This window comes from Herbiconiux solani NBRC 106740 (genome assembly GCF_001571005.1).
GTDB classification, from domain to species: Bacteria; Actinomycetota; Actinomycetes; order Actinomycetales; family Microbacteriaceae; genus Herbiconiux; species Herbiconiux solani.
In genome coordinates, this window is the sequence record NZ_BCST01000001.1 from 284,231 (window position 1) to 395,193 (window position 110,963).

A 110,963-nucleotide genomic window follows, 5' to 3' on the forward strand; every position below is an offset into this window, starting at 1 on the left:
CGGACGACCTTCGACCTCGAGATGATGCAGCAGATCGGCTTCTGCTCGGGTATCGAGAACTACTCGCGACACATCGACGCCCGTGCGCCCGGCGAGGCACCGCACTGCCTGCTCGACTACTTCCCGGACGACTTCCTCGTCGTGATCGACGAGTCGCACGTCACCGTTCCGCAGATCGGCGCGATGTACGAGGGCGACTCGTCTCGCAAGCGCACGCTCGTCGACCACGGGTTCCGGCTGCCGAGCGCGCTCGACAACCGGCCGTTGAAGTGGAACGAGTTCAAGGAGCGGGTCGGCCAGACGGTCTACCTCTCGGCGACCCCCGGTCGCTACGAGATGGGCATCGCCGACGGCGTGGTCGAGCAGATCATCCGCCCGACCGGCCTGATCGACCCGGCGCTGATCGTGAAGCCCTCGAAGGGCCAGATCGACGACCTGCTGGAAGAGATCCGCATCCGCGCCGACCGTGACGAGCGCGTGCTCGTCACGACCCTGACCAAGAAGATGGCCGAAGAGCTCACCGACTTCCTCACGGAGGCCGGGGTGCGGGTGCGCTACCTGCACTCGGATGTCGACACGCTGCGACGGGTCGAGCTCCTGACCGAGCTGCGCGCCGGCGTCTACGACGTGCTGGTCGGCATCAACCTGCTGCGAGAAGGCCTCGACCTGCCGGAGGTCTCGCTGGTGGCGATCCTCGACGCCGACAAGGAGGGCTTCCTCCGGTCGTCGACCTCGCTCATCCAGACCATCGGCCGTGCCGCTAGAAATGTCTCGGGCGAGGTGCACATGTACGCCGACAAGATGACCGACTCGATGCGTCTGGCGATCGACGAGACCGACCGGCGCCGCGAGAAGCAGGTGGCGTACAACACGCTTCACGGCATCGACCCGCAGCCGCTCCGCAAGAAGATCGCCGACATCACCGAGGCCCTGGCCCGGGAGGGTGCCGACACGGCCGACCTGCTGCGCGAGCGCTCCGGCCGGGGCAAGAAGAGCCCGACCCCGAACCTCCGCCGCGAGGGCATCGCCGCTCAGGGCGCGAACGACCTCGAGTCGATCATCGCCGACTTGAACGGGCAGATGCTGGAGGCCGCCGCCGAGCTCAAGTTCGAGCTGGCCGGGCGCCTGCGCGACGAGGTCTCCGAGCTCAAGCGCGAACTCCGCCAGATGGAGAAGGCCGGCCACATCAGCTAGGCCCAGGCGTTGCCGAGCAGCGGTGCCATCAGGAAGCCGAACGCGACCAGGTCGAACAGGGCGAGCGCCCCGCCGATCACCGCTACAGGCACCGGCCGGCCCGTCCGGTCTACGCGGGTCGCGGCGATGACGCCGGAGACCGCCGCGAGGGTGCCGAGGAGCGCGCCTGCCGGCGCGAACAGCGGGGCGAGCCAGAGGGAGACGACGAGGGGCCATTCGAGCGGAGAGAACATCCATCCGACGCCCCCACCGACGCCGGAGGTCGTCGCGACGACCGCCACGACGACGACGATGCTCAAACCGGTCGTCGCCGCTGCCGACCCGACAGACACGATCAGGAGGACAGGCGGGCGGACGGGCATACTGAGATTCTGTCACATATGCCCATGAGTCTCGCCAGGCGGCCGTGCAGGTCTCGGTGGGATGCCGGTGGGGATGCCGCCCAGAGCGTAATCGGGGGGCAGTGTCGGTGGGTCGACATAGACTTTCGAGGTGTCGATTTCGAGCGTAGATTCCTTTGATTCCCTGGCCCCCAGCGTGCACGATCCGCTGAGCGCACTGCGTCATGGCAGCAGCGGGAAGCTGAGCGTCCACGGTGCCCGGGTGCACAACCTGCGCGACGTCGACATCGAGATCCCGCGCGACTCGATGGTCGTGTTCACGGGCCTCTCCGGGTCGGGCAAGTCGAGCCTCGCGTTCGACACGATCTTCGCCGAGGGCCAGCGTCGCTACGTCGAGAGCCTGTCCGCGTACGCGCGCCAGTTCCTCGGCCAGGTCGACCGCCCCGACGTCGACTTCATCGAGGGCCTGAGCCCGGCGGTGTCGATCGACCAGAAGTCGACGAACCGCAACCCGCGCTCGACGGTCGGCACGATCACCGAGATCTACGACTACATGCGCCTGCTCTGGGCGCGCATCGGCATCGCGCACTGTCCCATCTGCGGTGAGCGCATCTCGGCGCAGACCGTGCAGCAGATCGCCGACCAGCTCATGGAGCTCGAGCCCCGCATCCGCTACCAGATCCTCAGCCCGGTCGTCTCGCAGAAGAAGGGCGAGTTCGTCGACCTCTTCAAAGAGCTGTCGGCCAGCGGCTACTCGCGCGCGATCGTCGACGGCGAGATGATCCAGCTCACCGAGCCGCCGAAGCTCAAGAAGCAGTTCAAGCACGACATCTCGGTCGTGGTCGACCGTCTGGTCGCCGGGCCCGAGATCCTCGGCCGGCTCACCGACTCGCTCGAGACGGCGCTCCGGCTCACCGACGGTCTGGTGCAGATCAACTACGTCGACGAGAACGGGCCGGATGCGTGGCAGACCTTCTCCGAGAAGCTCAGCTGCCCGAACCAACACCCGATCCAGCTGACCGAGATCGAGCCGCGCACCTTCTCGTTCAACGCACCGTTCGGCGCCTGCCCCGAGTGCTCCGGCCTCGGCACCCGCATGTCGGTCGACCAGGATCTGCTGCTCGGCGACGAGGACCTCAGCATCAACGACGGCGTCATCATCCCCTGGACCACGCAGGGCAAGGGCCTCTTCCAGTACTACGAGAAGCTGCTCGACGGCCTCGCCCGCGACCTCTCCTTCTCGCTCGACACGCCGTGGAAGAAGTTGAAGCCCGATGTGCAGGAGGCGATCCTGCGCGGCAACAACTTCGAGGTGAAGGTGAAGTGGAAGAACCGGTACGGCCGTGAGATGAGCTACACCTCCGGCTTCGAGGGTGTGATGCCCTACATCGAGCGCCAGTTCCTCCAGGCCGAGTCCGACTCCCAGCGTCAGCGCTGGGGCGAGTACCTCCGGGAGGTTCCCTGCCCGGTCTGCGACGGAAAGCGGCTGAAGCCCGAGGTCCTCGCGGTGACGGTCAACGAGCTGAGCATCGCCGACGTCGCCGAACTCAGTCTGAGCGACGCCCAGCAGTTCATGGGCACCCTGACCCTCACCGACCGGGAGGCGATGATCGCGGCGCAGGTGCTCCGCGAGATCCGCGCGCGGCTCGACTTCCTGATCGAGGTCGGTCTCAGCTATCTCGACCTGGCCCGCGCCGCGGGATCGCTCTCCGGCGGGGAAGCGCAGCGCATCCGTCTCGCCACCCAGATCGGCTCGGGCCTCACGGGCGTGCTGTACGTGCTCGACGAGCCCTCGATCGGGCTGCACCAGCGCGACAACCGCCGGCTGATCGACACCCTCGTCAAGCTCAAGAGCCTCGGCAACACGCTGATCGTGGTCGAACACGACGAAGACACCATCCGCACCGCCGACTGGATCGTCGACATCGGGCCGGGCGCCGGCGTGAACGGCGGTCGCGTGGTGCACTCGGGCGGGTACGAGGAGCTGCTGGCCAACACCGAGTCGCTCACGGGTGACTACCTGTCGGGCCGCAAGTCGATCGAGATCCCGAAGAAGCGCCGGCCGATCGACCGCAAGCGCATGATCACGGTGGTCGGTGCCGAGGCGAACAACCTCCAGAACGTCACCGCCGACTTCCCGCTGGGCACGCTCACCGCGGTGACCGGGGTCAGCGGGTCGGGCAAGTCCTCGCTCGTCAACGACATCCTCTACCGGGTGCTCGCCAATCAGCTCAACGGTGCCCGGAAGCTGCCGGGCAAGCACAAGCGGGTCACCGGGCTCGAGAACCTCGACAAGGTCGTGCACGTCGACCAGAACCCGATCGGGCGCACGCCGCGCTCGAACCCGGCGACCTACACGGGCGTCTTCGACCGCATCCGCACGCTCTTCTCCGAGACCGCGGAGGCCAAGGCGCGCGGCTACCTGCCCGGCCGGTTCAGCTTCAACGTCAAGGGCGGCCGCTGCGAGGCCTGCTCGGGTGACGGCACGATCAAGATCGAGATGAACTTCCTGCCCGACGTGTACGTGGCCTGCGAGGTCTGCGGGGGAGCGCGGTACAACCGCGAAACCCTCAGCGTGCACTACAAGGGCAAGAACATCGCCGAGGTGCTCGACATGCCGATCTCCGAGGCGGCCGACTTCTTCGAGCCGATCTCGGCGATCCACCGCTTCCTGAAGACCCTCGTCGAGGTCGGCCTCGGCTACGTGCGACTCGGGCAGAGCGCCACGACGCTCTCCGGCGGCGAGGCGCAGCGCGTCAAGCTCGCCACCGAGCTGCAGCGCCGGTCGAACGGGCGAAGCGTGTACGTGCTCGACGAGCCGACCACCGGTCTGCACTTCGAAGACGTGCGCAAACTGCTCCTCGTGCTCAACGGCCTGGTCGACAAGGGCAACACGGTCATCGTGATCGAGCACAACCTCGACGTGATCAAGTCGGCCGACTGGCTGATCGATCTCGGTCCCGAGGGCGGCTCCGGCGGCGGCATGATCGTCGCGACCGGAACACCGGAGAAGCTCGCGACGGTCGAGGCCAGCCACACGGGCCACTTCCTGCGCGAGATCCTGCCGGCGCCGAAGTCGAAGCGGTAGCCACGAGCCTGCGGTCACCGCGGCGGGGGCGCCGCTGACACTGCCGCTGCCACGAACGACGAGGTGCCCCACGGTCTTCACCGCGGGGCACCTCGTTCGTTCAGGCCGAAACCCGCTACAGGATGCGGAGCGGGGCGAGCAGGCGGTCGGCCTCGGCCGCGTCCACGCCCGCCGAGGCGGCGATGCAGCGCGGCAACACGGTCTCGGTGGCCTCACCGACGCTTTCGAGTGCGACCACCACCCGGCGGGGGTTCGTGTCGCCGTAGCGGTACTCGATCTCGTCGCCGTCTGCGACGAGGAACTCGCCGATCTCGACCTCGTTCTCGTCGACGATCTCGGCTTCCTGGCCGTCGGCGTCCGATCCGAGCAACCCGACCGGCGCGTACACTGTCTCGGGCTCGTCCACCGACACGAACGAATGCTCCTCGGTGTTCGCCCAGTCGAAGCTCAACTGGATGGCGAGGTGGAGGGCCCCCAGGTCGGAATCGGCCGCGACCTGCAGTCGGCGCCACTCCTCGGGAGCGGCATCCGCGACGGTCGCGAGAACCTCGAGCACGGTCCCCTCGGGATGCGGGTTCTCACCCTCGTCGTCGAGCAGGCCGAACTCGTCGGCCACCGCCACGATCGCGTCAGCCAGGGCGGCCCGGATGCCGGCCGGTGCCTCGAGGCGGCCGCCCCCGGCTCCGGCGACGGGCGCGATCAGGCCGAGCCGCTCGAGCTCGGAGAGCAGGTCGTCCGTCAGCGGACCCGCCGCGGCCGCCTGCTCCGGCGTCACCCCGGCAGCCGTGTCGAGCATCCCGAGGATCTGGGCGGTCGTCGCACCCGGCAGCAGCCCCGGCGAGACCGCGACGCAGAGTAGTCCGAGCACGCGCTCGAGCGCCAGGGCGCCGGGCACGGATGCGGGGTCGCCGGTCTCGAACACGGCGAGAACCCGCTCGGTCAGGGCGGAAGCGGGGTCTGTGGAGGATGCTGCTCCCGGAAGCGCCGCCAGCGCAGCCCGCTCCTGCCCCTCCGGCACGTCGGCCACGTCGTCGAGCGCGTCGATCAGGTACAGCAGCAGCCCCGTGCTCACGTCGTACGCGACCTCGAGATACTCGGAGCTCTCGTCGATCGCCGAATCGCTCGCGCGCCAGGTGCCGCTCTCGACCGCGAAGTCGAGGTAGTGCTCGAGCGTCTCGATCACCTCGGGCAGCCGCGGAGCGAGGTCGCCGGAGGACTCGACCTCGGCGAGCACCCCTTCGAGCACCGAGACGACGGGCTCGTGCAGCCGGCCTCTGCTGAGCACGAACAGCGCCGAGAGCAGTGCGGTCGCCTCGGCGGCCGACGGATGCTCGTGCCCGGCCCCCGCGGAATGACCGGCGTACCAGCGCTCGAACCGGATCAGCAGCGCCGTCGTCTTCGCCCCGCCGCCCGACGCAGCTCCGCCGCCCGAACCCGAACCGCCGCGCGAGCCCGAACCCCCGCCCGGGCGCGAACCGCCGCGCGAGCCAGAGCCCGAGCCCCCGCCCGAGCGCGAACCGCCCGCGCCGCCGCCCCTGTTGTCCTTCTTCGCGCTCATCGCCCATCCCATCCTGTCGTCGGTGTCCGCTCAGCGCGCACCCGTCCACGATCGTACGGGCCCTGAGTGTCGGTGCCGGATGCGAGAATTGTCTCAACCATGGCAGACACCGTTTCCTACCGCCCCAAGGCCGGGGAGATCCCCACCCAGCCCGGGGTGTACCGCTTCAAGGACGCGAAGGGCCGCGTGCTCTACGTCGGCAAGGCGAAGAACCTCCGCGCCCGGCTCAGCAACTACTTCGCGCCGCTCCGCAGCCTGCACGAGCGCACCCGCCGCATGGTGATGAGCGCGTCCGGGGTGGAGTGGACGGTCGTGAAGACCGACATTGAGTCGCTCCAGCTCGAGTACACCTGGATCAAGGAGTTCGATCCGCCGTTCAACGTCAAATTCCGCGACGACAAGACCTACCCCTTCCTCGCGATCACGCTGGGCGACGAGGCCCCGCGGGTGATGGTCACGCGCAATCACCGCATCAAGGGCGCCCGCTACTTCGGCCCGTACCCCAAGATCTGGGCCGTCCGCGACACGATCGACCTGATGATCAAGGCGTTCCCGATCCGCACCTGCTCCGACTCGAGCTACAAGCACGCGATGCAGGCCGGCCGACCCTGCTTCCCCGGCCAGATCGGGCGCTGCGGCGGCCCCTGCTCGGGCAAGGTCACGATCGAGGAGCACCGGGCCATCGTCGACGACTTCGTCGCGTTCATGGCCGGCGGCGACCGCCGCTTCGTCACCGCCGCGACGAAGAAGATGAAGGATGCGGCCGAGCGGCAGGACTACGAGGCCGCCGCCCGCTACCGCGACCAGCTCCAGGCCCTCGAGGCGGTGCTCGCGAAGAGCGCCGTGGTGCTCCGCGACAGCGTCGACGCCGACCTGTTCGGAATCGAGCACGACGAGCTGGCGGCCTCGGTGCAGCAGTTCATCGTCCGCGGCGGGCGCATCCGGGGTGAGCGGTCATGGACGGTCGACAAGGAGATCGACGTCGACACCGCCGAGCTGGTCGACTCGATCCTCCAGCAGGCCTACGACGGCGAGGTGCCCCCGAAGGAGATCCTGGTCCCGGCCCTGCCGGACGACACGGACGAGCTCGAGGCGTGGCTCGGCGAGCGGCGCAGCAGCGGCAAGGTCCACCTGCGGATGGCGCAGCGCGGCGAGAAGGCGGCGCTGATGAGCACCGCCACGATGAACGCCAAGAACAACCTGATGCTCTACAAGACCCGTCGCAGCTCGGACTTCGTGGCGCGCTCCCAGGCGCTCACCGACATCCAGGAGGCCCTCGGCATGACCGACGCGCCGCTCCGGATGGAGTGCTACGACGTCTCGCACCTGCAGGGCACGAACATCGTCGCCTCGATGGTCGTCTTCGAAGACGGCCTGGCGCGGAAGGATCAGTACCGCCGGTTCTCGATCGCCGACTCCACGGACGACACCGAGTCGATCTACCAGGTCATCACCCGACGCCTGGCCTACCTGAAGGACGACCCCGAGAGGGAGGCCGAAGCAGACGCCGCGGCCCGCGCCCAGGTCTTCGAGGCGGGGGAGGGCCCGGTCGAGCCCACCAAACGCAAGAAGTTCTCCTACCCGCCGAACCTCCTGATCGTCGACGGCGGCCAGCCCCAGGTCAACGCGGCCGCCCGTGCCCTCGAAGAATCCGGGGTGCAAGGCATCTTCCTCGCCGGGATCGCCAAGCGGCTCGAAGAGGTCTGGCTCCCCGACACCGACTACCCCGTCATCCTGCCGCGCGGCAGCGAGGCCCTGTTCATGATCCAGCGCATCCGCGACGAGGCCCACCGCTTCGCGATCACGCACCAGCGGTCCCGGCGCAAGCGCGACATCACCTCGGTCCTCACCGAGGTGCCGGGCCTCGGCCCGTCGCGCGTCCGCGAGCTGCTCCGTCACTTCGGGTCGGTCGCCGAACTCAAGAAGGCCGACACCGCCGCGATCGCCGAGGTCAAGGGCATCGGCCCTGTGCTGGCCGAGACCATCCGGAGCACCCTCTCACAGTGACTGGGTAGGCTAGAGCAACCGACCCGACTCACCACGAAAGCGTGCAATGACTCCCGAAACCCCTCAGCAGCAAGAAGTGCTGATCGTCACGGGCATGTCGGGTGCGGGGCGCTCCACGGTCGCCAACGCCCTCGAAGACCTGGGCTGGTACGTCGTCGACAACCTCCCGCCGCAGATGCTGAAGCCGCTCGTCGACCTGGCCGAGCGTGCCGGATCGACCCTGCCGCGCATCGCGGCGGTGGTGGATGTCCGGGGTCGCGACTTCTTCTCCGACCTGCAGGAGATCATCCAGGCCCTCCGCGGCGGCATCCAGCTCCGGGTCGTGTTCCTCGAGGCGACCGACCAGACGCTCGTGCGCCGGTTCGAGCAGGTGCGGCGCCCGCATCCGCTGCAGGGCAACGGTACGCTGCTCGACGGCATTGGCGCCGAGCGCTCGCGCCTCAGCCCGATCCGCGAGTCCAGCGACATCATCATCGACACCTCCGACCTCAACATCCACCAGCTGGCCACGGCGGTGCAGGAGAAGTTCTCCGGCGCCGACGCCGCGGGCGTGCAGGTGACGGTGATGAGCTTCGGCTTCAAGTACGGCGCCCCCACCGATGCCGACGGGATCGCCGACGCCCGCTTCCTGCCCAACCCGTTCTGGGTGCCCGAGCTGCGGGCGCATACCGGGCTGGATGCGGATGTCAGCGAGTACGTGCTCGGCCAGCCCGGCGCGCGCGAATTCGTGGATGCGTATGCCAAGGCCCTCGAGCCCGTGCTCGCCGGGTACCAGCGCGAGAACAAGCGTCACGCCACCATCGCCATCGGCTGCACGGGAGGCAAGCACCGCTCCGTCGCGATCGCGCGCGAGCTCGCCGAGCAGCTCGGCACCTTCCCGGGGGTCGTCGTCAGCGTCAAGCACCGCGACCTCGGCCGGGAATGACGGCGCCTCCCACGGCGCCCGGAACACACCACCACGTAGTAGAAGAAGTTAAGAAGGTTTCTCATTGGCTCTGACAGCCGACGTCAAAGACGAACTCGCCCGGGTCGTGGTCAGCAAGACCACCACGCGCGCCGCTGAGCTCGCCACCATCCTGCGATTCGCCGGCGGTCTGCACCTGATCTCGTCACGGATCGCGATCGAGGCCGAGCTCGACACCCCGGACATCGTCAAGCGCGTGCTGCGCGACCTCGCCGAGCTCTACGGCGTGAAAGGCGACGTCTCGATGATCGCCGCGTCCGGCGGGCGCCGCGAGGGCACGTACCTCGTCCGCATCCTCGACGGCGGCGAGACCCTCGCGCGCCAGACCGGTCTCCTGGATGCGCGCCGCCGCCCGATCCGCGGCCTCCCCAACCGGCTCACGACGGGTGGCCGCGACGACCTCGCCGCCGTCTGGCGCGGCGCCTTCCTCGCCGCCGGCTCGCTCACCGACCCCGGCCGCTCGGCGGCGCTGGAGATCACCTGCCCCGGCAACGAGGCGGCCATGGCGCTGGTCGGCGCCGCATCCCGTCTCGGCATCTCGACCAAGGCGCGCGAGGTGCGCGGTGTGCACCGCGTCGTCATCCGCGACGGCGAGGCGATCGCGGCCATGCTCTCGGCCATGGGTGCGGCGAAGACCGTGAAGACCTGGGAGGAGATGCGCCAGCGCCGCGAGGTGCGGGCCACCGCCAACCGCCTGGTCAACTTCGACGACGCGAACCTCCGCCGGTCGGCGCAGGCCGCCGTCGCCGCATGCGCGCGGGTCGAGCGGGCGATGGAGATCCTCGGCCCCGACATCCCCGAGCACCTGAAGTACGCCGGCGAGCTGCGCCTGGCGCACCGCGACTCGAGCCTGGACGAGCTCGGCCACCACGCCGACCCGCCCATGACGAAGGATGCCATCGCCGGCCGGATCCGCCGCCTCCTGGCGATGGCCGACAAGCAGGCCACCGACCTCGGCATCCCCGGCACGGAGGCCAACCTCCCGCCCGACCTCGACGACTGAGCGACGGCGAATCGCAATAGACTGAAAGGGTCACTCACAGCCGCCGCTCATCGGGTCGGCGGCCATACGAACGAGGAGATCATCACAATGGCTGAGTACACTCTGCCGGAACTGCCGTACGACTACGCCGCTCTCGAGCCGCACATCAGCGGCAAGATCATGCAGCTGCACCACGACAAGCACCACGCCACCTACGTGGCCGGCGCGAACACCGCGCTCGCCTCGCTCGCCGCTGCCCGTGAGGCCGGCGACCTCGCCAACGTGAACAAACTCGAGAAAGACCTGGCCTTCAACCTCGGCGGCCACGTCAACCACTCCGTCTTCTGGACGAACCTGACCCCCGACTCCCAGACCCCCGAGGGCGAGCTCGCCGCGGCGATCGACGACACCTTCGGCTCGTTCGAGAAGTTCCAGGCCCACTTCACCGCCGTCGCGCTCGGCGTGCAGGGCTCCGGCTGGGCCGTGCTCGGCTGGGACGTCATCGGCCGGCAGCTCACCGTCTTCCAGCTCTTCGACCAGCAGGGCAACGTGCCCTTCGGCGTCGTCCCGCTGTTCATGCTCGACGTCTGGGAGCACGCCTACTACCTCGACTACCTCAACGTCCGCGCCGACTACATCAAGGCGGTCTGGAACATCGCGAACTGGGCCAACGTCGCCCAGCGCTTCGAGGCGGCCCGCACGAAGACCGAAGGCCTCCTGATACTGTCATAGCGACTTCCGGATGCCGGGCCCGCCCGCTCAGGCAGGCCCGGCATCCTTCTCCACCGCGAACCACCACCCTGCCCACTCCGGGCCCCAGCAACAGGAGCAATCTGTGTCTGTAAAGATCGGCATCAACGGCTTCGGCCGAATCGGTCGCAACTTCTTCCGCGCCGCCCTCGCGAAGGGGAGTGACCTCGAGATCGTCGCGGTCAACGACCTGACCGACAACAAGGCGCTGGCCCACCTTCTCAAGTACGACTCCATCACGGGCCGTCTCGACGCCAAGGTGGAGCTCGACGGCGACAAGATCGTCGTCAACGGCAAGCCGATCATCGTGCTCGCCGAGCGCAACCCCGCCGACCTCCCCTGGGGCGAGCTGGGCGTCGACATCGTCATCGAGTCGACCGGCCGCTTCACCAAGTCCGAGGATGCGCGTGCGCACATCACCGCGGGCGCCAAGAAGGTCATCGTCTCGGCCCCGGCCACCGGCGCCGACGTCGCCACCCTGGTGCTCGGCGTGAACGAGGGCACCTACGACCCCCAGGTGCACGACATCATCTCGAACGCCTCCTGCACGACCAACTGCCTCGCGCCGCTGGCCAAGGTGCTGCTGGACAACTTCGGCATCGAGCGCGGCCTGATGACGACGGTCCACGCGTACACCGCCGACCAGAACCTGCAGGACGGCCCGCACAGCGACCTCCGCCGTGCCCGCGCCGCTGCGATCAACATCATCCCGACCTCGACCGGTGCCGCCAAGGCGCTGGGCCTGGTCATCCCCGAGCTGATCGGCAAGCTCGACGGCTACGCCCTCCGCGTGCCGGTCCCGACCGGTTCGATCACCGACCTCACCGTCGAGCTGACCAACCCGGCCACGGTCGAGCAGATCAACGAGGCCTACAAGAACGCCGCGAACGACGAGCTCAAGGGCATCCTCAGCTACACCGAGGACCCGATCGTCTCCAGCGACATCGTCTCCGACCCGCACTCCTCGATCTTCGACGCCGGCCTGACCAAGGTCATCGGCAACCAGGTCAAGGTCGCCTCGTGGTACGACAACGAGTGGGGCTACTCCAACCGTCTCGTCGACATCACCGAGTACGTCGCCGACCGGCTGTAAGAACCCGATTCCCCGCGGGTGGCGCCGTCGCAGCGATCTGCGGCGGCGCCACCCGCATCACCCGTTCTACCCGAAAGCGAATCCGATCCCGTGACGCTCCGCACCATCGACTCCCTCGGTTCCCTCGCCGGCAAGCGCGTCATCGTCCGATGTGATCTCAACGTCCCCGTGAAAGACGGGGTCATCACCGACGACGGACGCGTGCGCGCGAGCCTGCCGACCCTCACCGCCCTGCTCGAGCAGGGTGCCCGGGTCGTCGTGATCAGCCACCTCGGCCGGCCCGACGGCGCGCCTGACGCCAAGTACACGCTCGAGCCGGTGGCCACGCGCCTCGGCGAGCTGCTCGAGAAGCCGGTCGTGTTCGCGCACGACACGGTCGGGCAGTCGGCGACGGATGCGGTCGACGGGCTCGGAGACGGCCAGATCGCCCTGCTCGAGAACCTGCGCTTCAACGCCGGCGAGACGAGCAAGGACGAGGGGGAGCGCCGCGCGTTCGCCGATCAGCTCGCCGCATTGGGCGACGCCTTCGTGTCGGACGGATTCGGGGTCGTGCACCGCAAGCAGGCGAGCGTCTACGAGCTCGCCGAGATCCTCCCAAGCGCCGCGGGTCTGCTCATCCAGACCGAGCTCGAGGTGCTCGACCGGCTGACCGAGAACCCCGAGCGCCCCTACACGGTCGTGCTCGGCGGGTCGAAGGTCTCCGACAAGCTCGGCGTCATCGGCCACCTGCTGCCGAAGGTGAACACGCTGCTGATCGGCGGCGGGATGCTCTTCACCTTCCTCAAGGCGCAGGGCCACGCCGTCGGCGCGAGCCTCCTCGAGGAGGACCAGCTCGACACCGTCCGCGGCTACCTCACGAAGGCCGACGAGCTCGGCGTGCGGATCGTTCTGCCCACCGACATCGTCGTGGCCTCGAAGTTCGGCGCCGACGCCGAGGTGGCCGTCACGGCCGCCGACGCGATCGAGGAGACGCGCTTCGGCGCGAAGGGTCTGGGCCTCGACATCGGCCCCGACACCGCGGCGGCGTTCGCCGAGATCATCGCCGCCTCCAAGACGGTCTTCTGGAACGGCCCGATGGGCGTGTTCGAGCTGGAGCCGTTCGCGGCCGGCACGAAGGCCGTCGCCCAAGCACTCACCGAGGTGGACGGGCTCGGGGTGGTCGGCGGAGGAGACTCCGCCGCAGCCGTCCGCGCGCTCGGGTTCACCGACGACCAATTCGGTCACATCTCAACCGGAGGCGGTGCCAGTCTCGAATTCCTCGAGGGCAAGCGTCTCCCCGGCCTGGAGGTCCTCGGATGGTCCTGAAGCGCACGCCCCTGATCGCGGGCAACTGGAAGATGAACCTCGACCACCTGCAGGCCATCGCCTTCGTGCAGAAGCTCGCCTGGAGCCTGGACGACGCGAAGCACGACTACAACGACGTCGAGGTCGCGATCTTCCCCCCGTTCACCGACCTCCGTTCGGTGCAGACCCTCATCGCCGCCGACAAGCTCTCGATCGCCTACGGTGGTCAGGACATCTCGCAGCACGAGTCCGGCGCCTACACGGGTGAGATCTCGGGCCAATTCCTGGCCCGGCTCGACACCAAGTACGTCATCATCGGGCACTCCGAGCGGCGCACGCTGCACGGCGAGACCGACGCCGACGTCGCCGCCAAGACCAAGGCCGCGATCGCCAACGGCATCGTGCCGATCATCTGCGTGGGCGAGACCGCCGAGGATCTCGAGAAGCACGGCCAGAGCGCCGTGCCCGTGGCGCAGCTGAAGGTCGCCCTCGAAGGGCTCAAGAAGGGTGCCGACATCGTCGTCGCCTACGAGCCCGTCTGGGCGATCGGCTCCGGCCAGGCGGCGACGCCCGACCAGGCCGAGACCGTCGGCGCCGCCCTGCGGGCCGTCGTCGCGGAGTCGCTCGGTGACGACGCGGCCGCGGCCACGCGCATCCTCTACGGCGGCTCGGTGAAGTCGGGCAACATCGCCGGTTTCATGCGCGAGCCCAATGTCGACGGCGCCCTGGTGGGCGGTGCGAGCCTCGACATCGGCGAGTTCGCGAGCATCGTGCGCTACCAGAAGCACGTCGGAGTGTAGACTTACCTCTGGTCTTCGGGGGAGCGACCCGGCTCCCCGGCATGTGAAAGGCAAGCAGTGCAAATCCTTCAGGTCATCCTCCAGGTGGTGCTCGGTATCACGAGCCTGCTCTTGACCCTTCTCATCCTTCTCCACAAGGGCCGCGGCGGCGGGCTGTCCGACATGTTCGGCGGTGGCGTCACCTCGAACCTCGGGGCGTCGGGAGTTGCCGAGCGCAACCTCAACCGCATCACCGTGATCCTGGGCCTCGTCTGGGTCTCGAGCATCATCATCCTCGGACTCATCACGAAGTTCGAGACCGGCATCTGAATGTATTGTCGTCGGCGTCCTCGCCGCCGACGACAGCTCGACTGAGACGTTAGTAGCTCGACGAAGGAGAACGTACATGGCATCAGGAGGTAGCGCGATCCGAGGATCGCGTGTCGGAGCGGGCCCCATGGGCGAGCAGGATCGCGGCTTCCACGCCGAGCGCATCCAGGTCTCGTACTGGGACGCGCTGGGCAACGAGACGGTGCGGTACTTCGCGGCGAACCTGCCCGACGACGAGATCCCCGAGACGATCGACTGCCCCACCTCGGGGCTGCCGGCCGGTCGCGACAAGGAGAACCCGCCGTCGGTCGCCAAGCTCGAGCCCTACAAGACGCACCTCGCCTATGTGAAGGAGCGCCGCACCGAGCAGGAGGCGGCCCAGCTGCTCGAGGATGCTCTGCAGCAGCTGCGCGAGCGCCGCGGCACCGCAGCATCCTGATCAGCGAGATCGTCTGAAACCAAAAAGGGAAGCCCCACGATGATGTGAGGCTTCCCTTTTTGCATGCCCGGAGGACGACCACCCGAAGGCGGCCGCCCGGCGGGCGGCAAGAACTCAGTACGACGGCGCGATGAGCGACTCGGGGACTTCGGCCGCCGCTTCCTGGTCGACGAAGAACACCGTGCGCTTGCGCCCCTCGGCACCCGCGACCGGGACCTCGTCGATGCTCGCGCCCGCGAGGGCGAGACCGATCGCCGAGGCCTTGTCGGCACCGGCGAGCACCATCCAGATGCGGTCGGCCGACTGGATGACCGGCAGCGTGAGGGTGAGGCGCTCGGGCGGCGGCTTGGGGGAGTTGCGAACCGGGACGACCGTCGCATCCGTGATGCGGATCTCGTCGTGTCCCGGGAAGAGCGACGCGATGTGGCCGTCCGGCCCTACGCCCAGGAACATGATGTCGAAGCGCGGGTAGCCGGCCCCGGAGGGCGCGGCCGCCGCGAGCTCCTCGGCGTAGAGCACCGCAGCCTGGTCCAGGGCCACGCCCTCGTCGCTGGCCGGGAAGGGGTGAACCTTCGCCGGGTCGACGGGGACGTGGTCCAGGAGGGCTTCGCGCGCCTGCAGCTCGTTGCGATCCGCGTCGTCCTTCGGCACGAAGCGCTCGTCGCCCCACCAGAAGTGCAGGCGCGACCAGTCGATCGTGTGCGATGCGGCCGAGGTGCGGATCGCTGCCAGCACCGCACTGCCCATGGTGCCGCCGGTCAGCACGATGTGCGCCTCGTCGAACTCGTCGAGGATGTCGATCACCTTCGTGATGAACCGGGCGGCGACCGAACCGGCCAGCGCCTCCTTGTCGGGTGAGACGAGTACGCGGCGGTCAGTTGTCATGGGTGCGGTATACCTTCCGGCGGTCAGATCGCGTCGGGGACGCTGGCCTCGTTCGTCTCCAGGAGCTCGGCGAGCCCCCGGGAGATCACTTCACCATACAGGTCGTCGGGATCGAGTCGGCGCAGCTCCTCGGCCAGGCAGTCGCGCAGGTTGCGGCGCGGCAGCGAGAGGTCGTGGGTGGGCTGGTTCGGCTGGCTCAGGCGGGCCACATTCGGCACCTCGCGGACCAGTTCGATCGGTCCGTCCGACCGGGTGAGGATCACGCCGTGGATGCCGCTGGATCCGGTCGCGCGCGACAGCAGCCCGTACTTGACCGGCACCTGCAGCTGCAGGCGGAGCCACGCGGCGAGCAGCAGCGTCGACGGCGAATCGGATGCGCCCGACACCTCGATGCCGGTGACCGGCTCGTAGGGCGGCTGGTCGAGCACCGCGGCGAGCTGGGCACGCCACAGGGTGAGCCGGGTCCAGGCGAAGTCGGTGTCGCCCGGGGCATAGCTCTTGGCGCGGCTCAGCAGCGCTTCGTAGGGATTCACCTGGTTCGAGGAATCAGTGATCCTGCGGGTGGCGATGCGGCCCAGGCTCGAGGCCGAGACGTTCTCGGGGGCCTTTCCGGGCCACCAGACGACGACCGGGGCATCCGAGAGCAGAAGCCCGGTGACGAGCCCTTCCTGGTCGCTCGCGGCGGCGCCGTAGGCGCGAAGCACCACGACCTCGCTCGCGCCGGCGTCGCCGCCGACCCGGATCTGGGCGTCCAGGCGCGCACCGCGCCCGGTGTCCAGACCGCTGTCCTCGTGGTCGGTCGAGACCACGAGCACGCGCATCGGGTGTTCGCGGGAGGCGTCGTTGGCCGCCTCGATCGCGTCTTCTTCTTCTCCGAGCGAGGTCACGATGACGAGCGTGAGAACGCGGCCGAGGGCGACGGCGCCGCCCTCTTCGCGGATCTTCACGAGCGACTTCGAGATCTTGCTCGTGGTGGTGTCGGGCAGATCGACGATCACGGGCGTCTCCAAGTTCTTCCATCACGGGCGAGCAGTTCGTCGGCCGAGCTCGGTCCCCAGGTTCCGGGGCGGTACTGTTCGGGCTGACCCTGGGTCGCCCAGTAGTCCTCGATCGGGTCGAGGATCATCCAGGAGAGCTCGACCTCCTTTTGGCGGGGGAACAGCGGCGGGTCGCCGAGCAGCACGTCGAGGATGAGCCGCTCGTAGGCCTCGGGGCTCGCCTCGGTGAAGGCGTGGCCGTAGCCGAAGTCCATGGTCACGTCGCGCACCTGCATCCCGGCGCCCGGGACCTTCGAGCCGAACCGGATGGTCACACCCTCGTCAGGCTGCACCCGGATCACCAGGGCGTTCTGCCCGAGCTCAGAGGTCTGGCTCTCGGCGAAGAGGTACTGCGGTGCTCGCTTGAACACCACCGCGATCTCGGTCACCCGGCGGCCGAGACGCTTGCCCGCCCGCAGGTAGAACGGCACGCCCGACCAGCGGCGGGTACCGATGTCGAGCTTCACGGCCGCGTAGGTCTCGGTGGTGGACTGCGGGTTCATGCCGTCCTCCTCGAGGAAGCCGAGCACCTTCTCGCCGCCCTGCCAGCCGCCGGAGTACTGTCCCCGGGCGGTGACCTTGCTCAGGTCGGCCGGCAGCTTGACCGCGGCCAGCACCTTCTCCTTCTCGGCGCGCAGGTCGGCCGCGTCGAAGGAGATGGGCTCCTCCATCGCGGTCAGCGCCAGCAGCTGGAGGAGGTGGTTCTGGATGACGTCGCGGGCCGCGCCGATGCCGTCGTAGTAGCCGGCACGACCGCCGACGCCGATGTCCTCGGCCATGGTGATCTGCACGTGGTCGACGTAGTTGGCGTTCCAGATGGGCTCGTAGAGCTGGTTCGCGAAGCGGAGGGCCAGGATGTTCTGGACCGTCTCCTTGCCGAGGTAGTGGTCGATGCGGAACACCGAGTCCGGCGGGAAGACCGACTCGACCACGTCGTTCAGCTCGCGCGCCGTGGTGAGGTCGCTGCCGAACGGCTTCTCGATCACGACGCGGCGCCAGTAGTCGTCCGACTGGTCGGCGAGCCCCGAGCGGCGCAGCTGCTCGGTGACGAGCGGGAACGCCTTCGGCGGGATCGACAGGTAGAAGGCGTAGTTGCCCATGGTGCCGCGGTCGCGGTCGAGCTCGTCGATGGTCGACTTGAGCTGCTCGAAGGCGTTGTCGTCGTCGAACTCGCCCGAGACGAAGCGGATGCCCTCGGACAGCTGGCGCCACACGTCCTCATCGAACGGGGTGCGGGAGTGCTCCTTCACGGAGTCGTGGACGACCCGCTCGAAGTCCTGGTCCTCCCAATCGCGCCGGGCGAACCCGACGAGGGAGAAACCGGGCGGCAGGAGCCCCCGGCTGGCGAGGTCGTACACGGCCGGCATCAGCTTCTTCCGCGACAGGTCGCCGGTGACACCGAAGATGACGAGGCCCGAGGGCCCCGCGATCCGGTTCAGCCGGCGATCGGTGGGAAGCCTGAGCGGGTTGTACTCCGGCGTTATCTCAACGGGAGGCAATCGAACTCCTTGTTTCGTGCTCGGGATGGCGGACGGCCCGTCAGCGCAGTGCGCTGAGCAGGGCCGGTACGTCGGCCGTGGCGTCGGTCAGATTGAGGCGGAGGACAGGACGACCGTGCTCGGCCAGGACCCCGGCGTCGCCGGCGGCCTGCGCCTGGATGAGCTGGCCGAACGTGAACGGGCGGCCCGGGATGTCCAGGTCGTCCTTCGTGTCGGCCGTGATCTGCAGGAACACCCCGGTGGCCGGGCCGCCCTTGTGGTACTGCCCGGTGGAGTGGAGGAACCGCGGGCCCCAGCCGAAGGTCACCGGCCGGTGCGAGCGGAGCGCGAGGAGGTCGCGGAGTTCCGCGAGCTCGGGCGACTCCAGGCGGTCGACGTACGCCATGACCGCCACGTAGCCGCCCTCGGGCAGCTGGGCGAGCAGGGCGTCCACGGCGCCGGCGATGGTGCCTGTGCCGGTCAGTGCGGCGGAATCGGACCGGACCTCGATGCCGCCCTCGACGAAGGCCGGCGCCGTGGTGGCGGGACGCTCCTCGAGGAGACCCCGCGCCGCGACCTTGGCCGACTCGACGTCGGGCTGGTCGAAGGGGTCGATGCCGAGGAGGCGCCCGGCGACCGCGATCGCGTACTCCCAGGTGAGCAGGAGGGCGCCGAGCGATCCGCTGATCAGGATCTCTCCGGGGTGCCGCTCGCGCAGGTGGAACTCGTTCGCGTTGGCGACGAGCCGCACGATCTGCACGTCGGGGAGCTGCTCGGAGAGCTCGGGGGAGTCGACGTCGAGGACGACGGGGAGAAGTCCCTTGCCGTCCTTCCCGGTCGACTCGGCGATCAGCTGCTCGGCCCAGTCCGCGAAGCCGACGACATGGGTGCCGTCCGCGACGATGCCGGTCTTGTCCCGCAGGGGAGACGTTCCGGCCAGGGCCGCGCCGAGGATGAGGCCGAAGTTCTCGGACCCGTCCTCGGCGAGGTTGAGCGAGATCGCCTCGGCCTCGTCGAGCAGTTCGTCGATCGCCGCGCCCGCGAGCCCGGAGGGCACGAGGCCGAACGCTGTGAGGGCCGAGTACCGGCCCCCGACGTTCGGGTCGGCGAGGAACACGCGGTAGCCGGCCTCGTTCGCCTCCTGCTCGAGCGGGGAGCCCGGGTCGGTGACGATGACGATCCGCTCGGCCGGGTCGATGCCGGCGTCTCGGAAGGCCTGCTCGTAGGCCCGTCGCTGGCTGTCGGTCTCGAGCGTTCCGCCCGACTTCGACGAGGCGACGAGGACGGTGCTCGACAGACGGTCCGCGATCGCGGCGCGGATCTGCTCCGGCGCCGTCGAGTCGAGGATCGTCAGCTCCACGCCCAGGGTCTTCGTGATGACCTCGGGGGCCAGCGACGAACCGCCCATGCCCGCGAGCACGACGTGGTCCAGGCCCGCGGCGAGGAACTCCTCACGGAGCGCCTCGATCCGGGGGACGAGGGGCCGCGAGATCGCGACCGCCTCGGTCCAGCCGAGCCGCTTCGAGGCCTCCGGCTCGGCCTCAGGACCCCAGAGGGCCGGGTCGAGACCCGTGATGCCCGACGCGACCAGGTCGGAGACCAATCGCGGGACGTGGGTCTCGACCGCGGTCTTCGCGTCGCCCGAGACGTGGATGGCGACGGTCATTTGGCGGCTTCCAGCGCCTTCGTGACGGTGTCCAGGAGCTCGTTCCAGGACACGATGAACTTCTCGACGCCCTCCTTCTCGAGGAGTTCGGTGACCTCGGCGTACGAGATGCCCAGGTCGCCGATCGCGTCGAGCACCTTGTTCGCCTCGGCGTAGGAGTGGGCGATGGTGTCGCCCTTCACCACACCGTGGTCGGCGAGGGCGTCGAGCGTCTTCTCGGGCATCGTGTTGACCACCGAGGGGGCGGCCAGCTCGACGACGTAGGTGGTGTCGGGGACCGAGGGATCCTTCACACCGGTCGAGGCCCAGAGCGGACGCTGCGTGTTCGCGCCGGCCTCGAGCAGCAGCAGGGCGCGCTCGGTGGCGAACGCCTGGGTCCACACCTCGTAGGCGAGCTGGGCGTTGGCGACGCCGGCCTTGCTCTTGAGCGCGAGGGCCTCGTCGGTGCCGATCGCCTCGAGTCGCTTGTCGATCTCGGTGTCGACGCGCGACACGAAGAACGAGGCGACCGAGTGGATCTTCGACAGGTCGTGGCCGGCCTCCTTGGCCTTCTCGAGGCCGGAGAGGTAGGCGTTGATGACGTCGCGGTAGCGCTCGAGCGAGAAGATCAGCGTGACGTTGACCGAGATGCCCGCGGCGATCGTCTCGGTGATCGCCTCGAGTCCCTCGACGGTCGCGGGGATCTTGATCAGGACGTTCTCGCGGTCGACCTTCTCGAACAGGGCCTTGGCCTGCTCGATGGTGCCCTGCGCGTCGTGCGCCAGGCCCGGCTCGACCTCGATCGACACGCGGCCGTCGAAGCCCTTGGTGGTGTCGTAGATCGGCTTGAAGATGTCGCTCGCGGCGGCGACGTCGTCGGTGGTGATCTCGAAGACGGCGCTCGTCACATCCGTGCCGGCGGCGGCGAGCGTCTTGACCTGCTCGTCGTAGGACTCGCCCTTGGCGAGGGCTGCGGCGAAGATCGTCGGGTTGGTGGTCACGCCGACGACGTTCTTCTCGTCGATCAGCTTCTGCAGTCCGCCGGACGAGATGCGCTCGCGCGACAGGTCGTCGAGCCAGATGCTGACGCCGACGTCGGAGAGCTGCTGGGTGGGCTTGGATTCGGTCATTTTCTGATATCTCCTAAGTGCTGGTTCTCTAGTGTTCTCGAGCGCGGGTGCAGCCGGACTAGAGGGCGGCCAGCGAGGTCTTCGCCGCTTCGACGGCGGCTTCGGTGGTGATGCCGAACTCGCGGAACAGCGTCTTGTAGTCGGCCGAGGCACCGAAGTGCTCGATCGAGACGCTGCGGCCGGCGTCGCCGACGTAGCCGCGCCAGCCGAGGCCGATTCCGGCCTCGATCGACACGCGGGCCTTGACGGCGGCGGGGAGCACCGACTCCTTGTACTCGGCCGACTGCTCCTCGAACCACTCGAGCGAGGGAGCCGAGACGACGCGGGCGTTGATGCCCTCGCCCTTCAGGATCTCGCGGGCCTCGACGGCCAGCTGGACCTCGGAGCCGGTCGCGATGAAGATCACGTCGGGCGTTCCGTTCGGCGCCTCGGCGAGCACGTACGCGCCCTTGGAGGTGTTGGCGGCCGAGGCGAAGACCTCGCCGGTGGCCTCGCCCTCGCCGCGCTCGAACACCGGGATGTTCTGGCGGGTCAGCGCGATGCCGGCCGGGTTGTGGCGGCGGTTCAGGATCTCGAGCCAGGCGTAGGCCACCTCGTTCGCGTCGGCGGGACGGACGACGTCCAGTCCCGGGATGGCGCGGAGCGCGGTGAGCTGCTCGATCGGCTGGTGCGTCGGGCCGTCCTCGCCGAGGGCGACCGAGTCGTGCGTCCAGACGAAGACCGAGGGGACCTTCATCAGGGCCGCGAGACGCACGGCGGGACGCATGTAGTCCGAGAAGATCAGGAAGGTGCCGCCGAAGGGGCGGGTCTTCCCGTGCAGCACGATGCCGTTGAGGATCGCACCCATGGCGTGCTCGCGGATGCCGAAGTGCAGCACGCGGCCGTAGGGGTTCCCTGTCCACTCGTGGGTCGAGTGCTCGGTGGGCACGAAGGACGCGCCGGACTCGATCGTGGTGTTGTTCGACTCCGCGAGGTCGGCCGAACCGCCCCAGAACTCCGGCAGCACCTCGGCCAGGGCGTTGATGACCTTGCCGGAGGCGGCACGGGTCGACACGTCCTTCCCGGGCTCGAAGACCGGGAGCGAGGACACGATGTCGGCGGGCAGCTCGCCGGCCTCGAGCCGGTCCAGGAGCGCCTTCTTGTCGGGGTTGGCGGCGGCCCAGGCGTCGAAGCCCTCGCGCCACTCGGCGTGCGCCTCGGCACCGCGGGCGACGAGGCCCCTGGTGTGCTCGAGGACGGCGTCGGAGACCTCGAAGTGCTGCTCGGGGTCGGCCCCGAGCACCTCCTTCAGGCCCTTGAGCTCGTCGGCGCCGAGAGCGGAGCCGTGGATCTTGCCGGTGTTCTGCTTCTTGGGCGAGGGCCAGCCGATGATCGTCTTGAGGATGATCAGCGAGGGCTTCGAGGTCTCCGCCTTCGCGGCCTCGATCGCGTCGAAGAGCGCCTGCACGTCTTCGACGTACTGGCCCGTCTTCTTCCAGTCCACGACCTGCACGTGCCAGTGGTACGCCTCGTAGCGTGCCTTGACGTCTTCCGTGAAGGCGATGTTCGTGTCGTCCTCGATCGAGATCTGGTTGGAGTCGTAGATCGCGATCAGGTTGCCGAGCTGCTGGTGGCCGGCGAGCGAGGAGGCCTCGCTCGTGATGCCCTCCTCCATGTCGCCGTCTCCGGCGATCACGTAGGTGTAGTGGTCGAAGGGGCTGGTGCCCGCCTCGGCCTCGGGGTCGAACAGGCCGCGCTCGAAGCGCTGCGCGTAGGCGAAGCCCACGGAGGAGGACAGGCCCTGGCCGAGCGGCCCGGTCGTGATCTCGACTCCGTCGGTGTGTCCGTACTCGGGGTGGCCGGGCGTCAGCGAACCCCAGGTGCGGAGCGCCTTGAGGTCGTCGAGCTCGAGGCCGAAGCCGCCGAGGTAGAGCTGGATGTACTGGGTGAGCGAGGAGTGGCCCACCGAGAGGATGAAGCGGTCGCGCCCGAGCCAGTGCTGGTCGGACGGGTCTTTGCGCATGACCTTCTGAAACAGCAGGTAGGCCGCCGGCGCGAGACTGATCGCGGTTCCCGGGTGGCCGTTGCCGACCTTCTCCACGGCGTCGGCCGCGAGGATCTTGGCTGTCTTTACTGCTTCGTCGTCAATGGGTTCCCATTGGAGTGTCGCCACGAGGTGTTGGACCCTTCTGATTGCGAACCCGTCAGCGGGTTCCGGTGGTGGTGCGGGACAGACTGAAAGGATGATCGTCACCACGTCTGCGTCGCACTGCAATTATATGGATGCGGACGGCTCCTCCGCCCGGATCGAATAGACTTGCTGCGGGGATTGACCACCGGCAGTTTATGAGGAGCGATGGACGTAGCGGTTGACGGCCGGGTAGAACATCGGCGGATCAGCGCGATGGAGAAGGTCAAGGCATACGTGTCGCTGACCAAACCACGGGTGATCGAGCTCCTCCTGGTCACGACGGTTCCCGTCATGATCCTGGCCCAACAGGGCATCCCGAGCCTCTGGCTCGTCTTCGCCACCCTGATCGGCGGAGCACTGAGCGCGGGCAGCGCCGGCGCCTTCAACTGCTACTTCGACCGCGACATCGATCGCGTGATGAACCGCACGTCGAAGCGTCCCCTGGTCACCGGGGTGCTCTCTGACCGCGAGGCCCTCGTCTTCGCCTGGGCCGTCGGCATCGTCTCGATCGCCTGGCTCGCCGTATTCGTCAACCTGCTGAGCGCCGCGCTGTCGCTGACCGCGATCCTCATCTACGTGCTCCTGTACACGCTCGTACTGAAGCGCCGCACCCCCCAGAACATCGTCTGGGGCGGGATCGCCGGCTGCATGCCCGTGCTGATCGGCTGGGCCGCCGTCACGAACTCGCTGTCGTGGGAGGCCTTCATCCTCTTCGGCATCATCTTCCTCTGGACCCCGCCGCACTACTGGCCGCTGTCGATGAAGTACCGCACCGACTACAAGACGGCCGGCGTGCCGATGCTCGCGGTCGTCCGCGGGCGCGTCGTCGTCGGGCTCCAGATCGTGCTCTACGCCTGGGCGATGGTGGCCTGCTCGCTGCTCCTGATCCCGGTCGGCCACATGGGCCTGGTCTACTCGGCGACTGCCGTGCTCGCCGGCGCCTGGTTCCTCTACGAGTCGCACCGCCTGTACAGCCGGTCGATCCGCGATCTGACGATCAAGCCGATGCGCGTGTTCCACGGCTCGATCACCTACCTCACCCTGATCTTCCTCGCGGTCGCCATCGACCCGCTGCTCCCGTTCTGAGGAGCGAGATGACCACCCCCTTCAGCTGGCTCGCCGAGCGCGTCACCCTCACTCCCCGCGCCCTGCGCTGGGGGACGACGGCGGCACTGATCGTCAGCATCCTGATCATCGTCACCGGCGGAGTCGTCCGAGTCACGGGCTCCGGACTCGGCTGCCCGACCTGGCCCACCTGCGACGGCACCTCGATCTCGACCACGCCCGAGCTCGGCATCCACGGCTTCATCGAGTTCGCGAACCGCGCACTGACCGGCGTGCTGATCCTGGCCGTCGGCTGGGCGATCGTCGCCGCGCGGCTGCAGAAGCCGCGCGTGCGGAGCATGACCCGCCTGGCCTGGTCGCAGTTCTGGCTCGTCGTGGCCAACGCGATCGCCGGGGGAGTGACCGTCCGCACCGACCTGAACCCCTGGGTCGTCGCGATGCACTTCATCATGGCCATGGCCCTGCTCACCACCACGACCCTCACCTGGCACCGGGCGCACCGCGGTCAGTCGGCCGCGGTCGACTTCCCGCGCGGCATCGGCCCGCTGGCCTGGGTGCTCGTCGCCGTCACCGCCGTGCTGATCATCGTGGGCACGCTCGTCACGGGAACCGGCCCGCACGCCGGCGACTCGGCCGACGTCCCGCGGATGCCCTTCGTCTGGGAGCAGGTGACGATCGTGCACGGCGTGCTCGGCACGCTCGCACTCGTGCTCGGCGTGCTGCTGCTCGTCCGCGTGTGGCGCATCCCGGGCGCGTCGCTGGCCCGCCGCCGCGCCGCCACCTTCGTCGTCGTGGTGCTGCTCCAGGCCGGTCTCGGCCTCGCCCAGGCGCTCCTCGGCCTTCCCGAGTGGATGGTGGTGCTCCACCTCCTGGGGTCGGCCCTCGTCTGGGTCGGCGCGCTCCGTGTGCTGCTGGACGTGCATCCCCGTCTTTGGGCCGCCACCCCGGCGGGCACGTATACAATGGGAAGTCACGAACCCGCTGTTCACGCGTAGGTTCCCCCCGACACACAATCCGCCCAGAGTCCGGCATCGCCAGATAGATCGATGCGACGATGGAATGTCGGAGACCTCACGCAGGTTGTCATCAGCAGGAAGGGAGTCAGTCATGTCAGACGTCCTCATCGACCGACCGGAACTCGAGAACCTGGGGGTGTACGAGTTCGGCTGGTCCGACTCCGACGCCGCAGGGGCATCCGCGAAACGCGGAATCAACGAGGCGGTCGTCACCAACATCTCGGCCCTGAAGAACGAGCCGGAATGGATGCTGAAGACGCGCCTGAAGGCCCTTCAGATCTTCGGCCGCAAGCCCATGCCGACCTGGGGCGCCGACCTCTCGGGCATCGACTTCGACAACATCAAGTACTTCGTGCGGTCGACGGAGAAGCAGGCCCAGACCTGGGACGACCTGCCCGACGACATCAAGAACACCTACGAGAAGCTCGGCATCCCCGAGGCGGAGCGTCAGCGCCTCGTCTCCGGTGTCGCCGCGCAGTACGAGTCCGAGGTGGTCTACCACCAGATCCGCGAAGACCTCGAGGCCCAGGGCGTCATCTTCATGGACACGGACACCGCGCTCCGCGAGCACCCCGAGTTCTTCGACGAGTACTTCGGCACCGTGATCCCGTCCGGCGACAACAAGTTCGCCGCGCTGAACACGGCGGTCTGGTCCGGCGGCTCGTTCGTCTACGTCCCCAAGGGCGTACACGTCGAGATCCCGCTGCAGGCCTACTTCCGGATCAACACCGAGAACATGGGCCAGTTCGAGCGCACGCTGATCATCGCCGACGAGGGCAGCTACGTGCACTACATCGAGGGCTGCACCGCCCCGATCTACAAGAGCGACTCGCTGCACTCGGCCGTCGTCGAGATCATCGTGAAGAAGAACGCCCGCGTTCGTTACACGACGATCCAGAACTGGTCGAACAACGTCTACAACCTGGTCACGAAGCGTGCGATCGCGCACGAGGGCGCGACCATGGAGTGGATCGACGGCAACATCGGCTCCAAGGTGACGATGAAGTACCCGTCGATCTACCTGGTCGGCGAGCACGCCAAGGGCGAGACCCTCTCGGTCGCCTTCGCCGGCCCCGGCCAGCACCAGGACGCCGGAGCCAAGATGATCCACATGGCTCCCTACACGCAGTCGTCGATCGTCTCGAAGTCGATCGCCCGCGGCGGCGGCCGTGCCGGCTACCGCGGTGAGGTCAGGGTGGCGGAGAACGCGCACCACTCGGCGAACACCGTGCGCTGCGACGCGTTGCTGGTCGACACGATCTCGCGCTCGGACACCTACCCGGCCATCGACATCCGTGTCGACGACGTGCAGCTCGGCCACGAGGCCACGGTCTCGAAGGTCTCCGAGGAGCAGTTGTTCTACCTGATGTCGCGCGGTCTTCCCGAAGACGAGGCGATGGCGATGATCGTGCGCGGCTTCATCGAGCCGATCGCCCGGGAACTCCCGATGGAATACGCACTCGAACTGAACAAGCTCATCGAGATGGGCATGGAAGGCAGCGTCGGCTAAAGATGGCGGCACCCCAGATTTCCGAGACGGATCAGCCGGCGGCACCCCTGATCGACCGGCCCGACCCGGCTCAGCACGGGCTGCAGGCGCACTCCGACGGAGGCTCCGCCTTCGTTCCCGTGCAGACCCGCTCCGAGCGCTTCACCTCGACCTCGCCCGACGATTTCGAGGCGGTGACCGGCCGTGAGTTCGAGTGGAAGTTCGTTCCTCTCGCCAAGGTCGCGCACCTGATCTCGGATGCGGTCGACGGCTCGCCGACGGCCTTCAGCTACACCGAGAACGGCGGGGCCACGGTCGACTGGATCGACCGCACGAACGCCCTGATCGGGTCGGCCGGCGCCCCCGAGGAGCGGGCTTCGGCCAACGCCTGGTCGAGCGCCGAGAAGGCCCTGCACATCCTGGTGACCGGCGAGGACGGCCAGGAGACCGTCATCCGCCGCGACCGCTTCGACGGGTCGGCCCGCGCGGCGCACGTCGTGATCGAGGCCGCGCCGAACAGCAAGGGCACCGTGATCCTCGAGCACGCCGGCGACGCGAACCTCGCCGAGAACGTCGAGATCGTGGTCGGCGACAACGCCCAGCTCACCGTCGTGACGGTGCAGGAGTGGGACGACAGCGCCATCCATCTCTCCAGCCACTTCGCCCGGATCGGGCGCGACGCGAACCTCAAGCACGTGATCGTGTCGCTCGGCGGCTCGGTCGTGCGGGTGAACCCCTCGTTCCACCTGGTGGAGCAGGGAGCGTCGATCGACTCCTTCGGCCTCTACTTCGCGGATGCCGGGCAGTACTTCGAGCAGCGCCCCTACGTCGACCACGTCGCCGCCAACACGCGCAGCCGGGTCAACTACAAGGGTGCGCTCCAGGGTGAGGGCGCCCACACGGTCTGGGTGGGCGACGTGCTGATCGGCCCGCACGCTGACGGCACCGACAGCTACGAGCAGAACCGCAACCTCGTGCTCAGCGAGGGGACGCGCGCCGACAGCATCCCGAACCTCGAGATCGAGACGGGCAACATCCTCGGTGCGGGTCACGCGTCCTCGACCGGTCGCTTCGACGACGAGCAGCTGTTCTACCTGCAGTCGCGCGGCATCACCGAGGAGGAGGCCCGCCGGCTCGTGGTCCGCGGCTTCCTGGCCGAGATCATCCAGCAGATCGGCTCGGAGACCCTCGAGGCCCGCCTGTCGCAGGCGATCGAGGTCGAGCTGCTCGCCGCGCAGGCGACGGAGTAGCCCGTGGCCGAGAAAGTCTGCGCGTTCGAGGACGTGCCCGTGAACCAGGCCCTCCGGGTCGTCGTCGGCGGCGTCGCGATCGCCCTCGTGAAAGACAGCGCGGGGGAGTGCCACGCGATCGGCGACACCTGCACGCACGGCGACATCTCGCTCGCCGAGGGCTTCGTGGAGGACGACACGCTCGAGTGCTGGGCCCACGGCTCCAAGTTCTCGCTCGAGACCGGGAAGCCGCTGACGCTCCCGGCCTACGAGCCCGTCCCCGTGTTCGAGATCCAGGTGATCGACGGGGACATCTACATCGACCCAACCGTGACGAAAGTGATTGATTAGCATGTCGGTTCTGAAGATCGAAGACCTCCAGGTGAGCGTCGAGACCGAGCAGGGGACCAAGCAGATCCTGCGCGGCGTCGACCTCACCGTCGGCGAGGGCGAGACCCACGCCATCATGGGCCCCAACGGCTCGGGCAAGTCGACGCTCGCCTACGCGATCGCGGGGCACCCCAAGTACCACGTCGAGGGCGGCTCGGTCACGCTCGACGGCGAGGAGATGCTCGACAAGTCGGTCGACGAGCGCGCCCGCGCGGGCCTGTTCCTCGCGATGCAGTACCCCGTCGAGATCCCCGGGGTCTCGGTGTCGAACTTCCTCCGCACCGCGAAGACCGCGATCGACGGCGAGGCTCCGGCCATCCGCGGCTGGATCAAGGACCTCGACGCCTCGATGAAGGCTCTGCGCATGGACAAGTCCTTCCGTGAGCGCAACGTCAACGAAGGCTTCTCGGGCGGCGAGAAGAAGCGCAACGAGATCCTCCAGCTCGAGCTGCTGAAGCCGAAGTTCGCGGTGCTCGACGAGACCGACTCCGGTCTCGACGTGGATGCGCTCAAGATCGTCTCCGAGGGCGTTAACCGCGCCAAGGAGAACACCGGTCTCGGCATCCTGCTGATCACGCACTACAACCGCATCCTGCGTTACGTGAAGCCGGACTTCGTGCACGTCTTCGTCGCCGGCAAGGTCGCGGAGCAGGGCGGCCCCGAGCTCGCCGTGCGCCTCGAGAACGAGGGCTACGATCGCTTTCTCGCCGACACGACCGTAGGATAACGATATGGTCACGACACTCGAACCGCAGCTCTTCGACCAGGTCGAGGAGGCTCTCAAAGACGTGATGGACCCGGAGCTCGGCGTGAACATCGTCGACCTCGGTCTCATCTACGACCTCGGCTGGGACTCCGATCAGGACGCCTTGGTCATCAGCATGACGCTCACGAGCGCCGGTTGCCCGCTCACCGACGTGCTCGAGGAGCAGACCGCCGAGGCGCTCGACGGCGTCGTCGACCAGTTCCGCATCAACTGGGTGTGGATGCCGCCGTGGGGTCCCGACAAGATCACCGACGACGGCCGCGACATGATGCGCGCCCTGGGCTTCTCGATCTAGACCTCGCGCCCTCTTGTCTCGTTTGCCGAGACGTCAAAAAAGGTCCCAAACCAGCTTGGTTGGGACCTTTTTTGACGTCTCGGCGCGGTCGCGCTGGGCGCGGGCTACTTGCGCGCGGTGAGCTTCCAGGCGAGGGGGATGATGCCGGCCGCGAGGAGCGCCTTGATCACACCACCGACCAGGAACGGGTAGAGGCCGGACTGCAGGGTCTGCTCGAAGGTCAGGCCGAGCGACGCGGCGAGCCAGGGGAGGCCGATCGCGAAGGTGACGCCGGTGCCCGCCATGAACGAGACGAAGGCGCCGAGCACCTTGCGGTCCCGGCTGCGCTGGGCGAGCCAGCCGGTGAGGCCGGCGGCCAGGATGAAGCCGATGATGTAGCCGCCCGTGGGGCCCGCGACGACGTGCAGCCCTGCGGACGCATCACTGAACCACGGCACGCCCACGACGCCGAGCACCGCGTAGAGCACCATCGACAGGACGCCGCGAAGAGCTCCCAACGTCGAACCCACGAGCAGCACCGCGAGCGTCTGGCCCGTGATCGGCACCGGCCAGAGCGGGACGGTGACCTGGGCCAGCAGGCCCGTGAGGGCAGCTCCGCCGGCGACGAGCATCACATCGGTGAGGATGCTGCGGCTGATCAGACGGTCTGCGAGAGTGGGGCGGCCGGCGGCCAAAGACAGGGTGGACATGCATCTCCTCTTCGGGGCGGGACACCGGCTGAGAGCGAACGTCGTCGAGCCGAGGGCATCCCTGGAAATATACTAGAAGCTTCCCTCCCCCCTCGCGTTGTGGCGACACCACGAAAAGAATTGGATATCTCTGTGCTCAGCGTTTCAGACCTGGCCATCCGGGTCGGCGCACGAACCCTCATGGAGGACGTGTCGTTCCGAGTCGGCCCCGGCGACAAAGTCGGGCTCGTGGGCCGCAACGGCGCGGGCAAGACCACTCTCACCAAGGTGCTCGCGGGCGATCTGCAGCCCGCCGCGGGTGCGGTCCAGCGCTCGGGCGAACTCGGCTACCTGCCGCAGGACCCGCGCTCCGGTGACCCGGAGGAGCTGGCGCGCACGCGCATCCTGAACGCACGCGGACTCGGCTCGCTGCTGGAAGGCATGCAGGAGTCGTCGATGGCCATGGCCTCGGACGACCCGAAGGTCAGCGCGGCCGCGATGAAGAAGTACGGCAACCTGACCGAGCGCTTCGACGCCCTCGGCGGGTACGCGGCCGAAGCCGAGGCGGCCTCGATCGCGAGCAACCTGAGCCTGCCGGACCGCATCCTCGACCAGCCGCTGAAGACGCTCTCGGGTGGCCAGCGGCGCCGCATCGAGCTGGCGCGCATCCTGTTCTCCGACGCCGAGACACTCATCCTCGACGAGCCGACGAACCACCTCGACGCCGACAGCGTCGTGTGGCTGCGGGAGTTCCTCAAGACCTACAACGGCGGCTTCATCGTCATCAGCCACGACATCGAGCTCGTCGGCGAGACCGTGAACCGCGTGTTCTACCTCGACGGCAACCGTCAGGTGATCGATGTCTACAACATGAACTGGCGCAACTACCAGCGTCAGCGCGAGGCCGACGAGGAGCGCCGCAAGAAGGAGCGCACCAACGTCGAGAAGAAGGCCACGCAGCTGCAGATGCAGGCGGCCCGATTCGGCGCGAAGGCTTCGAAGGCGGCCGCCGCGCACCAGATGGTCGCCCGCGCCGAGAAGATGCTGAGCGGACTGGAAGACGTGCGCGAGGCCGACCGCGTGGCGAAGCTGCGCTTCCCCACCCCGGTGGCCTGCGGGCGCACCCCGCTGATGGCCTCGAACCTGTCGAAGAGCTACGGCTCGCTGGAGATCTTCACGGCCGTCGACCTCGCGATCGACCGCGGCTCGAAGGTCGTCATTCTGGGTCTGAACGGTGCCGGCAAGACCACGCTGCTCCGCATCCTGGGCGGCGTCGACAAGCCCGACACCGGTCAGCTCGAACCCGGCCACGGGCTGCGGATCGGCTACTACGCGCAGGAGCACGAGACGATCGACGTCAAGCGCTCGGTACTCGAGAACATGGTCTCGGCCTCACCGAACCTCACCGAGACCGAGGCGCGGCGCGTGCTCGGCTCGTTCCTGTTCACCGGCGACGACGGCCACAAGCCCGCCGGAGTGCTCTCGGGCGGCGAGAAGACGCGTCTCGCCCTGGCCATGATCGTCGTCTCGGGTGCGAACGTGCTGCTGCTCGACGAGCCCACGAACAACCTCGACCCGGCCAGCCGCGAAGAGATCCTGGATGCCCTCGCCCACTACGAGGGCGCGGTCGTGCTGGTCAGCCACGACGAGGGCGCCGTCGAGGCGCTGAACCCGGAGCGGGTGCTCATCCTGCCCGACGGCGTCGAGGACCACTGGAACAAGGACTACGCGGACCTGATCTCGCTGGCGTGAGTCCGGTGGCCTGAGCCTGCGGAGGTCTGAGCTCGGTGGCCTGAGCTTTCGGGTGCCGACTCGCGTCAGCGCTGGTCGAGGATCTCGTCCTCGACCTGCGAGTCGGTCTTCTTCGCCAGCCGCCGGCGCTCGCGCTCGGCCGCGCGCTCCTGCTCCTCCGGGTCGTCCTCGTTCGCCCGCCGGTACTCCTGGCGGATGATGTAGCCGAGCCCGACGAAGGCGAGGATGCCGAAGCAGAACCACTGGAACGTGTACGACAGGTGCGCACCCTCATCCGGGGTAGGTTTCGGCATCGCCATCGGGCGCTCGGCCGGCGCGGGATCCTCCGAGGCGAGCAGGCCGTAGGCCGCGGTGTAGATCGGGCGGTCGATCTGCTCGGCGACGACCGGGAGCTCGATGCTCGCGAGCTGGCCGTTCTCGAGGTCGCCGTTGCCGATCCGCGGTTCGCCCGCCTTCAGGCGCACCACGATCGAGACGGTCCCGGTGGGCGCGGCCGGGATGGTGTCGGGCAGGTTCTGCTGCTGACCGGTCGGCACCCAGCCGCGGTCGACGACGAAGACGTCGCCGTTCGCGAGCTGGAACGGCACGAGGATGTCGAAGCCGACGTCTCCGCCGAGCGGGCGGTTGCGCACGAGCAGCTGGTCGTCGACGAGGTAGCTGCCGGTCATCGAGACCGTGCGCCACTCGTCGGCGGGATCGTAGGAGTCGGGGGAGGGCAGCACATCCGCGAGCGGGGTGGCCGGCGCGTCGTAGTTCGAGGCGACCCGGTTGATCTCGGCGACGGCCTCGTCGCGGCGCGCCAGCTGCCACATCGCCAGCAGCACGCAGACGATCGCGAAGACGATCGTGATCGCGAGGTAGCCCGCCCAGCGGCGGTGGAGCAGGAAGCGCCAGCCGATCACCAGGTCACCCCGCTCTCCGCGGACGGCAGCTCGTCGACCGGCGACTCGTCGACCGGAAGCACCTCCAGCGGAAAGTCGCGGGCCGCGAGGAACTCACGCAGGTACTCCAGGTGCTCGTCGCAGGCGAGCCAGGTCTTCCGCCGGTCCTCGGCGTGGATGCGAGGGTTCCGCCACTGGATGCGCCACGCCGCGTCGGCGCGACAGCCCGCGCGGGAGCACTCCTGGGCACCGGGCTCCCGTCCGAGGGACGAGAGCAGGCTCACGGCCGGGGCTCCTCGTCGTCCAGGCCCACCGGACGGCGGTACACCTCGATGGCGGTCGGGCGCTCGGCCTTGCTGGTCCACGACGTGCCGACGTTGCCGACGACCACGGCAAAGTAGGGGAGGAGGATCGCGCCGGCGGCGACGATCGCCAGCCACCAGCCCTTCACGAAGAGCATCAGGATGAGGCAGACGATGCGGATCGACATCGTGATCATGTACTTGATCATGCGGGAGCGCCGCTCGTCCTCGGGGGACTTCGGAAGGCTCGTGATCGACTGCTGCCGCTGCTTCATGGTTGCCCCCAGCCTACGCTCCGAATACTGCTCCTAAGCTGGTATCGCCCCACGTCACCGGAAGTCAGGATCTTCAGACATGACCACCCCTCGCACCGTGCTCATCACCGGCGGAAACCGCGGCATCGGCTACGCCATCGCCGAGGAGTTCGTGGCCCAGGGCCACCGCGTCGCCGTGACCGCCCGCTCGGGCTCCGGCCCCGCCGGCACCCTCACGGTGATCGCCGACGTCACCGACGCCGCCTCGATCGACGCCGCGTTCACCGAGGTCGAGAACGAGCTCGGCCCGGTCGAGGTCGTCGTCGCGAACGCCGGCATCACCCGCGACATGCTGCTGCTCCGGATGTCGGAGGACGACTTCACCAGCGTCATCGACACGAACCTCACCGGCGCCTTCCGCGTCGTGAAGCGTGCATCCAAGGGCATGTTGAAGGCCCGCTTCGGCCGCATCGTGCTGATCTCGAGCGTCGTCGGGCTCTACGGATCGGCGGGCCAGGCGAACTACAGCGCCTCGAAGGCCGCGCTCGTCGGCTTCGCCCGCTCGATCTCGCGCGAGCTCGGTGCCCGCAACATCACGGCGAACGTCGTGGCCCCCGGTTTCATCGAGACCGACATGACCGCCGAGCTCCCCGAGGCGCAGCAGGCGGAGTACAAGAAGAGCATCCCCGCCGGCCGCTACGGTTCCGCCGCCGAGGTCGCCAAGGCCGTCACCTGGCTCGCCGGCGACGACGCCGCCTACATCACCGGAGCCGTCATCCCCGTAGACGGCGGCCTAGGCATGGGCCACTAGACAGCCAAGAGGTGAGGGCGGCGGGGCCGGGTTTCCGGTCTCCGTCGCCTCCGCGCGCAGCACGGCCGAAGACGGAGACCGGAAACCCGGCCCCGCAGCCCGCCCCGCCGAAAGCTCAGGCGCGGAGGCCGAGCAGCGGCAGGAGCTGGCTGAGGTCGCGCACGTCCATCGCCACGTGCGCGTGCTCGCGCACGAGCGGTCGCGCGTCGAACGCGACCGAGAGCCCGGCGACCTCCATCATCCGGAGGTCGTTCGCCCCGTCACCGACCGCGACGGTCTGCGCCACGGGCAGACCGAGCTCACCCGCCCACTCGAGCAGCGCATCCGCTTTGCTCTGGGCGTCGACGATGGGGCCGCTCACGGTGCCGTCGAGGCGGCCGTCGGTGACACCGAGGCGGTTGGCGCGCCAGTAGTCGAGCCCGAGCTCCTCGGCCAGCGGATCGAGCACCTCGTGGAACCCGCCCGACACGACGCCGACCAGGTTGCCCGTGCGGTGCAGGCCCGCGATCAGGTCGGGGACGCCGTGCGTGACCGTGATCTGCTCGCCGACCTCGCGGAAGCACGAGACGTCGAGCCCCTCGAGGGCGGCCACCCGCTCACGCAGGCTCGCGGCGAAGTCGAGCTCGCCGCGCATCGCCCGGTCGGTGATCGCGGCGACCTCGGCATGACGGCCTGCGCAGTCGGCGAGGAGTTCGATGACCTCGTTCTCGATGAGGGTGGAGTCGACATCGAGGACGACGAGGAACTGGGTCATGGAACGACGCGTACTCCCTTGCCCACGACGGTGATTCCGGAATCGGTGACCGTGAAGCCCCGCTCCCGGTCGCGGTCGGGGTCGACGCCCACCTGGGCGCCCGCGGTGACGACGACGTTCTTGTCCAGGATAGCGCGGCGGACGATCGCATCCGGTTCGATGTGCACGCGGTCGAAGAGCACCGACTGCTGCACCAGCGCGCCGGAGTCGACCGTGGTCCACGGGCCGACCACGCTGTCCTCGACGCGGGCGCCGGAGATCAGGCAGCCGAGCGAGACGATCGACTCGACCGTCACTCCCGGGTTGCCCTTCGAGTCGCGCACGAACTTCGCCGGCGGCGAGTTGAGGGCCTGGGTGTAGATGGGCCAGGCCTCGTTGTAGAGGTTGAAGACCGGCAGGGCCGAGATCAGGTCCTGGTGGGCGTCGTAGAACGACTCGATCGTTCCCACGTCGCGCCAGTAGTAGCGGTCGCGGTCGGTCGACCCCGGCACCACGTTGCGGTTGAGGTCGTAGACCGCCGCGTTGCCCGCGGCCACGAAGTCGGGGATGATGTCGCCGCCCATGTCGTGGCTGGACTCGGGACGCTCACCGTCGCGGATGACGGCCTCGATCAGCTGGTCGGCGTCGAAGACGTAGTTGCCCATCGAGGCGAGCACCTCGCCGGGGGAGTCGGCGAGGCCGACGGCATCCTTCGGCTTCTCGAGGAACTCCGCGATGCGCGTGGGGTCGTCGTCCTCCACCTGGATGATGCCGAACTGGTCCGAGAGCTCGATCGGCTGGCGGATGGCCGCGACGGTCGCGCCGGCGCCGGACTCGATGTGCGCCTGGATCATCTGCTCGAAGTCCATGCGGTAGACGTGGTCGGCGCCGACCACGACGACGATGTCGGGGTTCTCGTCGCGGATCAGGTTGAGCGACTGCAGGATGGCGTCGGCCGAACCGCTGAACCAGCGCTTGCCGAGCCGCTGCTGCGCGGGCACCGAGGCGATGTAGGAGTTGAGCAGCCCGTTGAGGTGCCAGGTCTGCGAGACGTGCCGGTCGAGCGAGTGCGACTTGTACTGCGTGAGCACCACGATCTGCGACAGCCCCGAGTTGACGAGGTTCGACAGCGCGAAGTCGATCAAGCGGTACCCCCCGCCGAACGGGACGCCGGGCTTGGCCCGGTCGGCCGTGAGGGGCATGAGGCGCTTGCCCTCGCCTCCGGCCAGGACGATGCCGAAGATCTTCTTTGATGCTGCTGCCATACCCCCCACCATAATGAGGTTTTCCCCGCGGGGTACTACGGTTCGACTATGCGAGTCGATGTGATTACCCGTGAGTATCCGCCCGAGGTCTACGGAGGAGCCGGCGTCCACGTCGCCGAGCTCGTCAAGGCGCTCCGGTCCCATCTGGACGTGACGGTGCGCTGCTTCGGCGCCCCCCGCGACGAGCCCGACGTGTTCGCCTACCAGGTGCCGCAGGAGCTCGTGGGCGCGAACCCCAGCCTCACCACACTCGGCGTCGACCTGCAGATCGCCGAAGCGGTCGCCGGTACCTCGCTCGTGCACTCGCACACCTGGTACGCCAACGCGGCCGGCCGCCTCGCCGCCCTGCTGCACGACGTGCCGCACGTCGTCACCGCGCACTCGCTCGAGCCGCTCCGCCCCTGGAAGGCCGAGCAGCTCGGCGGCGGCTACCGCATCTCGTCGCTGATCGAGAAGGATGCGTTCGAGTCGGCGGATGCGGTGATCGCCGTGTCGAACGGCATGCGCCGCGACATCCTCCGCTCCTACCCGGCGCTGGACGAGTCGAAGGTGACCACGGTCTACAACGGCATCGACCTCGAGCGCTGGCGCCCGACCGTCGACCCCGAGGTGCTCGAGCGCCACGGCATCGACCCGGACCGGCCGACCGTCGTCTTCGTCGGCCGGATCACCCGTCAGAAGGGCCTGCCGTACCTCCTCCGCGCGATCGCGATGCTGCCGCCCGAGGTGCAGGTCGTGCTCTGCGCCGGCGCCCCGGACACCGCCGCGATCATGGAGGAGGTCTCCTCCGCGGTCCGCACCCTGCAGGAGACCCGCACCGGGATCGTCTGGATCGAGGAGATCCTGCCGCAGCCCGCGCTGGCCGCCGTGCTCACGGCCGCGACCGTCTTCGTCTGCCCCTCGGTCTACGAGCCGCTCGGCATCGTCAACCTCGAGGCCATGGCCTGCGGGCTGCCGGTCGTCGGCACCGCCACGGGCGGCATCCCCGAGGTCGTCGACGACGGCGTCACGGGTCTGCTCGTGCCGATCGACCAGGCGCAGGACGGAACGGGCACGCCGACCGACCCCGATCTCTTCGTCGCCGATCTCGCCCGTGCCCTCACCGAGGTGGTCTCGGACCCGGTGCGCGCCGCCGAGATGGGACGCGCCGGCCGGGCCCGTGCCGAGGCCGAGTTCAGCTGGGGCGCCATCGCCTCTCAGACCGCTGAGATCTACCGGTCGCTTGTCGGGTAGCGGGCCGGTGGTTGGTTAGGCTTGGAGCATGCCCACTGTGCTCGATCTCGAAGACGTTTCGGTTGTCCGCGATGGAAATCCCATCCTGAGCGGGGTGAACTGGAAAGTCGACGGTGATCAGCGCTGGGTCGTGCTCGGGCCCAACGGCGCCGGCAAGACCACCCTGCTGCAGATCGCGGCCGCGATGAGCCACCCGTCCGGCGGCACCGTACAGGTGCTCGAGGGCACGCTGGGCCAGGTCGACCTGTTCGAGCTGCGGCCCCGCGTGGGCTTCGCCTCGAGCGCGATGGCCCGCCGCTTCCCGGCCAACGAGACCGTGCTGAACGTCGTGCTGACGGCCGCCTACTCGGTGACCGGCCGGTGGAACGAGGCCTACGAGGACATCGACCTCCGCCGCGCCCAGCGGGTGCTGAGCGAGTGGAAGCTCGATCACCTGTCGGACCGGCTGTTCGGTTCGCTCAGCGACGGCGAGCAGAAGCGCGTGCAGATCGCCCGCTCGGTCATGACCGACCCGGAGCTGCTGCTGCTGGACGAGCCGGCCGCGAGCCTGGACCTCGGCGCCCGCGAGGAGCTGCTGCAGCTGCTCGGCGGCTACGCCTCGGCTCCCGAGGCCCCGGCGATCGTGATGGTGACCCACCACGTCGAGGAGATCCCGCGCGGATTCACGCACGCCCTGCTCCTCAACAAGGAGGGCATTGTGGCAAGCGGCGCGGTCGGCGAGGTGCTCACGGCCGACAACCTCACCGAGACCTTCGGACTGCCGATCGCCTTGAGCGAGGACGACGGGCGTTTCTCCGCTCGCGCGGCCTGAAACCTGCTAAACTCGTCAGCTGGCCCTCTGGCCCACGATTTCCTTCCCCGCCGTAGAACCAAGGACACCACTATGAAGTCTGACACCCACCCCACGTACGCACCCGTCGTGTTCCGCGACCTCGCGTCGGGAGCCACGTTCCTCACCCGTTCGACCGTGTCGAGCGCGAAGACGATCGAGTGGGAAGACGGCAACACCTACCCGGTGATCGACGTCGAGATCTCGTCCGAGTCGCACCCGTTCTACACGGGCAAGCAGCGCATCCTCGACTCGGCCGGCCGCGTCGAGAAGTTCAACAGCCGATACAAGGGCTTCGGCGGCAGCAAGTAGTCTCCGCCCCACACGAAAAGACCCCCACGGCCTCGGCCGGTGGGGGTCTTTCGCTGTCCGTGCCTAGACGCGCGGCGGCACCTCGGGCCACCCGCGTCGTGAGGTGAAGGCGGGGTCGCGCGTGCGCCGCATGTAGTCCTCGAACGAATCGCACTGCGCCTCGTGCCAGGCCGACTGGGCGGCGTGCAGGTCGTGCGGCGACAGGTCGAGCTCGCCCGCGTACTTGACAGCGATGGCCTGGGCCACCCGGCCCGCCGCGATCGCATCGGCCCCGGCATCGTGGGCGTCGAGCAGTTCGACCCCGTAGAACGCGGCCGACACCTCGAGCGTGCGCTTGCCCTTGCGGTATCGGTCGACCTGCTTGTCGATCACGAGGGGATCGACCACGGGGCCGGGCACCAGCGGCGCGATGCCGTGCCGCACCGCTTCGCGGTTGAGCAGGGTGAGGTCGTAGGGCGCGTTGTAGATGACGAGCGAGTACCCCTCCGCGAAGACGCGGCGCAGCTCACCGACGATCTCGCCCACGACCTCGGCCGCGGGCCGGCCGTTGGCCTTGGCGTCCGCCGTGCTGACGCCGTGCACGGCCGTGGCCTGCTCCGGGATCTCCACACCCGGATCGGCCAGCCAGTCGCGTCGCGAGACCGTAGCGCCCGTCGCGTCGAGGACGCTGACGTTCGCGGTGACGACCCGGCTGGTCTCGACGTCGATGCCGGTGGTCTCAAGGTCGAACACCGCGAGTCTCTCGGCCCAGGCGGGAAGGACGGCGGTGGCGACTGACTGCTCGATCGTATCCATTGCGGCGATCGTGTCATCAGCCGCCGACACCGGGGCCGAGACCGGCTCCGGCTCGAGATCGAACAGGGTCGGAGCGGTGATCGTCATACCCGTCAGTCTGCCGCGCCTCCAGCGACTCCAGAGGCACCGACACACGGGTCAGCGACCCTCGGTCTCTTCCGTGCGCTGCCCCACGTGCAGCCAGTAGAAGGTCTGCGTGCCGAAGGTGAGCGTGACCGTGCCCTCGTCGTCGAACGAGGGGAACTCCGAGTGCCCGAACAGGTCGAACAACCGGCGCCCGGCGAACTGCGGCGCGGTGATCGTGGCCGACCCCGGGTTGTGCGCGAAGTTGAACACGCAGAGCAGGTCTTCCGGCCCGTCGCCGAAGTAGGCGCCCGAGCCCTCGTAGCTCCGCACGAAGGAGAGCACGGAGTCGCTGTCGGTCGGCAGCACCTCCATCGTGCCGAGCCCGAAGGCAGGGTGCGCCTTCCGCACGTGGATGACGTTCCGCACCCAGTGCAGGAGCGACCGGGACTGCGCGAGCTGGGACTCCACGTTGACCAGCGTGTAGTTGTAGACCAGCGACTGCACGACCGGGAGGAAGAGCTTGCCGGGGTCGGCGGTGGAGAAGCCCGCGTTCCGGTCCGGCGTCCACTGCATCGGCGTGCGGGAGGAATCGCGGTCGGGCAGCCAGATGTTGTCGCCCATCCCGATCTCGTCGCCGTAATAGAGGAACGGGCTGCCCGGGAGGGCGAAGAGCAAGGCGTGGACGAGCTCGAGCTCGGCGCGCGAGTTGTCGAGCAGGGGAGCGAGCCGGCGGCGGATGCCGATGTTCGACCGCATCCGCGGGTCGTAGGCGTACCAGCCGTACATCGCCTGCCGGTACTCCTCGGAGACCATCTCGAGGGTCAGCTCGTCGTGGTTGCGGAGGAAGACGCCCCAGGCGGCGGACTCCGGGATGTCGGTGGTCTCGGAGAGCACCCGCACCAGCTCGTCGGCCTTCTGCGACCGCAGCGAGTAGAAGATGCGCGGCATGACGGGGAAGTCGAAGGCCATGTGGCACTCCGGCTCCTCCTCGGTGCCGAAGAACGCGGCGACCTCGCGGGGCCACTGGTTGGCCTCGGCCACGAGCATGCGGCCGGGGTATTCGTTGTCGATCATCTCGCGGAGCTTCACGATGAACTCGTGGGTCTTCGGCTCGCCCTCGCCGTTGCCCTCGTCGGACTCGTAGAGGTAGGGGATCGCATCCAGCCGGATGCCGTCGACGCCCATGTCGAACCAGAACCGCACGGTGTCGAAGATCGCCTCGTGCACGGCCGGGTTCTCGAAGTTGAGGTCGGGCTGGTGCGAGAAGAACCGGTGCCAGAAGAACTGCCGGCGCACGGGGTCGAAGGTCCAGTTGGACTCCTCGGTGTCGACGAAGATGATGCGGATGTTCTCGTACTTCTCGTCGGTGTCGCTCCAGACGTAGAAGTCGCCGTAAGGGCCCTCGGGGTCTTCGCGCGACTTCTGGAACCACTCGTGCGCGTCCGAGGTGTGGTTCAGCGGGAAGTCGATCACGATGCGCATGTTGCGCTCGTGCGCCTTGGTCACCAGGTCGCGGAACTCCTCGACCGTCCCGTAGTCCGGCAGCACGGCCGTGAAGTCCGAGACGTCGTAGCCGCCGTCGCGCATCGGCGACATGAAGAAGGGGGGCAGCCAGAGCGCGTCGATCCCGAGCCACTGCAGGTAGTCCAGCTTCGAGATCAGGCCGGCGATGTCGCCGAAGCCGTCGCCGTTCGAGTCGACGAACGACCGGATCATCACCTCGTAGAACACCGACCGCTTGTACCACTGCGGATCGAGGGTGAGGCCCGGCTGCTGGATGGGAGCGGTGTAGTTCACGGGGGTCCTTTCGGAGCACGGGGGGAACGGGTGACCGGCAGGAGCGATCCCTGAATCACGTTAGTCCAAACCGCTCCGGCCGGAAGGGCGCGTCTATGCTTGAGCGGATGACCGTCGCCTCGCCCTACGCCGAAGAGCTCTCCCGGATGCCCGTGGTGGAGCGGGTGATGGAGGTCGCCGGCAGCAGCACCCACCTGTGGGAGTACGGCGCATCCGGGGCCGATCCCCAGGCCAGAGCGGATGCACGCACCCTGATCGTCGTCGTGCACGGCTACCGGGGGGATCACCACGGCCTCGAACCCGTGATCGCCCAGCTCGGCGGCGACGCGCACGCGGGCACGCGGATCGTCGCCCCCGATCTTCCGGGCTTCGGCGTGTCGACCCCGCTCGACGCGGTGCACGACGTGCCGGGCTACTCCGCCTGGCTGCGCGAGATCGTCCCGGCTCTCCGCGCCGAGTCGCCGGAGGCGCGCCTCGTGGTGCTCGGCCACTCGTTCGGATCGATCATCGTCGCGGCCGCGCTCGGCAGCGAGCCGGGCCTCGAGGCCGATGCAGCCATCCTGATCAACCCGATCGCCGCCCCGGCCCTCACCGGCCCGCGCGGCGTGATGACCCGGTTGGCGATCGGCTACTACCGGTTCGCCGCCGCCGTGCCGGAGAAGCTCGGCTTCGCCATCCTGGGCAGCCCGCTGGTCGTGCGCGTGATGAGCGTCACGATGGCGAAGACCCGCGAGAAGCCGCTGCGGCGCTGGATCCACGACCAGCACGACCGGTACTTCTCGGCGTTCGCGAACCGCACGGTGGTGCTGGACGCCTTCCGCGCCTCGGTCGGCGACGACGTCAGCGAGTACGCGGCGCGGATCACGGTGCCGACCCTGCTGATCGCCGCGGACAGGGACGACATCACGCCGATCGAGGCCCAGCACCGCGTGCAGGCCGCCATGCCCGACGCCCGGCTCGTCGTGCTGCACGACGTCGGCCACCTGATCCACTACGAGAAGCCCGTCGAAGCCGCGCAGGCGATCACGGAGTTCCTCGCGTGAGGCTCGCCGTCGACTGCCGGTACACCCGCCTCGAGCGGCACGACGGCATCAGCCGCTACACGGCGGGGGTCGCGACAGCCCTGAAGGAGCTGATCGACGCGGGCGACCCGGCGGTGGCCGGGATCGAGCTCAGCATGATCATCAGCGACGAGCGCCAGCTCGCCATGCTCCCCGGCCTGCCCTGGGTGAAGGTCTCCGGCCCGACCAGTGTGCGCGAGCCCCTCGTCGCCCTGCAGGTCAACCGCAGCCGGCCCGACATGGTGATCAGCCCGATGCAGACGATGGGCACGCTCGGCCGTCGCTACCGGCTCGCGCTGACCGTGCACGACCTCATCTACTACTCCAACCCCGAGCCGCCGCGCGACCTCCCCGGCTTCGTGCGGGTGCTCTGGCGGCTCTACCACAAGGCCTGGTGGCCGCAGCGGATGCTCCTGAACGGCGCCGACGCGATCGTGACGGTGTCCGACACCACGCGCGACCTGATCGCCGAGCACCGGCTGACCCGGCGCCCGGTCACCGTGGCCCGGAACGCCGCCGACCTCCCGCCACGGGTGACCGCCGAGGCCGCCGCCGCGGACGCAGCGGCACGATCCCAGGCGAAGTCGCTCCTCTACATGGGCTCGTTCATGCCCTACAAGAACGTCGCGACCCTCGTGCGGGCGGCGGCCGAGCTCCCCGACTACACGCTCCATCTGCTCAGCCGCGCGAGCGAGGCCGACGAGGCGCGTCTGCGCGCAATCGATCCCGAGGCGCGGCTCGTCTTCCACGGCGGCGTCAGCGACGAGGAGTACCAGCGCCTGCTCGGCCAGGCGACCGCCCTGGTCACCGCGTCCCTCGACGAAGGCTTCGGCATCCCGCTGGTCGAGTCGATGGGCCAGGGCACCCCGGTGGTCGTCAGCGACATCGGGGTCTTCCGCGAGATCGGGGGAGAGGCCGCCCTGTTCGCCCCGGCGAAGGATGCGGCCGCGTTCGCCGCGGCCGTCCGCACCCTGGAGGACCCGGCGGAGTGGGCCGGCCGCTCCCGGGCCTCACGCCGTCAGGCGGAGTCGTTCAGCTGGGAAGCGTCAGCTCGAGCGCTAGCGGGGCTCGCGACCGGATCGACGGGTCGATCGCGACGCCGTTGAACTCGGCGATCGAGAGCTCGCCGTCGTCGACCAGGAACTCGTGCGCGGAGCCGTTCGGGATCGCGTGGCCCTTCTCGGGCAGCTTCTTCTCGGTCACGTAACGGATCAGGGATCCGATCACCCCGCCGTGCGAGACGACGATCAGTGACTCGCCGGGGTGCTCCTCGGCGAGCGCCTGCAGGGCGGGCAGCACCCGCGCGACGACGTGCGAGCGACGCTCGCGACCGGGGACGGGGCCGAGCGGATCCGGGAACCGCTCGCGCAGCTCCTCGGAGTTGAGCCCTTCGGCCTCACCGTAGCTGCGCTCGACCAGGTCGGGCACCAGCTCGACCCCGCCGAGGCCCGTGGCCGCGGCGATGATCTCGGCCGTCTCGCGGGCGCGGCCGAGCGGGCTCGCGACGATGCCGTCGAAGTGACGCTCGGCGAGGATCCGCCCGGTCTCCCTGGCCTGCTCGCGGCCGGTCTCGTTCAGCGGGATGTCGGTGCTCCCCTGGATCCGCTTCTGGAGGTTCCAGTCGGTCTGCCCGTGGCGCACGAAGGTGAAGGTAGTCATCGGGGCAAGTCTACGAGCCCGCGGCGGCTCGGATCAGGCGTCGGGCAGCAGCCGGGCCTGCAGGGCGGTGAGTGCTTCGGCCACCCCGCCGTCGATCTTGACGGCGGCCCGGGAGTCGCCCTTGGTCACACCGCGGTTGATGATCACGACCGGCAGCTTCCGGCGGCGGGCCTGCTCGAGCAGGCGGATGCCGGAGTTGACGACCAGGGACGAGCCCGCGATGACCATCGCGTCCGATCCCGCCACCATCGAGGAGGCCTCGGCGAACTTCTCGGTCGGGATGAACTCACCGAAGAAAACGACGTCCGGCTTCAGCACGCCGCCGCAGACCGTGCACGAGGGCACGACGAAAGCCTCGTACTCCGAGACGTCGGCGTCGCCGTCCGGCGCCATCCTGACCAGCCCCTGGTCCGTGAGCCAGGGGTTCTCGGCCGAGATCCGCTCGGCGATGCTGGCCCGGGCGAAGGTCTGGCCGCAGGTGAGGCAGGTCACGCGGTCCATCGAGCCGTGCAGGTCGACCAGGTGGCGGGTGCCGGCCCGGGCGTGCAGGCCGTCGACGTTCTGGGTGATCACCCCCGTCACGAGTCCCGCCTCCTCGAGGCCGGCCAGGATGCGGTGGGTCACGTTCGGCTGCGCCGCGTCGAACATGCGCCAGCCCAGGTGGCTGCCCGCCCAGTAGCGCTTGCGGTACGAGGGGCTGGAGAGGAACTGGTCGAAGGTCATCGGGTTGCGGGCGGGAGCGCCCTCGCCGCGGTAGTCGGGGATCCCCGAATCGGTGCTCACACCGGCTCCGGTGAGCACGACGATCCGACGGCCGGCGAGCACCTCGGCGGCCTCTTCGACGGCGAGCGCGGCGGACGCGTCCGGCATCGACGACACGAGCGGAACCATGTGACCTCCTCGCCGGCGTGGTGCCCGGCTCTTGCAGTCTAAACACCGGAGTTTTCCGGAATGTTTCCGGGCTGGCAGAGTTGGGGGTGAATCTCGTCACAGAAGGGGTCTCGTGCCCGTCCTCCGCATCACCTCGCTCGAGCATCCGCTGCTCGCCGACTACGCCGACCTGACCGACGTGGCGCTCCGCCGCATCCTGGAACCGGCGGGGGGCCTGTACCTCGCCGAGTCGGCCAAGGTGATCGAGCGCGCCGTGGCCGCCGCGCACGTCCCGCGTTCGGTGCTGCTGATGGAGAAGTGGCTGCCCGACCTCGAGTGGATCGCCGAGCGCTTCCCCGACGTGCCGCTGTTCGTCGCCGACGACGCCCTGCTCGAGGAGCTCACCGGCTTCGCGATGCACCGCGGTGCGCTCGCCTCGATGCACCGCCCGATGCTGCCGGACGCCCGCGACCTGCTCGCCGGGGCGAAGACCGTCGTGGTGCTCGAGGACATCGTCGACCACACCAACGTCGGCGCCGCCTTCCGCTCGGCGGCGGGGCTGGGGGCGGATGCGGTGCTGATCAGCCCGCGCTGCGCCGACCCGCTCTACCGCCGGAGCGTGCGGGTCAGCATGGGCACGGTGCTGCAGGTGCCCTGGACCCGGATCGGGGAGTGGAAGGACGCGGCGCCGCTCCTGCACGACGCCGGGTTCACGATCGCCGCCCTCGCGCTCGGCGACGACTCGGTGCCGCTGCCGGAGTTCGCCGCCGCCCTGCCGGCGAAGGTCGCGATCGTGCTGGGCACCGAGGGCGACGGGCTGAGCCGCCGCGCTCTCGCCGCCGCCGACGTGCGGGTCGAGATCCCGATGCTGCACGGCGTCGACTCCCTGAACGTCGCCTCGGCGAGCGCGGTGGCCCTCTACGCGCTGAGGTACGCCGCGCGCGAGTAGTCATTGCCTACTGACCATCGGGGTCCGGACCCAATATGCTTCCCCTACCTATCAGGGAGGCTGCTGTGAGCGAGAAGTCCACCATTCCACCTGCTGCTACGGCCTGGGCCGGAAAGGGCCTGAAACCGGGCACCCTCGGGCTGTTCGGCTCGACCGTGATCGGGCTGGCCTCGACCGCCCCGGTCTACTCGCTCGCCGCCACCGTCGGCTTCGTCGTGCTGGCCGTCGGAGCGCAGGCGCCGATCGCCATGATCATCGCCTTCGTCCCGATGTTCCTGACCGCGTCGGCGTACCGCGAGCTCAACCGGGCGGTGCCCGACTGCGGCACGGCCTTCACCTGGGCGACGAAGGCCTTCGGGCCCTGGGTGGGCTGGCTGGCCGGCTGGGGGGTCGCCGTCGCCGGCATCATCGTGCTGGCGAACCTGGCGCAGATCGGCAGCAAGTACCTCTGGCTGCTGACCGACAACCCTGACCTCTACGACAACGTGCCGCTGGTGACGGCCACCGGCGTGGTCTTCATCGCCGCGATGACCTACATCAGCGTGCGCGGGCTCGAGATCGGCGAGCGGCTGCAGAACGTGCTGCTCGCCGTGCAGTACCTCGCGCTGGCCCTGTTCGTGGGCATCTGCTTCTGGAACGTGTTCACCGGTTCGGCGCCCGAGGGCGCGACCTTGCCGCAGGCCGACTGGTTCAACCCCTTCGCCTTCACCTCACTCTCGGGCTTCACCGAGGCGATCCTGCTGTGCCTGTTCATCTACTGGGGCTGGGACACCTGTCTCGCGCTCAACGAGGAGACGAAAGACCCCAAGCGCACGCCGGGCCGCGCGGCCATCCTCTCCACGGTCATCCTGCTCGTCACCTACGTGTCGGTCACCGTCGCTGCGATGTCGTTCGCGGGGCTCGGCGACAGCGGCCTGGGCCTCGGCAACGAGGAGAACTCGGGCGACGTCTTCCTCGCGCTGAAGGATGCGGTGTTCGGCCCCTGGGCCTGGCTGCTGGTGATCGCGGTGTGCGTCTCGGCGATCTCGTCGACGCAGACCACCATCCTGCCGACCGCGCGCGGCACGCTCGCGATGGCGACCTACAAGGCCCTGCCCGCCGCCTTCGGCCGGGTCAGCCCGAAGTTCCGCACCCCGCGGTTCGCCACGATCTTCATGAGCGTGGTCGCCTCGGTGTTCTACGTGGGGATGACGATCGTGAGCGAGAACATCCTCTCGGACACGATCCTCTCGATCGGCCTTGCGATCGCGTTCTACTACGCGATCACGAGCTTCGCCTGCATCTGGTACTTCCGCAGCGAGATCTTCACGACCGCCCGGAGTTTCTTCTTCAAGGGCCTGTTCCCGCTCCTCGGTGGTCTGATGCTGACGGCGGCGTTCATCCAGTCGGCGATCGACATGTACAACCCCGACTACGGCTACACCGTGATCTTCGGCATCGGCGGGGTCTTCGTGATCGGCATCGGCTCGCTCGCCATCGGGGTGGTGCTGATGGTGGTCTGGTACTTCTTCGCCGGGTCGAAGCCCTTCTTCCGCGGCCAGAGCCTCAACCGCGACACCGAGGTGCTGGTGCCGGACGACGACCAGCTGATGCCGCGGTCTGTGGACGGCGGGTTGATGTAGCGGACGGTCCGCTTCCAGGGCCGGGCAGGCGGCCGTTGGTTAGGATGGCCGGGTGAGTCCCGCCAGCCCCGCCGTCTACCGGCGCCGGCGAATCGTCGTGGGCGCGGCCCTCGTGCTGTTCGCGGTGCTGGCCACCTACATCCCCGTCTCGCTGTTCGCCCCGGTGCCGGCCGCCACGGCCGCGGTGGCCGAGGTGGCCCCGGCTCCGAGCGCGGCGACCGCGCTCAGCACGCCCGCCCAGGGCTCGAGCGCGATCGGCATCGCCGAGGGTTCGGCCACGAAGCAGCTCCTCGGGTCGAGCGGCTCGACCGAGTCGGTGCCCATCGCGAGCATCACGAAGACCATCACCGCTCTTGTCGTGCTCGACGCGAAGCCGATCGCGGACGGCGGCCAGGGGCCGGACATCACGATCAGCGACGACGACGCGGCCATCCTGCAGCAGACCATCGCGGTCAACGGCTCCTGGGCCTCGGTCTTCCCGGGGCAGGTGCTGAGCGAACGGCAGGTGATCGAGATCATGCTGCTCGAATCGGCCAACAACTACAGCGTGACGCTGACCAACTGGGCGTTCGGCTCGACCGCGGCCTACCTCACCGCCGCGAACGCCTGGCTCGCCGAGAACGGGCTCAGCGGCACCGCGGTCGTCGACACCAGCGGGCTCGACCCGGGCTCGCGGAGCACCACGGCCGACCTGCTCACCCTGGCCGCCCGCGTGCTCGCCGACCCGGTGCTCGCGCCGATCGTGGGCACGAAGACCGACACCCTGCCCCAGCTGGGCGAGATCGAGAACACCAACGACCTGCTCGGCGTCGCCGGGATCGACGGGGTGAAGACCGGAACCACCGACGAGGCCGGGTACTGCCTGCTGTTCTCGGCCGACTACCTCGTCGGGACCGAGACCGTGACGCTCGTGGGCGCCGTGCTCGGGGCGGGCAGCGAGGCCGAGCTGCAGGCCTCCGTGGTGTCGCTGCTGCAGAGCGCCGAGGGCGGCTTCCAGACCGTCGACGTGGTGACCCAGGGGCAGGTGCTCGGGTCGTACACGACCGAGTGGGGCGCCTCCTCGGACGTCGTGGCCGCCGAGACCGTGAGCACCGCGGTGTGGTCGCAGGCGACCTTCACGCCGTCGGTCTCGCTCGACCCGCTGACCGAGGCGTCGGCCGGGACCGTGGTCGGGAACGCCCGGTACGAGGTCGCCGGGATCTCGGTCGCTGGGGAGGAGCTCACCGTGCCGCTCCAGCTCGCCTCGGACATCGCGGGGCCGGACGCGGGCTGGAAGCTCGGGAACCCCGGACGGCTGTTCGGGTAGACGGCTGTCGGCTAGTCGGCTGTTCGGCTACGCAGCTGTTGGGCTGGTCAGCTGGTCGTCTGGTCGTCCGCCGCCGGCGTGGCCGTCTCCGACTCGCCCGATCCCGCCTCCGAGCGCGAGGCGTACACCGGCTCGGGGATCGGACGCTTGGCCGTGATCCCGTCCCCGCTCGAGCGGTGGGTGATCCGCCGGATGACCCACGGCACCAGGTGCACGCGCGCCCAGACCAGGTCCTCCGCCCGCGCCGCCCGCCAGGTGCTGCGCGGCAGCGGCTCGGGCTCGCCGGGCTGGAGGTCGTTCTCGACGTTCAGCGTCTCCAGCACCATCCGGGCGACCTCGTGGTGGCCCAGCGGGTTCAGGTGCAGCCGGTCGGCCGACCACATCCGCGCATCCTGGATCGCCTTCAGCCCCCACTGGTCGGCGACGAGGCAGTCGTAGCGCTCGGCGATCACCCGGAGGTTCTCGTTGTAGATCGCGACCTTGCCGCGGATGCCCCGGAAGACGGGGGTGAAGCCGGTGTCGACCCCGGTGAAGATGACGACCGTCGCGTCGTCGCTGCGGAGTCGCCGGATGCCGGCCTCGAACCGGGCCGCGAGGGCATCCGGATCGGTGCCGGGGCGGATGACGTCGTTGCCGCCCGCCGAGATCGTGATCAGGTCGGGACGGAGCTCCAGCGCGGGCTCCACCTGCTCGTCGAGGATCTGCTGCAGCAGGCGCCCGCGGATGGCGAGGTTGGCGTACGAGAAGTCGGCGTCCGTCGTCGACGCCAGGGTCTCGGCGACCCGGTCGGCCCAGCCGCGGTAGCCGCCCGGGCTCGCGGGTTCCGGGTCTCCGATGCCCTCCGTGAACGAGTCTCCGAGAGCGACATACCGGCGCCAGGGGTGCGCTTCCGTCATCGTGCTGATCCTTCCTCACGGAGCCGAGCTGCAGCCTCGCGGTCCATCCAGGGTAACCCCGGCACCGGCGACGGGCTGTCGGGGGCAGGGGGTATCTTGGATCATCGTGACAGATCAGCCCCTCTTCGAACCGGCACCCGGAACGAGCGCAGCAGGGCACCTCTCACCGTCGTTCCCCGCCCGTGCCCCGTGGGGCACCGCGGGCCGCCTGCGGGCCTGGCAGGAGGAGGCGCTGAACGCCTACTTCGCCACGGAGCCCCGCGACTTCCTGGCCGCCGCGACCCCCGGCGCAGGCAAGACGACCTTCGCGCTCCGCCTCGCCTCCGAGCTGCTGCACCGCGGCACCGTCAACCGCGTGATCGTGGTCGCGCCCACCGAGCACCTCAAGCGGCAGTGGGCGGATGCGGCCGACCGCGCGGGCGTGCGCCTGAACCCCGGGTTCCGCAACAGCGAGTCGCGCTTCGGCCGGCACTTCCACGGCGTGGCGCTCACCTACGCGCAGGTCGCGGCGCGGGCCTCCCTGCACCGCGAGCTCACCGAGGGCGCCGACACCCTCGTCATCCTCGACGAGGTGCACCACGGCGGCGACGCGCTGAGCTGGGGCGACGCGGTCCGCGAGGCCTTCGAGCCCGCCACCCGCCGGCTCTCCCTGACCGGCACCCCGTTCCGCTCCGACACCTCACCCATCCCGTTCGTCGACTACCTGCCGGACGAGCACGGCATCCGCATCTCGCGGAGCGACTACAGCTACGGCTACGGCCGCGCGCTGAAAGACGGCGTGGTGCGGCCCGTGCTGTTCATGGTCTACGCCGGGCACATGCGCTGGCGCACCAAGGTCGGCGACGAGATGGAGGCCCGGCTCGGCGAGGGCAACACGAAGGACATCACCTCGCAGGCCTGGCGCACGGCGCTCGACCCGGCGGGCGACTGGATCCCGCAGGTGCTCGGCGCGGCCGACAAGCGCCTGACCGAGGTGCGCCAGTCGATCCCGGATGCGGGCGGCCTGGTGATCGCGACCGACCAGACCGTGGCGCGCGCCTACGCCGCCATCCTCGAGTCGATCACGGGCCAGTCGGTGACGGTCGTGCTCTCGGACGAGAAGGAGGCCTCCGACAGGATCGAGCGCTTCTCGCAGGGCGACTCGCGCTGGATGGTGGCGGTCCGGATGGTCTCCGAGGGCGTCGACGTGCCGCGACTCGCGGTCGGCGTCTACGCCACTAGCGCCTCGACGCCTCTGTTCTTCGCGCAGGCGATCGGGCGGTTCGTGCGGGCCCGGCGGCGCGGCGAGACCGCATCCATCTTCCTGCCGAACGTGCCCTCGCTGATGGCGCTGGCCGAGAAGCTCGAGCTCGAGCGCGACCACGCCCTCGACAAGCGCGACGACGGTTCGAACCCCGAAGGCGACTTCTACAACCCCGAGGACGCGATGGTCGCCGCGGCGAACCGCGAGGAGCGCGCCTCCGAGAGCCTGATGGAGGAGTTGACCTTCCAGGCGATCGGCTCGGAGGCGACCTTCGACCGGGTGGTCTACGACGGCGGCGAGTTCGGCTTCCAGGCGGTCGTGGGCAGCGAGGAGGAGCTCGACTTCCTGGGCCTGCCGGGGCTGCTCGAGCCCGAACAGGTGAAAGACCTGCTGCAGCACCGGCAGGCCCGGCAGCAGAAGCACCAGGCCAAGACCGGGATGCCGAAGACCGACACGCCCGATCAGGGGGGCGTGCCCGCGCCGCTCTACCGCACACTCAAGGAGCAGCGCACCCTGCTGAACTCCCTCGTGGGCATCTGGTCGAAGACCTCGAACGAGCCGCACGGCCTGATCCACGCCGAGCTGCGGCGCATCTGCGGAGGCCCCGCGGTCGCCCAGGCGAGCGTCACGCAGCTCCAGGCGAGGATCGTGACAGTGCGCCGGTGGATGGGCGCGAGCACGCACTAGAAGGGCCCGAGGCGCCGGCGCGCGCCAGTTGTTGAGCGCGGCGCGGGGCGATCCAGGCGCGGGGCGCAGCCCCTACTTGCCGCCGAAGCGCTCCGTGCGCACCGTCGCCGGGTCGGCGCCCGCGGCCACCAGCGCGTCCGAGGCCAGCTCGACGAACTGGGTCGGGCCGCAGATGTAGGTCGAAGAGGTCGGCTCCGTCGTCGCCGCCCAGGTGGTGACCCGGGCCGCATCCAGTCGGCCGACCGTGCCGGTCCAGCCCGCCGGCGCCTGCCGGGTGTACTGGATCGTGACGTCCGCCCCGGCCTTGGCCGTCAGCTCCATCAGCTCGTCGTGGAAGTAGACGTAGTCCGGCGTCCGCACCGAGTAGAGCAGGTGCACGGGGGCGGAGTTGCCGCTCTGGATGTGGGTGCGGAGGATCGACACCAGGGGAGCGATACCGGACCCGCCTCCGATCAGCCGGATGGGCTCGAGCTGCGTGGGCCGCCAGACGAACCAGCCGCCGAGCGGGCCGATCACCTCGAGCTGGTCGCCGACCGACACGCCGCGGACGAGGTAGGGGGAGACCTCCCCGTCCGGCATCAGCTCGACGCTCACGGCCGCTAGTTCGGCCTCGGCCGCCGACGACAGCGAGTACGACCGGGCTGCCTGGTAGCCGTCGGGCGCGGTGAGGCGGATGTCGATGTGCTGACCGGCGAGGGCGCCCTTCCAGCCCGGCACCTTCAGCATCAGGGTGCGAGCGGTCGGCGTCTCTTCATGAATGCCGACCACATCGGCTACTACCCAGTCCACCCTAGGAATCGTAGTAGTAGCGCTGCTCTTTCCACGGGTCGCCGTAGGCGTTGTACCCGTTGACCTCCCAGAAGCCCAGCTCGTCGGTCTCGTGCATCGTGAGGCCCGTGACCCACTTCGCGCTCTTCCAGAAGTAGAGGTGCGGCACGAGCAGCCGCGCGGGGCCGCCGTGCTCGGGGTCGAGGGGCTCGCCGCCGAACTCGAACGCGACCCAGGCCTTGCCGTGCAGCAGGTCTTCCAGCGGCACGTTCGTGGTGTACCCGCCGTAGGAGTGGGCCATCGTGAAGCCGTACTCCGTGTCGACCTCGGCGAACAGCGTGTCGAGCGACACGCCGCGCCAGGTGGTGCCGAACTTCGACCACCGCGTGACGCAGTGGATGTCGGTGTCGACCGTCTCGATCGGCAGCTTCATGAACTCGTCCCAGTTCCAGCGCTTGACGTCGCCGGACTCGTTGGTGATCGAGAACTGCCACTCGCCCTGGTGGATGTTCGGGGTGGGCCCGGCGGAGAGCACCGGGAAGTCTTTCGTCTCGTACTGCCCCGGGGGCAGTTTCGGATCGGCCTCGCGATGCTTGCCGAAGAATCCTGGTGTGACGATTCCCATTGGTGCTCTCCTCCCGCTGCGGTGGGGTCAGCTTACGCCGAGGCGGGCGTGGGCTGCTCCGACAGATCGTGAATGAGCGCCTTCTCGTCGGCTTCGCTGAGCGAGGTCTTGATGACCTTCCCGTTGAAGGGGGCGATGGCCGCGGCGAACTTGTCCTCGGTCAGCTTGACCGTGTAGATGACGACGGCGGACTTGCCTGCGCCGACCGACTCCTTCACCTGCGAGCGGAACTCGCTGTTCAGGCCCGTCTTGTCGATGCCCGCGAACAGGGCGCCGATCAGGCCGCCGAAGACGAGGCCGAAGAACGGCACGAAGAACAGGATGCCGATGAGCGTGCCGAAGAGGGCGCCGCTCACGGCACCGAGGCCGACGTTGCCGGCTGCGCCGGGGTGCTCCACGTGCGTCTTGCCCTCGGCGTCGACCTTGACGAGCGCGAGGCCGGCGAGCTCGACGATGAGGTCGCCCTGGAGCTCCTGCACCTTCTCGTACGCGCCCTCGGCGTCGGTCTCGTTGTCGAACGCGATCACGATCAGATCTGCCATGAGTGTGGGTTCCTTTCCCTTTTGCACGAGCGTAGGGGAAGCGGGTTAACGACAGAAGACCCGGTCTCATCGACCGGGCCTTCGTACTGTCTCAACCAGTTCTGCGTTCACACGGCGATCGGTGTCACGATCCTCATGCTCACAGTGTCCGAGGGGGGACTTGAACCCCCACGCCCTATACGGGCACTAGCACCTCAAGCTAGCGCGTCTGCCATTTCCGCCACCCGGACTGGGTGTCGGCGACCGGATCTCTCCAGCGCCAGAGAAGACAATAGCACGGATGGCGAGGCCGCAATTCCACCCCCGGACGGTGCCTGCGGGTAGCGTGTCAGGCATGACTTCCCCCGCGGACGACGACGGACTCGACCTCACCACACGGATCGCGCGCGACCTCATCCGGTTCGACACCTCCAACTTCGGGGAGGGCCGGTCCAACGGCGAGACGGAGGCGGCCGAGTACCTCGCCGCCCACCTCGAGCGCCTCGGCCTCACGGTGCAGAGCTTCGACACCGCACCCCGGCGCACGAGCATCGTCACCCGTGTGCCGGGCCGCGACTCGTCCAAGCCCGCCCTCGTCGTGCACGGCCACACCGACGTCGTCCCCGCGATCGCCGAAGACTGGTCCGTCGACCCCTTCGGCGGGGTGGTGAAGGACGGCATGCTCTGGGGCCGCGGCGCCGTGGACATGAAGAACATGGACGCGATGATCGTGTCGAGCCTGGACCGCATCCTCGGCTCCGGCCGCCAGCCCGAGCGCGACCTCGTGATCGCGTTCTTCGCCGACGAGGAGAACGGCGGGGTCTTCGGCTCGCATCCGCTGGTCACCGAGCATCCCGAACTCTTCGCCGGCGCCACCGAGGCGATCAGCGAGGTCGGCGGCTACTCGATCGACCTCGACGGCAATCGCGCATACCTCGTGCAGACGGGGGAGAAGGCGCTGCTCTGGCTCAAGCTCGTCGCCCGAGGCACGGCCGGCCACGGCTCGCAGATCAACCGCGACAACGCCGTCACCCGCCTGGCCCGCGCGGTCGCGGCGGTGGGCAGCCGGGAGTGGCCCGTGCACCTGACGGCGACGACCACGCAGCTGCTCGACCGGGTGGCCGAGCTCCTCGGCAAGGACGCGCAGACCCTCAGCCCGGACGAGATCGCGATCGCGACCGGCACGGCCTCGCGATTCATCTCGGCGACCCTCCGCACCACCACGAACCCGACCGGGCTCACCGCCGGGTACAAGCACAACGTCATCCCGGATCGCGCGGAGGCCATGCTCGACGTGCGGGTGCTGCCCGGGCACGAGGAGGCCGTGATGGCCGAGATCCGCGAGCTGGTCGGCGACGACATCGAGATCGTCGTCTCGCACCAGGACATCGGGCTCGAGACGACCTTCGACGGCGCCCTGGTCGAGCAGATGATCGACAGCCTCCAGCGGCACGATCCGGGCGCCGAGGTGCTGCCGTACCTGCTCTCGGGGGGCACCGACAACAAGGCGCTGAGCCTGCTCGGCATCCGCGGTTTCGGCTTCGCGCCCCTGCAGCTGCCGCCGGCTCTGGACTTCCCGGCGATGTTCCACGGCGTCGACGAGCGCGTGCCGCTTTCCGCGCTAGGGTTTGGCACAGACGTTCTGACCGACCTGCTGCTGCGGTACTGATTCCCGCCGGCTCCCGAGCTCTCCGCTCCGACCATTCCAAAGGGATTCATGGACTTCCTCAACGCCGTCATCCTGGGCTTCGTCCAGGGCCTCACCGAGTTCCTGCCGATCTCCTCCAGCGCCCACCTGCGCATCCTGGGCGAGTTCCTGCCCGGTGCCTCCGACCCGGGCGCCGCATTCACGGCGATCACGCAGCTCGGCACCGAGACGGCGGTCGTGGTCTTCTTCTGGCGCGACATCGTGCGGATCATCTCGCGCTGGGCCCGCTCGCTCACCGGCCGGGTGCCGCGGAACGACCCCGACGCCCGGATGGGCTGGCTGATCATCGTCGGCTCGATCCCGATCGTGATCCTCGGCTACGTGTTCCAGGATGCGATCGAGACGACGCTCCGCTCGCTCTGGATCGTCGCCTTCACCCTGATCGGCTTCGGCATCCTCCTCGGGATCGCCGACCGCGTGGGCGCCAAGAACCGCCGGCTCAAAGACCTCACGGTCGGGCACGGCATCGTCTTCGGTCTCGCCCAGGCCCTCGCCCTGATCCCCGGCGTCTCGCGCTCGGGCGGCACCATCACGGCCGGGCTCTTCATGGGCTACGAGCGGCGCGCCGCGGCCCGGTACTCGTTCCTCCTCGCCATCCCGGCCGTCTTCGGCAGCGGGCTGTTCCAGGTCGCGAAGAGCTTCGGCGAGCCCACCGTCTACGGCCCCCTGGAGACCGCGATCGCGACGCTGATCGCCTTCATCGTCGGCCTCGTGGTGATCGCGTTCTTCATGAGCTACATCTCGCGCCGCAGCTTCCTGCCGTTCGTGATCTACCGGATCGCGCTCGGTGCGGTGCTGATCGTGCTGCTGGCGGCCGGAGTCATCCCGGCGAATTAGGCTTGTCCGGTGCGCTCCTGGACCCGACCCGACATCCCCCCGCTTCCCGGCCGAGGCCGTGCGCCCCGGCTGCACGACGACTCGAGCGGGCGGTTCCTCGACACGACGCCCTCCGGTGACACGCCGGATGCGACGCTCTACGTCTGCGGCATCACCCCCTACGACGCCACGCACATCGGGCACGCGGCCACCTACCTGGCCTTCGACACCCTGGTGCGCACCTGGCTGGATGCGGGACTCACGGTCTCGTACACGCAGAACGTGACCGACGTCGACGACCCGCTGCTCGAACGGGCCACTGCCACCGGCGTCGACTGGCGGGAGCTCGCTGCGGGGCAGATCGAGCTGTTCCGCACCGACATGGCGGCCCTCCGGGTGACCCCGCCGGACGCGTACCTCGGTGTGACCGAGACGATCGACGAGATCGCGGCGGCCGTCGACGAGCTGCGGCGCCGGGGCATCGCCTACACCGTGCCGACGCCCGACGCGGCCGAGGAGGCCGGCGAGGACTGGTACTTCGACATCGCCGCCGCCGAGGCCGCGACCCCGTGGGTGCTCGGCTCGGAGAGCGGCCTGGACCGCCCGGTGATGAGCGAGCTGTTCGCGCAGCGCGGCGGCGACCCGGATCGCGCCGGCAAGCGCGACCCGCTGGATCCGCTGCTCTGGCGCGCCGAGCGCGCCGGCGAGCCCGCCTGGGACTCCGTCGTCGGCCGCGGCCGACCGGGCTGGCACATCGAGTGCTCCGTGATCGCGCGCGAGACCCTGGGCGACCGGATCGGTGTGCAGGGCGGCGGGGGAGACCTGGTCTTCCCGCACCACGAGTTCAGCGCGGCCCACGCGACCGCGCTCACCGGGGAGCGCTTCGCCGACGTGAACGCGCACGGCGGACTGGTGGCCTTCGACGGCGAGAAGATGAGCAAGTCGCTCGGCAACCTCGTGCTCGTGTCTCAGCTGCGCGCCGCGGGCGTGGAGCCGGCCGCCGTGCGGCTGGCCATCCTGGCGCATCCCTACCGGGACGACTGGGAGTGGCACCGGGGCGACGAGGCCCGCGCCGCCGAGCGGCTCGCCGGGTGGCGCGCGGCCGTGGAGCGGGATGCGGCTGCGGGTGTCTCAGGTGCCGGCGACGCGCTCGGTGCCGAGCTTCCGGGTGCCGACGTGCCAGGCGCCGACGTCGACGACGCGCTGACGCTGCTCGAGGGGGTGCGGAGCCGTCTGCACGACGACCTCGACACGCCGGGCGCGCTCGACGCCTTCGACGACTGGTTCGCCGAGCCGCACTCCGCCGCCTCGCACGCCCTCGCCGCCGACGCGCTGGACGCGCTGCTGGGCATCCGGCTCTAGGTCACGTCCGAACGGGCTGCTGAGGCTGCTCATGCGTGCACTGTGCACGCCTGAACGCTCTCAGCAGCCCGTTCGTGCACGCCTTCGAGCTACTCGCGCCGCCAAGGCTCGTCGCCCGCACGCCCGTCGCCGCGACGACGCAGGTAGCGCTCGAACTCCTGCGCGATGGCCTCGCCGCTCGCCTCGGGGGAGTCGACCGTGTCGCGCGCCTGCTCGAGCTGCTGGATGTACGCGGCCATGTCCTCGTCGTCGCCCGCCAGCGCGTCGATTCCCGACTCCCAGGCCGTCGACTCGTCGACGAGCTCGCCGCGGTCGACCTCGATGTCGATGAACTCCTCGAGCTTGTCGATCAGTGCCAGGGTGGCCTTGGGCGAAGGGGCGTTGTGCACGTAGTGGGGCACCGAGGCCCAGATCGAGATCGTGGGGATGCCCTCGTTCTCCGCCGCCTCGGCGATCGCACTGAGGATGCCCACCGGGCCCTCGTAGGTCGAGCGCTCGATGTCGAGCTCGCTCCGCACGATCGGGTTCTCGCTCGTGGCGAAGACCGAGATCGGGCGGGTGTGGGGCACGTCGGCCAGCATCGCGCCGAGCAGCAGGATGCCGGTCACGTCCTCGGCCAGGGCGGTGGCGAGGATCTCGGCCGTGAACTTCCGCCAGTTGCGCGAGGGCTCTGACCCGATCAGGAGGTACACCTGCGAGCGGTCGGCGCCACCGGCGGGCTCCGCGGCCTCGGCGGCCGCGGTCGAGTCCGTGTCCGTGGCAGAGTCCGTGCCCGTCTCCCCGGAAACGACGGCAGCATCCTCGTCAGCGGAGGTCGCTTCGCCGGTCGTTCCGGCGGACAGGTCGTCCGTCGTGTCGTCCGGCCCGAAGATCGTAGCCCCCGGCCAGACCAGCACGCGCTTGCCGTCGTCGTCGACGGTCACGTTCGGCCGGTTGAACTGGAAGTCGAAGTACTCCTCGGTGTCGACGTCGGCGATCGCGACGACGTCGAGCTGGTCCCTGAGCACCCTCAAAGCGCCGGTCGCGGCCTCGCCGGCGTCGTTCCAGCCCTCGAAGGCGACCAGCAGGAGCCGTCCGCGGAGGATTCCGTTGTCTGTCACCGTGGTGGGTACCTCACTCGTTCCTGAGACGTCCGCACGGTGCGGGTGCCTCAATCAAGGATAGGCGTTCGCCCCGTAGACTTGTGGCCCGTGACCCACTCCTCGCCCGCCGCAGTCCTCTGGGACATGGACGGCACCATCGTCGACACCGAGCCGTACTGGATGGAGACCGAGGCCGAACTCGTCTCCGCCTTCGGCGGCACCTGGACGCACGAGGCCGCCATGACGCTGATCGGCTCCGGTCTCGAGCGCAGCGCCCGCATCCTGCAGGAGTACGGCGTCGACATGCCGGTGCCCGAGATCATCGAGGTCATGTCGACCAAGGTGATGGAGAAGATCACCGCGCACGTGCCGTGGCGGCCCGGTGCCCTCGAGCTGCTCGAGGCGCTGCACCGCGAGGGCGTCCCGATGGCTCTGGTGACCATGTCGATCGGCCGGATGGCGCGCCACGTGGCCTCCTTCATCCCGTTCGCGGCCTTCACCGCGATCGTGTCGGCCGACGACGTGACCGAGAGCAAGCCGCATCCCGAGGCCTACCTCACCGCCGCCTCGGCGCTCGGCGTCGACATCACCCGTGCCGTCGCGATCGAGGACTCGGTCACCGGCGTGACCTCGGCCGTCGCCTCGGGCGCCGCCGTGATCGGCGTCGAGCACCTGCTGTCGCTGGACGACTCCGGCGCCCACCGCGTCTGGCCGACGCTGGACGGCCGCACCCCGGCCGACCTCGCCGAGGTGCTCGCCGGCGCGAGCGCCCCGGTCTCCGATCCCCGCCACGAGGAGGCCCGCGCATGAGCGAGCAGGACACGGCGCCGACCACCGCGCCCGCCACAGCGCCCGCCGAGGCTCCGGCCGCGAAGCCGGCACCCGCCCCGCAGTTCAGCGGCCCGTTCCGCGAGGGCGACCGCGTGCAGCTCACCGGCCCCAAGGGCAAGCTCAACAGCATCACGCTCGAGGCCGGCAAGGTCTTCCACACCCACCGCGGCGCGATCGAGCACGACGCCCTGATCGGCCTGCCCGACGGCTCGGTCGTGCAGAACACGGTCGGCGTCGAGTACCTGGCGCTCCGCCCGCTGTTGACCGACTTCGTGATGTCGATGCCCCGCGGTGCCGCGATCATCTACCCGAAGGATGCGGCGCAGATCCTCGCCCAGGCCGACGTCTTCCCCGGCGCCACGGTCGTCGAGGCGGGCGTCGGCTCCGGCGCCCTCTCGCTTTGGCTGCTCCGGGCCCTCGGCCCGACCGGCCGGCTCTCGAGCTTCGAGCGCCGCGACGAGTTCGCCGACGTCGCCCGCGCGAACGTCGCCGCCTACTTCGGCTACGACCCGGAGGGCTGGACCGTCACGGTCGGCGACCTCCAGGAGGCCCTGCCCTCGGTGCACCCGGACGGCACGGTCGACCGCGTGGTGCTCGACATGCTCGCCCCGTGGGAGTGCGTCGACGTCGTCGCCGACGCCCTGAAGCCCGGGGGAGTCGTGCTCTGCTACGTCGCCACCGTCACCCAGCTCTCCCGCGTGGTCGAGGCCTTCCGCGACTCCGGCCAGTTCACCAACCCCGACCCCAGCGAGACGATGGTGCGCACCTGGCACGTCGAGGGCCTCGCGGTGCGCCCGGACCACCGGATGATCGGCCACACCGGCTTCCTCGTCACGGCCCGCCGCCTCGCGCCGGGAGCCGTGCTCCCCGAGCTCAAGCGCCGCGCCTCGAAGAGCGACTACTCCGAGGAGGACGTCGAGGCCTGGACCCCGGGCGCCCTCGGCGAACGGGGCATCAGCGCCAAGAGCCTGCGCAAGCGCGTCCGCGCGGCGACGGCGACCGCGGATGCGGCGAAGGCCCGCGAAGCGCGCGGGAATTCTGCCGACTCCGATGAAATAGACTGAATCCGCTCACCGGGCTCCGGCTCGTCGAACGCAGGAAATGAGGATCCGTGCGCAAGTCTCTCGCGCTCATTCTGTCGGCAGGTCTACTGCTGTCGCTCGCAGCGTGCAGCGGGTCGCCCGCGGGCCCCGACTGCTCCGCCATGCCGGCCTCCGGCGACTCGAGCAACGCGGTGAGCGTCACGGGTGACATCGGCGCGAAGAGCGTCACGGCCTCCTTCCCGTCGCCCCTGGTCGCGAACAAGACCGAGGCCACCGTGCTGGTCACCGACGACGAGGGAACCGCTGCGGGCCCCGGCGGAACGGTCGACGTCGTCTACTCGATCTTCGACGGCGACACCGGCACCGAGGTGGGGCAGGCCAAGTCCGGCCTGGTCGCGCTGAGCGAGTCGCTGCCCGAGGGCCTCCGCAACACGCTGGCCTGCACGGGCCCGGGCGAGCGCGTCGCCGTCGTGCTCCCGAACGACATTGGCACCCAGATCGACCCCGACGCGACCGGCTCGGTCGTCATGGTCTTCGACGTGGTGACCGCCTACCCGCAGGCCGCGAACGGCTCCGACCAGCCCGCCGCATCCGGTTTCCCGAGCGTCGTGCACGACGAGAACGGCCGCCCCGGCGTGCTGATCAACGGCGAGGCGCCCACCGAGGCGAAGTCCACGCTGCTGAAGAAGGGCGACGGCCCGGTCGTCGCCGAGGGCGATGCCCTGCTGGTGCAGCGGATGGACGTGTCGTACACGACCAAGAAGGTCGACACGGCGAACTCCACCTGGGAGACCGGCACGCCGCAGCTCTGGCTCGCGTCGGACGACACCACGAAGACGCAGGGCTCGAAGCAGCCCCCGCAGATCGCGGAGTACCTGATCGGCCAGACCATCGGCTCCGAGGTGCTGGTCGTGATCCCGGATTCGAGCGGCTCGGCGACGGCGTACGTCATCGACCTCCTCGGCATCGTCACCCAGCCGTAGGGCCGCCGGGCCCTCCGGCCGACGTAGGATTCCAGCGTGCCAACCCCCTCCCGGAAGCAGTCCCCTCCCGCCGTCCCGGTGGAGGAGCGGCTGTTCAGCCTGGTGCTCGCGCTCCTGGCGACCGACGCGGGGCTGACCAAGAACGAGATCCTCTCGACCGTGCAGGGCTACCGCCAGCGGTATGCCGTGCGGGGCGACAACGCGAGCCTCGAGCGGCAGTTCGAGCGCGACAAGGACGACATCCGCGAGCTCGGGGTGCCGCTGGAGACGATCGAGGATCCGGCCGACGTCGGCAACAACCAGGCACTCCGCTACCGCATCCCGCGCGGGGCCTACGAGCTTCCCGCCGACATCGCCTTCTCGGCCGAGGAGACCACGCTGCTGAACCTCGCGGCGATGGCCTGGCGGGAGGGGTCGCTGTCGCGGGAGTCACGGCGTGCCCTGCTCAAGCTGCGCTCGATCGGCGCCGAGACGAGCGATCCGGTGCTCGGCTACGCCCCGCGCATCCGCACCCGGGATGCCGCGTTCGACCCGCTGTCCGACGCTCTCGACAAGCACGTGACCGCATCCTTCAGCTATCTGAAGCCCGGCGAGCCGGCCGCCCGTCTGCGCACGGTCGAGCCCCTCGCGCTCGTGCAGCACCAGGGCCGTTGGCATCTCAAGGCGATCGACCAGCGGGTGGGGGAGCCGCGCACCTTCCTGCTCGCCCGGATCGTCGGTCCGGTGCGCCTCGGCCGCACCCCGCTCGAGGTGCCGCCCGGCAACCACGCCGAACTCGCCCTCGCCGAGCTCGAGGAGATCTGGCAGCAGAACGTCGCCGAACTCGAGGTCGTTCCGGGCACCGACGCGGCCGTGCGGCTCAGCCGGCGCCGTGGCGCTCGCGTCGAGGGTGACGACCGGGTGCTCGTGCACTTCACCGACCTGGCGCTCTTGGCCGACGAGCTCGCGGGCTTCGGGCCCGAGGTGCGCGTGCTCGGGCCTGACGCGCTCGTCGACGCGGTCATCGCCCGGCTGCGCGCGGCCGTCGCCGCCCACGCCGGCGCGGAGGCGAGCTGATGGCCGCCGCACAGCCCTTCGCCTACGCGCAGGACAAGCTGACCTTCCTGCTGGCCCTCGTGCCCTACCTCATCGACGTCGGACGGGTGAGCGTCGCCGAGGCGGCCGGGCACTTCCAGGTCTCCGAGAAGCAGATCCGCGACGCCGTCTCGCTGATCGCGGTCTCCGGCATCCCCGGCGAGACCATGCAGTACCAGCACGGCGACCTGTTCGACATCTCCTGGGACGACTTCGACGAGCGTGACGAGATCGTCATCACCCACCAGGTGGCCCTGGACGACTCGCCCCGGTTCTCGGCGCGGGAGGCCGCCGCGCTGATCGCCGGGCTCCAGTACCTCCAGTCCCTTCCCGAGAACGTCGACCAGGGCGTGTACTCCTCGCTGATGGACAAGCTCGCCCGGGGCGCCTCCGAGAGCCCGAGCCAGGTCGCGGTCGCGCGGTCGGATGCGACGGAGTCGCTCACCGAGGTGCGCGACGCGCTCGCCCGGGGCCGGCAGGTCGAGTTCGACTACCTCTCCTCCCGGGGGTCGCAGGAGCGCCGCCGGGTGGATCCGCTCCGCATCGACTCGGACGACGAGAACTGGTACCTGCGCGCGTGGGACCATGCCCGCGAGGCCGTCCGCACCTTCCGCCTCGACCGGATGACGGGGATCGCGGTGTCCGACGAGCCCGTCTCCTCCAGCCACGCCGACGTCCCGCTCGGCGACACCCTCTTCCAGGGCGGCGACGACGACCTGACCGTCACGATCGAGCTCGACCCGACGGCGGTGTCGCTGCTCGGCGAGTTCGTCTCGAACAGCGAGCTGCAACCGGATGCGGTGGCCGGCGACTCAGGTCGGGTGCGCGCCCGCATCCGCGTCGCCCACATCCACGGGCTGAAGCGACTCGTCACCGCGCGCCCGGGCGCCGTCACGATCGTCGATCCGCCCGAGGCCCGCGCCGAGGTCGTGCGCTGGGCCGAGGACGCCCTCGCCCGCTACGCCGGATAGGCTGTCCGGATGGCGTGGTGGGCGTGGCTGATCATCTGGACCGTTCTGGTGCTGGGGCTGTTCGGCATGCTCGCCTGGCTCGGCTACCGCCTGTTCAAGAAGTTCACGGCCACGCTCGGCGCACTCGACGAGCTGGGGCAGAAGGTCGCCGCCCTCACCGACAACGTCGAGAAGCTGGCACCGGATCCGGTCGACAACGCGATCGAGCTCGGCTATCCCGTCGTCGCCCGCCAGCGTGAGCGCTATGAGCAGGCCAGGGACGAAAAGAAGCAGGCACGCAGGGAAGCCAGATTGGCACGGGGTAAACTGCTGATCAATCCCGAAACGATTCCGACTTTGAGGAAGTAGACGAATGTTCGCCAACTTGAACGGGTGGCACCTGGTGGTCCTCCTGGTCGTCATCCTGTTGCTGTTCGGCGCGACCCGTCTCCCTGCGCTGTCCCGGAGCCTCGGCCAGTCGATGCGCATCTTCCGCAACGAGACCAAGGCCATGAAGGAGGAGAGCGCCGCCGACCGGGCCGCGCAGGCCACGCCCGCCGCCGCTGCCCAGACGACGGCTGCCCAGGCACCTGTCGCCCAGGCCGAGGCCGCTTCCGCGGCGCCCGCCGCCGCTCAGCCCGTCGCACCGCCCGCCCCGGTGGTCGCCCCCGCGCCCGCCCCGGAGAGCGCCCCCGAGAACCCGAAGCCGTAGGGCCGGTGGCCGTCAAGTCGCCGCGGCCCCAGCGCACGCGCGACGGTCGGATGTCGCTCGGCGCCCATCTGATCGAGTTGCGGAAGCGGCTGTTCATCGCCGCCCTCGCCATCGTCGTAGGGATGATCGCGGGCTACATCGTCTCGGACTGGGTGCTCGCCGCCCTGATCCGGCCGATCTCCGAGCTCGCCGCCGAACAGGGCCGCAACGCGAGCCTCAACTTCACCGACGTCTCGTCGGCGTTCGACCTGCGCATCCAGATCGCCTTCACGGTCGGCGTCGTCGTCTCGTCGCCGGTCTGGCTCTACCAACTCTGGGCGTTCGTCATGCCCGGGCTCAAGAAGACCGAGAAGCGGTACGCCGTGGGCTTCCTCGCCGCGGCCGTGCCCCTGTTCCTCGCCGGCTGTGCGGCCGGCTGGTTCGTGCTGCCGCACATGGTGACGCTCCTGACCGGGTTCGCGCCCGAGGGCACGACGGCGCTCCTGACCGCCCGCTCGTACTTCGACTTCGTGCTCAAGCTCGTGCTGGCGATCGGGATCGCGTTCGTGCTCCCGGTCTTCCTCGTGCTGCTCAACTTCGCCGGGGTGCTGAGCGCCGCCGCCATCCTCAAGTCGTGGCGGATCGCCATCCTCGCGATCACCCTCTTCACGGCGATCGCGACCCCGGCGGCCGACGTGATGTCGATGTTCCTCCTCGCCATCCCGATGGTGCTGCTGTACTTCACCGCCGCCGGGATCGCCTGGCTGCACGACCGCCGGGCGCGCCGCGCCGCCGAGCGGTTCGACGTCGAACTGGCCGTCTGATGGCCACCGGAAAGGACACCGAGGTGCTGAGCCCCGCCGAACGGTACGCGGCCAGCCGGAAGCGCGCCGGGCATCCCCAGGTCGAGGTCTTCCGGGCCGGAATCGGATTCGATCTCGACCCCTTCCAGATCGAGGCCGCCGGAGCGCTCGAAGACGGCCGGAGCGTGCTCGTCGCCGCCCCGACCGGCGCCGGGAAGACCGTCGTCGCCGAGTTCGCCGTGCACCTGGCCATGCAGTCGGTGCGCGACAAGGTCTTCTACACGGCGCCGATGAAGGCCCTGTCGAACCAGAAGTTCAATGAGTTCGTGGCCGAGTACGGCCCCGACGAGGTGGGGCTGCTCACCGGCGACACCAACATCAACGCGGATGCGCGCATCGTGGTCATGACCACCGAGGTGCTCCGCAACATGCTCTACGCCGACTCGGCACTGCTGAAGAACTTGCGCTTCGTCGTCATGGACGAGGTGCACTACCTCGCCGACCGCTTCCGCGGAGCGGTCTGGGAGGAGGTGATCATCCACCTCCCACAGCACGTCAAGCTCGTCTCGCTCTCGGCGACCGTGTCGAACGCCGAGGAGTTCGGCGACTGGCTGCAGGCCGTGCGCGGCGACACCGAGGTGATCGTCTCCGAGGAGCGTCCCGTGCCCCTGGATCAGCACGCACTGGTCAAGACCAAGCTGATCGACCTGTTCGATTCGACCGGCCGCGCGGCCACGAACCGGGTCAACCCGGAACTCGCGCAACTCGTGCGCGGCGGAGCCTCGCTCGGCGCCCACAACCGCGGACGCGGCGGCTACCGCAGCGGTGGCGGGGGAGGCGGTGGCGGGGGCAGCAGTCGTGGCCGGAACGGCCGCAACGGCAGCCGCGGAGGCGGACCCCGCCCCCATGGTGGCGGCGGCTTCGAGCGGATGGACCGTCCCGACGTGATCGCGCTGCTCGACGAGCACCGGCTGCTGCCGGCGATCTTCTTCGTCTTCAGCCGGGTCGGCTGCGACCAGGCCGTCAAGCAGGTGCTCCGCGGCGGAGTGCGGCTGACGACCGAGGAGGAGCGCGAGGAGATCCGCCAGATCGTCGACGAGCGCTGCCGCACCCTGCTCGACGAGGATCTCGCCGTGCTCGGGTACTGGGAGTGGACCGAGGGGCTCCTCCGCGGAGTCGCGGCCCACCACGCGGGGCTGCTGCCCGCCTTCAAGGAAGTGGTCGAGGAGCTCTACCAGAAGAAACTCGTCAAGGTCGTCTTCGCCACCGAGACGCTCGCGCTCGGCATCAACATGCCCGCCCGCACCGTCGTGCTGGAGAAGCTCGAGAAGTTCAACGGCGAGGCCCGCGTACCGATCACGGCGGGGGAGTACACGCAGCTCACCGGCCGCGCCGGACGTCGCGGCATCGACGTCGAGGGGCACGCCGTCATCCAGTGGCGCGAGGGGCTCGACCCCCAGGAGGTCGCCTCGCTCGCCTCGCGGCGCACCTACCCGCTCAACTCGAGCTTCCGGCCGACCTACAACATGGCGGTCAACCTGATCGACCAGTTCGGCCGGCCGCGCACCCGCGAGATCCTCGAGTCCTCATTCGCGCAGTTCCAGGCCGACCGCGCCGTCGTCGACCTGGCCCGCAAGGTGCGCCAGCAGGAGGAGTCCCTCGAGGGCTTCGACAAGGCGATGACCTGCCACCTCGGCGACTTCCGCGAGTACGCGCGCATCCGTCGCGAGTTGACCGACCTCGAGCGCTCCGGCGCGGGCAAGGCCGACACGCTCTCGCGCGGCGACCGCGACAAGCGGCAGCGGCGGATCGCGACGCTCCGCGGCCAGCTGCGCTCGCATCCGGTGCACGGCTGCAAGGACCGCGAGGCGCACGCCCGGTGGGCCGAGCGCTGGTTCACGCTGAAGCGCGAGACCGACAAGCTGACCCAGCAGATCCAGACCCGCACGAACGTGATCGCGAAGGTCTTCGACCGCGTGACCGACGTGCTGCTCGGGCTCGGCTACCTGGCGACCGACGACGAGGGCGAGACCGTGCTGACCTCGCACGGCCACACCCTGAAGCGGATCTACGGCGAACGCGACCTCCTGGTCGCCGAGTGCATCCGCCGGCAGGTCTGGCGCGAGCTCGACCCCGCCTCGCTCGCTGCGATCGCCTGCGCCCTGATCTACGAGCCCCGCCGCGACGAGAGCGAGATGCCCGAGCGCTTCCTGCCCCGCGGCGCCTTCCGGCCGGCGCTGGAGAAGACCCAGGAGCTCTGGGCGACCATCGACGAGATCGAGCGCGACCACAAGCTGCCCGGCAGCAACCCGGTGTCGCTCGGCCTCTCGACGGCGATGCACCGCTGGGCCCGCGGCGGCTCGCTCGACGAGGTGCTCACCCTCGCCGATCTCGCCGCCGGCGACTTCGTGCGCTGGTCGAAGCAGACCATCGACCTGCTCGACCAGCTGCAGGGCACCTCGGATGCCCGGCTCGCCGCCACGGCCCGCTCGGCCATCGACGCGGTGCGCCGCGGCATCGTCGCGTACTCCTCGGTCGCATGAGCGCGACCACCACGACACAGGGGGCCACCAGGCCCGTCACGACGGCGCAGCGGTACACCCGGCCGGTCGGGGCGCAGGGGTTCACCGGCCCCGTCACGACGGCGGACGGGTTCACCAGGCCCGTCATGCCGCTCTGGCTCGCCCTCGTCGGCGCAATCGGCGCGGGCATCGCCCTCGACGCCGGCTTCCCCGACAAGGGCTGGTGGCCGATGACCCTCGTCGGCGTCGCCATCGTGCTCACGGCCCTGATCGGCCGGCGCTGGGGGAGCGCCTTCCTGATTGGCGCCGTCGCCGGCGCCACCTTCTGGGGCGTGCACATCTCCTGGCTCACGCTCTACCTCGGCCCGGTGCCGTGGCTCGGACTGGCGGGCTTCGAGGCCGTGTACTTCGGGCTCGGCGCCATCCTGATCGCCCTGCTCTACCGGCGGGCCGACCGGGTCTGGCCGAGCGCGCGGAGCCGGTTGCTGATCGTGCCGATCGCCGTCGCCGGGCTCTGGATCCTCCGCGAGGGCGTCAACTCGATCTTCCCGTACGGCGGGTTCTCCTGGGGGCGCGTCGCGATGTCGCAGTCCGAGTCGCCCTACACGGGCCTCGTCGCCTGGTTCGGGATGGCGGGACTCAGCTTCGTGCTGGTCTGGCTGGTCGCCTTCCTCATCCAGCTCGTGCGCGAGACCGGCATCCGCACCTCGACCCGCCTGCTCATCGGGGCCACCGCGATCGCCGCGTCGCTCGCCGTGCCCGCCTGGCCGGCCGTCACCGCGGGCACCTCCCGGATCGCCGGGGTGCAGGGCAACGCGGATGCGGGGCTGTTCTCCCCGCACGCGCCCGGCGAGATCCTGAGCGACCACGTCGCCGCCTCGGCCGCCCTCGAGGGGCAGAAGCTCGACCTGGTCGTCTGGCCGGAGAACGCCTCGGACCTCGACCCGGCCGAGTACCCGATCGCCGCCCGGACCCTCGACGCCGTGAGCCAGGAGCTCGGCGGCGTTCCCCTGGTCGTCGGCACCATCCAGCAGCGCGGCGACAAGGTCTACAACACCTCGCTGCTCTGGGAGAACGGCGCGATCGCCGACTACTACGACAAGCGGCACCCCGTGCCCTTCGCCGAGTGGATGCCGAACCGCGACTTCTTCCACTCCCTCGCCCCGGATCTCGTCGACCTGGTCACCCGCGATTACGAGTTCGGCACCACCGACCTCACCTACGACGTGAACGGGCTCACCGCCGGAGTGTCGATCTGCTTCGACATCACCGACGACGCCGTGATGCGAGCGATGGCGGCGGAGGGTGCTCAGGTCGTGCTGGCACAGACCAACAACGCCGACTTCGGCCGCACCGACGAGAACGTGCAGCAGCTCGCCATCGCGCGACTGCGGGCCGTGGAGTTCGGCAAGAGCGTGGTCAACATCTCTACCGTGGGCACCAGCGAGATCATCGCCCCGGACGGCAGCCGGCTCGCCGGCATCCCGCCCTACGAGGCCGGCACCATGGTCGCGGACGTGCCGCTCGCGACCGCACCGACGCCGGCGTCGCTCCTCGGCTTCCAGCTCGAGTGGCTGTTCGCCGGTCTCGGCCTCGGCGCCCTCGCGGTCGCCTTAACGACGAGAACGCCGCGCCGACCCTAGGGTCGTGCGGCGTTCGGATCGGGATCGGCTGCGCTCAGGCGCCGATCTTCTGCGTTCCACGACGGGAACGCAGGTACTGCAGCCGCTCTTCGAGCAGCTCTTCGAGCTCGGCACGGGTGCGGCGTTCGAGCAGCATGTCCCAGTGGCTGCGAGGCGTCTTGGCGTCGGCCCGGTCGATCGTCATCGGCTCGCTGCCCACCATCAGGGTCGCCTCGTGACTGCAGAATTTGCATTCCCAGGTCTCGGGGGCCTCTGCTTCGGCCGAGAACACCATTTCGGTGTCACGGCCACAGGTGGCGCATCGGTACGTGTACGAACTCCGGGGTGAAAAAACGACGCCCTCTTCGCTCTGCAGGCTTTGTGCGCCCAGACGCATTCCGCGCAAACTGCGATCTGCCATTGTGTGGTCTCCTCTCGCGTTGCTTCACAAGTTATAAACCGCTCGGCTGCGTGAAACCTTTCCTCGGGCCGTTATTGGCAGTACTCTCTCAGCGAATTCGGGTAGATCCCAATTCGGGGGGTAGGTCGTCGGCGCGGGCGATGCCTTCGGCGCCGAGACGGAGCATCAGGTCCACCCGGTCGGTCACGATCCCGTCGACGCCGCGCGCCAGGAGGTCGCGGGCGACATCGACGTCGTTGATCGTCCACACGTGAACCTCGACGCCCGCGCGGTGCAGTCGGCGGATGATGCGCGGGGTGGTCGTGGAGAAGCCGTAGATGCTCGTGGGGATCTGCACCGCATCCACTCGGCGGAGGATGAGGCGGGCGAGCGGCACGAGCCCGAGCTTGGCGAAGACGAGGGCCGGCACGAATTCGGCGGCCGAGGCTGAGGCGGCGATGTGCTGGCCGCCCGCTTCGACGGCGTCGACTGCGGCGCGGCGCCGGGCGGAGGAGAAGGAGGTGAGGAGCACGCGGTCGGCCGCACCCGCCTCGAGGATCGCGGCGGCCGCGGGGGCCGCCGCATCCGCCGACTTGATGTCGATGTTGAACCGGGCCTCGGGGAGCGTTGCCAGCACTTCGGCGAGGGTCGCGAACGACGCGCCGCCGCCCAGATCGATCTCGCGGAGCTCGGCGAGGGTCAGGTCGGCGATCAGATCCGGGCGGCCGGCGATGCGGTCCAGGCCCGGGTCGTGACTCGCGATCGCGACGCCGTCGGCGGTCGCGTTGACGTCGGTCTCGACGTAGCAGGCTCCTGCAGCGACCGCCTTCTCGAAGGCCGCGATCGTGTTCTCGGGCACGCCGAGGGCGAGACCGCGGTGAGCCAGGATGCGCGGGGGAGCAGGGTCGAACCAGGCGGTGCGGCCGCGGGTGCGGCGCCCCGCCCGCCCGTCGGGGCTACTCGGCTCGCGGCGGGGCACCCGCCCCTCGCTCCCCGCGTTCGCCCCGTTCGCCGAACGCCTGGCCGATGCCCTTCAGCGCCTCGGTCAGTTCGCTCGGGATGACCCAGAGCTTGTTCGCGCTGCCCTCGGCGAGCTTGGGCAGGGTCTGCAGGTACTGATAAGCGAGCAGCATGTTGTCGGGCTCGCCCTTGTGGATGGCGCTGAACACGGTAGTGATCGCCTCGGCCTCACCCTGGGCGCGCAACACGGCGGCCTGGGCGTCACCCTCGGCCCGCAGGATCTCGCCCTGCCGGTGCCCCTCGGCCTCGAGGATGGCGGACTGCTTGGTGCCCTCGGCGGTGAGGATGACGGCGCGGCGCTCTCGCTCGGCCCGCATCTGCTTCTCCATCGAGTCCTGGATCGACACGGGCGGGTCAATCGCCTTGAGCTCGACCCGCGAGACGCGGATGCCCCACTTGCCGGTGGCCTCGTCGAGCACGATCCGCAGCTGGCCGTTGATCTCGTCCCGGCTGGTCAGTGCCTCTTCGAGGTTCAGGCCACCGACCACGTTGCGGAGCGTGGTCGTGGCGAGCTGCTCGACCGCGCCGAGGTAGTTGGCGATCTCGTAGGTCGCGGCCCGCGCATCCGTCACCTGGAAGAAGACGACCGTGTCGATCGAGACGACCAGGTTGTCCTCGGTGATCACCGGCTGGGGCGGGAACGAGACGACCTGCTCGCGCAGATCGATCAGGGGCCGCAGCCGGTCGATGAAGGGCACCAGGATGTTCAGGCCCGGCATGAGCGTCTTGTGGTAGCGGCCGAGGCGCTCGACCACGCCGGCGCGCGCCTGCGGGATGATGCGCACGGCGCGGGCGACCACGACGAGTACGAAGATGACGATGATCGCGACGATGACGATCACGATGACCTGGCCGACTATGTCGTTCACAGAATCGGTTCCTCTCGTTCGGAGGGGCGGACGGCGGGGACGACGATGGCCGTCGCCCCGTCGATGGCGGTGACCAGCACGCGCTCGCCCCGGGCGAGCTCGCGGTCGTCGGTGAGAGGGGAGACCCTCGCGGTCCAGGTGTCGCCGTTGGCGAGCTTGACGTGGCCGGCGGTCGCGGTGATCTGGTCGAGCACGAGGCCCTCCAGGCCGAGCAGGGCGTCGACGTTGCTCTTCGCCGGATCGCCGCCGCGCTTGAGCAGCCGGAGGAGCGGCGGGCGGATCGTGAGCAGGAGGAGCACCGACAACAGTGCCGCCACGATGACCTGCCAGTACCAGTCCGCTCCGAAGACGCCCGTGATGAGGCCCCCCAGGCTGCCGATCGCGATCATCAGGAAGGTGAATTCGAGGGTCAGCATCTCGACGATGACGAAGACGAGGATCAAGCCCAGCCACAGGATCCAGGCGTAGGAGTCGAGGAACTCGAGCATCAACGGTCTCCTTCCAGCGGTTTCCAGCAGCGGATCGGTCGGCGATGACCGGGCGATCTCTCGCTCTTCGACGCTACCAGGCCTGGTCCGGGTAGCCAGTGGAGTATCGGCTACTTGGTAGTCTCGGAGCGTCGTTCGATCTACGAGGAGTTCTCCGTGACGCAATCCACCACCGGTCCGCTCGCCCCCGAATCGCTCGCGGGCAAGAGGGCGCTCGTCACGGGCTCCTCGCGCGGCATCGGCGCCGACACGGTCGGCTACTTCGCCGAGGCCGGAGCCTCCGTCGTCATCAACTACCGCAACAAGGAGGCCAGGGCGGCCAAGCTCGCCAACGGCATCCGGGAGGCCGGCGGCTCGGCGATCGTGGTCGGCGCCGACCTCACCGACCCCGCCTCCGTCGCGGCCATGTTCGATCAGGTCCAGGCCGACCTCGGCGGGCTCGACATCCTGGTGCTGAATGCCTCCGGAGGCATGGAGTCCGGCATGGCCGAGGACTACGCGATGGCGCTCAACCGCGACGCGCAGGTCAATGTCATCACCGCGGCGCTGCCGCTGATGGCGCCGGGTTCGCGGGTCGTGTTCGTCACGAGCCACCAGGCCCACTTCATCCGAACCACAGCGACGATGCCGGAGTACGAGCCCGTCGCCCTCTCCAAGCGCGCGGGGGAGGACGCCCTGCGCGCCCTCATCCCGAAGCTCGACGAGCTCGGCATCGGCTTCGTCGTCGTCTCGGGCGACATGATCGAGGGCACGATCACCGCGACCCTGCTCGAGCGCGCCAACCCGGGAGCGATCGGCGCCCGCAAGGAGGCCGCGGGCCGCCTCTACAACGTGAGCGAGTTCGCCGCCGAGGTGGCCGCCGCCGCGATCGACCCGATCCCGGAGAACCACACGCGCTACGTCGGCGACGTCTCCGACTTCGACCAGAGCGAGGAGTAGCCCGTGGGCGGCGAAGCGGATGCGGCGACGCCCGCCGGGTCGCTCATCCTGAAATCCCGGGTCCTGCTGCTGGACCAGGCCGGACACGCCCTGCTGTTCTACACGCGCGCAGACGTCGTCTCGAACCCGACCCGGTGGCTCACGCCGGGCGGGCACCTCGAGCCGGGGGAGACCCACCGGGAGGCCGCCGTGCGCGAGCTGTTCGAAGAGACGGGGCTCGTGGTCACCGAGGACGCGCTCGGCGAGCCGTTCTACTCGCGCGACTTCGAAGCCTCGCCGGCCGTCGGCGTTCAGCGGGCGTACCACGAGGAGTGGTACCTCCACCGCGTGCCGCGGTTCGCGCCGGTCGACACGAACTGGACCGACGACGAGCGGGTCGACGTCGAGGCGTGGCGGTGGTGGAGCCTCGAGGAGGTCCGGGCGTCGGACGAGGTGTTCGAGCCGGGGGAGTTCGGCGAGGTGCTGGGCGGGGTGGTCGGCTAGAGCGCGTTCGCGGCCCGGCCCTTTTGTCGCGGCGGGGTACGTGTTCGGCTAGAGCGCCTTCGCGCCCCGGCCCATCGTGGCGGCGGTGATCGCGGCGAAGATGCCGGTGACGACCAGCATGATGCCGGCGAACAGCACGAGGATGCCGATCGACTCCAGGGGCAGGAAGATCACGACGATCCCGGCCACGACCGAGACGACGCCGAGGATGGTGCCGAACCACTTCGAGCTGTCCTTCGCGGTCTCCATGACGGCGAGCACGCCCTCGAGGATCCAGGAGAAGCCGATCACGAGCGCCAGCGCGATGAGCGAGACGATCGGGTTGCGGATGGCCACGACACCCGCGACGATCAGCAGCACGCCGAGGATGATGTTCAGCGCACGGATGCCGCCGGTGACCGTGTTGTTGACGATGCCGCCGACGACCCGCATCAGCCCGACGATCCAGAAGTAGATCGCGAACAGGAAAGCGATCGTGTAGACGATCGCGTCGGGGTTGTTGAACGCCAGCACCAGCACGACGATGCCGAGCACGACCGAGAGGATGGCGCGGACCCAGAGGCCCGCCTTCAGCCAGCGCAACGCAGTCGCGGAGAGGTCGTGATCGAAGAGCCAGAAGCCGGTCGTGGATCCGGGTGTGGTGGTAGGCGTGGACATGATTCCCCCTGACGACGCGGGCTGCGCCGTGCGGCGCGCCCTCCTGCAGTGTTCTCCGCTCAATCTAGCGCTCCGGGCGACCTCCATGGGAGTTCGCCGTGAGCATGTCGACCGTTTCCCTCGGATGTCGGGGGCGTCGCCTAGCATCACAGTCGAGCAATCGTCATCTGCGGAGGTGCGGGCAGGAAGCCGTCATGCCCTCTTCACCCCCGTCGTTCACCCGAACCGTCCTCGTGACCGTCGCCCTCGCTCTGTCGGGACTGCTCTCCGGGTGCACTGTCTTCGGCGGCCAACCGCCGTCCTCGTCCTCACCGGAGGGTGGCACTCCGCTCGACGCCTACTTCGGGGTGCTCGGGTCCGCCCAATCGAGTGACGAGCTGGATGCGCAGAATCGCGCCGTCCAGGAGTCGGTCGCGCGGTGCATGAAGGAGCAGGGGTTCGACTACGTGGCCGATGAGCAGGCCGGGGCCTTCCAGTTCGACACCTCCTCGAACCCGGAGCTGGTCTGGGGGAGCGAGGCGTTCGCGAAGACCTACGGGTACGGCATCTCGACAGACCCGTTCGCGTCGATTCCCGGCGGTCCGGGGCAGGCGACCGATCCGAACGCGGACTACGTCGCCTCGCTGAGCGAGAGCGAGCAGGCCGCGTACTCGGAGGCCCTCTGGGGTGCACTGCCGGAGGACGACCTCGGGGCGGAGGGGGCGACGGAGGCGGTCGGCTCGCTGGGCGGGTGCATGGGTGCGGCACAGGGCGAGGCCGAGAGCGGTCAGGCGTATTGGGACGATCCGGAGTACCTCGCCCTGAGTGACGAGATCGGCGCGCTGGGGGAGAAGATCGCCACCGCTCCCGAGGTGGTGGCGAAAGAGAAGGAGTGGTCCGACTGCCTGGCCTCGGCGGGGTACCCCGGGTACGAGCACAAGTCCGGGCCGCAGGACGACGTGGTGCAGCGTCACAACGACCTCGACCCGGGCTCGTCGATCTCGCTCGACCCGAGCGGCGGGATCTCGCGGAGCACGACGGACGGGTCGTCCGGGGCCGACGGGGCCGGGGGAACCGCGGGAGGCGCCGATCCGGCGGCACTCGAGGAGGTGAAGGCCTTCGAGATCGCGGTCGCGACCGCGGACTGGACCTGCGCGCGCGATTCCGGCTACGAGACCGTCTCCCATGACACCCGGGCTCGCCTGGAGCAGGAGTTCATCGACGCGCACCGGTCGCAGCTGGACGCGCTGCTGGCCCGGTATGGCAAGGGATGAGCGGCCTCAGACGCGAGCGACGAGGACGAGGCGGCGGCGGCCGGGACGTGGGCCGGGGCGTTGGCCAGGGCCGGCGACGTCGGCGGCCGCTTCGCGGGGCACGACTCGTCGGCCTGGTCGCGATGGTCGGAGTCCTGGCGCTGGTCGCGGGCATCGCGGTCAGCCGGTTCGTGATCTCGCCCGCCGAGCTCGCGGCCTCGGCCGAGCCCCCGACCGCCGGGCCGGTGACGGCAGCCGTGGAGCAGAGGGTGATCGAGAACGCCGTCACCGCACGCGCCGACGTGACGTACGCCGATCCCGTCGACGTGAAAGTGGATGCGACGGGGCTCGCCGGCCCCGCTGTCGTGACCGGGCACGTCCCCGAGATCGGCTCCACGCTCGTCGCCGGGAGCGTCGCTCTCGAGGTGGCCGGGCGGCCCCTGATCGTGCTCCCCGGGGAGTTGCCGGTGTACCGCTCGCTGCACATCGGGGTGTCCGGGCCGGACGTCACGCAGCTGAAGGCGGCCCTGGCGTCGCTCGGGATCGACGCGGGCGATGCCGCATCCGCTCTGTACGACGCCGCGACGGCCGCCGGGGTCGAGTCGCTCTTCCGGGCCGCCGGCTACCCGCCGCCGAGTCCGCCGGATGGAGCGCGCCAGCGGCTCGAGGGGGCGCGGTCGGCCGCGCGCTCGGCCTCCGCCGCCGTCGACCGTGCGCGAGCCGCTCTCGAGGCGGCTCGGGCCGGCGCTTCGGAGGCCGACCGCCTGGAGCTCGACAACGCGGTGCGGCAGGCGCAGCGCGAGCTCGACGTGGCGACCGCATCCGGGGAGCCGGCCGCCGAGCTCGAGCGGCTGCGTGACGCGCTCCACCTCGCCGAAGTCCGGCGGACGGCACTGGATGCACCACCGGGTAGCGCCGCCGAGCAGAGCGATCTCGACGGCGCGCTGTCGTCGCTCACCGACGCGCAGGAAGAACTCGGCCGCGCCGAGGCGGAGGCGGCGACGCCGTTGCCGGCCGGAGAGGTCGTGTTCCTGACCGCGCTGCCCCGGCGCGTCGACCGCGTCGGCGCAGAGCGCGGGAGCGTGCTCCAAGGTGCCGCGATGAGCGTCTCGGGTGCCGAGGTGGTGTTGTCGGGAACCGTGTCCGAGGCCGACGCCGCCCTCGTCCCCCTCGGCGGAGCGGCGAAGTTCACCGCGGCCGACGGGACGTCCTTCGGAGCGACCGTCCGGTCGGTGACGAAACGGGCCGCGGGCTCGTCACCCGATCGCGCGGGAACCGGGTCCGGGAGCGGGGCCGGAGGTGGGTCCGGGGGTCGGAATGACACCGGCACAGATGGTGCCGGCGGGAGCGGCTCTGGTGGCGCCTCGGCACGGTGGGACGTGGTGTTGGTGCCCGCATCCGTCAGTCCCGCCGACCTCGAGCGGTTGAAGGGCGGCAATGTGCGGGTGAGCATCCCGGTCGAGTCGACGGGGACCGATGTGATCGCGGTGCCGGTCGCGGCCGTCACGGCCGGGCCCGGCGGTGAGAGCCGGGTCGAGCTGGTCGGTCCCGGGACCGGGTCCGGGTCGACCTCGGTGCTGATCGAGGTCGTGACCGGCTTGTCGGCGGGCGGCTTCGTGGAACTGAGGACCCCGGACGCCCGGCTCCTCGCCGGGGCGAGGGTGGTGGTCGGGCGATGAGCGCGCGGCGGAAGGGCTCACCGTCCGGCGCGCCGGAGGGAGCGGCGGGCGAGCCGCTGCATTCGGGCCCAGGCGGAATACGAGCACTCGAGCGGCCACCCGAGCGGCCACCCGTGATCGAGCTGGAGAGTGTCGGACGCCGTTTCGAGGGAGCCGGGAGCGTGGCCGCGCTGCAGGGCGTCGACCTCGTGATCCGCGACGGCGACTACCTTGCGGTGACGGGACCCTCCGGTGCGGGCAAGTCGACGATGCTCAACATCCTCGGGCTCCTCGACCGGCCGAGCGAGGGCCGGTACCTCTTCGACGGGATCGACACCGACCGGCTCGGGGAACGCGAGAGGACAGGTCTCCGGGGCACGGCGATCGGATTCGTGTTCCAGTCGTTCCACCTCCTCGCCGAACGCACCGTGCTCGACAACGTGCTGCTCGCCTTCCTCTACGGCGGGCTCCCACGCCGCGAGCGGCTCGACCGAGCCCACGACGCCCTCGCCAGGGTGGGACTCTCGAAGCGGGCGTCGTTCCTCCCTCCCACTCTCTCGGGCGGCGAACGGCAGCGGGTCGCGATCGCACGGGCCGTGGGCACCGCACCACGGGTGCTGCTGGCCGATGAGCCCACCGGCAATCTCGACGAGGGCAACTCCCGAGCCGTGCTCGACCTCTTCGACGAGTTCAACGCCGCCGGTCAGACCATCGTGACGATCACCCACGACCCCGCGGTCGCGGCTCGGGCGCGGCGGCGGGTGCGGGTGAGGGAGGGTCGGCTCACGGTGGTCGCCGATGCTCAGGCCAGCAAGGGGCTTGCGCTGCATCCGGGGCTTCCGGTGATCCCGGCAGCTCCCGTCGTCGCCGACGAGGGAACCCCGGCATGACCGCCGGGCGCATCAGGATGGGGCTACTGCTCGGAGATCTGATCGGGCAGGCGCTCGACGGTGTCGGCGGCAAACCGGTCCGGCTCCTGATCGGGCTGCTCGGAGCCGCGGTCGGCATCGGGGCCCTCGTGGTCACCGTCGGCCTCGGCCAGACCGCCACGGGACAGCTGAGTTCACGGTTCGACTCGGCCGCGGCCCTGCACGCCGAAGTCGCACCGACGACCGCGTCGGGCTCGGACGGAAAGGAGCGCGCCCAGGCGACCCTCCCCGTCGATTCCGTAAGCCGCGTCACCTCGCTCGCCGGGGTGCAGGCCGCGGCACTCGTCACCACCCTGCCGGATCCGGCGCCCTCCGTCCGGACCGCCGACATCCACGACCCGTCGCAGCCACCCCCGGCGTCGCCGCCCGTGATGGCGGCCGACGCAGACCTTCTCGGGGCCACCGGGGGAGTCCTCGGCGCCGGCCGGTTCTTCGACGCCGGGCACGAGGCACGGCACGATCGCGTCGCGGTGCTCGGGGCGAAGGCCGCCGCCGAGCTCGGGGTGGGTTCGCTGCAGAGCCGGCCCTCCGTGTTCATCGGTGACCACGCGTACACGGTCATCGGCATCCTCGACTCCGTCACGGTGCAGCGGCCCCTGCTGGAGGCCGTGATCGTGCCGTCGACGACCGCTCGGCGCGACCTCGGCCTCAGGATGCCGGACACCCTCGTCCTCCAGGTGGCCCCGGGCGCGAGCGCGATCGTCGCTCGGCAGGTGCCGATCGCGCTGGATTCCGGCGATCCCGGTTCCTTCACCGTCGCCGCCCCGCCGAGCGGCGGGCTCGAGGGTGCGGTTCGTCACGATCTCGATCTGGTGTTCTTCGCGGTCGCCCTGATCATCCTCGCCGCCGGCGCTCTCGGCGTCGCGAACGTGACCATGCTCAGCGTCACCGAACGGCGAGCCGAGATCGGGCTGCGCCGGGCTCTGGGCACCCCACGGTCGCTCGTCGCCGCCCAGTTCGTCATCGAGTCCCTGATCGTCGGGATCATCGGCGGTGTCATCGGCGCAGCGGCCGGAGTGCTGGTCGTGGTCGCGGTGTCGTCCGCGCAGGCCTGGACGCCCGTGCTCGACGTCGGTGTGGTCGTCGCTGCGGTCGGAGCCGGGGGAGTGCTGGGGATGCTCGCGGGCGGATTCCCCGCACTGCGGGCGGCTCGTGTCGAACCCATCGAGGCGCTTCGATCGTGATTGTGAGTTATATTCATCTCACGATGAGGGAAACCATGACGAATCGGCCGCTGTACCCGACGCCACGGCGGGAGCCTGTGGTGTTCCAGGCGATGGCGACCGTGGCGAGCATCGCCGTGATCGTGTGGGCCATCGTGATCGTGCTGGGGATGCCGCAGGGGAGCGGATCCGAGCATCCTGAGCTGCGGCAATCGCCGGCCGCCACCAGTCCGGGTGCGGAGAGCAGCCGCATCCGGGACGAGCCTCGAATATCATGACGGGCATGGACACAGGCACCGAGCACGTCGCCGATCGGCACGAGGTGATCCGCGTGCGCGGCGCCCGCGAGAACAACCTCACGGGCATCGACCTCGAAATCCCGAAGCGGCGCCTCACGGTGTTCACCGGGGTCTCCGGCTCGGGCAAGAGCTCGCTCGTCTTCGACACCATCGCCGCCGAGTCGCAGCGCATGATCAACGAGACCTACAGCGCCTTTCTCCAGGGGTTCATGCCGACGCTGGCCCGCCCCGACGTCGACCTGCTCGAGGGGCTCACCACCGCGATCATCGTCGACCAGGCGCGGATGGGTGCCGACCCGCGGTCGACCGTCGGCACGGCGACCGACGTGAACGCGATGCTCCGCATCCTGTTCAGCCGGTTGGGCGACCCGCACGTCGGCTCGCCGAACGCCTACTCGTTCAACGTGCCGTCGGTGACCGGCAGCGGCGCCATCACGGTCGACCGCGGCGAGGGCAGCAAGGCCGTGAAGAAGACGTACACGGTCACCGGCGGAATGTGCCCGCGCTGCGAGGGCCGCGGTGCGATCTCGGACGTCGACCGCACCCAGCTCTACGACGACTCGAAGTCGATCGCCGAAGGGGCGATCACGGTTCCGGGCTACACCGCCGACGGGTGGATGCTGCGGATCGTCAAGAGCGCCGGGTTCTTCAGCGCCGACACCCCGATCCGCGACTTCACGCCCAAGCAGCTCGACGCGTTCCTCTACCACGAGCCGGTCAAGGTGAAGGTCGAGAACGTCAACCTCACCTTCGAGGGGCTGATCGTGAAAGTGCAGCGCTCCTTCCTCTCGCGGGACATCGAGTCGCTGCAGCCGCACGTGCGCGCCTTCGTCGAGCGGGCCGCCACCTTCACGGCCTGCCCCGACTGCGAGGGCACCCGCCTGAGCGCCCCCGCACGCTCGTCGCGCATCCGGGGGATCAGCATCGCCGACGCCTGCGCGATGCAGATCAGCGACCTGGCCGGCTGGATCGCCGACCTCGACGAACCCTCGGTGGCGCCGCTCCTCGAAGGGCTCGCCCGCACCCTCGACTCCTTCGTCGGCATCGGGCTCGGCTACCTCTCGCTCGACCGGCCGTCGGGCACGTTGTCCGGGGGAGAGGCGCAGCGCGTCAAGCTCGTGCGGCACCTCGGCTCGTCCCTTACCGACGTCACCTACGTCTTCGACGAGCCCACGGCGGGCCTGCACCCGCACGACATCGAGCGGATGAACGTGCTGCTCCGCCGCCTCCGCGACAAGGGCAACACGGTGCTCGTCGTCGAGCACAAGCCCGAGACGATCGCCATCGCCGACCACGTCGTCGACCTCGGGCCGGGCGCCGGAACCGCGGGTGGCACGGTCTGCTTCGAGGGAACGCTCGAGGGGCTGCGGGCGAGCGGCACACTGACCGGTCGGCACCTCGACGACCGCGCGTCGGTCAAAGATGCGGTGCGCGACTCGACCGGTGTACTCGAGGTCAGGGGAGCGGTGTCGCACAACCTCAAGGGCGTCGACGTCGACGTGCCGCTGGGGGTGCTCGTGGTCGTGACCGGGGTCGCAGGATCCGGCAAGAGTTCGCTCGTGCACGGCTCGATCTCGAAGCGCGAGGGCGTCGTCGCGATCGATCAGAGCCCGATCAAGGGGTCGCGCCGCAGCAATCCCGCGACCTACACCGGGCTGCTCGAGCCGATCCGTAAGGCCTTCGCCAAGGCCAACGGTGTGAAGCCTGCCCTGTTCAGCGCGAACTCCGAAGGCGCCTGCCCGGTCTGCAACGGCGCGGGCGTGATCTACACCGACCTCGGGATGATGGCGGGCGTCACGAGCGTCTGCGAGGAGTGCGACGGCAAGCGCTTCCAGGCCGTCGTGCTCGAGTACACCTTCGGCGGCAAGAACATCAGCGAGGTGCTCGAGATGCCGGTGTCCGAGGCGGGGGCGTTCTTCGCATCCGGCGACGCACGCCTCCCGGCGGCACACGCCATCCTGACCCGGTTGATGGATGTGGGGCTCGGCTACGTCAGCCTCGGTCAGCCCCTCACGACGCTCTCGGGCGGCGAGCGGCAGCGATTGAAGCTCGCGTCGCACATGGGCGCGCCCGGCGACGTCTACGTGCTCGACGAGCCGACGACCGGCCTGCACCTGGCCGATGTGGCCCAGCTGCTCGGCCTGCTCGACCGTCTGGTCGACTCGGGCAAATCCGTCGTCGTCATCGAACATCATCAGGCCGTCATGGCGCACGCCGACTGGATCATCGATCTCGGCCCGGGTGCCGGTCACGACGGCGGCTCGATCGTGTTCGAGGGAACGCCCGCCGAGCTCGTCGCCGCCAGGACGACGCTCACGGCGCAGCACCTGGCTGCTTACGTCGGCGCGTGACCACACGCATCCCGACCGCCGTCGTCAGCCCCTCTCAGAACTCCTAGCAGTGCGCTGATAATGCACATTATGTCAAGAGATTGATTCGAGGGCGCTACCCCATTGGCGTCAGTCGCCGTGAGGCGCGGCCGCTCGGACGGGTGTGATGACCCGGGACGCGATCAGCCAGCGACCCCCGTGCAGCGCGACCGTGTCGTCGTACACGACTCCGTGAACGGCGCCGTCATGCATGATCATCAATCCCTTCGATCGCACAGACGCGGACACAGTCGCCGGTGCTGACGCCGACCCCGATTCCGGCTTGTCGATCTCCGAGATGACGACGTTCGTCACGAAGTGCGACAGGGGCGCGAAGCCCGATGCGAACAACTCCCCCGCGGCGGCCCGCAGGGCTTCGACGCCCTGGAAGGATCCCATCCCCGAACGGGTCATGTCATACGTGGCGTCCGGGGTGAAGATCTCCCCGAGCTGGTCGAGCTGGTTCTCATCGACCGCGAATGCCTGGCGAGCGAGGGTTTCAGTGATCTGCTGACGATCAGTGACAGTGAGCATGATTTCTCCTTGTTTGGTACTCAGTACCGTAACACACTGCGTACCTGATGGAACGCATGCCGAGATCGGATAGAGTGCCGGTATGGCTGAGCGATCCACCGAGGAGAAGGTTCCCCCGCTGTCCCTGGTCGAACGGAAGCAGCGTGCGGCACGGGAACGCATCATCGACGCTGCCGACGCCCTCTTCGCCGAGCGCGGCTTCGACAGTGTCTCGGTCACCGACATCGCGGTGCGCGCGGAGGTCGGACGCACCACCTTCTTCCGGCACTTTGGCGACAAGACCGAGGTCGTCTTCGCCAAGGAGCAGGCCATCTTCGACGCGATCGCCGAGGCTGCGGCCGAGGCGTGGCGCACGGATCATTCGGTGGACACGCTCTCGAACGCATTGGGTGCACTCGAACCCCTCGTACTCCAGCTCTGTGCCCAGGCGACCTCCGACCTCGGCGCCTACCAGCGGCACACCCGCCTCCTCGACTCGCACGACGAGCTGCGCGCCCGCGATGCACTGAAGAAGCAGGAGATCGCGCACGAACTGGCGAACGTCCTCGTCGCCCACGACGCTCCCCCGGCGGTCGCGACCCTGGCGGCGCAACTCGCCGTCGGCTGTTACGCGAGCGGCCACATCCTCGCCGCCGGGCCCGGGGACCTCGTCAGCGAGACGCGCGCCGCATTCCGGAGAACCCTCGCGATGGGTGAAGGGTCGACCTCGGACTGACCTCCCGTCGCCCGACCGCACCGCCTCAGGGCCGGCGCTTCAGACCACGGGAGGCCACGAGGGCCACGACTCCCCCGACGAGGCCGGCCACGGCTCCGGCCGCCAACGGCAGGAACTCGGCGCGGTCGTCGGGCATGTCGGCGGTCATCCAGAAGAACAGGATGAGAGACGACAGCGCGGCCGCGGGCGCGAGCCAGCGCAGGAGATCACGCGGGGTGCCGGGCTCGGACACCAGGTCGCGGCGGCGACGGCGGAGCAGCAGCCCCGCCGCACCGAGCACGAGAGCGAGCCCGCCCGTCCCGAGCACGGCGGTCATCGGCACCAGCTGCCGGAGGTCGTGACGCTGGAGCGCACCGGGATCAGGGCCGGCGAACGTGCCGGCCGGGAAGTCGAGGCGCGCACCGGTGTCCGAGAGGCGGAGCTCGAACGGCCAGCCGCCGTACTCGTCGGGCACGAGGTCGAGCTCGTGCGACTCGACACCACCGGGAACGGACGAATCGGCATCCGATCCGTCCGGAGCAGGCTCCAGCGCCGGGTCGAGCCCGTACACCTCCCCCGCCTCGATCGATCCGAAGGGCAGCACCGTCTCCGGCCAGCTGCTCGGCGACTCCGCCGTGGTGTCCTGAGTGATCCACCCCCCGCCGATGGCCTCGCCGGCCAGCTCCGAATCGACCCGCAGCTCGATCGTCAGCGGGTCAGGCACCGGATCGTCGCCCCAGGCCGAGTCGTGGTCCCACCCCTCCAGCAGCGCGGCCCACCGCACCTGGTCGACCGCACCCCCGTCGGTACCCCGCCCGGCGAATGCCGCCGACCCCAGCGAGTAGTCGACCTCCAGGTCGTGAGCGCCCGCGATCACCTTGACCAGACGGGTCGTCATGAGCAGCGTGTCCGCATCCCGACTCGTGTCGAACGGCACCTCGGCACCGTCGACCCGCACCCCCGTGACCTGCAACCCGAGGTCCTGTCCGTCGCGCTCGGCCGGCCACTGCTGGGCGAACTGCGGCACCGACGACTGCTGGTCGTCGAACTCGACCTCGAGCCGCTCGGTCACGTCGAGCCGCGCCCGACGGTCGTCGTCGCGCGTGAGCTCGGCGACGGCATCCATCGACCGCACCTTCGTGAAGAGCGTGCCCGGGATGTCGCCCCAGTAGCTCGCGTAGTCGTACGAACGCGGGTAGGGCGCGGGCAGCAGCGCGACCGCCGCGATCGCGCCCGCCACCAGCACCAGGCCCAGCAGGCGGATGATCAGCCGCGGGGTGGTGAGGAACGACGGCGTGCGCCATCCCCGGCCCGCATCCGCATCGCCGAGGTCGCCGATGATGAGGTTGAGCACCCGGCGCCCGGCCTCCCGCGGCGGGGCCAGGAGCACCGCGTACGGCAGCAGGGCTTCGCCGCTCGGGCCGCGCGCGAGCATCCGGGTGCGCTCGGCGTAGACCCCGATGCCGCGCAGGTGCTGCTTGACGAGGGCGCCCTTGCGGGTCAGCGGCCGCGAGGTGAGTGCGATCGTGAGCACCACGAGCGCGACCGCCGAGGAGACCAGCACGAAGGCCACCGGCCACCACACCACCGCGAGCACGGTCTGGTGCGAGAGCTGACGCACGAGGCCCCACTGCACGAGCGTCAGCGCGATCGGCGCCGCGATGAACAGGTCGCGCACGAAGCCGCGCGGGATGCGCCGGTAGCCGGCGGTCAGCTGGGTGCGGCGCTCGGGAGCCGTCAGATACCCGGCCAGGGCACGAGGTCGGTCGCCGAGACGTCCGGTGCGGGCCGCCGCCCGGGCGGCACGACGCAGCTGCTCGCCGCGGGCCGCGCTCAGCGGACGCGGACGGATCCCCGTCCGGCGCTTGCGGCCGGAGCCACGCGCCCCGTCCTCCACCTCGCCCAGCCGCGCAGCGAGCTCGAGGGCAGCCGGCTCCCGCAGGATCTGCGCCGCCAAACGCGGCGACACCCCCTCGGGACGCTCGTACTGAGCGACGAACCACGGGCGGCCGCGAGCGTCGCTCCAGGCCACCGCCCTCGCGGCCAGCGCGAGCAGCAGGGTCAGGGCCAGGATGCCCAGCGGAGCGAGCGGCCCGTAGACCTGCACCCAGAACAGCAAAGTCGGCTCGGGCAGGGTGAAGGTGCCGCGGTCGAAGCTCATCGCGAAGCGCGCCTGGGCGTGCGGCGGGATGTTCTGGTCGTTCTCGAAGCTGTAGGTGACCGTGCCGGGCTGGGCCCCCGGTTCGGCGGTCAGCCACTCTCCCCCGCCGATGATGAGCCAGGCCAGGGTGCCGCGCGGCTGCCGCACGAGCCGGTCGTCGACGTCCTCGGGCAGGGTCACCGACACCTCGAGACCGGCCAGCGCCTGCCCCCAGTCGGGCCCGAACACGTCCCATTCGAGCAGCTGCACCGGTTCGCCCGATGCCTGGTCGGTACTGAGGTACGCGAGATCGTGCAGCTCGTAGCTCAGCATGAAGTCGTGGTCGCCCTGCAGGGCGTCGGTCGTGCCGTCAGGACGGTCGAGCGTGAGGGTGAGCTGGTCGGTGGACTCGGTGCGGGCGATGTCGATCGGCTCGCCGTCCATCGTGGCCCCGAGCACCGTGGGCTCGAGGGCGTGCCCCTGGTACTGCGTGGCGAGCACCCGGCGGATGCCGTGCTCGTCGACGCCCTCGGGGAAGAAGGCGGTGATGCGTTCTTCGACCCGGGCGGTCAGGTGCCCGTCATCCGTGCGTTCGACGTCGTAGGAGACGTCGAAGTCGCGGGCGATCCAGCTCTCGGTGGCCGAGTCGGCCGAGTCGGTGATGTCGTCCAGGCTGAGGGGCGCGTTGATCACCGGGCCGAACAGCAGCAACAGTCCGGCTGCCGCCACGAGGGCCCAGAAACCGCGGATGCCCCAGCGCAGCCTGGGCCCGCCGTGCGAGCGGAGCCACGCCTCGGTCGCGAGCAGCCAGCGCGAGAGCACGACCCAGAGGCGGGTGTGCTGCGGGGGCGCGTCGGCGATCCGTTCTTCGCCGGGGTCGCTCTGTTCTGGCCCCGATTCGGCTTCGGTCACGTCAGGTCACGCCCGATCGGACTGCGCGACGGACGGGGCGCTCGACGATGCTGCCCCTCCCCCGTGCTCACGCATCCAATCTATCCCGACGTACCCCCCGGAATCGTTCGCACGGGCGCTACAGGCTCTGGCGGATCGCTCGGATCTCCTCCGGATCCGGCACGGCGGCCGGATCGTGCGCCAGCAGCCACGTCCCGTAGGCGACGAGATCGAGGTACTCGTTCTCCTTCGCCGCCATCAGCTGGGTGAGACCGTCCTCGCCCAGCGCCATGGTGGCGAGGATGACGAGCCGCCCGAGGGCTTCGTCGCGTGCTGTCTCGTAGTCCGGTCCGGCTCCGAACATGCCTGTCGGGCTGTCGCCGGTCTTCACGGCGAAGCCGAAACGGGCGGGCGAGTTCTCGATGTGGTCCCTCGTGTCCGGCTTCACGTCGAACGGGATCGTGGCGATGATGGCGGTCAGGCCGTCGCCGACCACCAGGAGCTCGGGATCGGACTCCCAGGCGAGCGCCTCGAGACCGACGAGCCAGTCGACCACGAAAGGCCAGGCGGGGAGATCCGGGCGCACGATCGTCTTCTTCTTGCCGAACATCGTCGGAGCTCCATTCATCGAGGCGAGCATTCGTTGCCTCACGCTAACGAGATCGCGGATGCGGCACAGGCCTCCAATTGGGGGACGCCCTGCGATCACCTCGGCATCGGGGCTAGCGGGCGTTGGTCTCGCGGGCGTTGGTTTGGCGGATGCGCCGGCCCTCCGCGATGTCCTTCTCCTCCTTCGCGGCGATCTTGTCGCTCTTCCTCGTGTCGCGCGGCGGCAGCTGGATGTCCTCCTCCGCGGCGATCCCGGCCTGGAGCTGCCGGCCGCGTTCGAGCTCGGCGTCGAACTCGGCGCCGAACAGGATCGCGTTGTTCACGATCCAGAGCCAGAGTAGGAAGATCACGACACCCGCCAGGGAACCGTAGGTCTTGTCGTAGTTGGAGAAGTTCGCCACGTAGAAGCCGAACGCGACCGTCGCGATGACGAGGACGACGATCGCGAGCAGCGCGCCCATGCTCATCCAGCGGAATGTGGGCTGCTTCGCATTGGGAGTCGCGTAATAGAGGATCGCCAGGATCAGCACGACCACGAGAGCCAGCAGCGGCCACTTCGCGATCGACCAGATGGTGGTCGCGGTCTCCCCGATCCCCAGGGCGGAACCGACCGCGTCGGCCACGGGCCCCGAGATGACGAGGATCAGCGCGGCGATGACGATCAGGACGAGCGAGATCAGGGTGACGAGCAACTGGACCGGCTTGAGCTTCCAGAACGGCCGCCCCTCGTCGATCTCGTAGATGCGGTTCATGGCGCGACTGAAGGCGGTGACGTAGCCGGAGGCCGACCAGACAGCCACGACCAGGCCCGCGATGAGGGCGAAGCCGGCTGCGGGCGAGCTCGCGAACTGCTCCATCGGGCCACGCACGACGTCGGCGGTACCCCCGGGAGCGACGTCGTCGACGATCCCGAGGATCGCATCGCTGGCCGCCTGGCCCTGGCCGAAGACGCCGAGCAGCGAGAAGATCGCGATCAGCGCCGGGAAGAGGGCGAGCACGGCGTAGTAGGTGAGGCTCGCGGCGATGTCGGTGCACTGGTCGGCGCTGAACTCGCGCGCCGTCTTCTTGAGCACGTAGACCCAGGACCGCTTCTCGAGGTCGGTCGGACCGTCGGGCTTGCGCGGGTCGTCCGGGTCGGGGGCGCCCTTGCTGCGAGCGGGTTTCGTGTCGGTCATCGGGCTGCCTCCAGGGGGTGGAACGAGTGGGGGGGCCGGCCGGCAGCGGTGTGGCTCACCGCCGCCGGCCGGGTCGAGGTCGGGGTGTCGTCAGCCGTTCTGGATGGTGTCCCTGGACTGCTGGGCCTGATCCTTGACCTCATCGACGGCGGTGGTCGCCTCCGACTTCACGGCGTCGGCCGCGCCGGTCGCCGCCTCCTTCACGGCGGTGGCAGCATCCTGGGCCGGCTCCTTGAGGTTCTGGCCGACCTCCTTGGCCGCATCCGTCACCTGATCGACGAGGGGCTGGGCCTGCTCCTTGAGATTCGACGCGACCTCCTTCTCCTTCGTCGTGGCGGGGATCAGCGAGGCGGCGAGGAGGCCGACCCCGAAGGCGATCAGGCCGACGGCGAGGGGATTGCCCTCCGCCTTGGCCGCGACCTTGTCCTTCGCTCCGGTGACGGCGCCGGAGACGGCCCCGGCCGCGTCCGAGCCCGTGCCGGACAGCGACGACGACGCGTCGTCCGCGGCGCCGAAGACGCGATCCTTCACGGAGCCGACGGCGCCCTTGAGCTTGTCGGTCTGGCGCCCGACGATCTTCGACGGGGTGACCTTGTCGGCGAGGGCGTCGACGTCACCGCCGAGTTCGGCGCGGGTGGCCTCGATGCGGGCACGGATCTCTTCCGGTGAATCGGTCATCGGTTCTCCTCATTCCTTTTCAGCGTCTCGGTAATCTTCTTCAGCGACTCCACCGTCTTGGGGGCGCCGTTCACTTCTTTCAGGCTCTTGCGGCCGACCAGGAACAGGATCAACGCGATCACGGCCCAGATCAGGGCGACGACGACGCCGGACCAACCGAGGCCGATCAGCGTGCCGAGCGCCCACCAGAGGGCGAGGGACAGGAACAGGATGGTCATGCTCGCCGCATAGCCCGCCCCGCCCAGCATCCCGGCGCCCTTCCCGGCGCGCGTGGCCGACTGCTTGAGCTCGGCCTTGGCGAGTTCGAGCTCCTGCCGCATCAACGTGGAGAGGTCCTTGGTGACCTCGCCGAGCAGATCTCCCAGCGAGGTGTTCGCGGCCTTCTGCTCGGAGGGCGTGTAGTCGTCGGTCATCGCGGGTAGTCCTCTTCGGGCGCCGGGGAGCTCTCGCCGAACGACGAGGCGCGCTCGGTGTAGAGCGGGGTCTCGTCGACGACGGCCGCGCCCGGGATGGAGGTGGTCTCGACGACGGGGGCGGGAGTGGCGGGGGCTGCTGCCGGTGCCGGTGCGGATGCCGGTGCGCCGGCCGTCGTGGTCGCGGGCGTGGACGCCGTGTCCGCATCCTTCTCGTCGGCTGAAGCCTGAGCGAGGGAGCGGGTCAGCCGACCGGCGACGACCCCGGCGATCGCGGCGACCGCGATGAACGTGCCGGGCTTGCGTCGGGCGTAGGACTTCCCCTCGTTCAGAAGCGAGCCCGGGTCCCGGGAGTCCAGCCACGACGCCGCGCTTCCGGCGCGGTCGGAGACCTGGCGCACGAGGTCGGTGGCGAGCCCCTGGCTCTCCGAGTTGCTCGCCATGTTGCTGAGCTCGTCGCCGATCGAGCGGAGCCCGGATGCGACCCGCTGCTGCTGCACTCCGGCCTGCTCCTTCAGCTCGGACTGGGTCTGCGCGTAAAGGTCCTTCGCCTGCGACTTCGCCTCGCGGGCGACGTTCTTCGCTTCGTCCTTCGCGGTTCCGGCGACGTGACCGGCCTGCTCGGTGGCGGTGTCCTTGACGTCACCGGCGGCCTGCTTCGCCGCCTCGACCTTGCCCGACTGGTCGTCGTCGCCCGGCCGGCCGTCGCCCTGGGGGGTCACCGGCGGCTCGAAGCCGCTCGGCGGGACGGGTACATAGCTTTCCGACATCGTCTTCCCTTTCATCTGCCCGACCGGTCGGCCGGGCACTTCTCGGTCTGCAGGGTGGAACAGGCATCCCACCCTGATGGTGCTGGCGAGTCCGCCCCCGTTACTTGGTTCCGGTGGGTCCGTAGAACGCCTCGACGTCGGCCAGTTCCTGCTCGGCCGTCGCCTGGATGAGCTTCAGCAGGTCCGGGTCGAGCCCAGGGCTGAACTCCTCGAGACGCTCGGGCGCGATGAACGACGGGGTGCCGATCGGGGCCTGTTCGCTCGCGTCGAGGTCGGTGCCGTCGTTCGAGGGCGACGCGCCCTGGAAGATGCGGCCTGCCTCCGACTCCCCCTTCAGATCGAAGGAGTACTGCTTGCTCTGCAGCCCCAGGTCGAGCAGCGCCTTCACCTCGGGGAACTGCTCGGCGTTCGTCTTCGGGATCGGGAGGGTCTTCTTCCAGTCCACGCCGAGCGTCTCGAGCGCCTTCGCGTAGGCGTTCTCGTGGGCCTGGTCACGCACGATCAGGTAGGCGATCGTCGAGCGCGCGGTCTTGTTGGCCGTCATCTCGTAGATCCGGCACTTCTGCAGGCGCCCGGTCGACTCGAGCATGAGGTTGTACAGCAGATCGAGCACGAGGTTGCCCGAGTTGTAGACGTAGCTGCCGAGCCACGGGTTGCCGGCCGCGTCGACGGGCATCGCGCCCTGGGCGCCGACCAGGTAGTGGTGGATGTTCCCGTGGTCGAGCGCGATGTTCAGCGGGGTCGCACCGCCGGCACCGGGCGTGTCCAGCGGGTCGGTCGGCTTGCCCTTGTACTGCGGCGAGCCGTCGAGCAACCGGGAGATCGTCGTGCCGATCAGCTCCACGTGGCTGATCTCCTCGGTGCCGACGCCCTGGATGAGGTCGCGGTACGGCTTCGCCGACGGACCACGGAAGTTCATGGCCTGGAAGAGGTACTGCATCATCGTGCGCATCTCGCCGAACTGGCCGCCGAGTCCCTCCTGCAGGGCGTTGGCCGCGGCCGGGTCCGGCTCGTCCTCGGCGATGTCGTTGATCCATTCTTGAGCGTGGAAGTACATGGGAGCCCTTCGTCGATGAATGGGCTGCGTCGACCGCAACCGCACTCCTCAACCTGTACCGGTCGATTACTTCCGCCAGACCGTTGACACTGCCGCGCCATCGTGCAGCACGCGTTGCGGATTCGTCGACTCCTGGGAAGGATTGAGGGGTGCAGAAGCTCTATTACGCCAGTGGTTTCATCCTCGTCAGCGACGCGATCTGCGACGCGGTGCTGCGGTATGCGAAGGCCCTCGCAGACGTGGGGAAGTCGGATCTGGTCAGCGTGCCCTCGATGTCCGACGAAGGCCTGCGGGGAGAGGTCCGGCTCCTCGTCGGGCCGGCCAGCCAGATCTTCTCGGCTCCGGCGCTCGACCGAGGAGTCGATCTCGAGGACGAGGAGGCCGTCGCCTCCATGCTCGACAAGGTCGCCCGTCTGCAGCCGGCGAAAGCGCACGCCGACGAGCAGCCGCTCCCGGGTGCCGATGCGGACTTCGAATAGGAGCCTGACGGCAGGCCAGCACGGGGCGGACTGGCTCTAGACGATCTGGCTCTACCGGGCCGCGATCGGGCCCGAGTGGTCAGTCCTCGAGGTCGCCCGCGTCTTCGGGCTCGGCCGCGGTCTGGGGCGTTCGGTCGCGCAGCCGGTCCGACATCTCCGAGGCGCCCTCGGCGTCGGGGTCTTCGTCGACCTCGCGGATCAGCTCGGCCAGATCATCGTCGCGAGGGGCCGCAGCGGAGTCGTCGGACGGGGTTCCGGCATCGGATGTGCTCATGCTGCGACGCTAGTCCAGCCCGCCCGCATCCGCCCGTGTCGGTTCACTCGCCTGGAGCCTGAGCCTGAGCCTGAGCCTGAGCCGCAGCCTGAGCCTGGCCCGCCGGCCCTCAGCTGGGATGCCCCGCCGCGTCGAGGATGAGGGCGGCGACCTCGGCCGGGTGCGAGAGGAGGGACACGTGGCTGGAGGCGAGCTCGATCGTCGTGGCTCCCATCCGCTTCGCCATGAACCGTTCGAGGTCGGGGTCGATCGTGCGGTCGTCGGTCGAGACGGCGTACCAGCTCGGCTTGTCGCGCCAGGCCGCGTGCGTGGTCCGGCCCGCGAAGAGGGTGTCGGAGATCGGGCCCTGAACCGCGCAGAGCTCGCGTGCCTCGTCGGGCGGCAGGTCGCCCGCGAAGTCGGCCAGGAACGCGGACTCACTGAGTCGACCCCAACCGTCCGACCAGACGACCCCGGCCGAGGCGGGTGGCGCGGGGTAGCCGGCGGCGAGGGCGGCGTAGTCCTCACCGGCATCCGGAGCGCGAGCCGCGATGTAGACCAGCGCCGACACGGCCGGGTCCACCCCGGCCTCGGTCACGATCATGCCCGCGAACGAGTGCCCGACGAGCACCGTCGGCCCGCGATGCAGGGCGAGAGCACGCCGGGTGACGTCGACCCCGTCTTGAAGCGTGGTCAGCGGATGCTGGACCGCGGTCACCCGCAGGCCCGCGGCCTGAAGGAGCGGGATGACCTTCGACCACGACGACCCGTCGGCGTAGGCGCCGTGCACGAGGACGGCATTGGCGGCTGTCTCAGGCATTCGGACCTCTTCCCGTCGGGCGAGCGTGATGCGTTGGGCGGCACGCTACCAGCATCCGGACTGCCCGCGGAAGAACGCCGGTCAGCGGAGGGGCTTCGGTTTGCCCAGGCGCAGGGGCTCCGGAACCGTGGCCGGGGGGCTTCGGCGGAGGCGGAGGGACGAGCGGAAGTAGAGCACGGCCAGGACGACGTCGACCAGGAGGTCGACGACGGCCACGACCACCGCACCGGCCGGATCGGCGGATGACGAAGCCACGATCGGTGTGCCGGCGATGCTCCCGCCAACCACGATCAGCACCCGCAGGAGAAGCAGCGACCCGATGACGAACCCGGCGGTCGGCCGCGCGGTCATCCGCCAGCCGGCCCGCGGCGGCGCGATCGGTTCGCCGGCGCCACGGAACGAGCGCGTGCCCACGACGAACGCCAGCACGTAGACCGCCTCGCTCGCGAGCGCCGGGAAGGGCGCGGGAAGGAGCGGCGAGAAGAGCAACGCGTTCGCCACGAAGAGCACCGCGATGGCGGCGACGACGAACAGGACCTTCCACCGGGTCTGACGGATGCGCAGCATGACGGGCGACCGGGTCAGCGCGGCGCGCGGGGGCCGCGGGGCGCGCTGGGCTTGCGGGTGAAGACGTAGTGGACGACGCCGGACGGCGACGCCGTGACCTCGGTCGTGAAGCGCTCCTCCAGCCCCTCGAGCCCGTCCCAGAGCCGCACCCCGCGGCCGAGCAGGATCGGCACGACGACGACGTGCAGGTGGTCGACCAGGTCGGCCGCGAGGAACTCCCGCACGACCGTGGGCCCCCCGCCCAGGCGCACGTCCAGTCCTCCGGCCAGGCCGGTCGCGAGCGACAGGGCCTCGGCCGGTGGCAGATCGCGGAAGAGGAAGGTCGTCTCGCCGACCACGAGATCGGGCCGTTCGTGATGGGTGAGGACGACGACCGGGGTGTGGAACGGGGGCTCCTCACCCCACCAGCCTCGCCAGGACTCGTCCTCCCAGGGCCCGGTCTGCGGGCCGAACTTGCGGCGGCCCATGATCTCGACGCCGATCCGCTCGCTGGTGGCCGACGCGAAGGCGTCGTCGACGCCCCGCGTGCCGGAGCCGACCGCCTCGGACTCGTGGCCGCTCATGCCCACGAAAGTCTTCGTGGGGAAGAACCACTCCATCAGGCGCCCGCCCGCGTGCCCGAACGGGGCCTCGAGCGACTGCCCCTCCCCGGTCGCGAAGCCGTCGAGCGAGACCGCGAGATTGTGCACCCTCACCATCGTCATGCGCTCACGCTAGCGCCTCCCCGCGCCGGAGCACGATCACGACCACGACCACGACCAACTCCGGGGCGTCACGACGGGTTGAGCACCGTGCTCACCACCGCCGAGACGATCTCGGGCAGATGCGGCACCTCGGTCTCCGGCACCCGCACCAGGAACCATGCGTTGTCGATCAGTACCGCCACCTGCATCCCGTCGTCCGAGACGAACGACTCCCCCGGGTACCCGGCTGCCGGGTGCCACTCCCCTCCGCCGAGCGGTGCGGATGCGGCGAAGTAGGGTGCACCGCCGGGCAGCACCGAGGCCCAGATGCCGGCACCCCGTCCCGACCAGCCGCAGGCGTAGCCGCCGACCTGCGCATTGCTGCGGAAGGACGCGATCCGGAACTCCCCCTCGGCCACCCGGTAGTTCGACACGGTGGGGTCGCCGATGATCGTGCCGAGCTCGGCGGAGGGGATCAGGTCGTCGCAGAACAGGTCGTCGGCGTTGCTCGCAACCCCGGCGATGTTCGGGCCCGTCGGCTGCCAGAGTGGCCCGGATGGCCCTGCCCCCGCCACGGCGTCGGCGATGCCCGAGAACAGGTCGACGGATGCCGCCACGTCGTCCTCGGTCAGGTCGAGCGACGCGGGCACCATCCAGAACCCCACCCCGTACTCCCCGACCAGGTCGACCATCCCGCAGACCGGGAAGCTGACGCCGGGCTGGCACGACAGGCGCGAGTCGTCGTCGCGGCCGGGGATCGTCGGCGAGCCGCCGTAGTCGATCCCCTCCGAGGTCGCCCGGTAGTCGTCGGCCGAAACCGCGGGGACGATCGTGAGGTGCGCCACCGGGGTGAAGGAGCGCGCATCCTCGGCGTCGGGGGCGGCCCAGGCGCACTCGAGCGCGCCGGTGCGCTCGTCCGAGTACGACAGCGGATCGGAGGACGAGTACTCGGCCGGCACCAGGTCGGCGCCCGTGATCGCCTCCGCGACGCTCTCGGGCAGCAGCGACTCGCAGTCGAGCGGCACCCGCACGGGGGCGAGCGCGGGGTTCGCGGTGCCGGAGCCGGCGTCCGAGCCGTCCCCGGATTCCGACCCCGACCCGCCGTCCCCGCCCGCGCCCGGCGCGGCAGGATCACTGGGTACGGAGGGCTGGCCGGAGGGCGTTGGAGTGCCCTGCCCGCCGGCGCCCTGTCCGCCCGAACCGCCCGCCCCAGAACCAGGGCCCGCACCGGCACCCGAGCCGTCCGAGCCGCTCGTCGGTGATCCGGCGGCCACCGGCGACGACCCCTGATTACCGGCCCCACCGGCGGAAAGCGCGATCGCCCCCGCCGCGATGCCCCCCAGCAGCAGCACCGCGAGCCCGATGGCTGCGATGCGCAGCGGGATGTTCCCGCCGCTTGCGCCCGCGCCGTTACCGTCACCTGTCGATTTCGTCTCCATGACCAGTAATGTCCGCAGCGCCGGATCGGTTCCACGGCGCACCGGCGATCCGGTCGGGCGCGCCGTGCGGCCCGCCTCCCCCACCGTGCGACGATCAGGGAATGGAAGATCCCTCGGTCCGGAAGCAGAGACTCCGGCACACCCGCATCCGCTTCGTCGCGATGGCCGTGGTCGGTGTCGTCGTGGCCGCCGTGATCGCCGCGATCGGCTACTGGGAGATCGCCGCGATCGCAGGCTGGTCGGCCGCCTGCATCGTCTACCTGGTGCTGGTCTGGCGGGCGATCGGCGGCCTCGACGCGAAGACGACGGAGAGCCGCTCCATCCGCGAGGATCCCACCCGCACGACAAGCGACGTGCTGCTCCTGCTCGCCAGCGCGGTGAGCCTGGTGGTCGTGGTCTTCATCCTGGTGCTCTCGGACGGCTCGGCGGGCATCGAGCGCGATGTGCTCGGCGGCGTGGCCGTGCTCAGCATCGCGCTGTCCTGGCTGCTCATCCACACCCTCTACACGCTCCGCTACGCGGTGCTCTACTACTCGGGCACGCCGGGCGGCATCAGCTTCAACCAGGACGAGGCGCCCCGCTACGGCGACTTCGCCTACCTGTCCTTCACGCTCGGGATGACCTTCCAGGTCTCGGACACGAACATCTCGACCTCGGCGATCAGGATGACCGTGCTGCGGCAGTCGCTGCTGTCGTACCTCTTCGGCGCCGTCATCCTGGCCAGCGTCGTGAACCTGATCTCCGGCTTCTGACGGTTAGGCTCGAACAGGGTCCTCCGGGAACCCGTCCGCCGAACACGACGTCCTGTGAAAGGACACCTCCATGACCGTCATCGTCATCCTGCTCGTCGTCTGGGCGATCCTCGCCGTCGTCGGCTTCGCCATCCAGGGCCTGCTCTGGCTCGCGATCATCGGCATCATCCTGCTGATCGGCACCGTCGTGTTCGGCTTCGTGCGTCGCAACGTCGGTAAGAAGAAGCGTCAGGCCTGATCTTTCGGTGACAGCTGACCGTCCGGTGACAGCGGATCCCGCGGCATCCGACCGCCGCGTCGTGCGCGCCGGTTCGGCCGATCACGGGTCGCTCGAAGGGGACGGCTGGACCGAGGTCGCACGGTCCTGGGCAGCAGAACTCGACGCCCGCGACCTCGACCGCGACCGACTGGCGCATCTGGTCGCGCGGGCGACCGCGCAGCCGGCGCTCCGCATCCGGGAGCTGACCGCGAGCCCAACGGATGCGGCGGCCGTGCTCGGGCTGGATCGCGCAACGGCCGACGACTATCCCGGAGACGTCGCCACCGCGCACGAGCCGCTGGCCGAGGACGAGCCGATCGTCTCGGAGCGCCGTCGAGCGTGGGGCGCGTTCGAGGGCGACCTGCTCGTCGCGCTGACGGTGCTGGACATCGACGGGACAGACCCGAACGCCGGGCCCGTCGAGACCGGCTTCACCGTCGTCCGGCGCGGCCACCGCGGGCGCGGGCTCGGCAGCGCCGTCAAGGCCGCCTCCGTGCTGGCGCTCTCGGCGGAGGGCCATCGGCGGTTCCGCACGGGAGGTGCGGCCGAGAACACCGCGAGCCTCCGCGCGAACGCCGCCGTGGGCTACCGGGTCGACGAGGAGTGGGTGACCCTGCGCCCACCGGCACCCGGCCCCGCCGACTCCGCCGACTCCGCCGAGCGAGCCTAGGGTCAGCGCCGCCGGCCAGGCCTGAGTTACGGGCCGGGCAAAATTCGACAGACGTCCCTGGCCCGCCCCGTCCGAAGGCCCCTAGAGTCCCGGACAGGGAGCGGACTGGAGGACGCGGATGAACGGTGCAGCAGCATCCCGGACCCCGGTCGGCACGATGGCACCGACCCCGGCCTCGCGCACCCCCGACCACCGGTCGTGGACGGCGGCCCTGATGGTCTTCGTGGGCGGAGCGATCGGCACGCTCACCCGCGAGTCGCTCGACCTCGTCACTCCGGCGGAGTTCCTGCTCTATACGACCTTCGCCATCAATATCACCGGGTCGTTCGCGCTCTCGGTGCTGTACACCGCGCTCGTGGTGCGAAAGCGGACTCCCCCGGTCCAGCGCCGCGTGCGGCTGCTCGTCGGCACGGGTTTCATGGGCGGGTTCACGACCTACGGGTCGTTCTCGGTCGGGGTCGCCGCGGCGGCCTCGCGCGGCTCGGTGGGCGATGCGGCGCTCTATGCCATCGGCAGCATCGTGCTCGGGATCGCGGCCGCGGTGGCGGGGCGGGCACTCGTCGACGCCGTCAACGCACGCCGGGCATCCTCATCCAAACGGGCCGCCGCCACGGAACGCGCATCCGCCTCCGAACCGGGAGCGGCACCGTGAGCGACTTCCTGCCCTTCACGATCATCGCCGTGGCGGTCGCCGGCGGCCTGGGCGCCGTGGTGCGGCTCGTGGTCGGCGGCCACATCCAGCACGCGGCGGGGACCTCGTTCCCGATCGGCACCGCGCTGATCAACATCTCCGGCTCGTTCCTCCTGGGCCTCGTGATGAGCGCGGCCTTCGCCTCGGTCGGGCCGGCCTGGCTCGCGATCGCGGGCACCGGATTCCTCGGCGGGTACACCACGTTCAGCACCGCGAGCGTCGATGCCGCCGATCTCGTGCGGCGCCGCCACTGGGGCCGGGCCGTGCTGGTCGCGGGGGCCACGGGCGTACTCTCGATCGGTGCCGCCGCGCTCGGCTACTCGCTCTGATCCGGCCAGCGGGCGGACAGACGCCGGCCACCACTCCCGGCCGGCCAATACTCCCGGTCAGCAGGAGTGTCCACCCCCTGGGCGGGGCCGTCGAACGGTCGTAGGTTCGCCTCCGTCGCTCCGGTCGGGGGCGCGCAACCAGGAAGGCGGCGCCGGTGACGGATGCGCGCAACACCCAGCACGAGACCGGCCCGGCGACGACGAACGAGGGCGACGGCACTCCGCCCGAGACCAAGCTGAAGCGCAAGATCACCGGCCCGCTGCTGTTCCTCTTCATCCTGGGCGACGTGCTCGGCGCGGGCATCTACGCCCTGATGGGCGTGCTCTCCGGCGAGGTGGGCGGCGCGCTCTGGGCTCCGCTCCTGGTCGCGCTGCTGCTCGCGCTGCTCACCGCGGGCTCCTACGCCGAGCTGGTCACCAAGTACCCGAAAGCGGGAGGCGCGGCGATCTTCGCCCAGCGCGCGTTCCGGCCGCCCATCATCTCGTTCCTGGTCGGCTTCAGCATGCTCGCCGCTGGCGTGATCAGCGCCGCCGGTCTCGCGCTGGCGTTCGCCGGCGAGTACCTCCAGACCTTCGCGCCGGTTCCGACCATCCCGACCGCGATGGTGTTCCTCGTGCTGGTCGCGGCGCTGAACGCGCGCGGCATCAGCGAGTCGCTGAAGAGCAACGTCGTGATGACGATCATCGAGGTCTCGGGGCTCGTGATCGTGGTGGTCGCCGTGGCCGCCATGCTGGGCGGCGGGGGCGGCGACGTCTCGCGCGTCGGCCAGTTCCCGGAGGGTGCCTCGCCGGCCCTCGCCATCCTCGGCGGCGCGATCATCGCGTACTACTCCTTCGTCGGCTTCGAGACATCGGCGAACGTCGCCGAGGAGATCACCGACCCCTCGCGGGTCTACCCGCGCGCGCTGCTCGGCGCCCTGATCACCGCCGGAGTGATCTACGTGCTCGTCGGCCTGGCCTCCTCGATCGCGCTGCCCGCCGAGGAGCTCGCCGACTCCTCCGGCCCGCTGCTCGCCGTGGTGAGTGCTTCCGGCTTCCCGGTTCCGGACTGGCTGTTCAGCCTGATCGCGCTCGTCGCGGTCGCGAACGGCGCCCTGCTGACCATGATCATGACGAGCCGGGTCACCTACGGGATGGCCGAGCAGGGCCTGCTCCCCCGCGTGCTCGGCCGGGTGCTGCCGAACCGGCGCACCCCCTGGGTCGCCATCGTCGCGACGACCGTCATTGCCATGCTGCTGACCCTGGTCGGCGATCTCGAGACCCTCGCCTCAGCCGTGGTGCTGCTGTTGCTGTTCGTCTTCATCAGCACCAACGTGGCAGTGCTCGTGCTGCGGAAGGACAAGGTCGAGCACCGGCACTTCCGGGTCTGGACCCCGATCCCCGTGCTGGGAGTGCTCTCGTGCATCCTGCTGCTGACCCAGCAGGAGCCGATCGTCTGGGCCTTCGGCGGCGGCTTCATCGTGCTCGGGATCATCCTGTACGTCGTCCACCGGGCGGCGGGGAAGCGGGCCGACGCGCGCGTGGCCGGCACCCGGTCTCGGTAGGAGTCGACCGGATCGCGGACGGGCGCTCGGCAGGCCGGCTCCGAAGGCCGGCCTGCCGAGGCCCGGGCCTCGGTCAGACCCCGACGCGTTCGAAGGCGTCGAGGCTGATCCCGGCGTCGAGCACGACCTTCGCCCACTCGCGCGCGGTGTGCAGCGAGTGGTCGCGGAAGTTGCCGCACTCGAGCGCCGAGACGCCCGGGATGTCGGCCTCGGTGGCCTCGTCGGCGATGAACCGCAGGGCCGAGGTCAGCGCGGCCGCGACATCCGGGATCTCGGGCTCGCCCCACATCAGCAGGTGGAAGCCGGTGCGGCAGCCGAACGGGCTGATGTCGATCACACCGTCGATCCGGTCGCGCAGCAGACCGGCGAGCATGTGCTCGAGGGTGTGGATGCCCGCGGTCGGGATCTCCTGCACGTTCGGCTGGGTGAGCCGCACGTCGAAGTTGGTGATCGTGCCGCCGCCGGGGCCGTGCTCGACCCCGATGCGGCGCACGTACGGCGCCAGCACCGCGGTGTGGTCCAGGGTGAAGCTCTCGATCTCTGCCATCAGTTCCTCCTCGTGAACGCGTCGAGGCGTTCGATCATCTCGTGCAAGGCCTGCTCGTCGCTGACGAGCCCGATCCGGATGTGACCCCGGCCGCGCGGGCCGAAACCGTCACCCGGTGCGACGGCCACTCTCGCCTCCTCGCGGAGCCGTGCGGCGAACTCCGTGGCATCCTCCTCGCCGGGCAGACGCACCCAGACGAAGAACGTGCCCTCCGGGGACTCGGCGTCCCAGCCGATCGCCCGGAGGCCCTCGACCACGAGGTCGCGCCGCCGGCGGTAGACGTCGACCAGGGCTCTCGCCGCACTCTGGTCGCCCGCGAGGGCCGCCGCGGCGGCCTCCTGCGAGGCTCCGAACATCGTACTGAACGCCTGGGCCTGGTAGCGCCTCATCGCAGCGATCACGGAGGGGTTTCCCACAGCGAACCCGATCCGCCAGCCGGCCATGCTGTAGGTCTTCGAGAGCGTCTGCGCCTCGACCGTGACCTCGAGGCCCGGGTCTACGGCGAGGGCCGAGAGCGGCGCCCGGCCGTCGAACCCGAGCGAGGAGTAGGCGAAGTCGTGCACGAACACCGCGCCGGTGCGTCGTGCGAACTCGCCGGCCCCCTCGAAGGTGCTGCGGCGGGCGAGGGCACCGGTCGGGTTGTTCGGGTAGTTCAGCAGCAGGACGGCGGCCTCATCAAGACCGTCGAGGGCGGCGAACCGGGGCTGATGGTGCGGCTCGTCCAGCGGCAGCGGCACGATGTGGCCGCCGGCCAGCGCGGTGGCCGAGGCATACATCGGGTACCCCGGATCCGGAAGCACGACGGCCTGGCCCGGATCGGTCATCGCCAGGACGGAGGCCATGATGGCCTCGTGCGAGCCGTGGAAGACCGCGACCTCGCCATCCGGATCCACCGTCACGCCGTGATCCTCGCGGTACCGGTGGGCCACGGCCTCGCGGAAGGCCGCGCGGCCGGCGTAGGAGGGATACCGGTGGTTCTGGGCGTCGGCCACCTCGTGCTGCATCGCCGCGACGATGTGCTCGGGCGTCGGCAGGTCAGGGTTTCCCTTGGAGACGTCGATCATCTGCGGCCCCGGCTCGCTCGAGAGACGGAGGATCTCGCGATCCATCGCCCCCCAGTGGTTCGGGGGCATCTCGCGGACGCGTGCCGCGGGCTGGAATTCGACCACGGTCAGCGCCTCCGGAATCGGCGCGCCACGATCGTGCCGAGCAGCTGGATGCCCTGGACCAGCACGATCAGGGTCACCACCGTGATCACCATCGCGAAGCCGTCGTACCGCTGGTAGCCGTAGGAGAGCGCCAGGTCGCCGATACCGCCCGCGCCGACCGTGCCGGCCATCGCCGTGGCATCCAGCAGACCGACCGAGGCGATCGTCACCGCGAGGATCAGCGAGCCTCGGGCCTCGGGCAGCATGAAGCGCCAGAAGATCTGCAGCGGGGACGCCCCCATGGCCCGGGCCGCCTCGATTACTCCACGGGGCACCTCGAGCAACGAGTTCTCCACAAGTCGGCCGATGTAGGGCGCGATCATCACGGTGAGGGGCACGATTGCAGCCCACACACCGATGCTCGTGCCCACGAGCAGCCGGGTGAACGGAAGGATGGCGACGAGCAGGATGATGAACGGCAGCGAGCGGATCAGGTTGACCACGACGGCGAGGCCGAGGCTGATGGGCCGGTTCTCCAGCACTCCCCCGGCCCGGGTGAGGGCGAGGACGGCGCCGATCAGCACGCCGAGGATCGAGCCCAGCACGAGCGAGACGCCGAGCATCTGCAGGGTCTCGCCGAGCGCCTTCAGGAAGAGCTCGGGCGTGATCAGGGTCCAGGGCGGAGTCGTCGCGGTGATCATCGGGCCACCTCCTCGACGTGCACGACCCGCTGCTCGAGGTAGGCGCGCGCGGCCGCGACCCGCTCCTCGGGTCCGGTCACCTTGATGATCATCTGGCCGACCGTGTGGTCCTGGATCTCGGTCATGTCGGCGTGCAGCATGTTCACCGACACCCCGATCTCCGTGATCAGGCCCGACAGCAGGGGCTGCGTCACCTCGTCGTCGACCAGGAGGAGCCGCCAGAGTCCGTCGCCGCCCAGGTGCTCGACCACCCGGTCGGGCAGCCCCTGGGGAACCACGGTGGTGACGAAGTCGCGGGTCACGGGCGAGCGCGGGTGCAGGAAGGTGTCGAGCACCGTGCCCTGCTCGACGATCTCGCCGTCGGCCATCACGGCCACCTCGTGCGCGAGATCCTTGATGACGTCCATCTCGTGGGTGACGACCAGGATCGTCGTGCCGTACTCGGTGTTGATGCTGCGGAGCAGGTCGATGATCTGCGCCGTGGTCGTCGGGTCGAGCGCGCTCGTGGCCTCGTCCGAAAGCAGGATGCGGGGGTTCCGCACGAGGGCACGGGCGATCCCGACGCGCTGCTTCTGACCACCGGAGAGCTCTCCGGCGAAGCTGCCCGCCTTGGCGCCGAGACCGACGAAGTCGAGCACCTCCTCGGCGCGCGCGCGAGCGGTCCGCGCTCCCACGCCGTCCAGGCGCAGGGGCATCGCGACGTTGTCGCGCACCCGGACGGTCTCGAGCAGGTTGAACTGCTGGAAGATCATGCCGGTGCGCTTCTGCGCGGTGCGGAGGGCGGAGCCTCGGAGAGCTCCGACATCCACGCCGTCCACGACCACGTGCCCGGCGGTCGGCCGCTCGATGCCGTTGACCATCCTGATCAGGGTCGACTTGCCGGCGCCGCTGTACCCGATCACCCCGAAGATCGTGCCCGGTGCGACGTCCAGACTCACGCCCCGGAGGGCGCTCGTCGGCTCGTCGCGCTTCCCCTGCCGAGGGAAGGTCTTGGTCACCTGATCGAAGACGATCCGCCCCTCGGTGCGGTCACCGGGGGTCGCACCTGTTCGAGCGCTCACTCGAACCAGTCGGGGAGGTTGTAGCCGGAGTACTGCGGGTCGGCCTTGATGTAGTCGATGAACTCCGTCGACTGGTAGGCCGCCTTGATGGCCTGCGCCCACTCCGAATCGACGTCCTCCGACCGCACCGTGACCACGTTCGAGAAGTCGACGGGCTGGTCCTCCACGGCGAGGGCGTCGTCGTAGTTCAGGCCGCCCGCGATGATGAAGTTGCCCTGGATGGTGGCGAAGTCCACATCCTGCAGGGCGGGGACCTGCTGCGCGTTCTCGATCGGTGTGATGGCGAGGTTGTGCGGGTTCGAGGTGATGATCGACAGGCTCGCCGTGTTGGGGTCGGCCACGTCGTCGAAGTCGACGAGGCCCGCGTCGCGGAGGATCAGCAGGCCGCGGTACAGGTTGGACGGGGAGTTGGGCACCGTGACGGTCGCGCCGTCCTTGATGTTCTCGAGCGAGTCCGACTTTCCGCCGAACAGCCCCATCCGCGGGGTCGGCACCTGCACCAGGGCGGCGTTCGAGATGCCCTCCTGGGCGTTGACGAAGTTCATGTAGACGGGGTGCTGGATGATGTTCGCGTCGATCTCGCCATCGGCGACCGCGACGTTGACGACGATCCCGTCGGTGAAGTCCTGGTCCTGCACCGTGTAGCCCTCTGACTCGAGGATGGGCCGGATGCCGCCGTCGAACATCTCCTTGTACGGGCCGGGGTTGAATCCGACCGTGATGGCGGTCTTGGCCGCCGCCGTGCCGTCCGTGCCGGACGCGTCGGCGCTCCCCGAGCCGCTGCTGCACGCCGCGGTCCCGACCAGGAGTGCGGCGCTCGCGGCGCCGGCCAGTGCGATACGGAGGAGTTTCATGGGGGCCTCTTCTGCTGTGATGTCCTGCGGACGGCGCGCTCCAGGCGCCGCGGGTCTCAGGTTATAGAGACGCCGACGAGTGGGCACGGCGGCGAGTCACATAGCGAAACAGAGACGGATCGGACGGATGCGGGAGAATCGAGCGATGACCACTCTCCCCGCCCTCGCCGTGCTGTTCGACATGGACGGCACCCTGGTCGACTCGACCGCCGTGGTCGAGCACGTCTGGGGCCGCTTCGCCGATCGCCACTCGGTCGACGCGGCCGCCCTCCTGGCGACCTCCCACGGGCGCACCGCGTCGGAGACCGTGACGCGCTGGGCTCCTGAGGGCACCGATGTCGCGGCCGAGGTCGCGGCACTCAACGACGTCGAGCTCGGACTGGTCGAGGGCATCGTCGAGATCCCCGGCGCTCGCGACTTCGCCCTGGCTGTTCCCCGCTGGGGGCTCGTCACGTCCGCTCCGCGCGACCTGGCCGAGGCGCGCCTCGCCGCGATCGGACTCCCCTCACCCGAGGCGCTGGTGAGCGCCGACGACGTCACCGCGGGCAAGCCCGATCCCGAGCCCTACCGGCGGGGCGCCGAGGCGCTCGGGGTGGCTCCCGCCGACGCGGTCGTCTTCGAGGATGCCGATGCGGGCATCCGGTCGGCACTCGCCGCGGGCATGCGCGTGGTCGTTGTGGGCACGCTCGTTTCCCCGGCCACCGCGGGTCTGCCGCGCATCCTCGATTTCCGGTCGGCGAGCATCCGGACGGGTGGGCCTGCCGGGTTCGAGATCGACCTGGTCTGAGCCGGTTCTCCCGGCCGTCCCGGCGTCAGAACGCGCCGGGGCCGGGCGCCGAAGGCGTCGTCGGAGCCGCGAAGGGCTCGGTGGCGGCGTTCGGCACGACCGAGCCGTACCCGACGAGTGGCGGCGGGTAGCCGCGCCACGCGAGCAGTCCCGGCTCGTAGACCGAGTCCCGGCCGCCCAGGATGAACGCCCACGCGAACGGGAGGAAGACGCCGAGCACCACGAACCCGGTGTCGCGCCGGAAGGCCACGCTGATGCGCTGGATGGCGATGATCAGGAACACCGTCGTCGCGATCCCGAGGCCCACGAGCGGCGCCAGGGCGATCCAGCCCGGTTGCCCGCCCAGCTGGAGCCAGACCCAGGTGCGGTAGTACGGCACCCAGGCGACCCAGGGCTTGACGCCCACCTTGCGGAACAGGGCCATCAGCGCGAAGGCCATGACCACCCAGGTCGCGATGACCAGCAGGAGGGTCAGCCCGTAGACGACCACCATCACCGTCACGAAGATCGCGAGCGCCGCCTCGGACGAGGCGCTGTCGGACGCGGCGGCGAGAATCGCTGTCATGCGGTCAGCGTAGCGGTGCCCCCGGCCCGCATCACGACGCGGGGGAACCCGTTCAGCACGGAGGTCGTCTCGGAGGCCTTGTGGAAGCCGGCGCGCTCGAACAGCGCACGGGTGCCCACGTAGGCCATCGTGAGATCGACCTTCGCCGTTCCGTTCTCGACCGGATAGCCCTCGACCGCAGGCGCACCGTGCGCCCGCGCGAACGCGACCGCTCCGTCGAGCAGCAGATGCGAGATGCCCTGCCCCCGGTGTCCGGGCCTCACCCGGAGACACCAGACCGACCAGACCTCGAGGTCGTCGAGCCGCGGGATGCGACGGTTGCGGGCGAAGGACGTGTCGGAGCGCGGATGGACCGCCGCCCAGCCGACCACCTCGTCGCCGTCGTAGGCCAGCACGCCCGGCGGGAGCTCATCGTGGACCAGTTCCCGCATCCGATCCCCCCGCGCGGTCTTCCGCAGCGCCAGGTTCTCCTTGGACGGGAGCCGATAGCTCAGGCACCAGCACACGTCGGCGTCGGGCCGTTTCGGGCCGACCATGGTCGCGACGTCGTCGAACACCGTCGCCGGACGCACCTCGATCATGGTCGGCCCGTCAAATCAGACCGCGGGTCAGACCGTCTGCTCGGTCCAGTCGCCGCCGTCCGGGCCGTCGCCGGCACCGGAACCGGGCGCGCTCTCGGGGTCGTCGCCCCGCAGGTCGTCGGGGGTGCGGTCGCCGAACGGCTGCGACTCGTCCGGCCAGGCCTGGCCAGGAGCCTCGTTCGACCAGTCGGGCTGGCCCTCCTTCGGCGAGCCGCCGGTCGGGCCGTCGTTGCCCTCGCCGAGCCCGGGGTCGACCGTCTCGCCTGCGACGGCGTCGTTGGTCACCAGCTCGTCGGCCTCGTCGGCGGCCTCGATGCGGTCGAAGAACGGCTCGTCGCCGGCATCGCCCAGGGTGCTGTCAGGGTCTCTCGGGTCGCTCACGCGATCACGCTCCTCGTCTCGGCGCCCGTGCGGGCGCTCGTCCTACAAGCCCATCACGGCGACGCAGTCGCGGCAAGCGACATTCGTCGGAGCCATCCGTGGAATCAGTCGACCGCCTCCGCGTCAGACCGCCGCGGCCCGCAACTCCTCGACCAACGCCATGATCTGCGGGCGGTTGACCGCCCCCGGGCGCGCGGCCAGCGACACCACCCACGGCGGCAACGGATCGCTGAGGCCGACGGTCACGCATCCCGTGACCCCGCCACGGTCGTCCCCGAGGGGCCTCAGATCCGGCACGACCGCAACCCCGAGGCCCGCGGCCACGCACTGGGCCACGCTCGGCAGCTCGGCGACCTCGGCCGAGATGTGCCGCACGATGCCGCGTTCGGTGAGGGCGCGGTCCAGCTGCACCCGGTTGCCGAAGCCCGGGAGCACGTCGACCCAGTCGTCGCCCGCGAGCTCGGCGAGGGCGACCCGGCCGCCGGCTCGGGCACGGCCGGCGAGTGGATGCTCGGCCGGCAGCAGCGCCACGAACTCGCGGCTGGCCAGGGGCCAGGACTGCAACCCGGGCAGCGTGGGCAGGGCCGAGAACGCCAGGTCGAGCCGTCCGTGCGAGAGCTCCTCGGCGAGCCCGGTCGATCCGGACGGCGAGGCCTGCAGCTGCAGGTCGACGAGCGGATGCCGGCGCCGGAACGCCCCGAGCGCCGCCGGCAGGTCGAACACCTGCAGCGAGGCGAAGGTGCCGATCCGCACGCGGCCGCGGAGCCCGGCGCCGGACTCGGTCGCCACCTGCCGGAGCCCTTCGAGATCGTCGAGCAGTCCCCGCGCGACGGGCAGCAGGGCCTCTCCCGGCGGCAGCAGCCGCACGGTCTTGGTCGTCCGTTCGAACAGGGCGACGCCGAGCTCGCGCTCCAGGCTCCGAAGGCCCGCCGACACCGTCGACTGGGCCACGAACAGGCGCTCGGATGCCCGGGTGACGTTGAGCTCGTCGGCGACGGTCACGAAGTATTCGAGCAGGCGGGTCTCCATCCGTCGATCATAGATGAAAGCGATGAGACTCAGCAGAATAATTCGTTGGACTCGATGATTCGGTCGGAGCATCATCGAAGCATGACGACTTCCCTCCCCGTGCAGCGGGGCACCGAGCGCTCCGCCGAGATCCGGCCCGCCTCGCTCCGCACCCCCGCACCGGCGCGCACCTCCGCTCCGCTCCCCACCGCTCCCGCTCCCCGTCCCGGCCGCAGCCGGCTCCTCGCGCTCCCGCACCGCGCCGGCTTCTGGGTCACCGCGATCGCCTTCCTGGTGATGATGGCCTTCAACACCGTGCCCACTCCGCTCTACGCGCTCTACCAGCAGCGCGACGGCTTCCCCACCGTCATGATCACGGTGGTCTTCGCCGCCTACTCGATCGGCGTCATGGTCGCGCTCTACCTCGCCGGCCACCTCAGCGACCGGCTCGGCCGCCGCCGCGTCATCCTCGCCGCGGTCGTGATCGAGACCCTCGCCGCCGTGCTGTTCCTGGCCTGGCCCTCCCCCGCCGGTCTCGTGGTCGCGCGCTTCATCGCCGGGCTCGGCATCGGCATCCTGACCGCCACCGCCACCGCGCACCTGTCCGACCTCCGCCGGATCGCCCACCCGGGCGCCTCGCTCGGGTTCGCCGCGACGATCGCGGGCGTGGCCAACATGGGCGGACTCGCGCTCGGCCCGCTGATCGGCGGCGCGTTCGCCGCGTGGGCGCCCTCACCCCTCGTGCTCCCTTACGTCGTGTTCCTCGGCGCCTTCGTCGCGATCGGCTTCGCCTACGCCTTCGTACCCGAGACGGTCGACCGCGACGCGCCGCACGCGGCGTACCGCCCGCAGCGCGTCCGTGTTCCCAAGCAGAGCCTCCGCACCTACTGGGCCGCCGGGATCGGCGCTTTCGCCGCCTTCGCGATCACCGGCCTGTTCGGCTCGGTCGCCCCGACCTTCCTCGCCCAGATCCTGCACGAGACCGACCACTTCGTCGCCGGACTGGTGGCCTTCTCGGTCTTCGGCGCCGCCGCGCTCTCCCAGGTGGTCTTCGCCCGCCTGGCGACGCGGCCGCAGCTCGTGCTCGGTGTGGTCGCGATGATCGTGGGCCTCGTGGGCCTCGGCGTCGCCGACCTGACGAGCTCGGCCGCCGTGTTCGTCGTGGGCGGCATCGTCGCCGGCGCGGGTGTGGGCCTGGTCTTCCGAGGCGCGCTCGCCACCGCCGGATCGCTCTCGACCGACGGCAACCGCAGCGAGATCACGGCCGGGATCTTCCTCCTCGCCTTCGCCGGCATGACGGTTCCGCCGCTCCTGGTCGGGGCGGCACTGCTCGCCCTGCCGATCGTGCCGGTGTTCCTCGGCTTCGTCGTGCTGGTGCTCGCGCTCATCCTCTGGGCGGGCCCCGCGATGATCCGCACCACCGCCCGCTAGCCCCACCCCGCCGCCCAAGGCCCTCCCCGAAGGCACCCGCCGAAGGCCCTCGATCCGTCACTTGTTGTCGCTAAAGCACCCGGATAGCGACGACAACTGACGGATCGAGGGCCTTCGGCCTTCGGTCTTCGCCTTCGGCCTTCCGCTACAGTTCGAGCATGGTGCGCAGCCCGTTCGTGATCCTCGGCGCCGTGCTGGCCGGCATCCTCGTGCTCGCGGGCGCGCTCTTCGCCGCGGTGAGCGTCGTCGACTCGGCCGAGGACTTCGCCTCGGGCACCTCGCAGCACGGCGGCCGGGACACGGACATCCGCACGGCCGACGAAGCGCTGACCTACACGATCCGGGACGGCGCACTCGGCTCGGCCTCGGACGGCGCCGAGCCCGACGCCGTCGCCGAAGAGCTCTGGGGCCGGTTCAGCACGATCATGGGTCCGGATGCCGCACGCATCCGGAGCTTCGCCGTCTACTCCGACCCCGACTCCTCGTCGCTCGCCTCGGTCTGGCGCGACGAGAAGCGCACGGCGTTCTGGCACGCCGACGTGAACGCCGCCTTCATCGACGACCGCGACGAGCTGGTGCACACCCTGGTGCACGAGTTCGGCCACATCCTCACCCTCTCGGACGACCAGGTGCCGGTACTATCCGGCGCCTGCCCGACCTTCGAGATGGTCGAGGGCTGCCCCGGTGCCGACACCGCGGTGGCCGAGTTCCAGAAGCGCTTCTGGGCTCCCTACGGCGACTCCGTGCCCGCGAACGAAGGTGAGGACGACGACGAGGTGGAGAGCTTCTTCCTCGACCACGGGTCGTACGACACGTTCGTCACGCGGTACGCGGCCACCAACCCGGTCGAGGATCTCGCGGAGAGCTGGGCCGAGTACGTACTCTCCGACCAGCCGGGTGTGAGCCTCCGCGACCCCAGCGGCCAGGAGGAGTCCTCGCAGAAGGTCGCGTTCTTCGCGGAGTTCCCGGCCCTCGCCGCCCAGCGCGACCGCATCCGAACCGCCCTCGACCTCGGCTGAACGCTGCGCCCTGAGCGCTGACCCCCGCCTCGCGCGACCGGGCTCAGCGCCGCCGCTCGTGCCGACGCGGCCGAAGCCGATCCGGCGCATCCGTCGCGGGCACGAACTCGCAGGTGAACGTCCCTTCGTACCCGAACAAGAAGCCGAAGACCCGGTTGTGCACCTCCATCGAGATGCGAAAGACCCCGGCCTCGTCGTCGAAGGACTCGCGGAGGGTCGCCCGTCCGCTGAACAGCAGCGGGAACCGGAAGGCGACCGGCCCCTCGTAGAACCGCTGGGCGCCCGAGCGCAGGAGGAGCGAGCCGTCGCCAGCCGCCTCGAGCTCGAGGTCGACGGCGAGGTGCTGGTGGGTGCCGAGGTAGTCGAGCACCTTCGCCCCGTCGAGGATCATCGTCGCGTCGAAGCGGCTGGGCCGACGGCGCACGGAGTACGTGCGCACGAACGTGACCGTCTCGCGCCCGTACGGGTCGCGATACGGGTAGTTCTCGATCACGAAGGGCACGTCCTGGCCCACGTCGGCGACGAGGATGTTGCGGAGCCGCCCGATCTGCAGGAACGGCACCGTCCACCAGGGGCCACGGCGGATGCGCGACATCGTGCCGCGGCCGATGCAGGCGTACCCGGCATCGAGCCCCACGCCGAACCGGCGCTGCAGCTGCGGGTGCAGTCGGCCGAACTCCTCCCCCATCGCCCGCTGGAAGATCGAGGTCATGGGGCCTCCAGGGCTGCGAGCGACGCCGGCGCCCCGCGCATCGCGTCGGCGCGGCCGGGCGGGGTACGGAGGCAGCGGCTCGCGCGGGGACGGTCGGCGCGCCAGAATCGGACGGCCGATGCCATCGGCCAGCGCTCGGGCGCCACCTCGCTCTCGGCCCAGATGCGCAGCCGGTCGAAGCTCCACGCCGTCATGCGGCCGACGAGAGGCCTGACGACGAGACGGTCGAGCAGCCCGCCCCAGCCCGGGACGTAGTCGAATCCGGTCACGAAGAGCGTGCCGCGGGCCGTCGGCCGGTACCTCCAGTAGCCGCGCCCGTCGCGGAGCGGCGAGAGCCGGTCACGGGTGGTGAAGCGCAAGGCCGAGGTGCGCGTGCCGTCGGCCGCCGAGCGGTCGCCGAGGGAGATTCCCGTGCCGGCGATCGTGTGACCCGGGAGACGGCGCTCGTAGCGGAAGCGGGTGGGGCGGCCGGCGGGCCGTTCAGGGACGTCCTCCACCGGGGCCTCGGGGACGATGCGGCTGAAGCGGAGATCCCACCGCGTGTGCTGCGCCGGGTCCTGCGTGAGCTCCCAGACACGCTCGACCGGGGCGGCGATCTCGATCGCCACGTAGATCGCGCGGCCGCGGCGGGAGCTCATGACCCGACCCTATCGGCGTGGATGCTGTCCTGCGGGGACGGGCGGACGCTCGCGTCTGTGCTGAACCGGCAAGCGGGTTTGCGCGGGAGGCGACGCGGCGGCAGGCTGAGGCCATGAACGCGCACATGCCCTCCGGCCCGGACCAGGACCCGACCGAGTTCTGGGAGGAGCTCTACCAGCAGCGCTCCCGCGTGTGGAGCGGCAAGGCCAACAAGGCTCTGGTCGACATCGCGGGTGACCTGGCTCCCGGCCACGCACTCGATCTAGGCAGCGGCGAGGGCGGCGACGCCCTCTGGCTGGCCGGCCTCGGCTGGCGCGTCGACGGACTCGAGATCTCCTCCACCGCCCTGGCACGGGCTGTCGAGCACACCCGGGAGCAGGAACGCGACCGCGGGCTCGACGAGGGCACGCTGGCCGAGCGCATCCACTGGCGCCAGGCGGACCTCGTCGACTGGGTCCCGGATGCGCAGTACGACCTGGTCTCGGCCTGCTTCCTGCACTCGCCGGTCGAGTTCCCGCGCGACGCCGTGCTCCGGCGCGCCGCCGACGCAGTGGCTCCCGGCGGGCACCTGCTGGTCGTCGGGCACGCGGCCTTCCCGCCGTGGTCGGCGATGCACCGCGACGACGACGGCGCTCCGGGCGATGGCGAAGGCGCTGAGCCCGAGGCCGGTCACGACCACGAAGGCGGCCACGGTCACGCTCCCGAGCACGAGCACGCGGACCACGCCGACCTCCCCTCGGCCGACGAGGTCGCGGCTGCTCTGGCCCTTCCGCCCGCGGA

The 110,963-nt window shown here is 69.9% G+C and carries 114 protein-coding genes and 1 tRNA gene (2 of these 115 running past the window's edge); 62 read left to right on the forward strand and 53 right to left on the reverse strand.

Features of this window, described 5'->3' with window-relative positions; genetic code table 11:
- On the forward strand, nt 1–1,194 hold the 3' portion of the coding sequence (uvrB, locus tag HSO01S_RS01345; protein WP_066038776.1) for an excinuclease ABC subunit UvrB. It extends 876 nt beyond the left edge of the window; 1,194 of the gene's 2,070 nt are visible here — the last part of the coding sequence; its start codon lies beyond the left edge, outside the window; it ends in the stop codon at nt 1,192–1,194.
- Here the strand turns inward: uvrB and HSO01S_RS01350 are convergent.
- Nucleotides 1,191–1,556 (reverse strand): hypothetical protein, encoded by a 366-nt coding sequence (locus HSO01S_RS01350; RefSeq protein WP_066038777.1) that lies wholly within the window; start codon nt 1,554–1,556, stop codon nt 1,191–1,193. The genes uvrB and HSO01S_RS01350 overlap by 4 nt on opposite strands.
- A gap of 175 nt (nt 1,557–1,731) precedes the next feature.
- On the opposite strand from HSO01S_RS01350, the gene uvrA reads away from it, so the two are divergent.
- Nucleotides 1,732–4,623, forward strand: coding sequence for an excinuclease ABC subunit UvrA (gene uvrA / locus HSO01S_RS01355; protein WP_373280201.1), 2,892 nt, complete (start codon nt 1,732–1,734; stop codon nt 4,621–4,623).
- A gap of 115 nt (nt 4,624–4,738) precedes the next feature.
- Here the strand turns inward: uvrA and HSO01S_RS01360 are convergent, their stop codons facing one another.
- The gene (locus HSO01S_RS01360) at nt 4,739–6,181 is read right to left on the reverse strand and encodes an IS1096 element passenger TnpR family protein (RefSeq protein WP_066038778.1); all 1,443 of its coding nucleotides are present in this window, start codon (nt 6,179–6,181) and stop codon (nt 4,739–4,741) included.
- 99 nt (nt 6,182–6,280) lie between these two features.
- On the opposite strand from HSO01S_RS01360, the gene uvrC reads away from it, so the two are divergent.
- The 9 genes from uvrC to HSO01S_RS01405 all read left to right on the forward strand — a co-directional run bounded on the left by uvrC (nt 6,281) and on the right by HSO01S_RS01405 (nt 14,809).
- A complete protein-coding gene (gene uvrC, locus HSO01S_RS01365; protein WP_066038779.1) occupies nt 6,281–8,188 on the forward strand; it encodes an excinuclease ABC subunit UvrC in 1,908 nt (635 codons plus the stop codon).
- A gap of 46 nt (nt 8,189–8,234) precedes the next feature.
- A complete protein-coding gene (gene rapZ, locus HSO01S_RS01370; RefSeq protein ID WP_066038780.1) occupies nt 8,235–9,113 on the forward strand; it encodes an RNase adapter RapZ in 879 nt (292 codons plus the stop codon).
- Nucleotides 9,114–9,177: 64 nt separating this feature from the next.
- On the forward strand, nt 9,178–10,155 hold the full coding sequence (whiA, locus tag HSO01S_RS01375; protein ID WP_066038781.1) for a DNA-binding protein WhiA: 978 nt from the start codon (nt 9,178–9,180) through the stop codon (nt 10,153–10,155).
- 87 nt (nt 10,156–10,242) lie between these two features.
- Nucleotides 10,243–10,866, forward strand: a complete 624-nt coding sequence (locus HSO01S_RS01380; RefSeq protein WP_066038782.1) for a superoxide dismutase — start codon at nt 10,243–10,245, stop codon at nt 10,864–10,866.
- Nucleotides 10,867–10,969: 103 nt separating this feature from the next.
- Nucleotides 10,970–11,977 carry a type I glyceraldehyde-3-phosphate dehydrogenase gene (gap, locus tag HSO01S_RS01385; RefSeq protein WP_066038783.1) on the forward strand — a complete coding sequence of 336 codons (1,008 nt, stop codon included), beginning with the start codon at nt 10,970–10,972 and terminating at the stop codon, nt 11,975–11,977.
- 90 nt (nt 11,978–12,067) lie between these two features.
- Nucleotides 12,068–13,282 carry a phosphoglycerate kinase gene (locus HSO01S_RS01390; RefSeq protein ID WP_066038784.1) on the forward strand — a complete coding sequence of 405 codons (1,215 nt, stop codon included), beginning with the start codon at nt 12,068–12,070 and terminating at the stop codon, nt 13,280–13,282.
- Nucleotides 13,273–14,061, forward strand: coding sequence for a triose-phosphate isomerase (tpiA, locus tag HSO01S_RS01395; protein ID WP_066038785.1), 789 nt, complete (start codon nt 13,273–13,275; stop codon nt 14,059–14,061). Before HSO01S_RS01390 ends, tpiA begins: the two co-directional genes overlap by 10 nt.
- Before the next feature lie 57 nt (nt 14,062–14,118).
- Nucleotides 14,119–14,370 (forward strand): preprotein translocase subunit SecG, encoded by a 252-nt coding sequence (gene secG, locus HSO01S_RS01400; protein ID WP_066038786.1) that lies wholly within the window; start codon nt 14,119–14,121, stop codon nt 14,368–14,370.
- A 76-nt stretch (nt 14,371–14,446) separates the two neighbouring features.
- A complete protein-coding gene (locus HSO01S_RS01405) occupies nt 14,447–14,809 on the forward strand; it encodes an RNA polymerase-binding protein RbpA (RefSeq protein ID WP_066038787.1) in 363 nt (120 codons plus the stop codon).
- A gap of 114 nt (nt 14,810–14,923) precedes the next feature.
- Here HSO01S_RS01405 and pgl read toward each other — a convergent pair whose 3' ends face one another.
- Genes pgl through tkt form a run of 6 tightly spaced genes read right to left on the reverse strand, consistent with a single transcriptional unit; the run spans nt 14,924 to nt 23,136 of the window.
- Nucleotides 14,924–15,694, reverse strand: coding sequence for a 6-phosphogluconolactonase (gene pgl, locus HSO01S_RS01410; RefSeq protein WP_066038788.1), 771 nt, complete (start codon nt 15,692–15,694; stop codon nt 14,924–14,926).
- 23 nt (nt 15,695–15,717) lie between these two features.
- On the reverse strand, nt 15,718–16,692 hold the full coding sequence (locus HSO01S_RS01415; RefSeq protein ID WP_066038789.1) for a glucose-6-phosphate dehydrogenase assembly protein OpcA: 975 nt from the start codon (nt 16,690–16,692) through the stop codon (nt 15,718–15,720).
- A complete protein-coding gene (gene zwf / locus HSO01S_RS01420; RefSeq protein ID WP_066038790.1) occupies nt 16,689–18,230 on the reverse strand; it encodes a glucose-6-phosphate dehydrogenase in 1,542 nt (513 codons plus the stop codon). The genes HSO01S_RS01415 and zwf overlap by 4 nt, the downstream gene beginning before the upstream one ends.
- 40 nt (nt 18,231–18,270) lie before the next feature.
- Nucleotides 18,271–19,875, reverse strand: a complete 1,605-nt coding sequence (locus HSO01S_RS01425; protein ID WP_066038791.1) for a hypothetical protein — start codon at nt 19,873–19,875, stop codon at nt 18,271–18,273.
- Nucleotides 19,872–20,984, reverse strand: a complete 1,113-nt coding sequence (tal, locus tag HSO01S_RS01430; RefSeq protein WP_066038792.1) for a transaldolase — start codon at nt 20,982–20,984, stop codon at nt 19,872–19,874. The genes HSO01S_RS01425 and tal overlap by 4 nt, the downstream gene beginning before the upstream one ends.
- A 58-nt stretch (nt 20,985–21,042) precedes the next feature.
- Nucleotides 21,043–23,136, reverse strand: coding sequence for a transketolase (gene tkt / locus HSO01S_RS01435; protein WP_066038793.1), 2,094 nt, complete (start codon nt 23,134–23,136; stop codon nt 21,043–21,045).
- Between the two features lie 183 nt (nt 23,137–23,319).
- On the opposite strand from tkt, the gene HSO01S_RS01440 reads away from it, so the two are divergent.
- The 7 genes from HSO01S_RS01440 to HSO01S_RS01470 all read left to right on the forward strand — a co-directional run bounded on the left by HSO01S_RS01440 (nt 23,320) and on the right by HSO01S_RS01470 (nt 29,404).
- Nucleotides 23,320–24,240, forward strand: coding sequence for a heme o synthase (locus HSO01S_RS01440; RefSeq protein ID WP_066038794.1), 921 nt, complete (start codon nt 23,320–23,322; stop codon nt 24,238–24,240).
- A gap of 8 nt (nt 24,241–24,248) precedes the next feature.
- The gene (locus HSO01S_RS01445) at nt 24,249–25,214 is read left to right on the forward strand and encodes a COX15/CtaA family protein (protein WP_066038795.1); all 966 of its coding nucleotides are present in this window, start codon (nt 24,249–24,251) and stop codon (nt 25,212–25,214) included.
- 112 nt (nt 25,215–25,326) lie between these two features.
- Entirely contained in the window at nt 25,327–26,745 is a 1,419-nt protein-coding gene (gene sufB, locus HSO01S_RS01450; RefSeq protein ID WP_066038796.1) for a Fe-S cluster assembly protein SufB, read from the forward strand.
- 2 nt (nt 26,746–26,747) lie between these two features.
- The gene (gene sufD, locus HSO01S_RS01455) at nt 26,748–27,974 is read left to right on the forward strand and encodes a Fe-S cluster assembly protein SufD (RefSeq protein ID WP_084361197.1); all 1,227 of its coding nucleotides are present in this window, start codon (nt 26,748–26,750) and stop codon (nt 27,972–27,974) included.
- Nucleotides 27,975–27,977: 3 nt separating this feature from the next.
- Nucleotides 27,978–28,304, forward strand: a complete 327-nt coding sequence (locus HSO01S_RS01460; protein WP_066038797.1) for a non-heme iron oxygenase ferredoxin subunit — start codon at nt 27,978–27,980, stop codon at nt 28,302–28,304.
- Between the two features lies 1 nt (nt 28,305).
- Nucleotides 28,306–29,070 (forward strand): Fe-S cluster assembly ATPase SufC, encoded by a 765-nt coding sequence (gene sufC, locus HSO01S_RS01465; RefSeq protein ID WP_066038798.1) that lies wholly within the window; start codon nt 28,306–28,308, stop codon nt 29,068–29,070.
- A 4-nt stretch (nt 29,071–29,074) separates the two neighbouring features.
- Entirely contained in the window at nt 29,075–29,404 is a 330-nt protein-coding gene (locus HSO01S_RS01470; RefSeq protein ID WP_066038799.1) for a metal-sulfur cluster assembly factor, read from the forward strand.
- A gap of 104 nt (nt 29,405–29,508) precedes the next feature.
- Here HSO01S_RS01470 and HSO01S_RS01475 read toward each other — a convergent pair whose 3' ends face one another.
- Nucleotides 29,509–30,093: a biotin transporter BioY gene (locus HSO01S_RS01475; protein WP_066038800.1), complete on the reverse strand. Its 585-nt coding sequence runs from the start codon at nt 30,091–30,093 to the stop codon at nt 29,509–29,511.
- Nucleotides 30,094–30,225: 132 nt separating this feature from the next.
- On the opposite strand from HSO01S_RS01475, the gene HSO01S_RS01480 reads away from it, so the two are divergent.
- Nucleotides 30,226–31,824, forward strand: coding sequence for an ABC-F family ATP-binding cassette domain-containing protein (locus HSO01S_RS01480; RefSeq protein WP_066038801.1), 1,599 nt, complete (start codon nt 30,226–30,228; stop codon nt 31,822–31,824).
- A 65-nt stretch (nt 31,825–31,889) separates the two neighbouring features.
- Here HSO01S_RS01480 and HSO01S_RS01485 read toward each other — a convergent pair whose 3' ends face one another.
- From HSO01S_RS01485 to HSO01S_RS01495, 3 genes are read right to left on the reverse strand one after another with little or no spacing between them, the layout of a single operon-like run.
- Nucleotides 31,890–32,726: an SURF1 family cytochrome oxidase biogenesis protein gene (locus HSO01S_RS01485; protein ID WP_066038802.1), complete on the reverse strand. Its 837-nt coding sequence runs from the start codon at nt 32,724–32,726 to the stop codon at nt 31,890–31,892.
- A complete protein-coding gene (locus HSO01S_RS01490) occupies nt 32,723–32,989 on the reverse strand; it encodes a hypothetical protein (protein ID WP_306306963.1) in 267 nt (88 codons plus the stop codon). Before HSO01S_RS01490 ends, HSO01S_RS01485 begins: the two co-directional genes overlap by 4 nt.
- Entirely contained in the window at nt 32,986–33,282 is a 297-nt protein-coding gene (locus HSO01S_RS01495) for a DUF3099 domain-containing protein (protein WP_066038803.1), read from the reverse strand. The genes HSO01S_RS01490 and HSO01S_RS01495 overlap by 4 nt, the downstream gene beginning before the upstream one ends.
- A gap of 79 nt (nt 33,283–33,361) precedes the next feature.
- Between HSO01S_RS01495 and HSO01S_RS01500 the strand changes: the two genes are divergently transcribed.
- Nucleotides 33,362–34,072, forward strand: a complete 711-nt coding sequence (locus HSO01S_RS01500) for a beta-ketoacyl-ACP reductase (RefSeq protein ID WP_066038804.1) — start codon at nt 33,362–33,364, stop codon at nt 34,070–34,072.
- A gap of 115 nt (nt 34,073–34,187) precedes the next feature.
- Here the strand turns inward: HSO01S_RS01500 and serB are convergent, their stop codons facing one another.
- Together serB and HSO01S_RS01510 are read right to left on the reverse strand one after the other, a co-directional pair.
- Nucleotides 34,188–34,826: a phosphoserine phosphatase SerB gene (gene serB / locus HSO01S_RS01505; RefSeq protein ID WP_066038805.1), complete on the reverse strand. Its 639-nt coding sequence runs from the start codon at nt 34,824–34,826 to the stop codon at nt 34,188–34,190.
- The gene (locus HSO01S_RS01510; protein ID WP_066038806.1) at nt 34,823–36,070 is read right to left on the reverse strand and encodes a glucose-1-phosphate adenylyltransferase; all 1,248 of its coding nucleotides are present in this window, start codon (nt 36,068–36,070) and stop codon (nt 34,823–34,825) included. The genes serB and HSO01S_RS01510 overlap by 4 nt, the downstream gene beginning before the upstream one ends.
- A gap of 48 nt (nt 36,071–36,118) precedes the next feature.
- Here HSO01S_RS01510 and glgA point away from each other — a divergent pair, with 48 nt between their 5' ends.
- The 3 genes from glgA (at nt 36,119) to HSO01S_RS01525 (ending at nt 38,444) form a co-directional block, all read left to right on the forward strand.
- Nucleotides 36,119–37,303: a glycogen synthase gene (gene glgA / locus HSO01S_RS01515; protein WP_066038807.1), complete on the forward strand. Its 1,185-nt coding sequence runs from the start codon at nt 36,119–36,121 to the stop codon at nt 37,301–37,303.
- A 28-nt stretch (nt 37,304–37,331) separates the two neighbouring features.
- On the forward strand, nt 37,332–38,114 hold the full coding sequence (locus HSO01S_RS01520; RefSeq protein ID WP_066038808.1) for an ABC transporter ATP-binding protein: 783 nt from the start codon (nt 37,332–37,334) through the stop codon (nt 38,112–38,114).
- Nucleotides 38,115–38,186: 72 nt separating this feature from the next.
- Nucleotides 38,187–38,444, forward strand: coding sequence for a type B 50S ribosomal protein L31 (locus HSO01S_RS01525; RefSeq protein WP_066038809.1), 258 nt, complete (start codon nt 38,187–38,189; stop codon nt 38,442–38,444).
- 63 nt (nt 38,445–38,507) lie between these two features.
- Here the strand turns inward: HSO01S_RS01525 and HSO01S_RS01530 are convergent, their stop codons facing one another.
- Nucleotides 38,508–39,239 carry an exonuclease domain-containing protein gene (locus tag HSO01S_RS01530; protein ID WP_066039112.1) on the reverse strand — a complete coding sequence of 244 codons (732 nt, stop codon included), beginning with the start codon at nt 39,237–39,239 and terminating at the stop codon, nt 38,508–38,510.
- Between the two features lie 138 nt (nt 39,240–39,377).
- On the reverse strand, nt 39,378–41,102 hold the full coding sequence (gene treS, locus HSO01S_RS01535; RefSeq protein ID WP_066038810.1) for a maltose alpha-D-glucosyltransferase: 1,725 nt from the start codon (nt 41,100–41,102) through the stop codon (nt 39,378–39,380).
- Nucleotides 41,103–41,209: 107 nt separating this feature from the next.
- Between treS and HSO01S_RS01540 the strand changes: the two genes are divergently transcribed.
- Entirely contained in the window at nt 41,210–42,145 is a 936-nt protein-coding gene (locus HSO01S_RS01540; protein ID WP_066038811.1) for an alpha/beta fold hydrolase, read from the forward strand.
- Nucleotides 42,142–43,269, forward strand: a complete 1,128-nt coding sequence (locus HSO01S_RS01545) for a glycosyltransferase family 4 protein (protein WP_066038812.1) — start codon at nt 42,142–42,144, stop codon at nt 43,267–43,269. Before HSO01S_RS01540 ends, HSO01S_RS01545 begins: the two co-directional genes overlap by 4 nt.
- On the opposite strand, the gene HSO01S_RS01550 is transcribed toward HSO01S_RS01545, so the two are convergent.
- Together HSO01S_RS01550 and HSO01S_RS01555 are read right to left on the reverse strand one after the other, a co-directional pair.
- Nucleotides 43,196–43,822 (reverse strand): histidine phosphatase family protein, encoded by a 627-nt coding sequence (locus tag HSO01S_RS01550; protein ID WP_084361198.1) that lies wholly within the window; start codon nt 43,820–43,822, stop codon nt 43,196–43,198. The genes HSO01S_RS01545 and HSO01S_RS01550 overlap by 74 nt on opposite strands.
- A gap of 33 nt (nt 43,823–43,855) precedes the next feature.
- Complete coding sequence (locus HSO01S_RS01555) at nt 43,856–44,713, reverse strand: Sir2 family NAD-dependent protein deacetylase (protein ID WP_066038813.1); 858 nt, start codon at nt 44,711–44,713, stop codon at nt 43,856–43,858.
- Between the two features lie 112 nt (nt 44,714–44,825).
- On the opposite strand from HSO01S_RS01555, the gene HSO01S_RS01560 reads away from it, so the two are divergent.
- The 3 genes from HSO01S_RS01560 to HSO01S_RS01570 all read left to right on the forward strand — a co-directional run bounded on the left by HSO01S_RS01560 (nt 44,826) and on the right by HSO01S_RS01570 (nt 48,569).
- A complete protein-coding gene (locus HSO01S_RS01560; protein WP_066038814.1) occupies nt 44,826–45,641 on the forward strand; it encodes a TrmH family RNA methyltransferase in 816 nt (271 codons plus the stop codon).
- Between the two features lie 65 nt (nt 45,642–45,706).
- On the forward strand, nt 45,707–47,263 hold the full coding sequence (locus HSO01S_RS01565) for an APC family permease (protein WP_245635844.1): 1,557 nt from the start codon (nt 45,707–45,709) through the stop codon (nt 47,261–47,263).
- Between the two features lie 52 nt (nt 47,264–47,315).
- Entirely contained in the window at nt 47,316–48,569 is a 1,254-nt protein-coding gene (locus HSO01S_RS01570; RefSeq protein ID WP_066038815.1) for a D-alanyl-D-alanine carboxypeptidase family protein, read from the forward strand.
- Between the two features lie 47 nt (nt 48,570–48,616).
- On the opposite strand, the gene HSO01S_RS01575 is transcribed toward HSO01S_RS01570, so the two are convergent.
- Entirely contained in the window at nt 48,617–49,465 is an 849-nt protein-coding gene (locus tag HSO01S_RS01575; RefSeq protein WP_066038816.1) for an SGNH/GDSL hydrolase family protein, read from the reverse strand.
- A 106-nt stretch (nt 49,466–49,571) separates the two neighbouring features.
- Here HSO01S_RS01575 and HSO01S_RS01580 point away from each other — a divergent pair, with 106 nt between their 5' ends.
- On the forward strand, nt 49,572–51,395 hold the full coding sequence (locus HSO01S_RS01580) for a DEAD/DEAH box helicase (protein ID WP_066038817.1): 1,824 nt from the start codon (nt 49,572–49,574) through the stop codon (nt 51,393–51,395).
- Between the two features lie 72 nt (nt 51,396–51,467).
- Here HSO01S_RS01580 and HSO01S_RS01585 read toward each other — a convergent pair whose 3' ends face one another.
- The 4 genes from HSO01S_RS01585 to HSO01S_RS01600 all read right to left on the reverse strand — a co-directional run bounded on the left by HSO01S_RS01585 (nt 51,468) and on the right by HSO01S_RS01600 (nt 53,560).
- Entirely contained in the window at nt 51,468–52,184 is a 717-nt protein-coding gene (locus HSO01S_RS01585; RefSeq protein WP_245635845.1) for an FAD-binding oxidoreductase, read from the reverse strand.
- A 1-nt stretch (nt 52,185) separates the two neighbouring features.
- Nucleotides 52,186–52,788, reverse strand: a complete 603-nt coding sequence (locus HSO01S_RS01590) for a molybdopterin-dependent oxidoreductase (RefSeq protein ID WP_066038819.1) — start codon at nt 52,786–52,788, stop codon at nt 52,186–52,188.
- Between the two features lie 32 nt (nt 52,789–52,820).
- A complete protein-coding gene (locus HSO01S_RS01595; protein ID WP_066038820.1) occupies nt 52,821–53,330 on the reverse strand; it encodes a DUF1269 domain-containing protein in 510 nt (169 codons plus the stop codon).
- Nucleotides 53,331–53,475: 145 nt separating this feature from the next.
- Nucleotides 53,476–53,560 (reverse strand) — tRNA-Leu (locus HSO01S_RS01600).
- 104 nt (nt 53,561–53,664) lie between these two features.
- Between HSO01S_RS01600 and HSO01S_RS01605 the strand changes: the two genes are divergently transcribed.
- From HSO01S_RS01605 to mshC, 3 genes are read left to right on the forward strand one after another with little or no spacing between them, the layout of a single operon-like run.
- Nucleotides 53,665–54,978: a M20/M25/M40 family metallo-hydrolase gene (locus tag HSO01S_RS01605; RefSeq protein ID WP_066038821.1), complete on the forward strand. Its 1,314-nt coding sequence runs from the start codon at nt 53,665–53,667 to the stop codon at nt 54,976–54,978.
- 48 nt (nt 54,979–55,026) lie between these two features.
- Nucleotides 55,027–55,854, forward strand: coding sequence for an undecaprenyl-diphosphate phosphatase (locus HSO01S_RS01610; RefSeq protein WP_066038822.1), 828 nt, complete (start codon nt 55,027–55,029; stop codon nt 55,852–55,854).
- Between the two features lie 9 nt (nt 55,855–55,863).
- Nucleotides 55,864–57,195 carry a cysteine--1-D-myo-inosityl 2-amino-2-deoxy-alpha-D-glucopyranoside ligase gene (gene mshC, locus HSO01S_RS01615; protein WP_066038823.1) on the forward strand — a complete coding sequence of 444 codons (1,332 nt, stop codon included), beginning with the start codon at nt 55,864–55,866 and terminating at the stop codon, nt 57,193–57,195.
- Nucleotides 57,196–57,284: 89 nt separating this feature from the next.
- Here the strand turns inward: mshC and HSO01S_RS01620 are convergent, their stop codons facing one another.
- On the reverse strand, nt 57,285–58,295 hold the full coding sequence (locus HSO01S_RS01620; protein WP_066038824.1) for a PAC2 family protein: 1,011 nt from the start codon (nt 58,293–58,295) through the stop codon (nt 57,285–57,287).
- A gap of 90 nt (nt 58,296–58,385) precedes the next feature.
- Between HSO01S_RS01620 and HSO01S_RS01625 the strand changes: the two genes are divergently transcribed.
- From HSO01S_RS01625 to lnt, 10 genes are read left to right on the forward strand one after another with little or no spacing between them, the layout of a single operon-like run.
- Nucleotides 58,386–59,087 carry an HAD family hydrolase gene (locus HSO01S_RS01625; protein ID WP_066038825.1) on the forward strand — a complete coding sequence of 234 codons (702 nt, stop codon included), beginning with the start codon at nt 58,386–58,388 and terminating at the stop codon, nt 59,085–59,087.
- The gene (locus HSO01S_RS01630; protein ID WP_084361200.1) at nt 59,084–60,172 is read left to right on the forward strand and encodes a tRNA (adenine-N1)-methyltransferase; all 1,089 of its coding nucleotides are present in this window, start codon (nt 59,084–59,086) and stop codon (nt 60,170–60,172) included. The genes HSO01S_RS01625 and HSO01S_RS01630 overlap by 4 nt, the downstream gene beginning before the upstream one ends.
- A gap of 47 nt (nt 60,173–60,219) precedes the next feature.
- Entirely contained in the window at nt 60,220–61,134 is a 915-nt protein-coding gene (locus HSO01S_RS01635; RefSeq protein ID WP_157078842.1) for a hypothetical protein, read from the forward strand.
- A gap of 36 nt (nt 61,135–61,170) precedes the next feature.
- A complete protein-coding gene (locus HSO01S_RS01640; protein WP_066038827.1) occupies nt 61,171–62,190 on the forward strand; it encodes a helix-turn-helix transcriptional regulator in 1,020 nt (339 codons plus the stop codon).
- Entirely contained in the window at nt 62,190–63,179 is a 990-nt protein-coding gene (locus tag HSO01S_RS01645; RefSeq protein WP_066038828.1) for a helix-turn-helix transcriptional regulator, read from the forward strand. Before HSO01S_RS01640 ends, HSO01S_RS01645 begins: the two co-directional genes overlap by 1 nt.
- A 9-nt stretch (nt 63,180–63,188) precedes the next feature.
- The gene (locus tag HSO01S_RS01650; protein ID WP_066038829.1) at nt 63,189–63,527 is read left to right on the forward strand and encodes a hypothetical protein; all 339 of its coding nucleotides are present in this window, start codon (nt 63,189–63,191) and stop codon (nt 63,525–63,527) included.
- Nucleotides 63,528–63,531: 4 nt separating this feature from the next.
- Nucleotides 63,532–63,870, forward strand: coding sequence for a Sec-independent protein translocase subunit TatA (tatA, locus tag HSO01S_RS18100; protein ID WP_084361201.1), 339 nt, complete (start codon nt 63,532–63,534; stop codon nt 63,868–63,870).
- Between the two features lie 50 nt (nt 63,871–63,920).
- The gene (tatC, locus tag HSO01S_RS01660) at nt 63,921–64,673 is read left to right on the forward strand and encodes a twin-arginine translocase subunit TatC (protein WP_066039115.1); all 753 of its coding nucleotides are present in this window, start codon (nt 63,921–63,923) and stop codon (nt 64,671–64,673) included.
- Nucleotides 64,673–67,195, forward strand: coding sequence for a DEAD/DEAH box helicase (locus tag HSO01S_RS01665; protein ID WP_066038830.1), 2,523 nt, complete (start codon nt 64,673–64,675; stop codon nt 67,193–67,195). Before tatC ends, HSO01S_RS01665 begins: the two co-directional genes overlap by 1 nt.
- Nucleotides 67,192–68,817, forward strand: a complete 1,626-nt coding sequence (gene lnt / locus HSO01S_RS01670; RefSeq protein WP_245635846.1) for an apolipoprotein N-acyltransferase — start codon at nt 67,192–67,194, stop codon at nt 68,815–68,817. Before HSO01S_RS01665 ends, lnt begins: the two co-directional genes overlap by 4 nt.
- A 34-nt stretch (nt 68,818–68,851) precedes the next feature.
- Here the strand turns inward: lnt and HSO01S_RS01675 are convergent, their stop codons facing one another.
- The 4 genes from HSO01S_RS01675 to HSO01S_RS01690 form a co-directional block, all read right to left on the reverse strand.
- The gene (locus tag HSO01S_RS01675; protein ID WP_066038831.1) at nt 68,852–69,217 is read right to left on the reverse strand and encodes an RNA polymerase-binding protein RbpA; all 366 of its coding nucleotides are present in this window, start codon (nt 69,215–69,217) and stop codon (nt 68,852–68,854) included.
- 88 nt (nt 69,218–69,305) lie between these two features.
- Nucleotides 69,306–70,175, reverse strand: a complete 870-nt coding sequence (locus tag HSO01S_RS01680) for a glycerophosphodiester phosphodiesterase family protein (RefSeq protein ID WP_084361202.1) — start codon at nt 70,173–70,175, stop codon at nt 69,306–69,308.
- Entirely contained in the window at nt 70,153–71,085 is a 933-nt protein-coding gene (locus HSO01S_RS01685; protein ID WP_066038832.1) for an SPFH domain-containing protein, read from the reverse strand. Before HSO01S_RS01685 ends, HSO01S_RS01680 begins: the two co-directional genes overlap by 23 nt.
- Nucleotides 71,082–71,573, reverse strand: coding sequence for an NfeD family protein (locus HSO01S_RS01690; protein ID WP_066038833.1), 492 nt, complete (start codon nt 71,571–71,573; stop codon nt 71,082–71,084). Before HSO01S_RS01690 ends, HSO01S_RS01685 begins: the two co-directional genes overlap by 4 nt.
- 156 nt (nt 71,574–71,729) lie before the next feature.
- Here HSO01S_RS01690 and HSO01S_RS01695 point away from each other — a divergent pair, with 156 nt between their 5' ends.
- On the forward strand, nt 71,730–72,512 hold the full coding sequence (locus HSO01S_RS01695; protein WP_066039118.1) for an SDR family oxidoreductase: 783 nt from the start codon (nt 71,730–71,732) through the stop codon (nt 72,510–72,512).
- A gap of 3 nt (nt 72,513–72,515) precedes the next feature.
- Nucleotides 72,516–72,995 (forward strand): NUDIX hydrolase, encoded by a 480-nt coding sequence (locus tag HSO01S_RS01700; RefSeq protein WP_066038834.1) that lies wholly within the window; start codon nt 72,516–72,518, stop codon nt 72,993–72,995.
- A gap of 48 nt (nt 72,996–73,043) precedes the next feature.
- On the opposite strand, the gene HSO01S_RS01705 is transcribed toward HSO01S_RS01700, so the two are convergent.
- On the reverse strand, nt 73,044–73,652 hold the full coding sequence (locus tag HSO01S_RS01705) for a DUF308 domain-containing protein (RefSeq protein ID WP_066038835.1): 609 nt from the start codon (nt 73,650–73,652) through the stop codon (nt 73,044–73,046).
- Between the two features lie 194 nt (nt 73,653–73,846).
- Here HSO01S_RS01705 and HSO01S_RS01710 point away from each other — a divergent pair, with 194 nt between their 5' ends.
- From HSO01S_RS01710 to HSO01S_RS01735, 6 genes are all read left to right on the forward strand, one after another.
- A complete protein-coding gene (locus HSO01S_RS01710) occupies nt 73,847–74,905 on the forward strand; it encodes a hypothetical protein (RefSeq protein WP_066038836.1) in 1,059 nt (352 codons plus the stop codon).
- A gap of 122 nt (nt 74,906–75,027) precedes the next feature.
- Entirely contained in the window at nt 75,028–76,563 is a 1,536-nt protein-coding gene (locus HSO01S_RS01715; protein ID WP_066038837.1) for an efflux RND transporter periplasmic adaptor subunit, read from the forward strand.
- Between the two features lie 113 nt (nt 76,564–76,676).
- Complete coding sequence (locus HSO01S_RS01720; RefSeq protein ID WP_245635847.1) at nt 76,677–77,432, forward strand: ABC transporter ATP-binding protein; 756 nt, start codon at nt 76,677–76,679, stop codon at nt 77,430–77,432.
- Complete coding sequence (locus HSO01S_RS01725) at nt 77,429–78,655, forward strand: ABC transporter permease (RefSeq protein ID WP_066038838.1); 1,227 nt, start codon at nt 77,429–77,431, stop codon at nt 78,653–78,655. The genes HSO01S_RS01720 and HSO01S_RS01725 overlap by 4 nt, the downstream gene beginning before the upstream one ends.
- 35 nt (nt 78,656–78,690) lie before the next feature.
- Nucleotides 78,691–78,912 (forward strand): hypothetical protein, encoded by a 222-nt coding sequence (locus HSO01S_RS01730; protein ID WP_157078843.1) that lies wholly within the window; start codon nt 78,691–78,693, stop codon nt 78,910–78,912.
- A 5-nt stretch (nt 78,913–78,917) separates the two neighbouring features.
- On the forward strand, nt 78,918–81,284 hold the full coding sequence (locus tag HSO01S_RS01735; RefSeq protein WP_084361205.1) for an ATP-binding cassette domain-containing protein: 2,367 nt from the start codon (nt 78,918–78,920) through the stop codon (nt 81,282–81,284).
- A 108-nt stretch (nt 81,285–81,392) separates the two neighbouring features.
- Here the strand turns inward: HSO01S_RS01735 and HSO01S_RS01740 are convergent, their stop codons facing one another.
- A complete protein-coding gene (locus tag HSO01S_RS01740) occupies nt 81,393–81,935 on the reverse strand; it encodes a nuclear transport factor 2 family protein (protein WP_218003754.1) in 543 nt (180 codons plus the stop codon).
- Here HSO01S_RS01740 and HSO01S_RS01745 point away from each other — a divergent pair.
- Nucleotides 81,919–82,551 (forward strand): TetR/AcrR family transcriptional regulator, encoded by a 633-nt coding sequence (locus tag HSO01S_RS01745; protein ID WP_066038842.1) that lies wholly within the window; start codon nt 81,919–81,921, stop codon nt 82,549–82,551. The genes HSO01S_RS01740 and HSO01S_RS01745 overlap by 17 nt on opposite strands.
- Nucleotides 82,552–82,576: 25 nt before the next feature.
- Here the strand turns inward: HSO01S_RS01745 and HSO01S_RS01750 are convergent, their stop codons facing one another.
- The 7 genes from HSO01S_RS01750 to HSO01S_RS01780 all read right to left on the reverse strand — a co-directional run bounded on the left by HSO01S_RS01750 (nt 82,577) and on the right by HSO01S_RS01780 (nt 90,263).
- Entirely contained in the window at nt 82,577–85,582 is a 3,006-nt protein-coding gene (locus HSO01S_RS01750) for a DUF2207 domain-containing protein (RefSeq protein ID WP_066038843.1), read from the reverse strand.
- A 118-nt stretch (nt 85,583–85,700) separates the two neighbouring features.
- The gene (locus HSO01S_RS01755) at nt 85,701–86,189 is read right to left on the reverse strand and encodes a hypothetical protein (protein ID WP_157078844.1); all 489 of its coding nucleotides are present in this window, start codon (nt 86,187–86,189) and stop codon (nt 85,701–85,703) included.
- A 94-nt stretch (nt 86,190–86,283) separates the two neighbouring features.
- On the reverse strand, nt 86,284–87,345 hold the full coding sequence (locus HSO01S_RS01760; protein WP_066038845.1) for a YihY/virulence factor BrkB family protein: 1,062 nt from the start codon (nt 87,343–87,345) through the stop codon (nt 86,284–86,286).
- 90 nt (nt 87,346–87,435) lie between these two features.
- The gene (locus HSO01S_RS01765) at nt 87,436–88,023 is read right to left on the reverse strand and encodes a DUF3618 domain-containing protein (protein ID WP_066038846.1); all 588 of its coding nucleotides are present in this window, start codon (nt 88,021–88,023) and stop codon (nt 87,436–87,438) included.
- On the reverse strand, nt 88,020–88,436 hold the full coding sequence (locus HSO01S_RS01770; protein ID WP_066038847.1) for a phage holin family protein: 417 nt from the start codon (nt 88,434–88,436) through the stop codon (nt 88,020–88,022). The genes HSO01S_RS01765 and HSO01S_RS01770 overlap by 4 nt, the downstream gene beginning before the upstream one ends.
- Nucleotides 88,433–89,206, reverse strand: a complete 774-nt coding sequence (locus HSO01S_RS19360; protein WP_066038848.1) for a CsbD family protein — start codon at nt 89,204–89,206, stop codon at nt 88,433–88,435. The genes HSO01S_RS01770 and HSO01S_RS19360 overlap by 4 nt, the downstream gene beginning before the upstream one ends.
- Before the next feature lie 100 nt (nt 89,207–89,306).
- Entirely contained in the window at nt 89,307–90,263 is a 957-nt protein-coding gene (locus HSO01S_RS01780; protein WP_066038849.1) for a manganese catalase family protein, read from the reverse strand.
- A gap of 149 nt (nt 90,264–90,412) precedes the next feature.
- On the opposite strand from HSO01S_RS01780, the gene HSO01S_RS01785 reads away from it, so the two are divergent.
- Entirely contained in the window at nt 90,413–90,742 is a 330-nt protein-coding gene (locus tag HSO01S_RS01785; RefSeq protein ID WP_066038850.1) for a hypothetical protein, read from the forward strand.
- A 79-nt stretch (nt 90,743–90,821) separates the two neighbouring features.
- Here the strand turns inward: HSO01S_RS01785 and HSO01S_RS01790 are convergent, their stop codons facing one another.
- The 5 genes from HSO01S_RS01790 to HSO01S_RS01810 all read right to left on the reverse strand — a co-directional run bounded on the left by HSO01S_RS01790 (nt 90,822) and on the right by HSO01S_RS01810 (nt 94,504).
- Nucleotides 90,822–91,016: a hypothetical protein gene (locus HSO01S_RS01790; protein WP_066038851.1), complete on the reverse strand. Its 195-nt coding sequence runs from the start codon at nt 91,014–91,016 to the stop codon at nt 90,822–90,824.
- Between the two features lie 109 nt (nt 91,017–91,125).
- Entirely contained in the window at nt 91,126–91,815 is a 690-nt protein-coding gene (locus HSO01S_RS01795) for an alpha/beta fold hydrolase (RefSeq protein WP_066038852.1), read from the reverse strand.
- 81 nt (nt 91,816–91,896) lie between these two features.
- Nucleotides 91,897–92,382: a hypothetical protein gene (locus HSO01S_RS01800; protein ID WP_066038853.1), complete on the reverse strand. Its 486-nt coding sequence runs from the start codon at nt 92,380–92,382 to the stop codon at nt 91,897–91,899.
- A gap of 14 nt (nt 92,383–92,396) precedes the next feature.
- Entirely contained in the window at nt 92,397–93,086 is a 690-nt protein-coding gene (locus HSO01S_RS01805; RefSeq protein WP_066038854.1) for a dihydrofolate reductase family protein, read from the reverse strand.
- 68 nt (nt 93,087–93,154) lie between these two features.
- A complete protein-coding gene (locus HSO01S_RS01810) occupies nt 93,155–94,504 on the reverse strand; it encodes a hypothetical protein (protein ID WP_066038855.1) in 1,350 nt (449 codons plus the stop codon).
- Nucleotides 94,505–94,605: 101 nt separating this feature from the next.
- Between HSO01S_RS01810 and HSO01S_RS01815 the strand changes: the two genes are divergently transcribed.
- The 6 genes from HSO01S_RS01815 (at nt 94,606) to HSO01S_RS01835 (ending at nt 98,749) form a co-directional block, all read left to right on the forward strand.
- Complete coding sequence (locus HSO01S_RS01815; protein WP_066038856.1) at nt 94,606–95,256, forward strand: DUF1345 domain-containing protein; 651 nt, start codon at nt 94,606–94,608, stop codon at nt 95,254–95,256.
- A gap of 70 nt (nt 95,257–95,326) precedes the next feature.
- The gene (locus HSO01S_RS18945) at nt 95,327–95,494 is read left to right on the forward strand and encodes a hypothetical protein (protein ID WP_169799913.1); all 168 of its coding nucleotides are present in this window, start codon (nt 95,327–95,329) and stop codon (nt 95,492–95,494) included.
- Between the two features lie 25 nt (nt 95,495–95,519).
- Nucleotides 95,520–96,185, forward strand: a complete 666-nt coding sequence (locus HSO01S_RS01820; protein ID WP_084361206.1) for a hypothetical protein — start codon at nt 95,520–95,522, stop codon at nt 96,183–96,185.
- A 118-nt stretch (nt 96,186–96,303) separates the two neighbouring features.
- Nucleotides 96,304–96,837: a fluoride efflux transporter FluC gene (locus HSO01S_RS01825; protein WP_066038857.1), complete on the forward strand. Its 534-nt coding sequence runs from the start codon at nt 96,304–96,306 to the stop codon at nt 96,835–96,837.
- Entirely contained in the window at nt 96,834–97,205 is a 372-nt protein-coding gene (locus HSO01S_RS01830) for a fluoride efflux transporter FluC (protein WP_245635848.1), read from the forward strand. The genes HSO01S_RS01825 and HSO01S_RS01830 overlap by 4 nt, the downstream gene beginning before the upstream one ends.
- Before the next feature lie 155 nt (nt 97,206–97,360).
- On the forward strand, nt 97,361–98,749 hold the full coding sequence (locus HSO01S_RS01835; protein ID WP_066038858.1) for an APC family permease: 1,389 nt from the start codon (nt 97,361–97,363) through the stop codon (nt 98,747–98,749).
- A 73-nt stretch (nt 98,750–98,822) separates the two neighbouring features.
- On the opposite strand, the gene HSO01S_RS01840 is transcribed toward HSO01S_RS01835, so the two are convergent.
- From HSO01S_RS01840 to HSO01S_RS01860, 5 genes are read right to left on the reverse strand one after another with little or no spacing between them, the layout of a single operon-like run.
- Nucleotides 98,823–99,296: an S-ribosylhomocysteine lyase gene (locus tag HSO01S_RS01840; protein WP_066038859.1), complete on the reverse strand. Its 474-nt coding sequence runs from the start codon at nt 99,294–99,296 to the stop codon at nt 98,823–98,825.
- Nucleotides 99,296–100,465 carry a pyridoxal phosphate-dependent aminotransferase gene (locus tag HSO01S_RS01845; RefSeq protein WP_066038860.1) on the reverse strand — a complete coding sequence of 390 codons (1,170 nt, stop codon included), beginning with the start codon at nt 100,463–100,465 and terminating at the stop codon, nt 99,296–99,298. The genes HSO01S_RS01840 and HSO01S_RS01845 overlap by 1 nt, the downstream gene beginning before the upstream one ends.
- A gap of 2 nt (nt 100,466–100,467) precedes the next feature.
- Nucleotides 100,468–101,145: a methionine ABC transporter permease gene (locus tag HSO01S_RS01850; protein WP_066038861.1), complete on the reverse strand. Its 678-nt coding sequence runs from the start codon at nt 101,143–101,145 to the stop codon at nt 100,468–100,470.
- A complete protein-coding gene (locus tag HSO01S_RS01855) occupies nt 101,142–102,206 on the reverse strand; it encodes a methionine ABC transporter ATP-binding protein (RefSeq protein WP_218003755.1) in 1,065 nt (354 codons plus the stop codon). Before HSO01S_RS01855 ends, HSO01S_RS01850 begins: the two co-directional genes overlap by 4 nt.
- A complete protein-coding gene (locus HSO01S_RS01860; RefSeq protein ID WP_066038862.1) occupies nt 102,203–103,060 on the reverse strand; it encodes a MetQ/NlpA family ABC transporter substrate-binding protein in 858 nt (285 codons plus the stop codon). The genes HSO01S_RS01855 and HSO01S_RS01860 overlap by 4 nt, the downstream gene beginning before the upstream one ends.
- Nucleotides 103,061–103,205: 145 nt before the next feature.
- Between HSO01S_RS01860 and HSO01S_RS01865 the strand changes: the two genes are divergently transcribed.
- Nucleotides 103,206–103,847 carry an HAD-IA family hydrolase gene (locus HSO01S_RS01865; protein ID WP_066038863.1) on the forward strand — a complete coding sequence of 214 codons (642 nt, stop codon included), beginning with the start codon at nt 103,206–103,208 and terminating at the stop codon, nt 103,845–103,847.
- Nucleotides 103,848–103,872: 25 nt separating this feature from the next.
- Here the strand turns inward: HSO01S_RS01865 and HSO01S_RS01870 are convergent, their stop codons facing one another.
- The 4 genes from HSO01S_RS01870 to HSO01S_RS01885 all read right to left on the reverse strand — a co-directional run bounded on the left by HSO01S_RS01870 (nt 103,873) and on the right by HSO01S_RS01885 (nt 106,403).
- Entirely contained in the window at nt 103,873–104,412 is a 540-nt protein-coding gene (locus HSO01S_RS01870; RefSeq protein ID WP_066038864.1) for a DUF5684 domain-containing protein, read from the reverse strand.
- A complete protein-coding gene (locus HSO01S_RS01875) occupies nt 104,409–104,993 on the reverse strand; it encodes a GNAT family N-acetyltransferase (protein ID WP_066038865.1) in 585 nt (194 codons plus the stop codon). The genes HSO01S_RS01870 and HSO01S_RS01875 overlap by 4 nt, the downstream gene beginning before the upstream one ends.
- A 27-nt stretch (nt 104,994–105,020) precedes the next feature.
- Nucleotides 105,021–105,374, reverse strand: coding sequence for a hypothetical protein (locus tag HSO01S_RS01880; protein WP_066038866.1), 354 nt, complete (start codon nt 105,372–105,374; stop codon nt 105,021–105,023).
- A 123-nt stretch (nt 105,375–105,497) separates the two neighbouring features.
- Nucleotides 105,498–106,403: a LysR family transcriptional regulator gene (locus tag HSO01S_RS01885; protein ID WP_066038867.1), complete on the reverse strand. Its 906-nt coding sequence runs from the start codon at nt 106,401–106,403 to the stop codon at nt 105,498–105,500.
- An 81-nt stretch (nt 106,404–106,484) separates the two neighbouring features.
- On the opposite strand from HSO01S_RS01885, the gene HSO01S_RS01890 reads away from it, so the two are divergent.
- Nucleotides 106,485–107,813 (forward strand): MFS transporter, encoded by a 1,329-nt coding sequence (locus HSO01S_RS01890; protein ID WP_066038868.1) that lies wholly within the window; start codon nt 106,485–106,487, stop codon nt 107,811–107,813.
- A 158-nt stretch (nt 107,814–107,971) separates the two neighbouring features.
- The gene (locus HSO01S_RS18555; protein WP_066038869.1) at nt 107,972–108,832 is read left to right on the forward strand and encodes a TroA family protein; all 861 of its coding nucleotides are present in this window, start codon (nt 107,972–107,974) and stop codon (nt 108,830–108,832) included.
- A gap of 43 nt (nt 108,833–108,875) precedes the next feature.
- Here HSO01S_RS18555 and HSO01S_RS01900 read toward each other — a convergent pair whose 3' ends face one another.
- Together HSO01S_RS01900 and HSO01S_RS01905 are read right to left on the reverse strand one after the other, a co-directional pair.
- The gene (locus HSO01S_RS01900) at nt 108,876–109,544 is read right to left on the reverse strand and encodes a DUF4166 domain-containing protein (RefSeq protein ID WP_066038870.1); all 669 of its coding nucleotides are present in this window, start codon (nt 109,542–109,544) and stop codon (nt 108,876–108,878) included.
- The gene (locus tag HSO01S_RS01905; RefSeq protein WP_084361207.1) at nt 109,541–110,182 is read right to left on the reverse strand and encodes an SRPBCC family protein; all 642 of its coding nucleotides are present in this window, start codon (nt 110,180–110,182) and stop codon (nt 109,541–109,543) included. The genes HSO01S_RS01900 and HSO01S_RS01905 overlap by 4 nt, the downstream gene beginning before the upstream one ends.
- 113 nt (nt 110,183–110,295) lie before the next feature.
- On the opposite strand from HSO01S_RS01905, the gene HSO01S_RS01910 reads away from it, so the two are divergent.
- On the forward strand, nt 110,296–110,963 hold the 5' portion of the coding sequence (locus HSO01S_RS01910; protein ID WP_066038871.1) for a class I SAM-dependent methyltransferase. The gene runs 127 nt beyond the window's last position; 668 of the gene's 795 nt are visible here — the first part of the coding sequence; its start codon is at nt 110,296–110,298; the stop codon falls past the right edge of the window.

What these genes read in the sequence shown, in the direction of transcription:
- HSO01S_RS01380 (WP_066038782.1), top strand. Translation starts at nt 10,243, where the DNA reads ATGGCTGAGTACACTCTGCCGGAACTGCCGTACGACTACGCCGCTCTC.
- HSO01S_RS01790 (WP_066038851.1), bottom strand. Translation starts at nt 91,016, where the DNA reads ATGAGCACATCCGATGCCGGAACCCCGTCCGACGACTCCGCTGCGGCC.
- HSO01S_RS01520 (WP_066038808.1), top strand. Translation starts at nt 37,332, where the DNA reads ATGCCCACTGTGCTCGATCTCGAAGACGTTTCGGTTGTCCGCGATGGA.
- HSO01S_RS01610 (WP_066038822.1), top strand. Translation starts at nt 55,027, where the DNA reads ATGGACTTCCTCAACGCCGTCATCCTGGGCTTCGTCCAGGGCCTCACC.
- tal (WP_066038792.1), bottom strand. Translation starts at nt 20,984, where the DNA reads ATGACCGAATCCAAGCCCACCCAGCAGCTCTCCGACGTCGGCGTCAGC.
- HSO01S_RS01605 (WP_066038821.1), top strand. Translation starts at nt 53,665, where the DNA reads ATGACTTCCCCCGCGGACGACGACGGACTCGACCTCACCACACGGATC.
- sufB (WP_066038796.1), top strand. Translation starts at nt 25,327, where the DNA reads ATGTCAGACGTCCTCATCGACCGACCGGAACTCGAGAACCTGGGGGTG.
- HSO01S_RS01765 (WP_066038846.1), bottom strand. Translation starts at nt 88,023, where the DNA reads ATGACCGATTCACCGGAAGAGATCCGTGCCCGCATCGAGGCCACCCGC.
- HSO01S_RS01350 (WP_066038777.1), bottom strand. Translation starts at nt 1,556, where the DNA reads ATGCCCGTCCGCCCGCCTGTCCTCCTGATCGTGTCTGTCGGGTCGGCA.
- HSO01S_RS01665 (WP_066038830.1), top strand. Translation starts at nt 64,673, where the DNA reads ATGGCCACCGGAAAGGACACCGAGGTGCTGAGCCCCGCCGAACGGTAC.
- HSO01S_RS01470 (WP_066038799.1), top strand. Translation starts at nt 29,075, where the DNA reads ATGGTCACGACACTCGAACCGCAGCTCTTCGACCAGGTCGAGGAGGCT.
- HSO01S_RS01810 (WP_066038855.1), bottom strand. Translation starts at nt 94,504, where the DNA reads ATGGAGACGAAATCGACAGGTGACGGTAACGGCGCGGGCGCAAGCGGC.
- HSO01S_RS01890 (WP_066038868.1), top strand. Translation starts at nt 106,485, where the DNA reads ATGACGACTTCCCTCCCCGTGCAGCGGGGCACCGAGCGCTCCGCCGAG.
- HSO01S_RS01525 (WP_066038809.1), top strand. Translation starts at nt 38,187, where the DNA reads ATGAAGTCTGACACCCACCCCACGTACGCACCCGTCGTGTTCCGCGAC.
- HSO01S_RS01550 (WP_084361198.1), bottom strand. Translation starts at nt 43,822, where the DNA reads ATGACTACCTTCACCTTCGTGCGCCACGGGCAGACCGACTGGAACCTC.
- HSO01S_RS19360 (WP_066038848.1), bottom strand. Translation starts at nt 89,206, where the DNA reads ATGTCGGAAAGCTATGTACCCGTCCCGCCGAGCGGCTTCGAGCCGCCG.
- HSO01S_RS01770 (WP_066038847.1), bottom strand. Translation starts at nt 88,436, where the DNA reads ATGACCGACGACTACACGCCCTCCGAGCAGAAGGCCGCGAACACCTCG.
- serB (WP_066038805.1), bottom strand. Translation starts at nt 34,826, where the DNA reads ATGACCCAGTTCCTCGTCGTCCTCGATGTCGACTCCACCCTCATCGAG.
- HSO01S_RS01440 (WP_066038794.1), top strand. Translation starts at nt 23,320, where the DNA reads ATGGACGTAGCGGTTGACGGCCGGGTAGAACATCGGCGGATCAGCGCG.
- HSO01S_RS01815 (WP_066038856.1), top strand. Translation starts at nt 94,606, where the DNA reads ATGGAAGATCCCTCGGTCCGGAAGCAGAGACTCCGGCACACCCGCATC.
- HSO01S_RS01735 (WP_084361205.1), top strand. Translation starts at nt 78,918, where the DNA reads ATGGACACAGGCACCGAGCACGTCGCCGATCGGCACGAGGTGATCCGC.
- HSO01S_RS01840 (WP_066038859.1), bottom strand. Translation starts at nt 99,296, where the DNA reads ATGGCAGAGATCGAGAGCTTCACCCTGGACCACACCGCGGTGCTGGCG.
- tpiA (WP_066038785.1), top strand. Translation starts at nt 13,273, where the DNA reads ATGGTCCTGAAGCGCACGCCCCTGATCGCGGGCAACTGGAAGATGAAC.
- HSO01S_RS01850 (WP_066038861.1), bottom strand. Translation starts at nt 101,145, where the DNA reads ATGATCACCGCGACGACTCCGCCCTGGACCCTGATCACGCCCGAGCTC.
- HSO01S_RS01825 (WP_066038857.1), top strand. Translation starts at nt 96,304, where the DNA reads ATGAACGGTGCAGCAGCATCCCGGACCCCGGTCGGCACGATGGCACCG.
- HSO01S_RS01710 (WP_066038836.1), top strand. Translation starts at nt 73,847, where the DNA reads ATGCCCTCTTCACCCCCGTCGTTCACCCGAACCGTCCTCGTGACCGTC.
- HSO01S_RS01675 (WP_066038831.1), bottom strand. Translation starts at nt 69,217, where the DNA reads ATGGCAGATCGCAGTTTGCGCGGAATGCGTCTGGGCGCACAAAGCCTG.
- sufC (WP_066038798.1), top strand. Translation starts at nt 28,306, where the DNA reads ATGTCGGTTCTGAAGATCGAAGACCTCCAGGTGAGCGTCGAGACCGAG.
- HSO01S_RS01540 (WP_066038811.1), top strand. Translation starts at nt 41,210, where the DNA reads ATGACCGTCGCCTCGCCCTACGCCGAAGAGCTCTCCCGGATGCCCGTG.
- HSO01S_RS01530 (WP_066039112.1), bottom strand. Translation starts at nt 39,239, where the DNA reads ATGGATACGATCGAGCAGTCAGTCGCCACCGCCGTCCTTCCCGCCTGG.
- HSO01S_RS01745 (WP_066038842.1), top strand. Translation starts at nt 81,919, where the DNA reads ATGGCTGAGCGATCCACCGAGGAGAAGGTTCCCCCGCTGTCCCTGGTC.
- HSO01S_RS01760 (WP_066038845.1), bottom strand. Translation starts at nt 87,345, where the DNA reads ATGACCGACACGAAACCCGCTCGCAGCAAGGGCGCCCCCGACCCGGAC.
- sufD (WP_084361197.1), top strand. Translation starts at nt 26,748, where the DNA reads ATGGCGGCACCCCAGATTTCCGAGACGGATCAGCCGGCGGCACCCCTG.
- HSO01S_RS01725 (WP_066038838.1), top strand. Translation starts at nt 77,429, where the DNA reads ATGACCGCCGGGCGCATCAGGATGGGGCTACTGCTCGGAGATCTGATC.
- HSO01S_RS01590 (WP_066038819.1), bottom strand. Translation starts at nt 52,788, where the DNA reads ATGGGAATCGTCACACCAGGATTCTTCGGCAAGCATCGCGAGGCCGAT.
- HSO01S_RS01650 (WP_066038829.1), top strand. Translation starts at nt 63,189, where the DNA reads ATGGCGTGGTGGGCGTGGCTGATCATCTGGACCGTTCTGGTGCTGGGG.
- HSO01S_RS01885 (WP_066038867.1), bottom strand. Translation starts at nt 106,403, where the DNA reads ATGGAGACCCGCCTGCTCGAATACTTCGTGACCGTCGCCGACGAGCTC.
- HSO01S_RS01500 (WP_066038804.1), top strand. Translation starts at nt 33,362, where the DNA reads ATGACCACCCCTCGCACCGTGCTCATCACCGGCGGAAACCGCGGCATC.
- HSO01S_RS01780 (WP_066038849.1), bottom strand. Translation starts at nt 90,263, where the DNA reads ATGTACTTCCACGCTCAAGAATGGATCAACGACATCGCCGAGGACGAG.
- HSO01S_RS01425 (WP_066038791.1), bottom strand. Translation starts at nt 19,875, where the DNA reads ATGACCGTCGCCATCCACGTCTCGGGCGACGCGAAGACCGCGGTCGAG.
- HSO01S_RS01805 (WP_066038854.1), bottom strand. Translation starts at nt 93,086, where the DNA reads ATGACGATGGTGAGGGTGCACAATCTCGCGGTCTCGCTCGACGGCTTC.
- HSO01S_RS01405 (WP_066038787.1), top strand. Translation starts at nt 14,447, where the DNA reads ATGGCATCAGGAGGTAGCGCGATCCGAGGATCGCGTGTCGGAGCGGGC.
- HSO01S_RS01630 (WP_084361200.1), top strand. Translation starts at nt 59,084, where the DNA reads ATGAGCGAGCAGGACACGGCGCCGACCACCGCGCCCGCCACAGCGCCC.
- HSO01S_RS01510 (WP_066038806.1), bottom strand. Translation starts at nt 36,070, where the DNA reads ATGGCAGCAGCATCAAAGAAGATCTTCGGCATCGTCCTGGCCGGAGGC.
- HSO01S_RS01445 (WP_066038795.1), top strand. Translation starts at nt 24,249, where the DNA reads ATGACCACCCCCTTCAGCTGGCTCGCCGAGCGCGTCACCCTCACTCCC.
- HSO01S_RS18555 (WP_066038869.1), top strand. Translation starts at nt 107,972, where the DNA reads ATGGTGCGCAGCCCGTTCGTGATCCTCGGCGCCGTGCTGGCCGGCATC.
- HSO01S_RS01690 (WP_066038833.1), bottom strand. Translation starts at nt 71,573, where the DNA reads ATGCTCGAGTTCCTCGACTCCTACGCCTGGATCCTGTGGCTGGGCTTG.
- HSO01S_RS01730 (WP_157078843.1), top strand. Translation starts at nt 78,691, where the DNA reads ATGACGAATCGGCCGCTGTACCCGACGCCACGGCGGGAGCCTGTGGTG.
- HSO01S_RS01900 (WP_066038870.1), bottom strand. Translation starts at nt 109,544, where the DNA reads ATGACCTCGATCTTCCAGCGGGCGATGGGGGAGGAGTTCGGCCGACTG.
- HSO01S_RS01645 (WP_066038828.1), top strand. Translation starts at nt 62,190, where the DNA reads ATGGCCGCCGCACAGCCCTTCGCCTACGCGCAGGACAAGCTGACCTTC.
- HSO01S_RS01555 (WP_066038813.1), bottom strand. Translation starts at nt 44,713, where the DNA reads ATGGTTCCGCTCGTGTCGTCGATGCCGGACGCGTCCGCCGCGCTCGCC.
- uvrC (WP_066038779.1), top strand. Translation starts at nt 6,281, where the DNA reads ATGGCAGACACCGTTTCCTACCGCCCCAAGGCCGGGGAGATCCCCACC.
- HSO01S_RS01860 (WP_066038862.1), bottom strand. Translation starts at nt 103,060, where the DNA reads ATGAAACTCCTCCGTATCGCACTGGCCGGCGCCGCGAGCGCCGCACTC.
- tatC (WP_066039115.1), top strand. Translation starts at nt 63,921, where the DNA reads ATGTCGCTCGGCGCCCATCTGATCGAGTTGCGGAAGCGGCTGTTCATC.
- HSO01S_RS01795 (WP_066038852.1), bottom strand. Translation starts at nt 91,815, where the DNA reads ATGCCTGAGACAGCCGCCAATGCCGTCCTCGTGCACGGCGCCTACGCC.
- HSO01S_RS01360 (WP_066038778.1), bottom strand. Translation starts at nt 6,181, where the DNA reads ATGAGCGCGAAGAAGGACAACAGGGGCGGCGGCGCGGGCGGTTCGCGC.
- tatA (WP_084361201.1), top strand. Translation starts at nt 63,532, where the DNA reads ATGTTCGCCAACTTGAACGGGTGGCACCTGGTGGTCCTCCTGGTCGTC.
- HSO01S_RS01755 (WP_157078844.1), bottom strand. Translation starts at nt 86,189, where the DNA reads ATGAATGGAGCTCCGACGATGTTCGGCAAGAAGAAGACGATCGTGCGC.
- HSO01S_RS01575 (WP_066038816.1), bottom strand. Translation starts at nt 49,465, where the DNA reads ATGACGGAAGCGCACCCCTGGCGCCGGTATGTCGCTCTCGGAGACTCG.
- HSO01S_RS01475 (WP_066038800.1), bottom strand. Translation starts at nt 30,093, where the DNA reads ATGTCCACCCTGTCTTTGGCCGCCGGCCGCCCCACTCTCGCAGACCGT.
- HSO01S_RS01595 (WP_066038820.1), bottom strand. Translation starts at nt 53,330, where the DNA reads ATGGCAGATCTGATCGTGATCGCGTTCGACAACGAGACCGACGCCGAG.
- HSO01S_RS01905 (WP_084361207.1), bottom strand. Translation starts at nt 110,182, where the DNA reads ATGAGCTCCCGCCGCGGCCGCGCGATCTACGTGGCGATCGAGATCGCC.
- rapZ (WP_066038780.1), top strand. Translation starts at nt 8,235, where the DNA reads ATGACTCCCGAAACCCCTCAGCAGCAAGAAGTGCTGATCGTCACGGGC.
- HSO01S_RS01800 (WP_066038853.1), bottom strand. Translation starts at nt 92,382, where the DNA reads ATGCTGCGCATCCGTCAGACCCGGTGGAAGGTCCTGTTCGTCGTCGCC.
- lnt (WP_245635846.1), top strand. Translation starts at nt 67,192, where the DNA reads ATGAGCGCGACCACCACGACACAGGGGGCCACCAGGCCCGTCACGACG.
- pgl (WP_066038788.1), bottom strand. Translation starts at nt 15,694, where the DNA reads ATGACAACTGACCGCCGCGTACTCGTCTCACCCGACAAGGAGGCGCTG.
- glgA (WP_066038807.1), top strand. Translation starts at nt 36,119, where the DNA reads ATGCGAGTCGATGTGATTACCCGTGAGTATCCGCCCGAGGTCTACGGA.
- HSO01S_RS01715 (WP_066038837.1), top strand. Translation starts at nt 75,028, where the DNA reads ATGGTCGGAGTCCTGGCGCTGGTCGCGGGCATCGCGGTCAGCCGGTTC.
- HSO01S_RS01875 (WP_066038865.1), bottom strand. Translation starts at nt 104,993, where the DNA reads ATGATCGAGGTGCGTCCGGCGACGGTGTTCGACGACGTCGCGACCATG.
- HSO01S_RS01870 (WP_066038864.1), bottom strand. Translation starts at nt 104,412, where the DNA reads ATGACAGCGATTCTCGCCGCCGCGTCCGACAGCGCCTCGTCCGAGGCG.
- HSO01S_RS18945 (WP_169799913.1), top strand. Translation starts at nt 95,327, where the DNA reads ATGACCGTCATCGTCATCCTGCTCGTCGTCTGGGCGATCCTCGCCGTC.
- HSO01S_RS01705 (WP_066038835.1), bottom strand. Translation starts at nt 73,652, where the DNA reads ATGTCCACGCCTACCACCACACCCGGATCCACGACCGGCTTCTGGCTC.
- HSO01S_RS01865 (WP_066038863.1), top strand. Translation starts at nt 103,206, where the DNA reads ATGACCACTCTCCCCGCCCTCGCCGTGCTGTTCGACATGGACGGCACC.
- HSO01S_RS01495 (WP_066038803.1), bottom strand. Translation starts at nt 33,282, where the DNA reads ATGAAGCAGCGGCAGCAGTCGATCACGAGCCTTCCGAAGTCCCCCGAG.